This is a genomic window from Gordonia sp. X0973 (assembly GCF_013348785.1).
Taxonomy (GTDB): Bacteria; Actinomycetota; Actinomycetes; order Mycobacteriales; family Mycobacteriaceae; genus Gordonia.
Genome location: NZ_CP054691.1, coordinates 3,353,002 through 3,468,344 on the forward strand (window position 1 = coordinate 3,353,002; position 115,343 = coordinate 3,468,344).

The 115,343-nt window shown below is 67.8% G+C and carries 94 protein-coding genes, 3 pseudogenes and 1 other annotated feature (2 of these 98 only partly in view); of the genes and pseudogenes, 53 read left to right on the plus strand and 44 right to left on the minus strand.

Going from position 1 to position 115,343, the window contains the following annotated elements; genetic code table 11:
* Together HUN08_RS16555 and HUN08_RS16560 are read right to left on the minus strand one after the other, a co-directional pair.
* Positions 1-1,216: the 5' portion of a GMC family oxidoreductase gene (locus HUN08_RS16555; RefSeq protein ID WP_124248045.1), read on the minus strand. Its footprint begins 326 nt before the window's first position; the window shows 1,216 of its 1,542 coding nt (coding positions 1-1,216); it begins with the start codon at positions 1,214-1,216; the stop codon falls past the left edge of the window.
* A gap of 36 nt (positions 1,217-1,252) precedes the next feature.
* The gene (locus HUN08_RS16560) at positions 1,253-2,986 is read right to left on the minus strand and encodes an aldehyde dehydrogenase family protein (RefSeq protein ID WP_124248046.1); all 1,734 of its coding nucleotides are present in this window, start codon (positions 2,984-2,986) and stop codon (positions 1,253-1,255) included.
* A 141-nt stretch (positions 2,987-3,127) separates the two neighbouring features.
* Here HUN08_RS16560 and HUN08_RS16565 point away from each other — a divergent pair, with 141 nt between their 5' ends.
* Positions 3,128-4,288 carry a CdaR family transcriptional regulator gene (locus HUN08_RS16565; protein WP_165353476.1) on the plus strand — a complete coding sequence of 387 codons (1,161 nt, stop codon included), beginning with the start codon at positions 3,128-3,130 and terminating at the stop codon, positions 4,286-4,288.
* A gap of 379 nt (positions 4,289-4,667) precedes the next feature.
* Here the strand turns inward: HUN08_RS16565 and HUN08_RS16570 are convergent, their stop codons facing one another.
* On the minus strand, positions 4,668-5,939 hold the full coding sequence (locus tag HUN08_RS16570; RefSeq protein ID WP_124248048.1) for a lipase family protein: 1,272 nt from the start codon (positions 5,937-5,939) through the stop codon (positions 4,668-4,670).
* Positions 5,940-6,257: 318 nt separating this feature from the next.
* Between HUN08_RS16570 and HUN08_RS16575 the strand changes: the two genes are divergently transcribed.
* Genes HUN08_RS16575 through HUN08_RS16590 form a run of 4 tightly spaced genes read left to right on the plus strand, consistent with a single transcriptional unit; the run spans position 6,258 to position 10,797 of the window.
* Positions 6,258-7,592 (plus strand): MFS transporter, encoded by a 1,335-nt coding sequence (locus HUN08_RS16575; protein WP_124248049.1) that lies wholly within the window; start codon positions 6,258-6,260, stop codon positions 7,590-7,592.
* A complete protein-coding gene (locus tag HUN08_RS16580) occupies positions 7,582-9,057 on the plus strand; it encodes an aminotransferase class V-fold PLP-dependent enzyme (RefSeq protein WP_124248050.1) in 1,476 nt (491 codons plus the stop codon). Before HUN08_RS16575 ends, HUN08_RS16580 begins: the two co-directional genes overlap by 11 nt.
* 22 nt (positions 9,058-9,079) lie before the next feature.
* Positions 9,080-9,820: an AraC family transcriptional regulator gene (locus HUN08_RS16585; RefSeq protein ID WP_124248051.1), complete on the plus strand. Its 741-nt coding sequence runs from the start codon at positions 9,080-9,082 to the stop codon at positions 9,818-9,820.
* 47 nt (positions 9,821-9,867) lie between these two features.
* Complete coding sequence (locus HUN08_RS16590; RefSeq protein ID WP_124248052.1) at positions 9,868-10,797, plus strand: sterol desaturase family protein; 930 nt, start codon at positions 9,868-9,870, stop codon at positions 10,795-10,797.
* On the opposite strand, the gene HUN08_RS16595 is transcribed toward HUN08_RS16590, so the two are convergent.
* Entirely contained in the window at positions 10,754-11,311 is a 558-nt protein-coding gene (locus HUN08_RS16595) for a helix-turn-helix domain-containing protein (RefSeq protein WP_124248053.1), read from the minus strand. The two genes, HUN08_RS16590 and HUN08_RS16595, sit on opposite strands and share 44 nt — an antisense overlap.
* Before the next feature lie 78 nt (positions 11,312-11,389).
* Between HUN08_RS16595 and HUN08_RS16600 the strand changes: the two genes are divergently transcribed.
* A complete protein-coding gene (locus HUN08_RS16600; protein ID WP_124248054.1) occupies positions 11,390-12,337 on the plus strand; it encodes an NAD(P)/FAD-dependent oxidoreductase in 948 nt (315 codons plus the stop codon).
* On the opposite strand, the gene HUN08_RS16605 is transcribed toward HUN08_RS16600, so the two are convergent.
* The gene (locus HUN08_RS16605; RefSeq protein WP_124248055.1) at positions 12,331-13,209 is read right to left on the minus strand and encodes a zinc-binding dehydrogenase; all 879 of its coding nucleotides are present in this window, start codon (positions 13,207-13,209) and stop codon (positions 12,331-12,333) included. The two genes, HUN08_RS16600 and HUN08_RS16605, sit on opposite strands and share 7 nt — an antisense overlap.
* A 127-nt stretch (positions 13,210-13,336) precedes the next feature.
* Here HUN08_RS16605 and HUN08_RS16610 point away from each other — a divergent pair, with 127 nt between their 5' ends.
* From HUN08_RS16610 to HUN08_RS16620, 3 genes are all read left to right on the plus strand, one after another.
* Positions 13,337-13,756, plus strand: coding sequence for a helix-turn-helix domain-containing protein (locus HUN08_RS16610; protein WP_124248056.1), 420 nt, complete (start codon positions 13,337-13,339; stop codon positions 13,754-13,756).
* Positions 13,757-13,925: 169 nt separating this feature from the next.
* Positions 13,926-15,308, plus strand: coding sequence for a hypothetical protein (locus tag HUN08_RS16615; RefSeq protein ID WP_301546779.1), 1,383 nt, complete (start codon positions 13,926-13,928; stop codon positions 15,306-15,308).
* Positions 15,305-15,535: a DUF167 domain-containing protein gene (locus HUN08_RS16620; protein WP_124248058.1), complete on the plus strand. Its 231-nt coding sequence runs from the start codon at positions 15,305-15,307 to the stop codon at positions 15,533-15,535. The genes HUN08_RS16615 and HUN08_RS16620 overlap by 4 nt, the downstream gene beginning before the upstream one ends.
* On the opposite strand, the gene HUN08_RS16625 is transcribed toward HUN08_RS16620, so the two are convergent.
* The 5 genes from HUN08_RS16625 to HUN08_RS16645 form a co-directional block, all read right to left on the minus strand.
* On the minus strand, positions 15,513-16,124 hold the full coding sequence (locus tag HUN08_RS16625) for a DNA-3-methyladenine glycosylase I (protein WP_124248059.1): 612 nt from the start codon (positions 16,122-16,124) through the stop codon (positions 15,513-15,515). The genes HUN08_RS16620 and HUN08_RS16625 overlap by 23 nt on opposite strands.
* 10 nt (positions 16,125-16,134) lie before the next feature.
* Entirely contained in the window at positions 16,135-18,024 is a 1,890-nt protein-coding gene (cysC, locus tag HUN08_RS16630) for an adenylyl-sulfate kinase (RefSeq protein ID WP_174900951.1), read from the minus strand.
* Positions 18,024-18,962, minus strand: coding sequence for a sulfate adenylyltransferase subunit CysD (cysD, locus tag HUN08_RS16635; protein WP_124248060.1), 939 nt, complete (start codon positions 18,960-18,962; stop codon positions 18,024-18,026). The genes cysC and cysD overlap by 1 nt, the downstream gene beginning before the upstream one ends.
* Positions 18,959-19,750 (minus strand): Stf0 family sulfotransferase, encoded by a 792-nt coding sequence (locus tag HUN08_RS16640; protein ID WP_124248061.1) that lies wholly within the window; start codon positions 19,748-19,750, stop codon positions 18,959-18,961. Before HUN08_RS16640 ends, cysD begins: the two co-directional genes overlap by 4 nt.
* A 111-nt stretch (positions 19,751-19,861) precedes the next feature.
* Entirely contained in the window at positions 19,862-21,280 is a 1,419-nt protein-coding gene (locus HUN08_RS16645) for a sulfatase (RefSeq protein ID WP_124248062.1), read from the minus strand.
* A 34-nt stretch (positions 21,281-21,314) separates the two neighbouring features.
* Between HUN08_RS16645 and HUN08_RS16650 the strand changes: the two genes are divergently transcribed.
* The 3 genes from HUN08_RS16650 to HUN08_RS16660 are packed head-to-tail and all read left to right on the plus strand — an operon-like array spanning position 21,315 to position 24,371.
* Complete coding sequence (locus tag HUN08_RS16650; protein WP_124248063.1) at positions 21,315-21,944, plus strand: TetR/AcrR family transcriptional regulator; 630 nt, start codon at positions 21,315-21,317, stop codon at positions 21,942-21,944.
* A gap of 31 nt (positions 21,945-21,975) precedes the next feature.
* Positions 21,976-23,217, plus strand: coding sequence for an oxygenase MpaB family protein (locus HUN08_RS16655; protein ID WP_124248064.1), 1,242 nt, complete (start codon positions 21,976-21,978; stop codon positions 23,215-23,217).
* Positions 23,214-24,371: an SRPBCC family protein gene (locus HUN08_RS16660; RefSeq protein ID WP_124248065.1), complete on the plus strand. Its 1,158-nt coding sequence runs from the start codon at positions 23,214-23,216 to the stop codon at positions 24,369-24,371. Before HUN08_RS16655 ends, HUN08_RS16660 begins: the two co-directional genes overlap by 4 nt.
* Here HUN08_RS16660 and HUN08_RS16665 read toward each other — a convergent pair.
* Entirely contained in the window at positions 24,350-25,669 is a 1,320-nt protein-coding gene (locus HUN08_RS16665) for an oxygenase MpaB family protein (protein ID WP_124248066.1), read from the minus strand. The two genes, HUN08_RS16660 and HUN08_RS16665, sit on opposite strands and share 22 nt — an antisense overlap.
* A gap of 60 nt (positions 25,670-25,729) precedes the next feature.
* Between HUN08_RS16665 and HUN08_RS16670 the strand changes: the two genes are divergently transcribed.
* Entirely contained in the window at positions 25,730-26,344 is a 615-nt protein-coding gene (locus tag HUN08_RS16670) for a TetR/AcrR family transcriptional regulator (protein WP_124248067.1), read from the plus strand.
* On the opposite strand, the gene HUN08_RS16675 is transcribed toward HUN08_RS16670, so the two are convergent.
* Together HUN08_RS16675 and HUN08_RS16680 are read right to left on the minus strand one after the other, a co-directional pair.
* Positions 26,332-27,045: a TIGR03943 family protein gene (locus HUN08_RS16675; protein WP_124248068.1), complete on the minus strand. Its 714-nt coding sequence runs from the start codon at positions 27,043-27,045 to the stop codon at positions 26,332-26,334. The two genes, HUN08_RS16670 and HUN08_RS16675, sit on opposite strands and share 13 nt — an antisense overlap.
* Position 27,046: 1 nt before the next feature.
* Positions 27,047-27,997: a permease gene (locus HUN08_RS16680; RefSeq protein ID WP_124248069.1), complete on the minus strand. Its 951-nt coding sequence runs from the start codon at positions 27,995-27,997 to the stop codon at positions 27,047-27,049.
* Positions 27,998-28,175: 178 nt separating this feature from the next.
* Between HUN08_RS16680 and HUN08_RS16685 the strand changes: the two are divergent.
* Positions 28,176-29,325, plus strand: a pseudogene (locus tag HUN08_RS16685) (GTP-binding protein).
* 20 nt (positions 29,326-29,345) lie between these two features.
* Positions 29,346-30,602 carry a S9 family peptidase gene (locus HUN08_RS16690; RefSeq protein WP_124248070.1) on the plus strand — a complete coding sequence of 419 codons (1,257 nt, stop codon included), beginning with the start codon at positions 29,346-29,348 and terminating at the stop codon, positions 30,600-30,602.
* On the opposite strand, the gene HUN08_RS16695 is transcribed toward HUN08_RS16690, so the two are convergent.
* The 5 genes from HUN08_RS16695 to HUN08_RS16715 form a co-directional block, all read right to left on the minus strand.
* The gene (locus HUN08_RS16695) at positions 30,583-33,180 is read right to left on the minus strand and encodes a LuxR family transcriptional regulator (protein WP_124248071.1); all 2,598 of its coding nucleotides are present in this window, start codon (positions 33,178-33,180) and stop codon (positions 30,583-30,585) included. The genes HUN08_RS16690 and HUN08_RS16695 overlap by 20 nt on opposite strands.
* Positions 33,181-33,280: 100 nt before the next feature.
* On the minus strand, positions 33,281-34,954 hold the full coding sequence (locus HUN08_RS16700) for an ABC transporter family substrate-binding protein (RefSeq protein ID WP_124248072.1): 1,674 nt from the start codon (positions 34,952-34,954) through the stop codon (positions 33,281-33,283).
* A complete protein-coding gene (locus HUN08_RS16705) occupies positions 34,951-36,726 on the minus strand; it encodes an ABC transporter ATP-binding protein (protein ID WP_124248073.1) in 1,776 nt (591 codons plus the stop codon). Before HUN08_RS16705 ends, HUN08_RS16700 begins: the two co-directional genes overlap by 4 nt.
* Positions 36,723-37,598 (minus strand): ABC transporter permease, encoded by an 876-nt coding sequence (locus HUN08_RS16710; protein WP_301547011.1) that lies wholly within the window; start codon positions 37,596-37,598, stop codon positions 36,723-36,725. The genes HUN08_RS16705 and HUN08_RS16710 overlap by 4 nt, the downstream gene beginning before the upstream one ends.
* 8 nt (positions 37,599-37,606) lie before the next feature.
* A complete protein-coding gene (locus HUN08_RS16715; protein ID WP_124248075.1) occupies positions 37,607-38,593 on the minus strand; it encodes an ABC transporter permease in 987 nt (328 codons plus the stop codon).
* A gap of 239 nt (positions 38,594-38,832) precedes the next feature.
* On the opposite strand from HUN08_RS16715, the gene HUN08_RS16720 reads away from it, so the two are divergent.
* A complete protein-coding gene (locus HUN08_RS16720) occupies positions 38,833-39,549 on the plus strand; it encodes a Clp protease N-terminal domain-containing protein (RefSeq protein ID WP_124248076.1) in 717 nt (238 codons plus the stop codon).
* A 115-nt stretch (positions 39,550-39,664) separates the two neighbouring features.
* On the opposite strand, the gene HUN08_RS16725 is transcribed toward HUN08_RS16720, so the two are convergent.
* Positions 39,665-40,537: a cation diffusion facilitator family transporter gene (locus tag HUN08_RS16725; protein ID WP_124248098.1), complete on the minus strand. Its 873-nt coding sequence runs from the start codon at positions 40,535-40,537 to the stop codon at positions 39,665-39,667.
* A 77-nt stretch (positions 40,538-40,614) separates the two neighbouring features.
* Here HUN08_RS16725 and HUN08_RS16730 point away from each other — a divergent pair, with 77 nt between their 5' ends.
* Positions 40,615-41,157, plus strand: a complete 543-nt coding sequence (locus HUN08_RS16730; RefSeq protein ID WP_124248099.1) for a hypothetical protein — start codon at positions 40,615-40,617, stop codon at positions 41,155-41,157.
* Positions 41,158-41,192: 35 nt separating this feature from the next.
* On the opposite strand, the gene HUN08_RS16735 is transcribed toward HUN08_RS16730, so the two are convergent.
* A complete protein-coding gene (locus HUN08_RS16735; protein WP_124248077.1) occupies positions 41,193-41,768 on the minus strand; it encodes an HdeD family acid-resistance protein in 576 nt (191 codons plus the stop codon).
* Between the two features lie 118 nt (positions 41,769-41,886).
* Here HUN08_RS16735 and HUN08_RS16740 point away from each other — a divergent pair, with 118 nt between their 5' ends.
* The 3 genes from HUN08_RS16740 (at position 41,887) to HUN08_RS16750 (ending at position 44,234) form a co-directional block, all read left to right on the plus strand.
* Positions 41,887-42,747, plus strand: a complete 861-nt coding sequence (locus HUN08_RS16740) for an acyl-CoA thioesterase domain-containing protein (RefSeq protein ID WP_124248078.1) — start codon at positions 41,887-41,889, stop codon at positions 42,745-42,747.
* A 61-nt stretch (positions 42,748-42,808) separates the two neighbouring features.
* A complete protein-coding gene (locus HUN08_RS16745; RefSeq protein ID WP_124248079.1) occupies positions 42,809-43,873 on the plus strand; it encodes a DUF4185 domain-containing protein in 1,065 nt (354 codons plus the stop codon).
* Between the two features lie 127 nt (positions 43,874-44,000).
* Complete coding sequence (locus HUN08_RS16750) at positions 44,001-44,234, plus strand: hypothetical protein (protein ID WP_124248080.1); 234 nt, start codon at positions 44,001-44,003, stop codon at positions 44,232-44,234.
* A 40-nt stretch (positions 44,235-44,274) separates the two neighbouring features.
* Here HUN08_RS16750 and HUN08_RS16755 read toward each other — a convergent pair whose 3' ends face one another.
* Positions 44,275-44,601: a YnfA family protein gene (locus tag HUN08_RS16755; protein WP_124248081.1), complete on the minus strand. Its 327-nt coding sequence runs from the start codon at positions 44,599-44,601 to the stop codon at positions 44,275-44,277.
* Positions 44,602-44,619: 18 nt separating this feature from the next.
* On the opposite strand from HUN08_RS16755, the gene HUN08_RS16760 reads away from it, so the two are divergent.
* The gene (locus tag HUN08_RS16760) at positions 44,620-45,390 is read left to right on the plus strand and encodes a deoxyribonuclease IV (protein WP_124248082.1); all 771 of its coding nucleotides are present in this window, start codon (positions 44,620-44,622) and stop codon (positions 45,388-45,390) included.
* A 171-nt stretch (positions 45,391-45,561) separates the two neighbouring features.
* Positions 45,562-47,397 carry an acyl-CoA dehydrogenase gene (locus HUN08_RS16765; RefSeq protein ID WP_124248083.1) on the plus strand — a complete coding sequence of 612 codons (1,836 nt, stop codon included), beginning with the start codon at positions 45,562-45,564 and terminating at the stop codon, positions 47,395-47,397.
* A gap of 70 nt (positions 47,398-47,467) precedes the next feature.
* Here the strand turns inward: HUN08_RS16765 and HUN08_RS16770 are convergent, their stop codons facing one another.
* On the minus strand, positions 47,468-47,785 hold the full coding sequence (locus HUN08_RS16770) for a helix-turn-helix transcriptional regulator (RefSeq protein ID WP_301546780.1): 318 nt from the start codon (positions 47,783-47,785) through the stop codon (positions 47,468-47,470).
* Positions 47,786-47,880: 95 nt separating this feature from the next.
* Between HUN08_RS16770 and HUN08_RS16775 the strand changes: the two genes are divergently transcribed.
* Complete coding sequence (locus tag HUN08_RS16775) at positions 47,881-49,131, plus strand: MFS transporter (protein ID WP_124248085.1); 1,251 nt, start codon at positions 47,881-47,883, stop codon at positions 49,129-49,131.
* Positions 49,132-49,149: 18 nt separating this feature from the next.
* On the opposite strand, the gene HUN08_RS16780 is transcribed toward HUN08_RS16775, so the two are convergent.
* The 4 genes from HUN08_RS16780 to HUN08_RS16795 all read right to left on the minus strand — a co-directional run bounded on the left by HUN08_RS16780 (position 49,150) and on the right by HUN08_RS16795 (position 54,824).
* A complete protein-coding gene (locus tag HUN08_RS16780; RefSeq protein WP_124248086.1) occupies positions 49,150-50,541 on the minus strand; it encodes a glutamate decarboxylase in 1,392 nt (463 codons plus the stop codon).
* Positions 50,542-50,724: 183 nt separating this feature from the next.
* The gene (locus HUN08_RS16785; RefSeq protein WP_124248087.1) at positions 50,725-51,501 is read right to left on the minus strand and encodes an SDR family NAD(P)-dependent oxidoreductase; all 777 of its coding nucleotides are present in this window, start codon (positions 51,499-51,501) and stop codon (positions 50,725-50,727) included.
* A gap of 49 nt (positions 51,502-51,550) precedes the next feature.
* On the minus strand, positions 51,551-53,239 hold the full coding sequence (locus HUN08_RS16790) for a VanW family protein (protein ID WP_124248088.1): 1,689 nt from the start codon (positions 53,237-53,239) through the stop codon (positions 51,551-51,553).
* Positions 53,240-53,414: 175 nt separating this feature from the next.
* Positions 53,415-54,824 (minus strand): acetyl-CoA C-acetyltransferase, encoded by a 1,410-nt coding sequence (locus tag HUN08_RS16795; RefSeq protein WP_301546781.1) that lies wholly within the window; start codon positions 54,822-54,824, stop codon positions 53,415-53,417.
* Positions 54,825-54,961: 137 nt separating this feature from the next.
* On the opposite strand from HUN08_RS16795, the gene HUN08_RS16800 reads away from it, so the two are divergent.
* Both HUN08_RS16800 and HUN08_RS16805 read left to right on the plus strand, forming a co-directional pair.
* Positions 54,962-56,329: a 3-oxoacyl-ACP reductase gene (locus HUN08_RS16800; protein ID WP_124248090.1), complete on the plus strand. Its 1,368-nt coding sequence runs from the start codon at positions 54,962-54,964 to the stop codon at positions 56,327-56,329.
* Positions 56,329-57,219: a MaoC/PaaZ C-terminal domain-containing protein gene (locus HUN08_RS16805; RefSeq protein WP_124248091.1), complete on the plus strand. Its 891-nt coding sequence runs from the start codon at positions 56,329-56,331 to the stop codon at positions 57,217-57,219. Before HUN08_RS16800 ends, HUN08_RS16805 begins: the two co-directional genes overlap by 1 nt.
* A 264-nt stretch (positions 57,220-57,483) precedes the next feature.
* On the opposite strand, the gene HUN08_RS16810 is transcribed toward HUN08_RS16805, so the two are convergent.
* The gene (locus tag HUN08_RS16810) at positions 57,484-58,104 is read right to left on the minus strand and encodes a TetR/AcrR family transcriptional regulator (protein ID WP_124248092.1); all 621 of its coding nucleotides are present in this window, start codon (positions 58,102-58,104) and stop codon (positions 57,484-57,486) included.
* Positions 58,105-58,332: 228 nt separating this feature from the next.
* Positions 58,333-59,520, minus strand: coding sequence for a glycoside hydrolase family 3 protein (locus tag HUN08_RS16815; protein WP_301546782.1), 1,188 nt, complete (start codon positions 59,518-59,520; stop codon positions 58,333-58,335).
* 24 nt (positions 59,521-59,544) lie between these two features.
* On the opposite strand from HUN08_RS16815, the gene HUN08_RS18440 reads away from it, so the two are divergent.
* Positions 59,545-59,745 (plus strand): DUF2613 domain-containing protein, encoded by a 201-nt coding sequence (locus tag HUN08_RS18440; RefSeq protein ID WP_124248093.1) that lies wholly within the window; start codon positions 59,545-59,547, stop codon positions 59,743-59,745.
* Positions 59,746-59,807: 62 nt separating this feature from the next.
* Complete coding sequence (locus tag HUN08_RS16820; RefSeq protein ID WP_367649951.1) at positions 59,808-64,139, plus strand: alpha-(1->3)-arabinofuranosyltransferase family protein; 4,332 nt, start codon at positions 59,808-59,810, stop codon at positions 64,137-64,139.
* Positions 64,140-64,191: 52 nt separating this feature from the next.
* On the opposite strand, the gene HUN08_RS16825 is transcribed toward HUN08_RS16820, so the two are convergent.
* The gene (locus HUN08_RS16825) at positions 64,192-65,343 is read right to left on the minus strand and encodes an acyltransferase (RefSeq protein WP_174900952.1); all 1,152 of its coding nucleotides are present in this window, start codon (positions 65,341-65,343) and stop codon (positions 64,192-64,194) included.
* Between the two features lie 82 nt (positions 65,344-65,425).
* On the opposite strand from HUN08_RS16825, the gene HUN08_RS16830 reads away from it, so the two are divergent.
* The 3 genes from HUN08_RS16830 to HUN08_RS16840 are packed head-to-tail and all read left to right on the plus strand — an operon-like array spanning position 65,426 to position 67,044.
* Positions 65,426-66,439 (plus strand): DUF3068 domain-containing protein, encoded by a 1,014-nt coding sequence (locus HUN08_RS16830; RefSeq protein ID WP_165353478.1) that lies wholly within the window; start codon positions 65,426-65,428, stop codon positions 66,437-66,439.
* 15 nt (positions 66,440-66,454) lie between these two features.
* Positions 66,455-66,655 (plus strand): type II toxin-antitoxin system VapB family antitoxin, encoded by a 201-nt coding sequence (locus tag HUN08_RS16835; RefSeq protein ID WP_124248856.1) that lies wholly within the window; start codon positions 66,455-66,457, stop codon positions 66,653-66,655.
* Positions 66,655-67,044 carry a PIN domain nuclease gene (locus HUN08_RS16840; protein ID WP_124248855.1) on the plus strand — a complete coding sequence of 130 codons (390 nt, stop codon included), beginning with the start codon at positions 66,655-66,657 and terminating at the stop codon, positions 67,042-67,044. Before HUN08_RS16835 ends, HUN08_RS16840 begins: the two co-directional genes overlap by 1 nt.
* 10 nt (positions 67,045-67,054) lie before the next feature.
* Here HUN08_RS16840 and HUN08_RS16845 read toward each other — a convergent pair whose 3' ends face one another.
* Entirely contained in the window at positions 67,055-69,076 is a 2,022-nt protein-coding gene (locus HUN08_RS16845) for a YgcG family protein (protein ID WP_124248854.1), read from the minus strand.
* Positions 69,077-69,114: 38 nt separating this feature from the next.
* On the opposite strand from HUN08_RS16845, the gene HUN08_RS16850 reads away from it, so the two are divergent.
* Entirely contained in the window at positions 69,115-70,608 is a 1,494-nt protein-coding gene (locus HUN08_RS16850) for an NAD(P)/FAD-dependent oxidoreductase (RefSeq protein ID WP_124248853.1), read from the plus strand.
* An 82-nt stretch (positions 70,609-70,690) separates the two neighbouring features.
* Here the strand turns inward: HUN08_RS16850 and HUN08_RS16855 are convergent, their stop codons facing one another.
* The gene (locus HUN08_RS16855; RefSeq protein WP_124248852.1) at positions 70,691-71,773 is read right to left on the minus strand and encodes a DUF475 domain-containing protein; all 1,083 of its coding nucleotides are present in this window, start codon (positions 71,771-71,773) and stop codon (positions 70,691-70,693) included.
* Positions 71,774-71,923: 150 nt separating this feature from the next.
* Between HUN08_RS16855 and HUN08_RS16860 the strand changes: the two genes are divergently transcribed.
* Complete coding sequence (locus HUN08_RS16860; protein ID WP_124248851.1) at positions 71,924-72,337, plus strand: hypothetical protein; 414 nt, start codon at positions 71,924-71,926, stop codon at positions 72,335-72,337.
* Positions 72,338-72,419: 82 nt separating this feature from the next.
* Here HUN08_RS16860 and HUN08_RS16865 read toward each other — a convergent pair whose 3' ends face one another.
* Genes HUN08_RS16865 through HUN08_RS16885 form a run of 5 tightly spaced genes read right to left on the minus strand, consistent with a single transcriptional unit; the run spans position 72,420 to position 82,255 of the window.
* Positions 72,420-74,084, minus strand: a complete 1,665-nt coding sequence (locus HUN08_RS16865; RefSeq protein WP_124248850.1) for a hypothetical protein — start codon at positions 74,082-74,084, stop codon at positions 72,420-72,422.
* 49 nt (positions 74,085-74,133) lie between these two features.
* Entirely contained in the window at positions 74,134-75,303 is a 1,170-nt protein-coding gene (locus HUN08_RS16870) for a VWA domain-containing protein (protein ID WP_124248849.1), read from the minus strand.
* Positions 75,300-77,765, minus strand: coding sequence for a DUF5682 family protein (locus tag HUN08_RS16875; RefSeq protein ID WP_129624359.1), 2,466 nt, complete (start codon positions 77,763-77,765; stop codon positions 75,300-75,302). Before HUN08_RS16875 ends, HUN08_RS16870 begins: the two co-directional genes overlap by 4 nt.
* The gene (locus tag HUN08_RS16880; protein ID WP_124248847.1) at positions 77,762-78,862 is read right to left on the minus strand and encodes an AAA family ATPase; all 1,101 of its coding nucleotides are present in this window, start codon (positions 78,860-78,862) and stop codon (positions 77,762-77,764) included. The genes HUN08_RS16875 and HUN08_RS16880 overlap by 4 nt, the downstream gene beginning before the upstream one ends.
* A gap of 45 nt (positions 78,863-78,907) precedes the next feature.
* A complete protein-coding gene (locus HUN08_RS16885; protein ID WP_124248846.1) occupies positions 78,908-82,255 on the minus strand; it encodes a DUF4132 domain-containing protein in 3,348 nt (1,115 codons plus the stop codon).
* 108 nt (positions 82,256-82,363) lie between these two features.
* Between HUN08_RS16885 and HUN08_RS16890 the strand changes: the two genes are divergently transcribed.
* Positions 82,364-84,130, plus strand: coding sequence for a crosslink repair DNA glycosylase YcaQ family protein (locus HUN08_RS16890; RefSeq protein ID WP_124248845.1), 1,767 nt, complete (start codon positions 82,364-82,366; stop codon positions 84,128-84,130).
* A gap of 57 nt (positions 84,131-84,187) precedes the next feature.
* Here the strand turns inward: HUN08_RS16890 and HUN08_RS16895 are convergent, their stop codons facing one another.
* Both HUN08_RS16895 and HUN08_RS16900 read right to left on the minus strand, forming a co-directional pair.
* Complete coding sequence (locus HUN08_RS16895) at positions 84,188-85,282, minus strand: inositol-3-phosphate synthase (protein ID WP_124248844.1); 1,095 nt, start codon at positions 85,280-85,282, stop codon at positions 84,188-84,190.
* The gene (locus HUN08_RS16900; RefSeq protein ID WP_124248861.1) at positions 85,275-85,874 is read right to left on the minus strand and encodes a PadR family transcriptional regulator; all 600 of its coding nucleotides are present in this window, start codon (positions 85,872-85,874) and stop codon (positions 85,275-85,277) included. The genes HUN08_RS16895 and HUN08_RS16900 overlap by 8 nt, the downstream gene beginning before the upstream one ends.
* A 192-nt stretch (positions 85,875-86,066) precedes the next feature.
* On the opposite strand from HUN08_RS16900, the gene HUN08_RS16905 reads away from it, so the two are divergent.
* The 3 genes from HUN08_RS16905 (at position 86,067) to HUN08_RS16915 (ending at position 90,530) form a co-directional block, all read left to right on the plus strand.
* On the plus strand, positions 86,067-86,498 hold the full coding sequence (locus HUN08_RS16905; RefSeq protein WP_124248843.1) for a DUF5318 family protein: 432 nt from the start codon (positions 86,067-86,069) through the stop codon (positions 86,496-86,498).
* A gap of 67 nt (positions 86,499-86,565) precedes the next feature.
* Positions 86,566-88,785, plus strand: a complete 2,220-nt coding sequence (locus HUN08_RS16910; protein WP_124248842.1) for a transglycosylase domain-containing protein — start codon at positions 86,566-86,568, stop codon at positions 88,783-88,785.
* Positions 88,786-88,844: 59 nt separating this feature from the next.
* The gene (locus HUN08_RS16915; protein ID WP_165353479.1) at positions 88,845-90,530 is read left to right on the plus strand and encodes a glycosyltransferase 87 family protein; all 1,686 of its coding nucleotides are present in this window, start codon (positions 88,845-88,847) and stop codon (positions 90,528-90,530) included.
* Between the two features lie 11 nt (positions 90,531-90,541).
* Here the strand turns inward: HUN08_RS16915 and HUN08_RS16920 are convergent, their stop codons facing one another.
* Both HUN08_RS16920 and HUN08_RS16925 read right to left on the minus strand, forming a co-directional pair.
* A complete protein-coding gene (locus HUN08_RS16920) occupies positions 90,542-91,123 on the minus strand; it encodes a GNAT family N-acetyltransferase (RefSeq protein WP_124248840.1) in 582 nt (193 codons plus the stop codon).
* A gap of 41 nt (positions 91,124-91,164) precedes the next feature.
* Complete coding sequence (locus HUN08_RS16925) at positions 91,165-91,554, minus strand: DUF1304 domain-containing protein (protein WP_124248839.1); 390 nt, start codon at positions 91,552-91,554, stop codon at positions 91,165-91,167.
* A gap of 55 nt (positions 91,555-91,609) precedes the next feature.
* On the opposite strand from HUN08_RS16925, the gene HUN08_RS16930 reads away from it, so the two are divergent.
* Both HUN08_RS16930 and HUN08_RS16935 read left to right on the plus strand, forming a co-directional pair.
* Positions 91,610-91,816 (plus strand): CopG family ribbon-helix-helix protein, encoded by a 207-nt coding sequence (locus HUN08_RS16930; RefSeq protein WP_301546784.1) that lies wholly within the window; start codon positions 91,610-91,612, stop codon positions 91,814-91,816.
* Positions 91,813-92,181 carry a type II toxin-antitoxin system death-on-curing family toxin gene (locus HUN08_RS16935; protein WP_124248838.1) on the plus strand — a complete coding sequence of 123 codons (369 nt, stop codon included), beginning with the start codon at positions 91,813-91,815 and terminating at the stop codon, positions 92,179-92,181. The genes HUN08_RS16930 and HUN08_RS16935 overlap by 4 nt, the downstream gene beginning before the upstream one ends.
* On the opposite strand, the gene HUN08_RS16940 is transcribed toward HUN08_RS16935, so the two are convergent.
* Complete coding sequence (locus tag HUN08_RS16940) at positions 92,178-93,662, minus strand: glycosyltransferase 87 family protein (RefSeq protein ID WP_124248837.1); 1,485 nt, start codon at positions 93,660-93,662, stop codon at positions 92,178-92,180. The two genes, HUN08_RS16935 and HUN08_RS16940, sit on opposite strands and share 4 nt — an antisense overlap.
* Before the next feature lie 319 nt (positions 93,663-93,981).
* On the opposite strand from HUN08_RS16940, the gene rpsF reads away from it, so the two are divergent.
* The 4 genes from rpsF (at position 93,982) to rplI (ending at position 95,646) form a co-directional block, all read left to right on the plus strand.
* Positions 93,982-94,263, plus strand: a complete 282-nt coding sequence (gene rpsF / locus HUN08_RS16945) for a 30S ribosomal protein S6 (RefSeq protein ID WP_124248836.1) — start codon at positions 93,982-93,984, stop codon at positions 94,261-94,263.
* Positions 94,264-94,398: 135 nt separating this feature from the next.
* Complete coding sequence (locus HUN08_RS16950; RefSeq protein ID WP_124248835.1) at positions 94,399-94,899, plus strand: single-stranded DNA-binding protein; 501 nt, start codon at positions 94,399-94,401, stop codon at positions 94,897-94,899.
* Positions 94,900-94,918: 19 nt separating this feature from the next.
* On the plus strand, positions 94,919-95,173 hold the full coding sequence (gene rpsR, locus HUN08_RS16955; RefSeq protein ID WP_124248834.1) for a 30S ribosomal protein S18: 255 nt from the start codon (positions 94,919-94,921) through the stop codon (positions 95,171-95,173).
* 17 nt (positions 95,174-95,190) lie between these two features.
* On the plus strand, positions 95,191-95,646 hold the full coding sequence (gene rplI, locus HUN08_RS16960; RefSeq protein WP_124248833.1) for a 50S ribosomal protein L9: 456 nt from the start codon (positions 95,191-95,193) through the stop codon (positions 95,644-95,646).
* A gap of 273 nt (positions 95,647-95,919) precedes the next feature.
* On the opposite strand, the gene HUN08_RS16965 is transcribed toward rplI, so the two are convergent.
* Entirely contained in the window at positions 95,920-96,486 is a 567-nt protein-coding gene (locus HUN08_RS16965) for a hypothetical protein (RefSeq protein ID WP_124248832.1), read from the minus strand.
* Positions 96,487-97,053: 567 nt separating this feature from the next.
* Between HUN08_RS16965 and dnaB the strand changes: the two genes are divergently transcribed.
* Positions 97,054-99,264 carry a replicative DNA helicase gene (gene dnaB, locus HUN08_RS16970; RefSeq protein WP_124248831.1) on the plus strand — a complete coding sequence of 737 codons (2,211 nt, stop codon included), beginning with the start codon at positions 97,054-97,056 and terminating at the stop codon, positions 99,262-99,264.
* 274 nt (positions 99,265-99,538) lie between these two features.
* Here dnaB and HUN08_RS16975 read toward each other — a convergent pair whose 3' ends face one another.
* The gene (locus HUN08_RS16975; RefSeq protein ID WP_006896694.1) at positions 99,539-100,357 is read right to left on the minus strand and encodes a hypothetical protein; all 819 of its coding nucleotides are present in this window, start codon (positions 100,355-100,357) and stop codon (positions 99,539-99,541) included.
* Positions 100,358-100,595: 238 nt separating this feature from the next.
* Here HUN08_RS16975 and HUN08_RS16980 point away from each other — a divergent pair, with 238 nt between their 5' ends.
* The 8 genes and pseudogenes from HUN08_RS16980 to HUN08_RS17010 all read left to right on the plus strand — a co-directional run bounded on the left by HUN08_RS16980 (position 100,596) and on the right by HUN08_RS17010 (position 111,763).
* Positions 100,596-101,258 carry a TnsA-like heteromeric transposase endonuclease subunit gene (locus HUN08_RS16980; RefSeq protein ID WP_228461459.1) on the plus strand — a complete coding sequence of 221 codons (663 nt, stop codon included), beginning with the start codon at positions 100,596-100,598 and terminating at the stop codon, positions 101,256-101,258.
* A gap of 158 nt (positions 101,259-101,416) precedes the next feature.
* Positions 101,417-103,450: a transposase gene (locus HUN08_RS16985; protein WP_223291302.1), complete on the plus strand. Its 2,034-nt coding sequence runs from the start codon at positions 101,417-101,419 to the stop codon at positions 103,448-103,450.
* Positions 103,451-103,533: 83 nt separating this feature from the next.
* Positions 103,534-104,505 carry a TniB family NTP-binding protein gene (locus tag HUN08_RS16990; protein ID WP_223259049.1) on the plus strand — a complete coding sequence of 324 codons (972 nt, stop codon included), beginning with the start codon at positions 103,534-103,536 and terminating at the stop codon, positions 104,503-104,505.
* 32 nt (positions 104,506-104,537) lie between these two features.
* Positions 104,538-104,876 (plus strand): annotated as a pseudogene (locus tag HUN08_RS18445) (TniQ family protein); the annotation flags it as partial.
* A gap of 528 nt (positions 104,877-105,404) precedes the next feature.
* A complete protein-coding gene (locus tag HUN08_RS18450; protein WP_006896689.1) occupies positions 105,405-106,067 on the plus strand; it encodes a hypothetical protein in 663 nt (220 codons plus the stop codon).
* A 63-nt stretch (positions 106,068-106,130) separates the two neighbouring features.
* A pseudogene (locus HUN08_RS18455) lies at positions 106,131-106,508 on the plus strand (TniQ family protein); the annotation flags it as partial.
* A 1,443-nt stretch (positions 106,509-107,951) separates the two neighbouring features.
* Entirely contained in the window at positions 107,952-111,362 is a 3,411-nt protein-coding gene (locus HUN08_RS17005; protein WP_006896687.1) for a helicase-related protein, read from the plus strand.
* A complete protein-coding gene (locus HUN08_RS17010) occupies positions 111,362-111,763 on the plus strand; it encodes a hypothetical protein (RefSeq protein ID WP_006896686.1) in 402 nt (133 codons plus the stop codon). Before HUN08_RS17005 ends, HUN08_RS17010 begins: the two co-directional genes overlap by 1 nt.
* 15 nt (positions 111,764-111,778) lie before the next feature.
* Here the strand turns inward: HUN08_RS17010 and HUN08_RS17015 are convergent.
* Positions 111,779-113,025, minus strand: a protein-coding gene (locus HUN08_RS17015) for an IS3 family transposase (RefSeq protein ID WP_223291304.1) whose coding sequence is annotated in 2 segments (ribosomal slippage) — positions 111,779-112,740 and positions 112,740-113,025 — 1,248 coding nt in all. Because the reading frame shifts where the segments join, the coding sequence is not laid out codon by codon here.
* Positions 112,619-112,747: a sequence feature (AL1L pseudoknot), on the minus strand. Its footprint overlaps the gene before it by 129 nt.
* A 302-nt stretch (positions 113,026-113,327) precedes the next feature.
* On the opposite strand from HUN08_RS17015, the gene HUN08_RS17020 reads away from it, so the two are divergent.
* Both HUN08_RS17020 and HUN08_RS17025 read left to right on the plus strand, forming a co-directional pair.
* On the plus strand, positions 113,328-113,951 hold the full coding sequence (locus HUN08_RS17020) for a TetR/AcrR family transcriptional regulator (RefSeq protein ID WP_124248859.1): 624 nt from the start codon (positions 113,328-113,330) through the stop codon (positions 113,949-113,951).
* 121 nt (positions 113,952-114,072) lie between these two features.
* Positions 114,073-115,343 carry the start of an RND family transporter gene (locus tag HUN08_RS17025; protein ID WP_006896682.1) on the plus strand. Its footprint extends 1,771 nt past the window's final position, so only the first 1,271 of its 3,042 coding nucleotides appear in the window; the start codon lies at positions 114,073-114,075; its stop codon lies off the right edge, out of view.

A 115,343-nucleotide genomic window follows, 5' to 3' on the forward strand; every position in this document is an offset into this window, starting at 1 on the left:
TCTCCAGCCCCGCGAGGACTGTCGCGCGGTCACGACCGTCGGCATCGGACAGATAGCGCGGATCGATGATCGGCTTGGCGAACGGATCCGCCGATGCCAACCGGATCTCGCCGTGGCTGGCCGGCTGCAGGAGGATCGGTCCCATCGTCAGGCCGTGCTCGGGGATGCCGGTGAGGCCCTCGTCCACGTAGGCCACGGGCGCGAAGATGATCTCCAGGTCGGGCAGCGCCAGCGACGGGTCGGAGCGCACGAAGCCGTACGCCTCGGCCACGTTGGACGTCAGCATTCCCTTGCGTCGCAACAGGAATCGAGCCAGCTGGCTGATTCCCTCGGCATCCATCAGGGTGCCGCTGTCGACGCCGAAGGCCAGGAGGCTGACCAGGTGGTCGCGCATGTTCGCACCGACCTCCGGCGCGGCCGCGACGACGTCGATCCCGTGCTGCTTCAGCTGTTCGGGGTCGCCGACGCCCGAGAGCATGAGCAGCTGCGGGGTGTTGATGGCGCCGCCGCAGAGGATCACCTCGCGCGCGGCATCGGCGACGACGGTGGCGCCGTCGTGTACGTACTCGACGCCGGTGGCGGTCTTACCGTCGAATCGCACGCGCGTCACATGCGCGCCGGTGCGGATCGTCAGGTTCTTGCGCTGTTTGCGGACCGGGGTCAGATAGGCCTTGGCCGCGCTGTCGCGCAGGCCGTTGTGCTGTGTCACCAGTGTCTGCGAAAACCCTTGCGGCTCATCGGCATTGGCGTCCTCCACCTGATAGCCGGCCTCCCGAACCGCGTCGAGGAACCGGGAGGTGTGCTCGCGCGGATCACGCTGCGGCGAGACGCTGATCTTCGTCGCGTCGAGGATCGGCTTCATCGCCGACCATCCCCAGTCCGCACCGGCGAGTTCGCCCCACTTCTCGTAGTCCGCGGCGAAACCGCGCACCCACATCATGGCGTTCATCGCCGACGACCCGCCCAGCACCTTGCCGCGCGGCCAGAAGACGGTGCGACCGTCGAGGCCCGGCTGCGGCGTCGTCTCGTAGTTCCAGTCCAGATCCGTCTTGAACTGTTTGGCGAACGCGGCCGGGATCGCGATGTTCGGGCTCTTCGCCTCCGGCCCCGCCTCCAGCAGCAGGACGCGGACCGAGGAATCCTCGGTCAGCCGGTTGGCCAGGGTGGCGCCGGAAGAACCGGCACCGACGATGATGTAGTCAAAGGTCTCGCTCATCGGATTCTTTCTCGAGAGATTCTGGTGTGGCGGGGGTCAGGCGCGGAAGGCCGACGCGAAGATGCCCGGCAGTTTCAGCCACGACGGCGCTGCGGCGAACGAGCTGAGCTTGCTCCCCGTGCTGCCGGCCGACCGGGAGGTCACGAACCACGGCGGCTTGGGGAACAGTGCCAGCTCCCCGCCGACGACCGACCGCGGGAACGGCCGGAACGGCCCGGATACGACGGTCCGCTCGACGTCGGGGATCAGCAGTCCGTTGTGGACCGTGCCGATTCCGCTCTGCGCGTCGTCGAGGGTGTGCCCCGGGAAGGCTCCCCACGTCGCGGTGGGCGTGAGGAAGGCCAGGCCGGTCCAGGCGTTGATGCCGATGGAGCCGTAGCGCAGGTTGGCCACGGCCTCGCCGAAGGACCGGCCCAGCTTCTTGTGCTCGGCGGGTGCGACGAGGATGTTGGCGCCGAGCGTTCCGGTCAGCTCGTTGTTCGCGTAGTCGACGGCGCGCTCGAGGAAGCCCTGCGCGTCGCCGTCCAGCGCGACGACGCCGAGTACCGGCGCGAAGTACTCGGTCCGTTCCACCGGGGCGTCCGACCCGGCCTCGACCTGGATGAGGACGCGGTTGCCGTCGGCGAAGGTCTCCGATTGTTCGTGCGCACCCGCCGCGTCGGCGAGCGCCCCGGCCAGCCGGGAGTCGCTGCCCGGGTACCACGGCGTGCGGTTGGGGATCTTGGCCATCGCCTTGCGCAGCTCCGCCAGGAACTCCTCGCGCTGCCCCCAGCCACTGCTGAGCACGACGACCTGTCCGGCGATGCAGTTGTGCCCGGCGTTGTGCAGCCGCATCGTGGCGACGTTCTCGGCCTGGAAGCGCAGGTCGGCGGCGGACCACTTTCCGGGCACGATGATGATCGGCGAGACCCCGCCCAACTCGCTGGTGATCGGTTTGGTCAACAGCGGCTCGCCGGCCTTGCGTCGACGGTCGGCATCGGCGCCGCGGCCCCACACGATGGCGTCATGCGTCACGATGCTGCCGGTGATGTGGACGTGGGAGATGCCGTCGTGGTTGCAGAGGTATTCGCCCTCCGCGGCGCCGCCCTGCACGACGCGGACCAGATCCGCTTCGATCAGCGGCGCGAGTGCGCCTCGATACGCGCTGAGCAGGTTGGCGAACGTCGGGTTGATCTTCAGGATCGTCGATCGGTTGTGCGCCACCAACTCCGACAGCACGTCGAGCGGGCCGATCGAGGTGATGTTTCCGGCGCCCAGCACCAGGCCGACCCCGTTGGACTCACCGGGTCGCAGCGCACCCAGACCCACGCCCTCGCGGACCTCTGCCTCGCTGACCCCGGGCAGGGTCCAGACCTGGGCGGAGAACCCGTTGAACAGCAGGGATTCCCGGATACCGAGGGGCAGCACCGGCCACGCGAGCCGATTGCCCGCCACCGCCTTCGGCTTCACCCCGGCCAGCGGCGAACCGCCATCGGCCAACGTGGCGAGGGAATGCGCGACGGTGCCGAAACCGGCGAGCGTCGCGTAGGGACCGGACAGCCATTCCTCGCCGACGAGCGGCGAGGACGGGGCGATGCCCTTGATGTCGGTGGCGGTGCGGGTCCAGCGCTGCGCGACCCGGCCGATCGCCTCGTGGGTGGCGCCGACCAAGGCGGCGCGCTCGGCGAGCGACATGCCCGCCCACTTCTCGATACCGGTGCGCAGCGATGTGATCGCGGCGTCGAGCCGGTCGGTGTCGACGCCGGTCGGCGCCGGGGCGGTGCTCGTCATGGGAATCTCCTGCCATTCACGACGATGGGACCTTCTTCGGTCTCCATTGTGTTCCCGATCACTCCCGAAGGGTATGGGCGAGTGCTCAGATCTACGACGCCGGGACTGTGCAGCGGCACAATTGAGGTCTACAGTCATGCCATGACCAGCGAAAGCCTGCCCACCGCGCCGAGCATCTTCGCCTCTCTCGACCCCGACGCCATGACGCGCCAAATCACCGACGAGATCCTGGCCGCCGACGAGACCTACGCGGAACGGACCGTTCCGCGGGATCTGTTGGACGCGGTCACCAAGGACAATGTCGTCGCCCTGTTGGTCGCCCTCGACGGGTGCCCGCTGGACCTGACACCCGCGCGACGGGTCGGCGCACTCAAGGCGGAACTCGGCATCTCGCTCGCCGGGGTGCTGCATGCCTACCGGATCGCGGGGCTGACACTCTGGCACGAGGTCGGGAACCTGCGCGTCCAGGACGCCGACGGCGACTACTTCGACGTCGGTCTCAAGGTCTGGTCCTTCCTCGACCAGCTTTCGACGGCAGCGGCCGAGGCGCACCGCGAGGTCACCGAATCACGCGGTCGGTGGGCGGCGCAGGCGCGCATCTCCGCGGCGTTGGAGCTTCTCGACGGTGTCGCCGACGCGCCGAGCCGCGAGTACGCCGCGGGCGTCCTGGGCTTGTCGGAACCCGCGCGGTTCGTCGTCGTCGCCACCGACCGGCAGTCCGACGAGCGGCCCCACAACCACGGCAGGCGCCTCGACCACGACGACGAGCTGGTGCAATGGGTGGACCGCGGCGGTCTGCGAATGGGTATCGCCGACCTGTCCGGCCAGCGGAAACCGGAGGCTTGGGTCCCGAACGGAGCTGGGCGATTCGGCCTGAGCGCGGAGTTCGCCTTCCTCTCCGACGCACCCGCCGCCGCCCGCCAGGCCACGGTGGCGCTGCGCAGCGCGGGACGCGACGGGGCCGGTGTGGTGCGCTACGGCGAGCGCCCGGTCGAAACCCTCCTCGTGTCGACGCCGGGCGCGTCGACGGAGGCAGCCGACCAGATTCTCGCCGGCCTCGACGGCCTGCCCGCCGACGATCGTGAAGTCCTCCTCGACACGGTGGCCGCGTGGATCGACGTCGACGGCTCCACCGCCGCGGCGGCGCAGCGGCTGCACTGTCACCGCAACACGGTCCTCTACCGACTGCGTCGTGTCGAGACGCTCACGGGTCGTTCGGTGGCCCGACCATCCGATGTGGTCGCCCTGGGAATCGCCGTCCTGGTCCGCAGCCACGTGAGCCCGGCCGAGATCTCGGCGTAGACGCCGAGCTGTCCGGCGGTGGTCGAGTAGGCCCGATGATGGGTGGTCGAGTGCCGACGAGGCGCTAGCCGAGTCGGTGTATCGAGACCAACGCAATCCGAGCAGTCAGCGGCGGTCGAGCCGTCCCACGGTGGTCGAGTGCCGACGAGGCGCTAGCCGAGTCGGTGTATCGAGACCAACGCAATCCGACGGTGGTCGGGGTCGGGTCTCGATACGGTTCCTCGCCTAGCGGCTCGGATCCACTCGACCACCCATCAGATCGCCTGACCACCCATCAGATCGCCAGACCACCCATCAGATCGCCAGACCACCCACCAGATCGCCAGACCACCCACCAGAGCGCCTGACCACCAGCAGAGACGGACGTATCGAGTCAGTGTCAGCGGCAGTTGCTCGGCGGCGGCTTGCCGTCGAAGCGGTCCTGCAGGAAGGCGAAGGCCGGCAGGATGCCGATCACCGCGGCGCTCATGTGATCCGGCGACGGGGTGAGCAGCGAGACGAGTGGGGTGCCCGCGCGGCAGTACCGGTGGTTGGTCGCGTCGATCGACGCCACCGGGATCAGCACGTCGGTCGGGCTGTGCCACTCGAACACCGGCGTCTTCGGCACCCCGCGGTAGTACACGAGGCTGTTCTCCTCGACGACCCGGCGCCCGGCCTTGTCGTCGAACAGTTGGCGTCCGCCCGTGGCGACCTGCTTGGCGTCGTGCATGGCGCCGATCCGCAGGATGTCATTGGTGCAGGCGTTGCGCATCTCGCGGTACATCGTGTGGCCCAGCCCGGTGAGATGGGCGCGCATGGGCAGGGTTGCGGGGTATTCGCGCGACAGCCCGATGGCCGCGGCGAACGCGAGCCCGAACGCCGGGTGCGGCCGGTCGTACCCCAGCCCCTCGGCCATCTTGATCAGGTCCATCGGCACCCCGCCGTACGCGACGCCGGCCAGCTTCAGATCCTTGGCGTAGGTCGGCTGCAGCGCCGCGGCCCACGCGGTGGCCATCCCACCGCCCGAGTAGCCGGCGAGACCGATGCGGCTGTGTGCGACGCCGGCGGGCTTGAAGTGCCGCACGGCGCGAATGCCGTCGAGCGTGATCTGACCGCCCAGCTTCGCCGCGCCGTAGGCGCTGCGGGGACCTAGGTGATCGGGGATCGCGACCGTCCACCCGCGCTGCAACGCGACGTTGAGGCCCGGTGCCTCGCGGATCTGCAGGTTGGGGTCGGAGGTCCACAACGCCTGCGACGGGGCGCACTCGAGCCCGGTGGCGTTGATGACGTGTTGGAAGGAGAGAAGCGGGCCGTTCAGCGCGTGCCGATTGGGCACCATCACGGTGGTGATCGCCGCGATCGGATTGCCCAAAGAATCCGAACTGCGGAATTTGATCTGATACGTGCGGATGTCAAAAAATCCCGCCGGAGTGGGGCGGCCGCGCACGGCGAGAATATCGCCATTGTGCGTCTTGTCCAGGTTCGCCGGTTTGGCGTAGAACGGGTCGGGCAACGGCGTCGGGAGGGCGGCCGGGTCGGGCGCCACGATGCCGCGACCGGGAGCCGCGAGTGCCGGTGATACCCCCCAGACCCCGGCTACCAGCGATGATGCCGTCACGCCTACCAGCGCCGCTCGGATGAGCGCTGCCGTGCGCGAAGTCTTGACCGACATGATTCCCCTTGACTCGAGTAGCCGTCTGCAATGCAGAACAATGATTCGGGGAATCCGCAATTAATGCAATATTTCTAATCGTGACCAGCCCAAGTGGAACCACCCGCGAACGGCCTCGAAAATCCGCTCTGAACTGCTGCCTTATTCATCGTGAACACTCCATTGGGAAACTCGGATTATCAAACGTTATCGAATTGTAATAACTTGCCTCATCTGCCTTAAAGCACCGGAAACACGGCGGTCACACACCAGCAGCGGTTCCGCGCAGCCTGAGGGAAAGGGCGCGGCGGCCCGACGGCGGCTGGCACACTGCATCGCATGCGTCGGACTGTCGTCGCGGGCTACGCGCTGGGGAGCGTCGGGACGGGCGGCTTCGGAGTCCTTCCCGGCCTGGTGCTCGCCTACTACCTGACCGATTCGCTCGGCGTCCCGGCGGTGGCCGCCGCCGGAGTGGTTCTGATCCCCAAACTGCTCGACGTCGCGGTCAACCCGGCGATCGGCGCCCGCAGCGATCGGCAGCTGAGTCGCACCGGTTCCCGACGGCGAGACATGCTCGTCGGCTCGCTGGCATTCGCCCCGCTGTTCGTCCTCACCTTCGCCGCGCCGACAGGGATCGGCTGGCCGCCGGCCGCGGTCTGGGTGCTCGCAGCCTTCTCGTCGACGGCGATCGCCTACGCCTTCTTCCAGGTGCCCTACGTCGCACTGCCCGCCGAGCTGACCGACAGCTACGACGAGCGGACGCGCCTCGTCGCCGTTCGCATCGCGGTGCTCGCCGCCGCCATTCTGCTGTTCGGCGCCGGCGGACCGGCGCTGCGCGACAGCGTGGGCGGGTCTCGCGGATACCTCGTCATGGCGCTCGGCTCCGGGCTGCTCATCAGCGCCGGGATGGTCCTCGCGAGTCGCACGGCTCCCCGGCGCGGCATCGACGGTCCGGCGGATGCCGCAACCGAGTCGTCCGCGTCATTCCGCGACGCCTTCACCGCGCTGCGGATCGACTCCGGCTATCGCCGGTTGGTGGCGGTCTACGTGGTGCAGGCACTGGCGAGCGCTGTCATGCTGGCCGGCGCGCAATACCTGGCGACCCACGTACTCGGCCGCAGCTCGGCATTGCAGTGGCTGTTCGTCTCCCTCGTCGCACCCGCGCTGGTGGTGATGCCGCTCTGGTACCGCTTCGGCGCCCGACGCGGCAAACTCGCCGGTCTGCGGGTGGCGGCCGCACTCTTCGCGGTGGCGTCGGCCGCCCTGCTCGGGACCATCTGGTGGAGCGGGCCGTGGGTCTACGCCGCCGTCGCCGTCGCCGGCGTCGGCTACGCGGGGATGCAGACCTTCCCGCTGGCGATGCTGCCCGACGTCCTTAACGCACACGACCGTCGGACGGACACGTCGTCGGGCGGATCGCTGTCCGGGCTGTGGACGGCGGCGGAAACGATCGCCCTGGCACTCGGCCCCGCCGTCTTCCTGATCGTCCTCGCCGCCACCGGCTATGTCTCGACACCGGCGGGCGCCACGACGACGAGCGTCCAACCCCACTCCGCGGTCCTCGGTATCTCGGTAGGCTTCGCCGCAGTGCCGGCGCTCCTCGTTGCCGGCAGCCTGATCCTGTTGCGGCGCTACGCCGAGCCGATCCCGGAAGGCGGCCCCGATGAGCAGTGAGCCACCGCTCGCCGGCGACGCCGACGCGGTCATCGCCCGACTGCGCGAGCTGCGGGCCGGCGACGCCCCGTCGCACGGCGGCACGATTCTGTCCTACGTCTACGACTCCGGGCGGGCCGAACTCGACGAATTGGCGGCGGCCGCGATTCGCGAGGTGCAGCCGGTCAACGGGCTCGACCCCACCGTGTTCACCTCGGTGGCGACGATGGAGCGCGACGTCATTACCTTCGCGCGCAACGCCTTTCACGGCCCCGGCGCCGTCGGGTCGGTGACCTCGGGCGGCACCGAGAGCTGTCTGCTCGCGGTGCTGTCGGCCCGCGAGTATTCGCACGCCGATCGCGGATCCATCGTCGTGCCCACCACCGCGCACGCGGCGTTCACCAAGGCCGCCCACGTGTTGGGCGTCGAGGAGATCCGGGTCCCGGTCGACCCGGTGACGACGGCCGTCGACCCGGCGGTCGTCGCCGACGCCCTGCGCGAGGACACCTTCCTCGTCGTGGCCTCCGCCCCCGGCTACCCGACCGGCGCACTCGATCCGATCGAGTCACTCGGACAACTGGCCCGGGAACGCCAGATCGCGTTGCACGTCGACGCCTGCCTCGGCGGATTCGCCCTCGCCTGGTGGCCGGACCCGTTGCCGCCGTGGGATTTTCGCGTGCCGGGCGTGACCAGCCTGTCCGCCGACCTGCACAAGTACGGCTACAGCCCCAAGGGCGCCTCGGTGTTGCTGCACGCCGATCGCGACCGTCACCGGGCCCAGTATTTCGCGACGACGGACTGGCCCGGCTATCCCGTCGTCAACCCGACGCTGCTCGGGTCTCGCTCGGCCGCCGGGCTCGCCGCCTCCTGGGCGATCATCAGCTTCCTCGGCACCGACGGCTTCACCGATCTCGTCGCCGCGACGGCCCGCGCGACCGCCGCGTTGCGCGACGTCGTCGCGGGTATCGACGGACTGCGGGTCTTCGGCGACCCGGTGGGCCCGGTCTTCGCCGTCGCGACCGACCCGGCGTCGGCCTCCCCGGTCGACCCGCACCGGTGGGCGCGCGCGGTCGCCGACGAGGGCTTCGCCCTGCAACTGCAGCCCGGCTACGTCCAGCCCGACGGCTCGTCGCTGCCCGCGACCACCCACCTGACCGTCACCCCGGTGACCGAGCGGGTCGTCGACGACCTCGCCCGCGCCCTGGTGCGCGGGGCCGAGGCGGCGCGCGGCCTACCGCCGTCGCCCGCGCCGGAGGCGTTGGCCGATCTCGCCGCGGCCATCACGACCGGAGCGGTCTCGCTCGACGACCTGCTGTCCCTCCCCAGCGAGACGACCGCGGAATTCCTTCGCGCCGCCGGGATCGACCCGCACGGCGACGGCGAGCTGGACATGCCGGCCGTGGTCGCGGCGGTCGCGGCCCTGCCCCGATCGGTCACGGCGAAGATGTTGACCGAGTTCCTCGCGCTGTACACGAATCCTCTCTGACCCCCCGTTGTACATTCCCCTCGTGCAGTGGTCGGGGCAGGCGTGGCTGGGAAGCGGGGCCATCGTCTTCTGGGGCGAGGTCGGCGACACCTCGATGCACGCGCACGCCGCCCATCAACTGTTCATCGGCGCGGAGGAATCGTCGACGATCGCCGTCACCCTCGCCGACGGACGATCCCTGGGGCCCACCCGACTCCTCGCGATCCCCAGCGGCGTGACGCATCGGACGAGCCCGGTCGGCGCGGGTGCACGCGGCGCGTCGGTGTACCTCGACGTGGATTCGGCTGCCGGCCGGGGACTCGGGGCCGCGATCGCCGACGGCCCGTCGACGGCGGTGCCACCGATCGACGACTGGCCCATAGACCCGCGCAGCATAGTCGACGAGGAGTCCGCCGCCCGCCTGGCCGGGCACCTCGTCGGGTTGGGCCGCGGCGCCCACATCCACCCCTACGTCACCGCGGCGCAGCGCAGCACCGTCGTCGCGCTGGCACAATCCCCGACGCTCGCCGGCATCGCCGCCGAGACGGGGGTCTCCGCGTCGCACCTGAGCCGACTGTGGCGCCGCGATCTGGGCATGTCCTTCAACACCTGGCTGCGCTGGGAACGGTTGCGCGAGGCCGCGCGGCTGATCGGCGCCGGAGCGAACATCACCGACGCCGCCCACGGCGCCGGATTCGCCGACGGCGCGCATGCGAGCCGCGTGTGCAGCGCCATGTTCGGCCTGTCGCCACTCGCGCTGACCGCCGGCCTCACGCTGATCTGATCGATCCGTTCAAGCCTTCGCCGCCCGACGGGCACAGACTTGGGCGCATGCTTCGCTACGGATACCCCCTGTTCATGCTGGTCGGCGTCAACGGCACCGCGATCTGGCTCGCCGCGTCGGGCGCCCCCAAGGCGCTCCTGCTGCTGCCCGTCGCCGTCGCGATCGTCGCCTCGTTCTCCGTGGAACGGTTGATCCCCTACCGCGACGAGTGGAACCACTCGCAGGACGACTCGCTGCGCGACGCCATCCACGTCTTCGTCAACGAGTCTATGATCCTGATCAGCGTGGCCGCCATCCCGGTCTTGGCCGCACTGCGCGGTCCGCATACCTGGTGGCCCGGCGGATTGCCGTTCGTGGTGCAGGTACTGATCGCGATACTCGTCGCCGATCTCGGCATCACGCTGGTACACATGGCGAGCCACCGCTACGGATGGTTGTGGCGGCTGCACGCCGTACACCACAGCGTGACCCGGTGCTACGGACTCAACGGGCTGATGAAGCATCCGCTGCACCAGACCCTGGAGATGCTGGGCGGGGTGGCACCGCTGCTCGTCGTCGGGATGCCGGTGTCGGTGGCCTCGGCCCTGTCGGTCTGCGTGGCCGTGCAGCTGTTGATGCAGCACTCCAACGCCGACTACCGCGTCGGCCCGGCGCGCCGGATCCTCGCCCTGAACTCCGGCCACCGCTTCCACCACCTGCGCGACGCCGGCGAGGGCGACGTGAACTTCGGCCTCTTCACGCTGCTGTGGGATCACCTCGCGGGCACCTACGTCTACGACCCGGATCGTCGTTTCGCCACCGCGGACCTGGGGATGGCCGCCAAGCCGGACTACCCGACCGCATACGGCGAGCAGCTCGTCGTGCCGTTCACCGCGGCCGGCGCGTGCGGCCCGATGCAGCCGCTGCCCCGCCGGTCGCTGCGCGAGCGACTCGCTACTCCGGCGTATGCGTGTGGATCCGGTCGCCGGCGTCGTTGAAGATGCTCAACACCTCGGCGCGACGTTTGCCCACCGCGCACATCGCATGCGGAATCCGGGTGTCGAACTCGGCGGCCTCGCCGCGGGTCAGCACCAGATCCTGATCGCCGAGGATGAGGCGCAACCGCCCCGACATCACGTACAGCCACTCGTATCCGTCGTGGACGCGTGGTTCGGGAGGCCCGCCCTCGGTCGGCAGGTAGTGGATCTTGTAGGTCTTCACCGGCGAGGACTCCGAGGCGAGCGGGTGCAGGATCATCCCGTGCCGCCGGATCGGTTCGCGGTGCACGCGCGGATCGGCGACGGTGGGCGACACCAGGTCGTCCAACCCGATTCCGAGCTGCCTGGTCAGCGGCAACAGCAGATCGAGACTGGGTGCGCGCTTGCCCGCCTCCAACCGCGACAGCGTGCTGGGCGACATCCCGACCCGCCCGGCCAGGTCGTCGAGGGTCCACCCGCGACCGTTGCGCAGCGCCCGCAGCCGCGCGCCGACCTGTTTGATCTCGTCGCCCATCGTCACCCCTTCGGATCAGTCTTGCCAATTCCGCAATACTACTTGCGATATTGGCCTCCCGCCGGTCCACTGGGAGGCATGAGTGAAACATGGGATGCGATCGTCGTCGGCGGCAGTGCCGCCGGTTTGTCGGCGGCACTGCTCTTGGGCCGGGCACTGCGGCGGGTGCTCGTGATCGACGACGGGCAGCCGCGCAACCGGTTCGCCGCGCATATGCACGGCGTCCTCGGCTGGGAGGGCGAGAGCCCCGCCGACCTGTTGCGGCGGGCCCGCGAGGACGTCGCGCACTACGACGTGACGATCCGCACGGGCCGGGTGACGACGGTCGCCGCCGACGAGCAGAGCGTCACCGTCACACTCGACGACGGCGAGACCGCCACCGGTCGAGCACTCGTGGTCGCCACGGGCCTGACCGACGTGATGCCCGACCTCCCCGGCTTCGCACCGCGCTGGGGCACCGGCGTGCTGCACTGCCCGTACTGCCACGGATGGGAGGTCCGCGGCAAACGGCTGGGCGTGCTCGCAATGTCGCCGATGTCGCTGCACCAGTCGCAGTTGATCCGCCAGTGGAGCAGCGACCTGACCGTCTTCGCCGGCGGGATCGGCGGCGACGCGGGCATCGACATCGATCCGGCGACTCGCGCGCGACTGCGCTCGCGCGGCGTGCGGATCGTCGAGGAGCCGGTCGTCGAGATCCTGGGCGACGGCGACGCGATTTCGGGTGTTCGCCTGGCCGACGGCCAAGTCGTCGAAGTCGACGCATTGTTCGCCGGGCCGCGGGCCCGGCCCAACGACGAGTTCCTGGCCGCCCTCGATCTGGACCGTGCGGACAACCCGGTGGGCAGCTTCATCGCCGTCGACGAATTCGGGAAGACGAGCCACCCGCTGGTGTACGCCGTCGGCAACGTCATCAACCCGGCACTGACGGTCCCGATGTCGATCGGCTCCGCGGCGATGACCGGGGGCATGGTCAACATGTCCCTGGTCACCCGCGAATTCGACTCCGCCGCGGCCGATCCTCAGTAGGTGACCACCACCCGCCCGCGGCGGCCACCGGCCGAGAGGTCCGCCAATGCGGCGGGCACCTCGTCGAGACCGATCGTCTCGGCAATGCGCGGAGCGAGCACCCCGTCGGCGGCCAGGCCGAGCAACGTCGCGAGTTCGACCCCGTCGGGGGCGACCATCACCGCGTCGACGGCGATGTCGCGCTCGGACTCCGGGGTCTGCGGCGGGATCACGCCGACGTAGCGTCCGCCGTCGCGAACGGCCGAGAGGTCGCCCAACACGGCGGCGTCGAGTACCGCGTCGTAGTGCCCGTCGGCGCGGTCGGCGAAGGCGGCCCCGGTGGATTCGACGAACTCCCGATCGGTCTCGCGAGCCAACCCGGTGACGTCGAATCCGAGGGCGACGGCGAGCGGCAGCGCATACCCGCCGACGCCTCCGGCGGCACCGGTGACGAGCAACGATCCGCGCCCCTCCCCCAGCAGTGCCAGGGCCTGCCGCGCGGTCTGCGCGTTGAGGCCGACGGTGGCCGCGGCCACCGGGTCGAGCGAGGCGGGGACCGGGGCGGTCGCGTCGGCCGGCACCACGACCTGCTCGGCATGGGTCCCGACCGCCTTGTCGACCCCGCCGAACAGCGCCGCGACCACGTCACCGACCTCGATGCCGTCGACCCCTTCACCGACCTCCACGACCTTCCCGGTGACATCCCAGCCGACCCCGACCGTCGGGCGCTGGACCCAGCCGAGGTCGTGGTAGACCCCGGCCGCGGCCTGCGCGTCGACCGGGTTGAGCGCCGATGCGATGGTCTGCAGCCGGATTTCTCCCCGACGAGGTCGAGGTGCCTCGACGTCGGCGACGACGGCCGGGGCGGGCGGGGTGGCGACGATGGCGCGCATGGTGATGGGTTTCCTTTCGATCAGCGGTTCCGAAGACTCTCCGGGTTGACAGCACTACGATCGGGCAGGAACTCTCTATTGGGAAGTAGGCACCTGAAAGTGCGTAACTAGCAGAGAGGTGTGAGCCATGCCGACCATGACCGCCGCACAGCGCCGCGCGGAAGAGAAGGTGCGATTCGACGCCTACCTGGCCAACTGCAAGAGCCGCGTGGTCCTGCAGCGCATCGCCGACAAGTGGGTGATGCTCATCGTCTGCGCACTGGGCGAAAGGGATATGCGCTACGCGGAATTGAGCAGGCAGATCGCCGGGGTCAGTCAGAAGATGCTCACCCAGACGCTGCGCAACCTGGAGCGCGACGGAATCGTCAACCGCTCGGTGGAGCCGACGGTGCCGGTCTCGGTCACCTACTCGCTGACCGACTTGGGCCGCGGGCTGCACTCGTTGATCGTCGACGTGAAGACATGGTCCGAATCCTGCGCCCGGGAGATCCTCGCCGCACGCGAACGCTACGACGACGAGCATTCCGCTCCGGCCGATTCCAAGTAGGTTCCGCGCGCCCCCGTCGTGACACCGTGAGCGGTATCGGATTTCACCCCGATCCGTCCATATCGGACGCCATCGGATCTAGGGTGTAGTCAGATCACGGGCCGGTCACGGTCGCGACGACGAGCGGGGCATATTCCAGATGCGGGTTCACCACCGATGGGTGCTTGGCGTGTGCGCGGCGCTGTGCCTGACCGTGGGCATCTCGACCGCGGGCGGGCAGGCGCCCCTGGCGCTCGCCGCGCCGACGACGGCACCGTCGCCCGCCTTCCCGCGCCACCTGAGTCCGGCGGCGAAAACCGAGTGCGTGGGCTCGCGCTTCGCCACTCTCGGCGTCATCTTCGACTCGATCTTCGACTCCTTCGTGCCGATCCTGCCCGCGTCGATCAAACGGGACGCGCCGGCCATCAAGGCCCGCGCCCGTGCCGACATGCGCAAGCTCAAGGTGTCGACGCTCTGGGTCTCGAATCATCCGTATGACCTGGGTGCCTATGACGAGGACCCGATGATGCGCTACCGCGATCCGATCTCGCAGATGATCGTCACGCAGCTGGTGCACATCCGCAACGGCGAGACCAGTCACGGCATCGCGGTCGACGACCTGTCGCTGGCGCAGGCGGTGGAGACCGCCTACCTCTATCTGTACGTGACCGTGCTGGTCCCGGCGACCATCTTCCGCAAGAGCGTGCCCAAGCTGCTCGACATCGGGCCGATCGGGTTGGGCACCCTCCTGTCCATCCCGATCATGCTGGGCGTCGTCGGCATCAGTCAGCTCTACAAGCGGATGTCGGTGAACCTCACGCTCGCCTGCATCGCCTCGGTGACCAAGGACGAGAAGGCGCGCGCGGGCAAACTCCAGAAGGATCTGCGCTTCGCGTGGGCCGTACCGCCCATGCTGCGCGACGTCGCCGACGAGGTGTCGGTGGCCGACGCGCAGAACTGCCGTCACATCGGCACCCTGCCGCTGTCGCGGATCGTGAGCCGCACCTCGACCTTCCTGCAGGCGACCAATCCGCCGATGGCGCCGCAGATCCGCAACGTCGTCGGGCAGGTCGACCTGTTCATGCGCAACACCCGGCTCAAGCACAACTGGATACCCACCGACCCGGCCGATTTCAACACGGCCGAGTGGGTGATCTCGCAGGTCTCCTACATGATCCCGTATGTGGGCGGTGCGCCGATCGAGGCCTTGATCGGCCTGAACCGCAACCACCTCGACGGCCTCGACTTCAACGAGACGGTGCCGTTGTCCGAGCTCACCGTGTCCGAGTCGTTGACCGCCGCCTACTACGCGTATTCGCTCACCGCCCACGTCGTCGAGGCCGTCTGGAGCCTGGGTGCCGCCGACCAGTCGGCCGGTCTGCTCAGTCAGCTCATCAACGTCGACGTGCCCGGCGGGTTGATCCCCCGCAGCACCGGTATCCTGACCGCGCCCAACTTCTACGGCCTCGTCGTCTTCCACAACGTGCTGCGTTCGGTGTGCCTCAACGAGGACCGCACCGGTCCCAACGTGCAGCGCCCGAACCGCAAACGCAAAGGCATCGTGCACTGGTGAGTGAAGGAATCGTCGTCGTGACCGTCAAGCCCAACAGCCGTCGGGGACCGCGGATCGAGACCGACGACGACGGTGCGCTGACCGTCTACGTGCGCGAACCCGCCACCGAGGGCAAGGCCACCAAGGCCGTCGGCGAACTCCTCGCCAAACACTTCGGCGTACCGAAGAGCCGCGTCGTGCTCGTCGGCGGTGCGACGAGCCGGATCAAGCGCTTCCGGGTGGGGTGAACGCGCGGCGTGCCTCGTCGACGTCGGCGCGCGTCGTGCATTCGCGCTGGTGATCGTTGATCAATCCCATCGACTGGATGAAGGCGAAGGCGGTGGTCGGCCCGACGAATCGCCAGCCGCGCTTCTTCAAGTCCTTCGACAGCGCCGTCGAGGTCGCCGACGTGGTCTTCGACTGCGGCACCCCGACCTCGCCGGGCGCGGGTTCGAACCGCCAGATGTAGGCGGCCAGCGAGCCCTCGGCCGCCTCGAGTTCCACGGCACGGCGGGCGTTGTTGATCACGGCCTCGATCTTGCCGCGATGCCGCACGATGCCGGCGTCGGTCAGCAGGCGCGCCACATCCTCCTCGTCGAACTCCGCCACCCGGTGGAAATCGAAACCCGCGAACGCGCTTCGGAAGTTGTCGCGCTTGTTGAGGATGGTCCGCCAGCTCAGCCCGGACTGGAATCCCTCGAGGCAGATCTTTTCGAACAGCCGAACGTCGTCGCCGACCGGGAACCCCCACTCGGCGTCGTGATAGGCCAGCAACTCCGGCGCGCCGCCCGCCCACGCGCAGCGCGGATCGCCGTCGGGTGCGACGAATGGCTCCATGCCGAAGATTCTATGCAGGAGCTATGACACCTCGCTGCGCGAGCAGCTCGACGATGCGACCGGCCAACTCCTCGACGTCGGCGTCGGTGGTGTCGAAGCGCAGGTCCGGATCCGCCGGCTTCTCGTAGGGGGCGTCGACGCCGGTCAACCCCCGCAACGACCCCTCGCGCGCGCGGCGGTAGAGCCCCTTCGGATCGCGGCGCTCGCATTCGGTGACCGGCGTCGACACGTGGACCTCGATGAAGTCGAGATCGGCCGCGTCGTGCAACTCCCGGGCGATGGCGCGATCCGATCGCAGCGGCGACACCATCGACGCGACCGCCACCACCCCGGCGTCGGCGAACAACCGGGCCAGGTGCCCGACGCGGCGGATGTTCTCGGCCCGGTCCCCCGGCGAGAAACCGAGGTCGTCGGAGATGCCGTGGCGGATGTTGTCGCCGTCGATCAAATAGGCGACCCGGCCGCGCGAGACGAGCAGCCGCTCCAGCACGACGGCCACCGTGGACTTGCCCGACGCGGGCAGTCCGGTCAGCCACACCGTCGCCCCCCGCTGCCCGGTCTTGCCCCACCGCTCGTCGCGGCCAAGGGAACTCGGATGCCACTTGATGTCGTTGCGGGTGGCCTTCCCGGGGATCACCTCGCGCGCGGCGTTGACGGTGCCGGCGGCCACCGTGTCGTTGGACGCCTCGTCGATCAGGATGAAGGCGCCGCCGTCGCGGTTGTCCGCGTAACGGTCGGCCAGCACTACCGACGCCGTGCGCAGCGTGACGGTGCCGATGTCGTTGAGCAGCAGCTCGCCGGGACCCACCTGCTCGATGAGGCTGTCCGGGTCGAGCCTGCGGTCCAGCGATTGGATCGTCGCGCGCACCGTGGTCGTGCCGTGTTTGAGCGCCACCCGGTCGCCGGCGCGCAGCGGCTTGTCGGCCAGCCAGCACAGCGTGGCCTCCAACTCCCGTGCGACGGTCGGCAGATGCGCATCCGGCGCCGCGCTCACGATCACGTCGCCGCGCGCCACGTCGATCTCGTCGGCCAGTCGCACCGACACCGACAGTCCCGCGACCCCGACCGCACGCCCGTCGTCGAGCGTGTCCAGCGCGGTGACGGTGCTGCGGCTGCCCGACGGCAGTACCGCGATCTCGTCGCCCACCGCGACGGTTCCGGCCACGATCCGCCCGCTGTAGCTGCGTCCGTGCGACGAATTGGGCCGCGAGGCGTACTGCACCGGCAACCGCAGTTGCGACGCCTGCGGCGACGGCGCGGAGAGTTCGATCCCCTCCAGGTATTCCAGCAGTGTGGGACCGGTGTACCAGGGCGTCGAGGCCGAGCGCCGCACGACGTTGTCGCCGGCCTTCGCGGCGACCGGGATGGCGGCGATCGACCCGATGCCGACCTGCAACGCCAGCTCGTCGAGATCGGCGCGCAGCTCGTCGAATCGTTCCTGGGAGTAGTCGACGAGGTCGATCTTGTTCACCGCCGCCACCACGTGCGGCACGCCGACCAGCGCGGCGATCCGCGCGTGCCGTCGCGTCTGGCGCTGCACGCCGTGCCGGGCGTCGACGAGGACGACGGCGACGTGGGCGTTCGACGCTCCGGTGAACGTGTTGCGCGTGTAGCGCTCGTGGCCCGGGGTGTCGGCGAGGACATAACTGCGGCGGTCCGTCGAGAAGAAGCGGTAGGCCACGTCGATCGTGATGCCCTGCTCGCGCTCGCTGCGCAGGCCGTCCGACAGCGCGGCGAGATCGAGCTGGCCGTCGTGCCCGGTGACCGACTCGATGTGGTCGTCGGGCAGGCTGCCGGTGTCGTGCAGGATCCGCCCGATCAGGGTCGACTTGCCGTCGTCCACACTGCCGACCGTCGCGAGGCGGAGGAATTGCCGATCCGGTGCGCTCGTCGCGGTCATCAGAAGTAGCCCTCTCGTTTGCGGTCCTCCATCGCGGCGCTCGACGTCCGGTCGTCGGCGCGGGTCTCCCCCCGCTCCGAGACGGTCGCCTCCTCCACCTCGGCGATGACCTCGGCCAGCGTCGTCGCCGTCGACCGGACGGCGCCGGTGATCGTCAGGTCGCCGACGGTGCGGTAGCGCACCCATTCGGTGGCCACCGCCTCGTCGGGGCGCGGATGGGTGAACGGCGAGACGGTGAGCAGGATGCCGTCGCGGGTGAACACCTCGCGCTGGGACGCGAAGTAGATCGGCGGCAACTCGATGTCCTCCAGCTCGATGTAGCGCCAGATGTCGAGTTCGGTCCAGTTGGACAGCGGGAAGATGCGCACCGACTCGCCGCGGCGGATGCGGCCGTTGTAGATCGACCACGGCTCGGCGCGCTGCGCCCGCGGATCCCATTGGCCGAACTCGTCGCGGAAGCTGAACACCCGCTCCTTGGCACGCGCCCGGTCCTCGTCGCGGCGGGCGCCGCCGAAGGCCGCGTCGAAACCGTAGTGCTCCAGCGCGTCGAGCAGTGTGCGCGTCTGCAACCGGTTGCGCGAACCGGAGGGATCGGTGGTCTCCTCCACCCGGCCGGTGTCGATGGATTCCTGCACCGACGCGACGATGAGCCGGATGCCGTCGGGTCGCTGCGCCGTCGGGGTGACCCGCTTGTCGCGGAAGGCGATCACCTCGCTGAAGTTGTGCCCGGTGTCGACGTGCAGGATCGGGAACGGCAGCGGATGCGGGCGGAACGCCTTCTCCGCCAGATGCAGCAGGACGATCGAGTCCTTGCCGCCGGAGAACAGCAGCACCGGGTTCTCCAACTCGGCGACCACCTCGCGGATGATGTGGACGGCCTCGGACTCCAGGATCCGCAGCGCTTGGACGTGGTCGACGGCGGCACTCGGGGCAGTCATCGCGGGTATCCCTTCTGCTGCGCGTCGGCGCGATAGCGCTGCGCCCACTCCTTGGAGCGGGTATTCGACTGCGGTTTGAGCGGCGGCGGCGGGGCCAGCGCCGGGTTCTGTCCGAGCGCGGTGAGCACCCGCGCCGTCGTGCCGGTGGGGTCGCGGGCGAGGTCGGCGAACGCGACGTCGACCGGCTCGATCCCCTCGCGCGCGAACCAGTCCTGCCACCGTCGCTGCTGTTCGGCGAGGATTCCGGCGAGGTGGGCGATGCCCTCGGCGCTGTAGAAGGTCTCCTCGTCGGGGACGGCGGAGACGTCGCCGTCGCGCCAGGCGCGGGTCTGCACCGCGCGCCACATGGAGACGGCCTGGGCGACCAGGTCGTCGCGGTGGACGTGGACGAATAGCGGGTCGGCGCCCAGCAGCCAACGCAACGCGGCCCGCAGGTCACCGGCGGCGACGCGGGTCCGCGCGATCAGCAACGGCGTCTGATTCCACATGAGCTTGCCGCCCCACACCCCGTTCCCGGTGGCACCGGCGGCGCGGATGTCGGCGCGCCACTGATCGGCGGTGCGCTCGTCGACATGCCCCGGCTCCGATACCGCGAGCCGCCCGACGATCGACTCGTCGTCGACCCCGGCGAACCACTCGCGCGGCTGCGGGGCGAGCGAGGACGAGCTGAAGTATTGGAAGAACTCGGCCGGCCGCCCCGCGACACCGGTCGCGGCCAGCGACTCCACCAGCAGGGTGGAGCCGCTGCGCTGGGTCGCGCACACGACATACGGCTTGGGGGTGCTCACGCCGGGAACGATACGGGCGCCCGGGGCCCCGGCAACCGCCCCGGAATTGCGCGCACCGCGGAGCCAACCCTTGCCCCGCCGACAGGTTCCGCGGCGGGATTCGGTTCCGGCCTACGTGTCGGAATCCCCGCCCGGGACCACGGCCCGGCGCGCGACGGTCACACCGCCGTCGAGTTCGCGGCGGGAACCTTGCGGACGGCGAGACGGCAAAGCCTCCTCACCTGGGTCGATGTCGCGGGACCTGGCCGCCCAGGCGCGCATGAACCCCTCGGCGACGGCCGTCCCGGTGGCGTCCTCCGGCAGCTCGTCGCCGGTCTCCACCCGCCACTGCGCCAGCTTCCCGGCAAGTCGCGCCGCGGTCTCGCGATAGGCCGGATCACCGGCCAGATTGTTTCGCTCAAGCGGATCGAAACGCAGGTCGTAGAGCTCGTGACGGGCCCGCGGGACGATCGTCGACTGGGGATCGAGCGATCGAGCCGAACTCGAATCGGCGATGTCGAGGGGCAGCACCAACTCCGGGCGCGGGGCGTAGTTCTCGATGTAGCTGAAATCCTTCGTGCGCACGGCCCGGATGGGGTCGTAGGCGTCGTGATAGGTCTTCTCGGTGAACACGGCATCGCGGACCTGATCCGCCGGCCCCCCGCCGCGAACCGCGTCGGCATGCGACACCCCGTCGACGTCGTCGGGGATCGGGCGGCCGAGCAGGTCCAGCACCGTCGGCGCGAGGTCGACGCCGGAGAACAGCCCGCCGTAGCGGCGACCGCCGGACTGTCCCCGTGGCGGGCGCATGATCAACGCGATCCCGGTGCCCTCGGAGTACAGCGTCGATTTCGCGCGCGGGAAGGCCAGACCGTGGTCGGTGGCGAACACGATCCAGGTGTTGGCGGCTAGCCCGGCGCGCTCGACCACGTCCAGGAGGCGTCCGACCGCCGCGTCGGCCTTGGTGATGCTGCCGTGGAGCCCGGCGAGGTCGGTCCGCACGTCGGCGGTGTCGGGCAGGAAGTCCGGGACGCCGATCGAGTTCGGATCGGCGTGGTCGTATTCGTCGGCCGGATAGGGCCGATGGGTCTCGAAGAATCCGGCGGTGAGGAAGAAGGGCTGGTCGGTGACGCCGTCTGTGGTCAACCAGTCCACCGCCTGATCGGTGACGTAGTCGCACCGCGAATCGGAGACGTCGACGGTGTCGAAGCCCAGGGTCGTCGGATCGGTGCTCTCGTGCTGCATGCCGAACAGCACCGTGCGGTAGCCGGCGTCGGCGAGCAACGACGGGAGGGTGCGCACGCCGGGGTGGTAGGCGAAACCGTGGTGGGCCAGCCCGATCAGACCGTTGCGGTGCGGGTATTGGCCGGTGAACATCGATCCGCGCGCCGGTGAGCACAGCGGTGCGGTCGCGTGCGCGTCGGTGAACACGATCCCGTCGGCAGCCAGGCGGTCCAGCGTCGGGCTCACCACCCCGCGCGCCCCGTAACACGGCAGGTGCCGCCCGAGATCGTGCCAGTGGATGAAGATCACGTTCGCGACGTCGGCCATGGCCCCATCATGCACCGAGTAGCGTGGCAGGACGATGGCCGACAAGTCTTCTGGCGCTACCAAGCCCCGCCGGCGCGGCCGCCCGCCCGGTCCTCCCGTCGACCCCCAGGTCCGACGGGAGCAGCTGCTCGACGCCGCCGAGTCCGCGATGCGCGAGTCCGGGCCCGACGTCGGGCTCGCCGAGGTGGCCGCGGCGGCCGGGCTGACCCGCTCGGCGGTGTACGCCGCCTTCGTCGACCGCGGCGCCCTGCTCGACGCCCTCGCCGGCCGCCACGCGCGCATCATCGTCGAACGGCTCACCCAGATCGCCGGCGGGATGACCGATCCGGCGGAGCAGACGCGCGCGGCGATCGACGTGCTGGCGGCCTGGTTCGAGGACGAGCCGCAGTTGGCGCAGGCGCTGTCCGAGCAGATGCTGCCGACCGACCCGGGCCGCGACGGATTCGTCATCCGCAGCCTCACCGAGATCCTGGCGACCGGCTTCGCCAGCCGCGGTCGCGGTGATGCGCCCGCCCGCACCTGGGCGCACGCCCTGGTCGGCGCCGTCTCGTCGACGATCACCTGGTGGTCGTCCACGCGCGAGATCAGCAGGGACGAAGTCGTCGACCATTTGTTCTTGCTGGTGTGGTCGGGGTTCTCGGGGGTCGGGCGCGTCGATTCTTGACGTCCACCGATGTAAAAGACACACTGTCTTTATGACTCGACGGGTGTCTCGCAAGACCGCCGCCGCCATTACCGGCGCACAGAACTGGGACGAGGTGCGCGCTCGCTACCCGGAGCACGTCGACGCCATGGCCGACGGACTGCTCGTCGGGGATCCGTTGGCCGACAAGGTGATCGCCGAACTCTTCGCCGGTGCCGGGCACCGCTGGAACGACATCGTCTCCGCACTCGACGACCCCTCCCTCGTCGACCAGGGTCTGCTGTCGAGGGCTCCCGCCTTCCGCGCCTTCCTCGAGCGGACCAGCACGCCGCCGCCGTGGTTCGACCCGGCACTGGCCCGCGCCGGCGGCGACGCCTGGTGGCGGTTCGGGTCGTTGCAGTCCAGCACCCTGTACCAGTCGCTCATCTACGGCTACCAGGCCCGCGGATTCACCCGACCGCTCGCCGCGACCGGCCGCCTCACCGAGGGCACCTTCGACCGCGTGCAGGCCACGGCCCGCTGGGTCACCCTCGCCTCGGCGCCCGGCCTGATGGAGGTCGGCGCCGGCGGTTGGGTGGAGACGCTGCGCATCCGGCTGGTCCACGCGATGGTCCGCCACCATCTGCACGCCAGCGGCGAATGGGCCGACGAGGTCTGGGGCGTGCCGATCAACCAGACGTATTCACAGCTCACCATCACCGCCGGCTTCCTGGCCCTGCCGCTGCGAATCGCCAAAGACTTCGGCATCCACTACTCGCGCGCCGACCTGGAGGCCATCACCCACCTGTGGCGGTGGATCGGCTGGGTGACCGGCGTCGACGACAAGCTGCTGCCCACCAACTACGACGACGCGCTGCGCATCTGGCGGATCTCCCAGGAGTTCGCGCTGCAACCCCACGACGACGCCAAAACTCTCGTCCGCGCGCTGCTCGACGACGGCTTCCGCACCGACCTGGGCCTACCCGGCCCGCTCAACGGCGCCGTACACGCGGTGTCGCGGCCCTTCCTGCGCACCCTGTTCGCCGCCGTGTCCACCCGGTGGGTCGACGACGACATCGCCGCCGCGATGGGCCTGCGCCCGACTCCGCTGCACCACGTCGTCGACCTCGCGCGACCGGTGGTCCGCTCCCGCGAGATCGCGCGCGCCATGGGCCTGCTCGGTTCGGAACGCGCCGTCGCACGGCGGGAGTTGCGCCTGGTGACCTGGCAGTTGGGCATCGACCTCACCGACCCGAAGATCGTCGGTGCCCGCTATCGCGCCGCCGACGAGAACCGGATGGACCCCGTCGCATGACCGCCCAGTTCAACCTCACCCGCATCCTGAACTGCCCGCCGGAGACGGCGTGGCGCTGGGTCACCGATCCCGAGCTGATGCGACGGTGGTCCACCGCCCGCGTCGATCTCGCCGACCCGGGCCCCGGCGAGAAACCCGACACCGCCGGTGCGCTGCGCGTCGTCACCCTCCCCGACGGGAAGCGCAAGCTGCGGGAGGTCGTCGAATACGCCGAGCCGCCGCACGAGTTCCGCTATCGGGTGTACGACGGCGGACCCCTGCTCCTGGACCATCGGGGCGTGCAGACTTTTGCGCCGCTGCCCGGGCGGCGGACCGAGCTGCGCTGGGAAGTCTCGATGCGGCTGGCGCTGCCCGGGGCCGCTCACCTGCTGAGCCGAATCATCCGCGGGCAAGTCGGCGAATCGCTGGATCAGCTGGCCGGACTGGTCGAACAGGTGCCGCTCGACGAGTCCGCGCCAGCGACGCCCCAGGTCGGGTCGATGACGCCGCCGGACATGGCCGCGCTGTTCGAGGATGCCGACGAGTCGTTGGCCACCCAGCGGTCGATCGCCGACCACTTGGCCGGGACCGACGACCCAAAGCAGTGGTTCGCCCGGGTCTACCAATACGTCACCGAGGAGATGATCGCGGCTGCCCGCAACCCCGCGACCCTGGGCCTGGCGCACCCGGATTGGGTGCTGTCGCTGATCCCGACCTTCCACGACTACTACGAGTTCAACCTCACCGCCTACCGCACCGGCGGAGCCGTCGAGGACGCGTGGGCCAAGGCGTGGTCGACGGCGGAGTCGACCGATCCCGAGCACCCGCACGTTCCGGTGATGAAGGGGCTGCTCTACGGGGTCTCCGCGCATATCGACGCCGACCTGCCGCGCGCGCTCGCCGAAACCCACCGCGCGCGCTACGCCGACCGCGACCTGCGCGAGTTCCGACCCGACTACCTGCGCCTGGCACCGGTGTTCACCGCCGCCTCCGACCGACTGCTCGCCGATCTGCCGCGCTCCCACAAGCCGTGGTGGACCGGCCTCGCGTCGAAGATCAACCCGCAGTTGCGCGACGCGATGCTCGCGAAAAACGGCTACGACGTCGGCCGCCACCGGGTGAAGAGTTTCGCCGCGGCCGTGGAGCTGGTGCGTCAGGAATCGGCATGCGCGTAGTCCGCCGCGTCGGTGCGGAAATCCGGGTCGCCGTATGACGCGAGCCGCTTGCGGACCAGCCCGGTCAGATAGCGGTCGACCATCGGGGCGAGCCTATTCCGCCGGCCAGCGGCAGTGATCGCGACGACCCGCCCGCCGATGAACGGCGCCGTGACCGCGACGCGCAGATAGTCGGCCACCCCCAGCGATACGCCCATCCGCTCCCCGGCCCGCCGGTTCCCCTCGCAGAAGGCCTGCACGAACGCGACCTTGCTGTAACTGCGCTCGACGGCATCGGCCGCCCGGTCGAACCGGGAGTCGTCGGCCCGCAGATAGGCGGCCATCGTCGAGGAGACCAGCGCGCGGCACCGGTCGTCGAATCCCGCCCTGAGCAGGGCGCCGCGCGCGTGGAACATCGTGACGATCTCGCGCGGGGTACTGGGAACGAGTTCGACGGGCAGGCCCAGCAGGAAACAGCGGTAGCGGGCGAACTCGACGAGGGCGCGCTCGCCGGTGCCGAACTCGGTGCGCCCGGACCGCAGTGCGGCGCGCGAGATCAGGTACAGGTTGATCATCCCGGCGGGCATCTGGTCGACCTGCGGGATCGGCACGCCGTAGACGTGGCTGTCCCAGTCACCGGTCTTCGTCATGGCGTTGACCCGGACCATCGAGTGCATCAGCCGCACCATCGCGGCGGCCTCGAAGCCCTTGCCGTCGCGGCGCATCGCGCCCGGCAGCGTCGTGACGGCGAAGAAGGCCGACGTCTCGTTGACCCGGTGCGCGGCACGACGGCCCGAGAGTGCCCCGGTGATGACCATCGGCAGGGCGGCGTAGGAGTTGGTGAAGGTGGCGATGAACGCGCCGCGCGTCACGAAGGGCGCGATCAGCGCGGCGCTCATGCGCGCCCGCGCGGCACCCTTCTCCACCAGGTCCATGTCGATCCAATCCGGCGTCGCCTCCATCGCCGCGATGAACCGGCGCAGCTCGGGCGGCGCGTCGGGCACGGCGCCGATCCCGTTTCGGCAGGCGCGGCGGAGCATCGCGATCAGCTCCGTGACGCTGCGGCTGGCGGTCAGCGCGGCGTAGGGATCGGCGTCGACGTCGCCGAGCATCGTCGCGGTGCCGATCAGCTCGACGAGTTTCTCGTCGGCGAGGATTTCCTCGCGGTCGCCGACGCCGTTCGGCAGGGCGGTACTCGCATCGGGTTCGGTGGCGAACCGGTACGGCAGCTCGTCGAAGTCGATGTCGCCGTAGACGGCGGGCAGCGATTCGCGCTGGTGGCGCACGCGGGCGCGCAGCTCCGGGTAGTACAGCGTCATGGCGACTCCTACTCACGTTTTGTGAGTAATACTCACAGAGCGTGAGTTAAGCTGTCAACCATGACCCGTGAGCCCCGCCGACGACTCAGTGCCGACGAGCGGCGCGAACAACTGCTCGACGTCGCGCACGCGATCGTCGACGGGGAGGGTTTCGCCGCCGCGACGGTGGGCCGCATCGCCGCCGACGCGGGCGTCGACCGGTCGCTGGTCTACCAGCAGTTCGGCGACCGGGCCGGGCTGCTCGACGCCCTGATCGCACGCGAGCAGAGCCGGGCCGCCAGCCATTTCGACGAGGCGGTCGCGGCCCCCCGTCCCTCCGGCGCGACCCGGCTGACCGCGACCTTCGACGGGGTGCTGCGGGCCGTCGAGGCCCACCCGGCGACGTGGCGGCTGTTTCTCTTCCCGCCGCAGGGCGCCCCCGTCGAGCTGTACGCGCGGCTGGCCGCATCCCAGCAGTCGGTGACCGACTATCTGGTGGAGCGCCTCGTCGCCCTCGACCCCGCGCCCGACGATCCGGAACTGACCGCGCAGATGATCCAGGCCGCCGGTCGCGAACTGTTGCAGCTACACCTGCGCGATCCGCAGACCTACCCGGCACAACGCGTGCGCGACCAGCTGCAGCGCATGGCCCAGCAATGGTTCGATCGGCTCGGCACGCTGACTCAGTACCCGTAGGTGTTCGCCGGCGCCGCCTCCTGCGTGGCCCGCTCCGCCTGGAGCCGCGGCACGTTCCCGGTGGCCGGCGTCGCACTCCCGTCGACGACGGTGCCGACCACCCGCCACCACGTCCGCGGCGGCGCTGCGGCCAATTGCGCGGCGGCCGGACCGGCCACCGCCATGCGGTAGGTGCGCGCGTCGGCGGCACAGCAGATGATCACCACCTGCGCGATCTCCGTGTGCCCGTCGTGCGGACTCGCATAGCCGTCGACGGTGATCGTGCGCCCGCTCAGCCCGCCGCCGTCGGGCTGGGTGGCCCGTTGGGCGACCTCGTAGACCGACAGTTGCGGCGCGGCTCCCGCAGGCAGCGGCGGGAACCGCACCGACTCCGCTGCCGCGATGTTGGAACTCGGCCCGCTGCTCGACGGCAGCAGGGCGGGCGGGGCAAGGAAGAAGACGACGAGGATCGGCACCGTCAACAGCCACAGCACCCGCGACGGCCGGTGGTCGTGCCCGGCACCGTCCTCAGCCGTCGCACCGCCGGTCCGGATGTCGCGCGCCATCGCGACGAGCGCCAGCGCGACGAGCACGACCGCGGAGACGACGAGATAGGGCTGCAGCCCGGGTTTGACGTAGCGCTCGAAGGTCCCGTCGAGCGCCGTCTTGCCGACCGTCAGGCCGAGGAACAGCAGGACGAGGTTCTGCGCTTCCCGCCCCATGTCAGCGCCACCCCAGGATCAGCGCGCCGGTCGCCGTGGCGACGACGACGGCCACCGCGAGCGTCGCGGTGGAGAAGCGGGTGGCGAACCGGGCACCGAAGGCACCGGTCTGCATGGCGATGAGTTTGAGGTCGACGACGGGCCCGACGACCAGGAACACCAGCCGCGGCACCAGCGGCAGCATCGAGAGGCTGGCGGCGACGAAGGCGTCGGCCTCCGAGCACACGGCGAGGATCACGGCCAGCGCCGCCATCAGCAGGATCCCCAGGAGGATCTGCCCGGAGAGTCGCTCGAACATCCACGCCGGGACCAACACGTGCATCAGGGCGACGGCGAGTGCGCCCATCGCGAGATAGCCGGCCGACTCCAGGAAGTCGTGGCGCATCGCCTCGGCGAAGCCGGACCAACCGCGCGGGGAGCCGTGTACCTCGTCGTGGGCGATCGCCCGGCGGACGATGATCGACGGGTCGCCGAATCGTGCCCACAGACCGCCCATCACCAGCGCGGTCAGCAGCGAGGCGGTGAAGCGGGCCAGCACCATCCGCGGCTCACCGGGGAAGGCGACCGCGGTGGAGATCAGCACGACGGGGTTGATGGCGGGTGCCGAGAGCAGGAAGGCCAAGGCGGCGGCCTGGGGTACCCCGCGATCCATCATCCGCGCCGAGATCGGGACCGACGCGCATTCGCAGCCGGGCAGCAGGGCACCCGCGACGCCGCCGACCCCGATCGCCGCGGCGGTGTTGCGGGGCAGCACGCGCGCCACCATCGACGGGGTCACCCAGGTCGCTATCGCGCCGCTGACCAGCGTGCCCAGCACGAGGAAGGGGACCGCCTGCAAAAAGACGCCGGCGAATACCGTGCCGGCAGTCGCCACCTTCTGATCGGCGTTGAGACGGGCGTTGAAGGGCAGTGCGACGAGCAGGGCCACGGCGAGGAGGAGCACGAGGATCACCGGGCCGCGCGTGCCGGGGCGCGGCTGCGGCGAGGCATGCCGACGATGCCGGCCGCCCGCGTCGACCCGCTCAGGTGTATTCCTCGACAACGCCTCGCACCCCTCTTCCCTCGTGATCGTAGGTCACCAAGAGGGGGTCGGCTCGCACATCCTTATTGATAATGGTTATCATTAAGCAATGACAGCCCCCGATACCAAGCGCATTCCCGTCACCGTCCTGTCCGGCTTCCTCGGCGCGGGCAAGACGACCGTCCTCAACCACCTCCTCGCCAACCGCGGCGGCCTGCGCGTCGCGGTGATCGTCAACGACATGAGCGAGGTGAACATCGACGCCAAACTCGTGGCCGAAGGCGAGGCCCATCTCGACCGGACCGAGGAGAAGCTCGTCGAGCTCACCAACGGATGCATCTGTTGCACCCTGCGGGAGGACCTGATCGAGTCCGTCGTGAAGCTGGCCCGGGAGGGGCGCTTCGACTACATCGTCATCGAGTCCACCGGGATCTCCGAGCCGATGCCGGTCGCCGCGACCTTCGACTGGGAGTTCGAGGACGGCTTCTCGCTCTCCTCGGTGACCCGACTCGACACCATGGTCACCGTCGTCGACGCGTCGACCTTCCTGCCCGAACTGTCGCGCGGTGAACAACTCGCCGAGCGCGACCTGCAAGCCGCCGCCGGCGATTCGCGCAGCATCTCCGATCTCCTCGTCGACCAGGTCGAGTTCGCCGACGTCCATCCTGCTCACCAAGACGGACCTGGCCAGCGAGACAGCCGCCGGCGCCACCGAGGCGGCCATCCGTCGGCTCAACCCGCACGCGGAATTGATCCGCGTGGTCAAGGGCAATGTCGACGTCGAGAAGCTGCTGGGCACCGGTCTCTACGACGTCAACGCCGCCCGCCAACTGTCCGGATGGGCCGAGGAGATGGCCGGCGGGCACACCCCGGAGACCGAGGAATACGGCATCGGCAGCGTCGTCTTCCGCTCCGACCGCCCGTTCCACCCGGCACGTCTCGCCCAGGCCATCGAGGCCCTGCACGGCATCGTGCGCAGCAAGGGGTTCTGCTGGATCGCCAGCCGCTGCGAGATGGCCGCGATCTGGTCGCAGGCGGGCCCGAACCTCTTCATCGAGGGTGCCGGGCCGTGGACCGGCACCGACGAGAAGCCGGGCCAGGAACTCGTGTTCATCGGCGTGCACCTGGACAAGACCGCACCGCAGCGGCTGCTCTCGGCGGCCCTGCTCACCGACGAGGAGTTGGCCGCGGGGCCGCGCGCCTGGGTCGACTTCCCCGACCCGCTGCCCCGTTGGGCGATGCCGCACGCGCACGCCTGACACCGGGCTACGGTCGGTGGATGAAGCGCCGCCACCCCAGTCATACCGTCTTCACCGACGGGTTCTACGCCGACGAAGGACGCGACTTCGCCGTGCGGCTCCTGCTGGGCTACTGCTCGTCGGGTGGAGCCGACGCCGGCGAGGTCCTCGCGACGATCGCCGGGTGCCGCGACGACCACGACCGGCAGTGGTCGGACGCGTGGCTGGCCCTGGGCCGCCGCCTCGTCGCCCAGGCCGACGCCAGCGCCGCCGCGGGGCACCGGATCAGCGCCGGATCGGCCTACCTGCGCGCGGCGAACTATCTCTCGCAGGCATTCGACGGACTCGACGGGCTGGCCGACGAGGGCGATCGGCTCCCGATCTTCTCCGAACACCGCGCGGCCTGGGAGGGATTCGTCGACCACGGCCCGTTCACGGCCCGCCGACTCCAGATCCCCTACGAACAGGCGACGCTGCCCGGCTGGCATCTGCGCCCGCAGACGGGCCCCGAGACCGGCCCGACCCTCGTCGTGGTCAACGGCAGCGACGGTTCCGTGTCCGCGTTGTGGTCGGCCGCCGCGCACGGCGCACTCGCGCGCGGATACGGGGTGGTGCTCTTCGACGGGCCGGGCCAGCAGTCGATGCTGTTCGAACGAGGTGTCGGGTTCCGGCCGGACTGGGAGAAGGTCCTCACCCCGGTCACCGATCACGTGCTGACGCTGCCCGGCGTCGACGCCGATCGGCTCGCGCTCTACGGCATCAGCCAGGCCGGGTATTGGGTGCCGCGATCGCTCGCCTTCGAGCATCGCTACGTTGCGGCGATCGCCGACCCGGGCGTCGTCGACGTCCGCGCCTCGTGGCTGCGGAATCTGCCGAAACATCTGCGGGAACTGTTCGCGGACGGGAAAAGCAAGGCGTTCGACGCGGAGTTGGGCGCCGGGTTGCGGATGTCGCCGCAGACCCGTCGACTCTGGGACTTCCGCGCGCGACCGTACCTCCCCGCCGACCCCGAGGCGGGCTACTACGACACGCTCCAAACCGTCGGGCAGTACGCCGTCGACGACGCCACGGCCGCGCGGATCAGCACGCCGCTGCTCATCACCGATCCCGACGACGAGCAGTTCTGGCCCGGCCAATCCGACGCCCTGGCAACGATGTGCCCGCCGGGTGTCGCCACCGTCGCACGCTTCACCGCGGCCGACGGGGCAAGCTGGCATTGCCAGCCGATGGCGCGGGCCCTGACCGATGAGGTCATGTTCGATTGGCTCGACGAACGGCTCAGTGCCCGCCGCGGATGAGCGCGGCGATCTCGGCGCGGTCGGCCACGTCGAGTTTGGTGCACGCCCGGTAGACGTGGCCTTCGACGGTGCGCACGGAGACGAAGAGGCGCTCGGCGATCTCCTTGTTCGAGAGCCCGGCCGCGACGAGGTTCGCGATCTCCCGCTCGCGCGCGGTGAGCGGCAACGGTTGCGCGGCCTCCACCAAGGCGGGGGTGCGCGCGCCACCGCACTGCGCGGCCAGCCGGTTGGCCAACGAGGCGGCGGCGACCGAGGCGGACCGGGCACCCGCCTCGGCGTGACGGATGCTCGCCTGGGCCGAGGCGTCGGCCGCGGCCAGGGTGAAACCGAGCCGGTACAGCTCGTCGGAGGAGGCGTCGAGGCCGGCGGCGTCTGAGTCGGCCAACGCGCGGGCATGCTTCGCGTAGGCGTCGATCAGCGGACCGTCGAGCACCTCGGTGAGTTCGGCGAGGCGGTCGGCACCCACCGGGTTGCCGAACCGCGCGGCCAGATGCCAGGCCTCCCCCTCGATGGCGAATTGGCCGCTGTCCGCGGCATTGCCGGCCGCCGCCACGGCGAGTTCGGCGGCCCGGTTGAACATGCCGGCCCCGGCGGCCTGCCACGCGACCGCGACGTCCAAGCTCGGCCCGAACACGGCGACGTGGCCGTCGAATCGGTCGCGCGCAACGGCGAGCGCTCCCTCGGCGGCGTCGCTCAGCCCCAATCCGGACAGCGCCATGACCTGCAGAATGAAGGCCGGATAGCTCCACGACGCCGCCGCACCCTCCTCGCCGAGGGCGGCCAGTGTCTGCTCGAGTCGGGTGACGGCGCTCTGCAGGTCGCCGCGCATCACGGTGACCTCCGCCGCGTGGATGCCGGACAGCGCCCACCCCAGGTAGTGCCCGGCCGAGGAGAAGTCGAGGTAGTTCTGCGCGGCCTTCTCCGCGTCGTCGAGATGTCCGGGCAACACCAGCGCCAGGATCTCGCCGAAACCCGCGGGGAAGCGCAGCAGTCCGTCGGTGACCCGTTCCGCTTCGCGGGCCTTCTCCGCGAGTGCGGCGACCTCGTCGCCGCGTCCGGACAGGGCGCGCGACAAGCTCCCGCCGAATACCGCCCATTCCACCGCCCACGGCGACGCGAGCGGGGAGCCCATCACCTCGTCGGACAGCGCTATCGCCTCGTCGAGACGGTTGGTGAACAGTGCGATCGCCGACGAGACGCCGGTGACGATGAGGGCCAGCGCGGGCTCTTTGACGCGTTCGGCGACCAAGTCCAACACCGCCTGGGCACTCTCGGCGTCGCCGACCGCCCAGAACAGGTTGCCGATGCGCAGCAATCCCCAGCGGACCAGTTCGACCTCGTCGAACCGGTCCGGATCGAAACCGGCGAGTGCCTTCTCCGCCTCGTCGGCCCGGCCCTGCCACATCAACGCGCGCGCCAGCGGCTCGGTCGCCGCCAATCCGCCGCCCGCGTCGACGGCGGCCTGGGCGAACCGCTGTGCCATCGGGATATTCGCCAGGGTGAGCGCCTCGTTCGCCGCGACGGCGAGATCGCCGCTGGGGATCGTGACGTCGCTGTCGAGGCCGAGATCGGCGATGAGGATTCGGTCAGCCGCCGTCCCGGAGTTCTGCGCCTGTAGCACCGAGACGAGCTTGCCGCGCAGCCGACGGGCCGTAAGGGAGCCCATCTTGCGGCGGATCACCTCGCCGAACAGCGGGTGGGTGAAGTGCACCCGCAGCACCGCCCCTTCCCGCACGATCCGGACCAGTTCCAGCACCTCGGCGCGTTCCACCGCCGATTCGCCGACCAATTCGACCAGAACGTCCAGCGCGGCCGGCTCGCAGAGACTGAGGTACTGCAGGACGGTGAGCACGTCGGTGTCGAGACGGTCGATCCTCCCCTCCAGCAGCGACGCCAGCTCGGAGGTGATCGCGGTACGCCCGCGCAGCTGCCAGACGCCGTTCGACTCGCGCAGCGTGCCGGCCTCCAGCGCTCCGTCGACGAGGTGGCGCAGGAACAGGGCGTTGCCGCCCGACGCATCCCACATGAGATCGGCGGACAGCCCCTCGAGGCGCCCGCCCAACACCGACTCCACCAGCTCGACGCTCTGTTGTTTGCTGAACGGGTCGACGGTGAGCCGCAGCAGATGCCGGTCCTTCCACAGCGATGTCACCGCGTCGGGGACCGCCTCCCCGCTGCGGACGGTCGCGACGATGTGTACCGCGCGGTCGATCGCGAGTTGGTGCAGCAGCGTCGCCGAGAGCTCGTCGAGCAGATGGGCGTCGTCGACGCCGATGATCGTGCTGCCCTCGGCGAGCAGCGACTGCCGCGCCGCGGACAGATAGGCGACCGGGTCGCTACTGGCCGACGGGCCGACGAGGTGGGCGAAGACGCCGAGCGGGATACCGCGCGCCGACTCGGTGCCCGCGACCCAGCGCGCGCCGCCGAGTTCGGCCGTGACCAAGCGGGCCAGTGTCGTCTTGCCGACGCCGGACTCTCCGGTCAGGATCACTCCGCAGCCGCCCGATTCGCCCTGCAACGCGTCGCGAATCACCTCGAATTCGCCGGTGCGCTCGACGATCGGCCAGTCCGCATGCATGGAAAAATGATAGGTCCGCGACATCCCTCCCGACGCCCTAACGAGGACTTTCCGGACATATGTCCCAGATGCGCGGAGCGGCTGCTCAGGGGGACTGTCGCTACTTCTCCCAGCCGATGTCTTCGACCGGTCCGACGTAGAACATCCCGGCGCCGTAGTTGGCCAACCCGTGCTTGACCGCGACCATCGTCGGCCCGTTGAACAGCGGCAGGTTGGAGTACTGCCGGAAGGCCTGCTCCTCCACGTCGTTCCCGGCCCGGATCTGCTCCATCGGATCGGCGACCTGCTGCACGCGGCGGATCTGTGCGTCGATCTCCGGCGTGCCGGCGCCGGACCGGTTCAGTTGCGAATTCGCGCACCACATCTGGCACAGGTAGGCCATGCCGAAGGGATCCGTCGCGCTGAATCCCATCATGAACAGGTCGAATTCCCTGCCGACGATCACTTTGGAGAAATCGGAGGTGGGTCGGACGCCGATCGTCACCGTCACCCCGATCTGACGGAGCATGGCCTGCATGGCGCGCGCCAGATTCGTCGTCGTCGCGTCGTCGCCGAGGATCGGCAGGGACAGCGTCAACTGCTGTCCGTCGCGGCGTCGCACTCCCGACGAGTCGGCCCGCCAGCCCGCCTCGTCGAGGAGGGTCCGTGCGCGCTCCTGGTCGTATCGACCGGTCTCGCCGAGGTTGTCGCGGTACCCGGGTTGGAAGGGATAGATCAGCAGCGATCCGGGCAGATCCTCCGTGTACCCGAGCCCGGTGAAGCGGATGCGTGCCAACGTCGCACGGTCGAGGCCGCGGAACACCGCCTCGCGCACCCGGACGTCGCGCAGCGCGGGGGTGGCCAGGTTGAGCACGAGCAGCGAGTTCGCCGGGGTCGCCGACACCCGGACATCGATCCCCGACATCGTGACCACCTGGGCCCGGAAGTCCTTGCTACCGACCCCGGTCGCGTCGAGTTCGCCGTTGCGGAAGGCGTTGATCGACGCCTGCGGCTCCATCTGCCGGAAGATCCGCCGATCGAGCTTGCCCGGCTTGCCCCACCACTTGGGGTTGCGCTTGAACACGACGATCCCGGCGTTCCGGTCGTAGGAATCGATGGTGTACGGCCCGGCGCCCAATTCCGGGTGGGGGTTCTGCAGGTAGGAGCGGTTGAAGTCGTCGGCGGTGACGATCTTGGGATGCTGCAGGGTGTTGAAGAGCCCGTCCGGCCAGGCCCAGATCCCGCGGAACCGCACCACGGCCTGCTTGTCGTCGACCCCGCGCGTTACCGACTGGATCTGGTCGTAGCCGTCGGTGCTGTTGGCGGCGATGTGCGGATCGACACCGCTGTTGAGCCGCCACGTGTTCTCGAATGCCCGCCAGTCGATGGGTGTTCCGTCGTTGTAGGTCGCCCGCGGGTTGATCGTGTAGGTGACGACGGTCTGCCCGTCGACGACCTGCTTGCGCACATCGGTCAGGTAGTCGCGGTTGAAGGAGTAGCGCCCGTCGGGCGAGAAGTAGGCCAGATTCGGGTTGTACCAGCGCCACATCGAGAGCGTGTAGATCGTGCTGTCGGCCTGGAAGGCATTCCACTGCGGGGTCACCTCGGTGGTGGCCGTCGTCAGGGTGCCGCCCTGGCGCAGCTTCTCGCGCGGCTGCGGATTGATCTGTGCCTGGCCCGGTTCGAAATTGCTACCCGCCGAGAGGTCGACACCGCACGCACCGGCCGTCGCGACGACGACGGCCAGCGCGACGACGGTGCGCAGGAGACGCCGCGGCGCCGTCGGGGCCCTCATGCCGGCGCCCCGATTCGGGCCCGACGCGGATCCAGCGGCGGCACCGCCGCGATCAACTCGCGCGTGTACGGATGCTGCGGATGGTCGAAAATGTCTGCGGTGGAACCGATTTCGACGATCTCCCCGGATTTCATCACCGCGACGCGATGGGCGACGGCACGGACGACGGCGAGGTCGTGGGCGACGATCACGTAGGCGACCCCCGTCTTCTCCTGGATGTCGACGAGCAGCGCCAAGACGTCGGCCTGGATGGAGACGTCGAGGGCGGAGAGCGGCTCGTCGAGCGCGATGACCGCCGGCGACGTGGCCAGCGCCCGTGCGATCGCAAGCCGCTGGCGCTGCCCGCCGGAGAAGGCCCGGGGGAAGCGCTGACCGTCGCCGGGGTCGAGGCCGACCTGCGTCATCAGTTCCGCGACGCGCGCGTAGGCCTCGTCGCGCGATTGGCCGGCGACGCGCACCGGCTCTGCCACGACGTCGCGCGCGGTCAACCGCGGGTCGAGCGCGCCGGCCGGGTCCTGGAACACCATCGAGATCTGCTGGCGCAGCGCGCGTGCGGCCCGCCCGCGCAGCGCCGACGGATCGACGAGGTCCCCGTCGGCGTTCGCGAGCCGCACGACGCCGGGCAGTTGGGAAAAGCTCATGATCTCGTGCAGCGTCGTCGACTTGCCGCTGCCGGATTCGCCGACGATTGCCAGTGTCTCGCCCGCCGCGACGTCGAAGGACACGTCCTTGACGGCCTGCACCTCGCCGGTCCGTCGACGCAGGAACCGCGACGTGACGGCGAAGGTCTTGGTCAGGTTCTGGACCGACAGCACCGGGTGCGCCGAGCCACGGTGGTCGAGTGCCGACGAAGCTGGGTGGTCGAGTGCCGACGAAGCAGGACGGTCGAGTGCCGACGAAGCACGGTGGTCGAGTGCCGACGAGGCGCTAGCCGAGTCGGTGTATCGAGACCCCGAGTCGGTGTATCGAGACTCACGCACCGGTCCGTCGATGCGCGGCACGGCGTCGAGGAGTCGCACGGTGTACGGGTCGCAGGGCGCGTCGAAGACCTCGAGGACCGGGGCCTGCTCGACCGCCTGCCCGTCGTGCATGACGATGACGTCGTCGGCGACGCGCGCGACGACACCGAAATCGTGCGTGATGAGGACCAGTCCGGCGTCGGTCTCGCGCTGCAGCGTGCTGAGCAGGGCGAGCACCTGCCCGGCGACGGTGACGTCGAGGGCGGTGGTCGGCTCGTCGGCGATGATCAGGTCGGGTTCGTTGGCGATCGCCATCGCGATCATGACGCGCTGGCGCTGCCCGCCGGAGAGCTGGTGCGGGTAGGACTGTGCGCGGGTCGCCGGATCTGGAATCCCGACCGCGTCGAGCAGTTCGACGGCGCGGGCGCGCGCGGCGGCAGCGCTCATCGAGCGGTGGACCTGCAAGGCCTCGACGATCTGCGCCCCGACGGTGAACACCGGCGTCAACGACGAGAGCGGGTCCTGGAAGATCATCGCGATCTCGTTGCCGCGGATGTCGGAGAGCTCGTCGTCGTCGAGGCCGATCAGTTCGCGGCCGTTCAGTTTCACCGATCCGGTGACCCGCGCCGCGTCGGGCAGCAGTCCCATCACGGCCAGCGCCGACGCCGACTTCCCCGATCCCGATTCCCCGACGATCGCCAACGTGCGGCCGCGCTCGACGGTGTAGCCCAGGCCGCGCACCGCGTCGACGCGACCGGTCTCGGAGCCGAAGGCGACGCGCAGATCGTCGACCCGCAACAACGGTTCGCTCATCGTCCGCCTCCCGCCTCGGCGCCGCCGACCTCGACCGGTTCGGTGACGGTCGGGTTGGCGGCATTGGGGTCCAGGGCGTCGCGCAGACCGTCGGCCATCAGTGTCATCGACACGGTCAGCAGGGTCAGCACGCCGGCCGGGAAGTAGAACAGCCACGGCGACGCGACGATCGTCCCGACGCCCGACTGCAACAGCGAGCCGAGCGAGACGTCGGGGATCTTCACGCCCAACCCGAGGAAGGAGAGCCCGGTCTCGGTGAGCACCGTGCCGACGACGGCGAGCGCGAAATTGATGACCAGCAGCGATGACAGGTTCGGGATGATGTGGCGGGCGATGATCCGCCACGGCCGCTCACCCATGTACCGCGCGGCGACGACGAATTCGCGTTCCCGCAAGGAGACGGCCATCGAGTGCACGACGCGGGCGAGCATCATCCAGCCGAAGACGATGAGCGCCACGATGATCCAGCGCCAGTCGCCGCCGGTCTTGTTCGCCGTCATCGCCAGGATGAGGAAGCTGGGCACGACGAGCAACAGGTAGACGACGCCGAGCGTCACCTTCTCCACCCAGCCCCCAAAGAAGGCGGCGAGTGATCCGGCGACCGCCGCGATCAACGTCGTGCCGAAGGCGACGGCGAGCGCGATGATCAGCGAGCGCTGCAGACCATGCACCACCTGGGCGTAGAGGTCGTTGCCCGCGTCATTGGTGCCGAACCAGTGGCCGCGGCCGGGCGGGAAGCCGATCGCGAGGAAGTCGGTGTCGGTGTAGGAATAGCGGGTCGCCACGCCGCCGAGCACCGCGAAGGCGACCAGCAGCCCGAACAGGATCAGCCCGACGACGGCGGAGCGTCGGCGGATGAACCGCTGCCACATCAATGATCTCAACGCTGACTCCTGACTCGCGGGTCGAGCAGCACGACGGCGACGTCGGCGAGGATCGCGCCGATCGCGGTCGCCAGGGCCCCGAACGCGGCCACCGCGACGGCGCCGTGGATATCGTTGTTGCCGATCGACGTGACGAAGTAGCGGCCCATCCCCTCCCAGCCGAAGATCGTCTCGGTGATCACCGCGCCGGTGAAGATCGCCGGGATGGCGAAGGCGACGCCGACGGCGACCGGGATGATCGCGGTGCGCAGCGCGTGCTTGCGCACGGCCTGCCCGCGGGTCAAACCCTTGGCGCGCGCGGTCCGCACATAGTCGGCGTCGATGGTGTCGAGCAGGAGTGAGCGCTGCAGGAAGTGCAGCCCGGCGTACTGCGCGACGACGAGCGTGATCGTCGGGAGGACGAGATGTTTGGCGCGGTCGAGCAGGGTCGACCAGAATCCGGTGACGTCGATGCTGCGCGCGCCGGAGACCAGCACCACCGAGTGACCGGTCTTCTGGTTCACGGTGATGCCGATGAGCACGACGGCGAGTCCGATGACCGCGACGGGGATGTTGATCAGGAACACCGAGACGGCTTGGAAGAAGCGGTCGGCCGCTTGGTATTGGCGCATGGCGGTGTACACGCCGAGGCCGACGCCGATCACCGTCGAAAGCACTGTCGCGCCGAAGACGAGCTGCGCGGAAACCCCTGCGCGATAGGCGATCTCGCCGTTGACGCTGACGCCGGACGGACTCGACCCCCAGTTCCAGTGGCAGAGGATCCCGGTCAGCCAGGTCCACCAGCGGTCCAGCAGCGGCGTCTTGTCGTTGAGGTTGTAGCTGCTCAGTTGGGCGTCGACGACCTCGGGCGGCAGCGGCGGCTTGCGCGCCGCATAGTTCGACCGCGGGTCCAGGAAGGCGGTGGCGACGAAGTACGTGAGGTTGACCGCGACGAACACCAGCACGGCCCACGTGGCGATGCGGCGCGCGATGAACCCGATCACCGACCCAGCCTAGCCCGACCGCCGACTGGGCACCCCAACCCCGCTGAGCGCCGGGTCGAGTGACCGCGACGAAGGAGCGGTTGTATCGAGACCTGGGCACCCCAACCCCGCCGACTGGGCGCCTCGAGTCCGCCGACTGGGCACCCCAACCTCGTCGACTGGGCACCTCAAGCCTGCCGACTGGGCACCGTCGTCAACCGCCAGTTGACGATTCTTTGCCGTCAACCTAGAGTTGACGCATGAGCGAAAATCCAGCGTCCTTGTCCAACGTCCGACTCGACGACCTCATCAGCGCGGTGCGTACCGCGTCCGACGATCCGCTGACCCAGCTTTCGACGGCGATGACCGTTTCCGAGCACCTCGGCGACGTCGGCGACTCGTTGATCGGCCACTTCGTCGATCAGGCCAGACGTGCCGGACAGCCGTGGAGCGCGATCGGAGCGAGCATGGGCGTGACGAAGCAGGCCGCGCAGAAAAGGTTCACCCCGAAGCCCACCGACGGCGATCCGTTCGCACGTTTCACCCCGCGCGCCCGCAACGTGCTCGTGCACGCCCACGACGACGCGGTGCGCGCGCAGGCCGAGAGCATCACCCCGTCGCTCCTGGCCCGACACCTGCTCCCCGACGATCAATCGCTCGCCGTCGTCGCCCTCCGACAGACGGGGGCCGACGTCGACGGACTGCGCACGACCCTCGGCGACCCCAGCCCGGTCGAGACCACACTGTCGGCCGACGCGCGCACGATGATCCCCTACTCCGACGAATCCAAGACGGTCCTCGAGAAGACCCTCGCCATCGCACTCGAGAACGGCCACAACTACGTCGGCACCGAGCACCTCCTGCTCGCCCTTTTCGACGACGAACAGGCGGCTTCGACGCTGATCGCGCACGGAGCCGACCACGACAAGATCGACAGCGCGATAACCGAGCTTCTGAAGTCGATCTCGAATCAGTAGTCGCGCGTCAGGTGCCCAGTCGACGGGATTGAGGTGCCCAGTCGACGAGGTTTGGGTGCCCACTCGACGGGGTTGGGGTGCCCAGTCGACGGGGTTGGGGTGCCCAGTCGGCGGGTCAGCGACGCCAGGACTCGTACGAGCGGGGGTCTTCGATCGGCTCGAGATGCACGGTGATGATCAGGTCGTCGACCGCCTCGCGCAGGCGTTCCTCGACGTCCTCCACCAGGTCGTGGCCGCGCTGCACCGACCACTCCCCCGGCACCAGCATGTGCAACTGGAGGAAACGGAGATGTCCGCCGACGCGGGTGCGCACGTCGTGGAACTCGACCTCCGGCGAACGGAAGCCGTCGAGCACTCGTCCGATCGACCCGACCTCCTCGTCGGGCATCGCGATGTCCATCAGCCCGGAGGTGGACTCCTTGATCAGCCGGTATCCGACGAACAGGATGTTGATCGCGACGGCGATGGCGATGATCGGGTCGAGCCAATACCAATGGGTGATGCCGACGAGGATGATGCCCGCGACGACGCCGGCGGTGGTGACGACGTCGGTCATCAAATGCCTGCCGTCGGCGGTCAGGGTGATCGACCGGTACCGGCGGCCCGCGCGCAACAGCACGACGGCGACCACGCCGTTCAACACGGAGGCGAGCACCGAGATCCCGACACCCAGCCCGAGCGATTCCAGGTCGCGGGGATGGATGATCCGCTCGACCGCCGCATAGATGATGACCACCGCGGCGACGAAGATCATCGCCCCTTCGACACCGGCGGAGAAGTACTCCGCCTTGGCGTGACCGAAGTTGTGGTCGTCGTCGGCCGGACGGGCCGCGACACGTAGCGCGAAGAGGGCCACGACGGCGGCCACCAGGTTGACGACCGATTCGGCGGCATCCGACAGGAGCCCGACCGACCCGGTGAGCCACCACGCGCCCACCTTGAGGGCAATGGTTGCGAGAGCCGTGACGATCGACAGCCATGCGAACATCTGCAGACGGTTCCGACTCACCCAACCATTGTGGCGCATATGACCCAGATCACATCGGCATGGGCCACACTGGAGACATGCTCGACGAGATGGAGGCCGAGGCAACGGCCCTGTATGCCGACGGCGATTTCACCTCCGCCCTCGCGGAGTACTCGGTGTTGGCCGAGATCCGCGCCCGCCGCGAGGGGCCGTACTCCCCGCGGTACCTGCTGAACCTGCACGGATGCGTGCGCTGCTCCTACGAGCTGAGCCGTTGGCTGGAATGCGCCGGGCTGTGCACGGAACTGCACGGGAAGTACGTCCGCACCCACGGTCGCGCCGAGACCGACACGGTCGACGTCGCCAAGCGCTGGGCGTGGTCGTTACTGAATCTGAGCGACTACCCGGGAGCGGTGGCGATCTATTTGCAGACGGCCGACGCCCTGTGGGACTCCGACCCGATCACGGCCCGGCGACTCCTCGGCGCCCCCGCCGCCCACCTGCGCGACGTCGACGTCGCCGCTTTGACCTCATCGCTGCGCCACGGCCCCGACCTGATCTCGACGGTGCGCGAGTTGAGCGACGAAAAGACCGACGCCAACCCGTCGCTGACAGTGGACGGATTGGCGTCGGCCTCGTAGTTGTTCGTGGGGCGCCGACGAGCGGCACCGCCGGATTAGACCTTCTTCGGCAGCGTGAGCAGCGAGACGACGCTCACGATGATCAGCAGGATGCCCGCGACCCACACGAAGGTGGAGAGAGCCAGCGCCGGCCAGACGATCATGATGATGCCGGCGGCGATGGCGACGACGCCCGAGAAGATGGCCAGCCACACCGAGGTGTGACGCGACCCGGTGGTGGCGCCGAACAGGTCGCCGATGCCCTGGAAGATCCAGCCGATGCCGATGAACACGGCGAGGAACCATGCGCGGTAGTTCTCATCCCAGGCATCCATGTGCGGGTGCCACAGGACGACGATGCCGGCCCACAGGATCATCAGACCGATCAGGCCCAGCGCGAAGCGCATGCCGCCGGAGAGGAAGGTCGCGGCGAACGCCTGGTAGAGACGGAAGAGACCTGCCGCGAGCAGGGCGATTCCGAGCAGGATTCCGAGCACGTTGATGGTCGCACTCGGCCACACCAGGCACGCGATGCCGACGGCGATGCCGACGATCGCAGAGAAAACAATGGTCCCCCGGACTGCACCGACAGCAGTTTCCGGGATCTGGCGTTCGATATCAGCAATTGTCATGGCCTGAGATTAACCCAAGAACGCGCCGTTGTCTGGGCGAACTCCGTTTACTCCGCAACGATTTGGCACATACCCCCAACGCCCTTACCGCTCCCCGCCGTGGGTGTAACAAGGAACAATGGCTAATCCGAGCTTCTTCACCGAATCCGACGGCCGTCTGCACGCCACTCGCTACTCGATGAGCTTGTGGGCCAAGGGAACCCTGCACGGCCCGGCGGTCTGCGCACTGGGCGCCCGCGCCGCCGAGTCGGCCGGGGCGCGCGACGGCTTCCGGCCTGCTCGATTCACCGTCGACATGTTTCGCGCGGCCCGCTCGATACCCACGACGACCGAGGCGACGATCGTGCGCGACGGCGGCCGGGTCCGCGTCGTCCAGGTCGACATCCTGCAGCATCGGGACGACGACGATCCGGTCTGCGTCGCCCGGTCGACGACGGTGTTCCTCAAGGAGTCGGCGAATCCACACGGCGAGCGCTGGACCCCGCCGTCGACCTTCGACCCGCCACCGGCCGCCGCCGACGACTACTACCCCTTCTTCGCCGCCGATGCGACGACCACCGCCGACGGGACCCCCGTCGACACCGTGGCGTGGACCCACGACTTCAGCGCCATGCAGGGTCCGGGGCGCAAACGCAACTGGGCGCAGACGCTGCCCGTCGTGCCCGGCGAGGAGCCGTCGCCGTTCGTACTCGCCGTGACGGCAGCCGAATCGACCAGCGCCGTCGGCAATTGGGGCACCACCGGCATCGCCCTGATCAACTGCGATCTCACCGTCGCCCTCTCGCGCCTCCCGATCGGGCGCCGCGTCGGCGTCCAGGCGCAATTCCACTCCGAGGACGACGGGATCTCGGTCAGCACCACGACCATCTACGACGAAGCCGGGGCCATCGGCACCGGCGTAGCGACCGCCGTCAACAACTCCGCCGCCGAAATAAACGCCACCAATGTGACGGCCGGGGAACGTTTCCAACCGGAGTGAAGCTGGTTACGGCTCCGTCTCGAATAACGATTCGGCAACGTCGGCTGGTAACCTGCGACACATGCTTTTCCGTTCCAGCCGCGCCAAAGCCGTAGCCCTGACCGTTGCCGCCGCCACGGCGGCCGGCTTGGCGTCGGCCGTCAATGCCACCGACGCCAACGCCGTCGTCAACGGTCGCGGGACCATCGTCGCCCGCCTGACCGGCCCCGGCGCGATCAACGACACCGTCGGCAAATACGACATCATCGGCACCGACCTCGGCATCCTGTGGGACAACGGCAAGGGCGAGGTGCTGGCCGCCTTCGGCGACACGCAGTCCTTCGACGGCTGGTCGCTGCTGCGCGGACAGCTGTTCCAGCTCCGCTCCAACGCGCTGCTGCGCAGCCGTGACCGCAATCTGTCCAACGGCATGACCTTCACCGGCCACTCCGGTCCGCCCGGATACGCCAAGCGCGTCGTCAAGGCGAGCCGCCGCGAGATCACGATCGTCCCGACCGGCGGCGTCGCGGTCAACGGCAAGCAGTACATGGGCATCCAGGCCGTCAACGTGTGGGGCGACGCGGGTCGCTGGATGACCCGCTACGGCGCCCTGGCCGTCTCCGGCAACAACGGCCGCACCTTCAAGCGCGTGGTCGCGTACCGCCCGAACTACCGCGGCAACCGCAAGTTCCAGCAGGTCGCGATGATGAAGGACGGCGGCTACGTCTACGTCTACGGCACGCCGAGCGGCCGTTACGGCGCGGTCTACCTCGGCCGCGTGCCGGAGGGGAAGATCGAGAACCTCGGCGCCTACGAGTACTGGTCGGTGAACCACTGGCACAAGGGCAGCCCGACGGCCGCGACGCCGATCATGTCCGCGCCCACCGGCGAGCTGTCGGTGGCCTACAACCGCTACCTCGGCCGCTACGTCTCCCTGGCGACCCGCGACGGCGCCGTCCTGCGCACCGCGCCGCGCCCGGAGGGCCCGTGGACGCCGGGGCAGAACATCGTGCCGGCGAGCGATCCGCTCGGCGGCTACGCCCCGTTCATCCATCCGTGGTCCCTCGACGGCCCGACGATGTACTTCACCTACTCCATCTGGCACGGCTACCAGGTCTATCTCATGCGGGTGAACCTCCGCCGCTGACCGGGGCCGTACCCGGCAAGCCGGCAGACCCACAGACGAGTCCCGCACCCCAGGTGCGGGACTCGTCGCATCTGACGGTCGATCTCCACTACCCTGGTGACCCAGGTCACAAACATAGGGAGGTGCCGTGCCGAATCGGTTCCTGCACTACGGCGGCAGCAAATACATCTTGAATCGCGAGGGCGAGGCACGCCTGCAGCGCGTCCTAGAGTCGGTCTACGGCGCCGGGACCAACCACCAGTGGTTCACCCTCTACCCGGACAGTCCGACGCCGTGCAGCCTGTTGATCGCCCCCGGGGTGCCGATGTCGGTGGAGACCGAGTACGAGGTCGGCGACGACGTCGGTTCGACGCGAAGCTGACGTATCGCGCGGGTGACGCGAATGCTCGGCGCGCGGAGACTCAGCGCGGCCACATAATGACCACGACCCCGACGAGGCAGACGGCGGCACCGACGAGGTCGTACCGATCGGGGCGGAAGCCGTCGACGATCATCCCCCAGGCCAGCGACCCGACGATGAAGACGCCGCCGTAGGCGGCCAACACCCGCCCGAAATTGGCGTCCGGTTGCGCCGCCGCCACCGCGCCGTAGAGGCCGAGCGCCACCGCGCCGATCCCCACCCACAGCCAACCGCGGTGTTCGCGCAGGCCCTGCCACACCATCCAGGCGCCGCCGATCTCGAGCAGGGCGGCGACGGCGAAGAGGAGCAGTGATCGCGCCAGGGTCATGGCGCCTATCGTAGAGCCATGCGAATCGGAGCCCACCTGCGCGAAGACGAGAGTCCACTCGAGACCGCCGAGGAACTCGGCATCGACCTCTTCCAGATGTTCGTCACCGACCCCCAGGGGTGGAAGAAGCCGGAGAAGCGCGCCGACGCCGAGGCGATCGCCGCGTCGGAGATCGACGTCGTGGTGCATTCCAGCTACCAGATCAACGTCGCCTCCCTCAACAACCGCCTGCGGATGCCCTCGCGCAAAGCCGTCGAGCAGCAGGCCGCCGCCGCCGCGGAGTTGGGCGCCTTCGGCCTCGTCGTCCACGGCGGTCACCTGCGCGACGGGGAGGATGCGGCGCTCGGCTACGAGAATTGGCGCAAGTTGTTCGAGCGCCAGGCCGACAAGGGGGGCTTCGGCGTGCCGATCCTCATCGAGAACACCGCGGGCGGCGACCACGCGATGGCGCGCACCCTGGAGATGATCGAGCGGCTGTGGGAGGCCGTGGGCGATTTCGAGCAGGCCGGGTTCTGTCTGGACACCTGTCACGCCTGGGCCGGCGGCGAAGACCTCGTCGGCATGGTCGAGCGGATCCGGGCGATCACCGGCCGGATCGACCTGGTGCATTTGAACAACTCGCGCGACGAGTTCGACTCCGGCCGCGACCGCCACGCGAATCTGGCCTCCGGACAGATCGACCCCACCGTCCTCGTCGGCGTGATCGAGGCCGCCGATGCCCCCGTCGTGTTGGAGACGCCCGCCGACGGAATCCCCGACGACCTGGCCTTTCTCCGCGAAAACGCGTGACTGGAGGGATTCCTGGGGCGATTGATTGAGGTCACACAACTCTCAGTTGTCCAGGTTTGAACCGAGGGGTATTCTGAGATGGTTACCGGCGAGTAACATAGCTCTCCGCGTCACCCCCTCAGTCCCCTGGGCCGTGGCCGACACAGCCCGAGAAAAAAGGAATGCACCACCATGGGCCATTACAAGTCCAACCTGCGTGACCTCCAGTTCAACATCTTCGAGGTCCTCGGCCTCGAGAAGGTTCTCGGCGAAGGCGAGTTCGCCGACCTCGACCGTGAGACGGTCGCCGACATGTTCCGCGAGGTCGCGGCGCTGGCCGAAGGCCCGATCGCCGAGCCGTTCGCCGACACCGACCGCAACCCGCCGGTCTTCGACCCGGAGACCCACACCGTCGCCATCCCCGAGGGCTTCAAGAAGGCCGTCGCGACCTTCCAGGAGTCGGGCTGGCAGTTCAGCGGCCTGCGCGAGGAGCTCGGCGGCGTGCCGGTCCCGTCGGCCGTCAAGTGGGGCATCGCCGAGCTGCTCCTCGGCGCCCAGCCGGCCGCCTTTATGTACATGGCCGGCCCGTCCTTCGCCCAGGTCTTCTACAACAACGGCACCGACGAGCAGAAGAAGTGGGCCGAGATCATCGCCGAGCGCGGCTGGGGCGCCACCATGGTCCTCACCGAGCCCGACGCCGGTTCCGACGTCGGCGCCGGTCGCACCAAGGCCACCCAGCAGGAAGACGGCAGCTGGCACATCGACGGCGTGAAGCGCTTCATCACCTCGGCCGACTCCGACGACATGTTCGAGAATGTCTTCCACCTCGTTCTCGCCCGCCCCGAGGGTGCCGGCCCCGGCACCAAGGGCCTGTCGCTGTTCTACGTCCCGAAGGTCCACTTCGACTTCGAGACCCAGGAGTTCGGCGAGCGCAACGGTGTCTTCGTCACCAACGTCGAGCACAAGATGGGCCTGAAGGCCTCGGCCACCTGCGAGCTGACCTTCGGCCAGCACGGCGTTCCGGCCAAGGGCTGGCTCGTCGGCGAGGTCCACAACGGCATCGCCCAGATGTTCGACGTCATCGAGCACGCCCGCATGATGGTCGGCACCAAGGCCATCTCGACGCTCTCGACCGGCTACCTCAACGCCCTCGAGTACGCCAAGCAGCGCGTCCAGGGCGCCGACCTGACGCAGATGACCGACAAGGCCGCGCCGCGCGTGACCATCACGCATCACCCCGACGTGCGCCGTTCGCTCATGACGCAGAAGGCCTACGCCGAGGGCCTGCGCGCGGTCTACCTGTTCACCGCCGCCCACCAGGACGAGGTCACCGCGAATCTCGTCTCCGGTGCCGACAAGGACATGGCGTTCAAGGTCAACGACCTGCTGCTGCCGATCGTCAAGGGCGTCGGCTCCGAGCGCGCCTACGAGAAGCTGACCGAGTCGCTGCAGACGCTGGGCGGTTCGGGCTTCCTGCAGGACTACCCGCTGGAGCAGTACATCCGCGACTCGAAGATCGACTCGCTGTACGAGGGCACCACGGCCATCCAGGCGCAGGACTTCTTCTTCCGCAAGATCATCCGCGACAAGGGCCAGGCTCTCGGCCACGTCGCCGGGCAGGTCTCGGAGTTCATCTCCTCCGACGCGGTCGACGGTCGCCTCAAGGGTGAGCGCGCGCTGCTGCAGACCGCCCTGGAGGACGTGCAGGGCATGGCCGCCACGCTCACCGGCTTCCTCATGTCGGCGCAGGAGGACCCGAAGCAGCTGTACAAGGTCGGCACCGGCTCGGTGCGCTTCCTGATGTCGGTCGGCGACCTGCTGATCGGCTGGCTGCTGCTGCGCCAGGCCGAGGTCGCCCTCGCCGCCCTGGACAACGGCGCCGACGGTGCGGACAAGGCGTTCTACGAGGGCAAGGTCGCCGTCGCGACCTTCTTCGCGAAGAACATGCTCCCGCAGCTCACGTCGACCCGGGCCATCCTGGAGAACATCGACAACGACATCATGGAACTCGACGAAGCCGCGTTCTGATCGTCGTATCAACCCGAATCGGGCCCGACACCGTCACGGTGTCGGGCCCGATTTCGTACGGGGGTAGCCGCTACCGCTGATTCGCGGCGGTCAGTACTGAGGCCAGCAGACCCGGGTAGGCGGCGTCGACGTCGTCGGTGCGCAGCGCGTACCGCGCGCATCGCCCGTCGGGAAAGCGCTGTACGACACCGGCCTCCCGCAGGATCTTGAGGTGGTGGCTGGCGGTCGCCTTGGTGACGGTGTCGTAGAGGTCGACGCAGGCCTGCGGCTCGTCGGCGTTGAACAATCGCCGGGCCATCTCCAGGCGCACCGGGTCGGCCAGCGCGTTCAGGATCGCGTGGAGATCGGCGACGGCGGTGTCCGGCACGTCGATCTGTGCGTTCGTCACGGTCTCACACTCCGATAATCGTTTGATGTGCGTCGAACAATGAGCTAGTCTCGACATCACTGTTCGATCATTGTCAAACATACCCGAGGATCGTGATGAGCACCGCCGTCCGCACCGAAACCGACCGGACCGACCGCACCACCCACCCGCAGTGGTGGGCGTACCCGTTCCTGCTCTCCCTGCTCGCACTGGCTCTCGGTTGCTCCGGATTGCCCTCTCCGCTGTACCCGCGCTACGCCCAGGAATGGCATCTGAGCCCGCTGACGATCACGATGATCTTCGCCGTCTACGCGATCGGTGCGCTCATCGCGGCACTGACCGTCGGACCGATCTCCGATTCCCTCGGCCGCAAACCCGTCCTCGTCGCCGCCCTGGTGTCCATCCTCGTCGGCCTCGTCCTGTTCCTCGTCGCCGACGAGCACACCTATTGGCTGCTGCTCGTCGCGCGCTTCCTGCACGGCGCCGCGATCGGCGCGATCACCGTCGTCTCCGGTGCGGCCCTCCTCGACGTCGCGCCCGACGACGGCGCGCGCAACGGCATGCGCAGCGGGGTCGCGCTGAACGTCGGGATGGCCGTCACCATCATCGGCGCCGCGGCCGCCGCCCAGTGGGCGCCCAACCCGCTGCGGCTGCCGTATCTCATCGTGGCGATCATCGTCTCGCTGATGCTGGTGGCGCTGCTGCTCCTCGTCGAACCGCATATCGGGCGCACCGGTGAGCCGATCAGGATCGCCGCGCCTTCCGTCCCGACACAGATCCGCGCCGACTTCACCTTCTCCGCGATCGGCATCTTCACGTCCTGGTCGGTGCTGGGCGTCTTCCTCAGCCTCTACCCGGCGCTGACCGAGCACGCCACCGGCCATCGGTCGATCCTCTTCGCCGGTGTGGTCATCGCCGCGATGGCCGCCGCCTCAGCCCTGTCGCAACGGCTCAGCGCCCGGTTCAACCCGCGCAAGACCGCGGTCGTCGGCAGCATCGGGCTGATCGTCACGCTCATATGCGCGGTGTGGGCGCTGCACCTGGGGTCCACGGTCTTCGTCGTCGCCGACTCCTTCGCCCTGGGCGCGGCCTTCGGGTTGGTGTTCGGCGGTTCGCTGCGCCACCTCAACGAGGTCACCCCGGCCGACGCGCGCGGGCGGGTGATGAGCGCCTACTACCTGCTCGGATACCTGGCGATGGCGGTCCCGACGATCACCGCGGGCGCCTTGGCGTCGACATTCGGTACGGCCGCGATCTTCCCGTGGTTCGTCGCCGTCGTGGCGACGATGAGCCTCGTCGCCGCGGCCCTGGGGATGCGCGGCGTGCGCGACCGGCCCGTCGTCGTCACCGACATCGCCGCGGCGTAGGTTGGGCGCCCGCCGACGTCAGTGTGTGAACTGCGGCGTGGTCGGCGCGACGCGCGGCATCGGGCCGTCGAGATCCTCCAGGAAGGCGACCGCCTTCTTGACGTCCTCGAGCAGCCGCGTCGCCAGGTCGTGGCTCAGCCCGTTGCGGACGACGATCCGCTGGACGGTGAGGTCGGCCAGGTCGTTCGGCATCGGATAGGCCGGGACCAGCCAGCCGGCCAGCCGCAGCCGGTCCGCGAGGTCGTAGAGCGACCAGTTCTTCGTGACCCCCGGCTTGAGATACCACGCGAACACGGGGATGTCCGAGCCGTCGTTCCACAACTCGAACTGCTCCATCTTGCCGATCTCGCCGGCCAGGAACATCGCGACGTCGCGGGAATTCGACTGCACGCGGGTATAGCCGTCGACGCCGAGCCGCAGAAACAAGTAGTACTGCAGCAGCACCTGCGCCCCGGGACGCGAGAAATTCAGCGCCAAGGTGGCCTCCGAACCGCCGAGATAGCTGACGTAGAAGATCAGGTCGTCGGGGCAGGACTGCTTGTCGCGCCACACAACCCAGCCCAACCCCGGGTAGACCAGCCCGTATTTGTGGCCGGAGGTGTTGATCGACACGACCCGTTCGACGCGGAAATCCCATTCCAGATCGGGTTGACAGAAGGGGGCGATAAAGCCGCCGGAAGCGGCGTCGACGTGGATCGGGATGTCCAGGCCGGTGTCCTTCTGGATCTCGTCGAGCTTGGCGGAGATCTCCTTCACCGGCTCGTACATGCCGGTGTAGGTCACGCCCATGATGGCGACGACGCCGATGGTGTTCTCGTCGACGTAGCGCTCCAGCTCGTGGCCGTCGAGCACCTTGTGCTTGTGGCTGATCGGGACGAACCGCGGCTCCACCTCGAAGTAGTTGCAGAACTTCTCCCAGCAGACCTGCACCGCGCTCGACATCACCAGGTTCGGCTTGTCGGTCGGCTTGCCGGCCGCCTGGCGGGCGTTGCGCCACTTGCGTTTCATCGCCAGGCCGCCGAGCATCGCCGCCTCCGACGAGCCGATGGCCGACGTGCCGACGGTGTCGTCGGGATCCGCGGCATTCCACATCGCCGCGATCATCTTCACGCAGCGGGTCTCCACCGCCGCGGTCGCCGGGTACTCGTCCTTGTCGACCATGTTCTTGTCGAAGGCCTCGACGTACAGGTCCTTCGCCTGCACATCCATCCAGGTGCTGACGAAGGTGGCGAGGTTCAGCCGCGCGTTCCCGTCCAGCATGGCCTGGTCGTGAACGACCTGGTAGGCGGTCTCCGGCAGGCTCTCGCCCTGGGGGATGCGGTTGGCCGGATAGGCCGTCGCCTCGCCGCCGCGGGCGAAGACCGGGTTGATCTCGACATCGGGGACCTGATCGTTCTTCTCGTCTGCCATGCTTCCTCCCGACCGCTGGTGACCGTCTCGCTGCGTGCGACTCTCGCCGATCGCCTCACGCTAACACCGCCGTCGCCCCTCCCCCGGACGGCGACGCGGCCTCCGGCCTTCCGTGGGCTCGGACAAAGCAAAGAGTTCCCGCGCCGTTCGACGCGGGAACTCCTCGGTTGAATCGTGGCCGGACTACTTCGGTGGCATCCGGATGCCGCCGTCGACGCGGATCACCTCGGCGTTCATGTACGAGTTGGTGATCAGTTCCTCGACCATCGACGCGAGTTCGTCGGGCACGCCGAGGCGCTTGGGGAACAGGACGGACTCGCCCAGCTTCGCCTTGAATGCCTCCGACTCCGGGCCCTCGCCGTAGATCGGGGTGTCGATGAGGCCGGGGGCGATGCAGTTGACGCGGACGCCGATGGCCGACAGGTCGCGCGCGACCGGCAGCGTCATCCCGACCACGCCGCCCTTCGACGACGAGTAGGCGGCCTGCCCGATCTGTCCGTCGAAAGCGGCGACGCTGGCGAGGTTCACGATCGCGCCGCGCTCCCCGTTCTCGTTCGGCTCGTTGCGGCTCATCGCGGTCGCGGCCAGGCGCACGACGTCGAAGGTGCCGACGAGGTTGATCGCGATGACCTTCTTGTACAGGTCCAGGTTGTGCGCCGAGGCGAACTCGCCGTCCTTGCCGACGGTGCGCTGGGCCCAGCCGATGCCGGCCGAGTTGACGACGGCCCGCAGCGGGCCGAGTTCGGTCGCCGCGTTGACCGCGGCCTCGATCTGCTCGGTGTTGGTGACGTCGACGGCGACGAACTTGCCGCCGATCTCCTCGGCGATCTTCTCGCCGTCCTCGGCCTTGAGGTCGGCGATGATGACCTTGGCGCCCTGAGCGGCGAGACGACGGGCAGAGGCCGCGCCGATGCCGGAGGCACCACCGGTGACGATTGCACTTGCTCCCTTGATATCCATACCGCCGAGAATACGGATACCTGTGACCTGGCTTACGGTCGGGGCCGACCTACTTGCACGTGACGTTCGGCTCGGGGTCGTACTTCACGGTGCGGGTGTGCCGCGAGATCTCCTTGCCCGTCTTGGCGTCGGTGATCACCCGGGTGTTCGACGTGGTGAATCCGCGACTCCCGTTCGACGCGACGCACTCGTCGCCCTTGGGCAAGACGAGTTTCGGCGGATCGGTGTAGGCCGAGCGGGAGCCGGTGATCGACTCCACGTTCACCGTCTTCGTGCTCCAGAAGCGCACCGTCACCGCCGACGGCGTCCACTGCGTCTCGATGTAGATCCCGTACGGGGTGTTGTTGCGGAACACCAGGTCGATGGCACCTTCGAACACCGTCGCCTCGCGCGCCTCCGGGTAGCGCGAGATGTAGTAGCTGTGCTCGGTGTGGTCGATGTCCTCGAGTCCGGCGAAGTACGCGGCGTTGTAGAGGGTCGTCGCGAACTGGGAGATGCCGCCGCCGACGGCCTTCGCCGCGTGGCCGTGGTCGATGATCGTCGACGAGACGTAGCCCTGGTGCTCGCCGCGCGGACCGGTGAAGTTGTTGAGCGAGAACTTGTTGCCCGGGCGGATGATCGCGCCGTCGACCTTGTTGGCGACGATGCGGATGTTCTCGCCGGACTTCTCGGCGAACCCACCCGTGGAGAACTCGCTGACGACCTCCCGGACGCCGAGCTTACGGGCCTGCTCGGTGCTCAATCCCGGCTTGATCTCCTTGTAGGCGACGGCTGCGGTGCGGTGCTCGCCGAGGGCGCCGGCGATCGCGGCCGAGGTCGCGGGCCAGTCGACGACATATCCCGACCGCCCCGGGACCACCGTCGGGTGGCCCGTCTTCAACGTGAAGCCCGCGTTCTGCGGCTTCGACTGGGTCGCCTTCAGCTCGGCGACGTCGGTCTTGAGCTTGTCCTTGTCGATCGTCGGCGCCAGGCCGCCCTTGCCGTCGGGGGCGAAGACCAGCATCCCGGCCAATTCCTTCGGGGCGATCGTGACGTTGCGACCGCGGCCCTTGACGGTGACCGGCGATGCCGCCGCGACGAGGGCCGGACCCCGCATGGTCGCGTCGACCGTCGCCGCCGAGACGGTCGGCGAGAACTGCTCCATGGGCAGCACGATCTCTTCGCCGTTCAGCCACTGCTCCGCCGCCACGCGCGCGGCGACGTCCCGGTTGATCCGCAGACCGCTCGACGGCATATCCGCCTTCGGGACGGCTTTGTCGCCCTCGACCTCGAAGTGGACGCCGCCCTCGACGGCGGCCTTCTCCAGCGTCGCGCGCTGCGCGTCGATCGCCTTGTCGAACTTCTCGCGGTCGACGATGACGACGGGGTCGACGTGGCGTTTGAATCCGAAGATCGAGAGGAACCGGGTGAACGGGTTGGCCGGTTGTTCCATCGCCCGGGCAACGGTCCGCTTCTCGTCGAAGACCAATCCGAGCTGGTCAGCGGTGAATTCCGCGCCGCCAGACGAGGTTCGCAGCCGGACCGGCTTGGTGATGATCGGCAGCAGTTTGTCCAACTGCGCCTCGACGTCGGCGGGCACCCGGTTGCCCAACGAGAGATGCGCCACCGAGGTGCCCCGCGCGGTCCGGCCATGCGTCGCCAGCGCGTCACCGGCGGTGACCGCGCTGAACACGAGGACGGCGGCCGCGGCGATCCGGCCGATAACGGCCAGACGTCGGGGCACGGGGATCGATCTCATCGCATCAAATCTACTTGGCGAGCTGGAAGTTCACGCGTTCGGATGTACCGGGAGCAGGTGAAATGAATGGCCCGATCGAACTGCCGGGTCGGGGGATCGGACAGTTCAATCGGGCCATTGGTCATATCGAGGACGGTCCGCCGGGCGTTACAGGGCCCGGGGGTCCGCCGCGGCGTCAGCCCTCGATGATGGCGGTGACGCCCTGGCCACCCGCCGCACAGATCGAGATCAGTGCGCGACCGCCGCCGTTCTCCTTGATCTGCTTGGCCGCCTGGGCGACGATGCGCCCACCGGTGGCCGCGAAGGGGTGCCCGGCCGCCAGCGACGAGCCGTTGACGTTGAGCTTGCTGCGGTCGATCTTGCCCAGGGCCTTGGACAGGCCGAGGCGCTCGCGGCAGTACTCCTCGGACTCCCAGGCGGCCAGCGTCGCCAGGACCACCGAGGCGAAGGCCTCGTGGATCTCGTAGAAGTCGAAGTCCTGCAGGGTAAGGCCGTTGCGCTCGAGCAGGCGCGGCACCGCGTAGGTGGGCGCCATCAGCAGACCGTCGGGACCGTTGACGTAGTCGACGGCGGCGGTCTCGCTGTCGACGAAGTAGGCCAGGACCGGCAGGCCCTTCTCCGCGGCCCACTCGTCGGTCGAGAGCAGCACCGTCGAGGCACCGTCGGTGAGCGGCGTCGAGTTGCCCGCCGTCATCGTCGCGTCGCCGAGGGAGACGCCGAAGACCGGCTTGAGGGTCGACAGCTTGTCCACCGACGAGTTCGGGCGCAGGTTCTCGTCGCGGGTCAGCCCGCGGTACGGGGTGATCAGGTCGTCGAAGAATCCGCGGTCGTAGGCCTTGCCCATGTTCTGGTGGCTCGCGGCGGCCAGGGCGTCCTGGTCCTCGCGCTTGACGCCGAACTCCTTGGCGGTGATCGCCGCGTGCTCGCCCATCGAGAGGCCGGTGCGGGGCTCGCCGTTGCGCGGGATCTCGATGCCGAGCTTGGTGGCCAGCGCCAGGGCGGCCTTGATGCGGTCGGCCGTCGACTTCGCCCGGTTCACCTCGAGCATCTGGCGGCGCATGGCCTCCGAGACGCCGATCGGGGCGTCGGAAGTGGTGTCCACGCCGCCGCCGATCGCGACGTCGTAGCGGCCCGACGCGATGCCGTCGGAGACCGCGGTGATGGCCTGCAGTCCGGTGCCGCACGCCTGCTGCACGTCGAAGGCGGGGGTGTAGGGGGACAGCTCGGAGCCCAGCACCGATTCGCGGATCAGGTTGAAGTCACGCGAGTGCTTGAGGACGGCACCGCCGGCGACCATGCCGAGGCGCTCACCCTGCAGGTTGAAGCGGCTGACCAGGCCGGACAGCGCGGCGGTGAACATCTCCTGGTTGCTGGCCGACGCGTAGGCCTTGTCCTGGCGGGCGAACGGGATGCGGTTGCCGCCGAGGATCGCGACCTTGCGCTTGGGCGCGGTGGCGAAGGCGCTGATCGCGCCGGACTTGGCGGCCGGGGCGGCCTTCGCCGGAGCCTTCTTGGCGGGGGCCTTTTTGGCGGGGGCTTTCTTCGCGGCGGTCTTCTTCGCCGGCGTGCTGGGGGTGGTGGCCATTGGCTTCCTACTCCTGAAAGTTGAACGTGCTTCTCGTAGAGTATTCTTACTCCCGAGTAAGTTGCTTGTCGACTCGGGTCGAGTCGACTCGCGGCGCCACACCGTGAAATCACCTCGTACTGCAAGGAGTTCGTCTCGTGTCCGGTAAAGCAAACAAGGACCTGTACTCGACGTTCGTCACGTCCGGCCCCGGCTCGTTCATCGCCAGCCGCGTCGGCCTGCCCCAACCCCCGACCCTGCGCCGCTACTCGCCGTCGCAGGCACCCCTCTCCGGTCCGGTGCTGCTGGGCGGGCAGGGCCGCCTCGTCGAGCCGCTGCGCGAAATCCTCGCGGCCGCCGACGGCTATGACCTGATCAGCAACAACACCACCGGCCGCGGCGCGGACAAGCTCGGCGCCGCCGTCTTCGACGCCACCGGCATCACCGATCCCGCCGGCCTGGAGGCCCTGTTCGAGTTCTTCGGACCGACCATGCGCTCCACCGGCAACTCGGCGCGCTTCGTCGTCTTCGGCACCCACCCGGAGCTGTGCCGCAAGCCCGAGGAGCAGGTCGCGCAGCGCGCCCTGGAGGGCTTCACCCGTTCGCTGGGCAAGGAACTGCGCAACGGCGCCACCGCCCAGCTCGTCTACGTGCACCCCAAGGCCAAGACCGGCCTGTCCGGTGTCGAGTCGACGCTGCGCTTCCTCCTGTCGGGCAAGTCGGCCTACGTCGACGCGCAGGTCATCCGCATCGGCGAGGCCGACGCGAAGGCCCCCGCGGACTGGGACAAGCCGCTGGCCGGTCGCGTCGCCCTGGTGACCGGCGCCGCCCGCGGCATCGGCGCGACGATCGCCGAGGTCCTGGCCCGCGACGGCGCCCACGTCATCGCCGCCGACATCCCGGCCGCCGGTGAGGCGCTGAGCGAGACCGCGAACCGCGTCAAGGGCACCGCCCTGCCGCTCGACGTCACCTCGCCCGACGCGGGCAAGACCATCGCCGAGCACGTGCTCGAGCGCCACGGCGGCCTCGACATCATCGTCAACAACGCCGGTATCACCCGCGACAAGCTGCTCGCCAACATGGACGACGCCCGCTGGAACGCGGTCATCGGCGTCAACCTGATCGCCCCCCAGCGCCTCGTCGATGATCTCGTCAAGGCCAAGGCACTGCGCGAGGGCGGCGCCGTCATCGACGTCTCGTCGATCGCCGGTATCGCGGGCAACCGCGGGCAGACCAACTACGGCACCTCCAAGGCCGGCGTCATCGGCCTGGTCGACGCGTACGCGCCGATCCTCGCCAAGAACGGCGTCACCATCAACGCCGTCGCCCCCGGGTTCATCGAGACCGCGATGACCGCGGCCATCCCGCTGGCCACCCGCGAGGTCGGCCGTCGGATGAACTCGCTGCAGCAGGGCGGGCAGACCGTCGACGTCGCCGAGACCGTCGCCTGGTACGCCAACCCCGCGTCGAGTTCGGTGACCGGTAACGTCGTCCGCGTCTGCGGCCAGAGCCTGCTGGGCGCCTGATGGGACGGGTAATCACGCTCGACGACATCCCGTCGACGCTCGACGTCTACTCACGCGCCGTCGCCGCGATGCTGCCCGGGATCGGCAAGTCCGGGCCGGTGCGCCCGGACGCGGCCGTGCCCGACACGGTGTACCGCTACACGACGCAGGGCACCGACCTCAACCGCCTGGCGGAGTACTGCCGGACCACCGGGATTCAGCTGGGCAACAACCTGCCGCTGACCTACCCGTTCGTCCTGCAGTTCCCGCTGGTCATGAAGCTGATGACGTCGAGTGAGTTCCCGTTCGGCGCGGTCGGGTCGGTGCACGTGGAGAACCGGATCCGGCGCTTCCGCCAGATCCCGGTGACCGACCGCCTCACCATCAGCACGTCGGCGGGCAACCTGCGCGAGCACCGCAAGGGGATGCTGATCGACGTCACCTCGACGTTCGAGGTCGGCGGCGAGCTGGTCTGCGAGCAGGTCGGCACCTTCCTCTCGCAGCAGCGGACGAGCCTGTCCGACGAGGAGCGCGGCCCGGCCCCCAAGGAGGGCACTCCCCCGCCGCCGGACGCGGTGCTCTCGGTGAACCTCGGCGAGATCCGCAACTACGCGGCCGCGTCGGGCGATCGCAATCCCATCCACATGGGCAACCTGCCGGCGAAGGCGTTCGGCTTCCCGCGCGCCATCGCCCACGGCATGTGGAGCGCGGCCGCCGCCACCGCCAACATCGGGAGCCAGCTGCCCGACGCGGTGGAGTACCAGGTGCGCTTCGGCCGGCCGATCCTGCTGCCCGCGAAGGTGAACCTCTACACCAAGCGGGCCGGCGGACCGGGTGAGTACGACATCTCCATCCTGGATCGCAAGAAGGGCTTCCCGCACCTGACCGCGACCACCCGCGCCATCAAGTAGGCGTATCGGATAGAGCGCGAATCGGGGCTCGCTCGGCATAGCCGAGCGGGCCCTGTTTTCGCGAGTGGGCACCCCAATCGCGTCGAGTGGGCACCCCAACCGTGCCGAGTGGGCACCCCAACCGTGCCGACTGGGCACCTTCTGCACGCCGACTGGGCACCCCAACCCCGCCGAGCGCCGGGTCGAGTGACCGCGACGAAGGAGCGGTCGTATCGAGACCTGGGCACCCCAAGGCGCGCCGAGCACCTATCGAGACCTAGGACCTCAGGCTTCGGCCGACGCCTCGTCGTGAATCCCGACGCCCTTGAGACCGCGCCACGTGATGCCGACGAGGAGGTCCGTTGCCTTCTCCAGCGAGATGTCGCCCTCGCTGATGCGGTCGCCGACGGCCTCGCCCGCGCCGACGAGGGCGACGGCGGTGAGTTCGAAATCGACGTCGGTGGTGCCTTCGACGGTGGTGCCCTGCTTGATCAGTGCGGCGACCATCTCGATGACTCGTCGCCGGCTTTGTGAGACCAGGTTGGCGAAGCTCGCGGTCCCGACGGCGACGCGGTACAGCACCCGCCACGATTCTGCGTTCTCGTGGACGAAGCGGAGGAACTCACGGGCGATGGTTCGCGTTTGCTCACGTTGGCTCAACGCCGGGTTGAATCCCGTCGACATTGCGTCGATGAACTTGGCCGACTCTCGCGCGATGCACGCGCTGAACAGTTCCTCTTTCGAGCCGTAGTAGAGGTAGAGCATCGGTTTGCTGATCTTCGCCTCGGCGGCGATCGCATCCATCGACGTCTCGGCGAAGCCGTTGGCGGCGAACACCTTCACCGCGGCGTCGAGCATCTGCTGCTCGCGTACCGCGCGCGGCAACCGCTTCGTCCCACCGGCCACGTCGTCGACTCCCTGTCTGTAGAGAACCGACTCTACCGCACTTATTACCCGCGAGTAAGTTTACCGAGCTTTACTGGCGGTGCCCACTCGACGGGGCTGGGGTGCCCACTCGGCGGGCTTGGGGTGCCCACTCGACGGGGTTGGGGTGCCCAGGTCTCGATACGACCGCTCCTTCGTCGCGGTCACTCGACCCGACGCTCGGCGGGTTTGGGTGCCTGCTCGGCGGGATCAGCAGTGCTTGAGATGCTTCGCGCGCAGGATCCGGGCGACCGAGGCGTCGACGTGGTCCATCGACAACTTGTGGCTCGCGACGGCCTTCTCCAACGCGTCCAGGACGGCGGTCAGCTTGTCGGTGGTGATCCACAGCGCGATGTCGGCACCGGCGGCCAGCGCCATCGGGACCGCCCGGTCGATCGGGTACTTCTCGGTGATCGCGGCCATGCCCGACAGGTCGTCGGTGAAGATCACGCCGTTGAACGCCGGGCCGTTGTAGCCACGGCCGGTGCGCAACATTCCGATCGCCTTCGGGCTGATGCTCGCCGGGGTGTCGGGGCCGGTCAGTCCGGGCACGATGAGGTGTCCGACCATCGCGCCGACGCCCTTCATCGGCAGCAGCACGCGGAAGGGTTCGAGGTCGTTGGTCACCAGGTCCGACAGCGGCGGCGTCTTCACCGTTCCGGTGTGCGAGTCACCCGATCCGTGGCCGTGCCCGGGGAAGTGCTTGAACACCGGGAGGACCCCGGCGTCGCGCAGACCGGCCGCGAACACCCGACCGTACTGCGCCACCGTCGCCGGATCGTCGGAGAACGACCGGTCGCCGATCACCGAGTCGGCGGGCTGGTCGCTGACGTCGATATCCGGCGCGAAGTCGACGGTGATGCCCATCGCCTTCATCCGCTTGCCGGCCTCGAAGGCCATCTGCCGCACGGCCGACGGCGACTTGGTCTTCGCCAGTTCGCGCGCAGGCGGGAAGTCGATGCCGAGCGTCTTGAGCCGCGACACCCGCCCGCCCTCCTGGTCGACGGAGACCATCGTCGGCACCCGCCCCGACGACAGGGTCTTCGCCGCTCCCGACGTCAGGATGGACTTGTCGGTCCAGCTGCCGACGAAAATGCCGCCAACGTGCTCCCGGTTGACGGCGGCCCGCGCGTCGGCAGTGTCCTTCACCCCGACCATCAGCATCTGCGCTAGCTTGCGCCGCGTGCTCATCCGCGACAGCTCGGTGCTGACGCATCCCGCGGCCATCGGGACCGCCGACGACGGGGCCGACGACGACGTCTCGTAAGCCGGCGATGACGAGTAGCCGGGTGTTTTGGGGGTTTCCGACGTGGAACACGCCGCCACCCCCACCACACCGACGGTGAGAATCGATACGAAACCGAACGTCGCGCGCATATGCATAAGGTCGAGTGTCACACGTCGAATGGTAGTTTCGAGGCCATGCTCAACAACCGCCTGGTCGCCGGTGCTGTCGCCGCAGTCATCGGCATCCTCGTCGGAGTCCTCGGCATTTTCGCCGCGGGATGGATCGCCACCACCTCCAGCCCGTCGTCCGATGCCAACAAGGTCAACCCCAGCGACGGTTTCGTGCCGGGCAGCGTCGACTACGGGTCGCGCGGTCAGGGCGGGGACAACAACTGACCGCCGCTGGTCCCGACCACCCGCTGACCAGGCGCGGCATCGCGGCGATCACCGTCGCGGCACTGGTCCTCGCCTTCGCGCAATCCCCCGGCCGCATCGCCGCGGACACCAAGCTCGACCTGACCGCCAACCCGTGGGGCTTCCTGTCCCGCGCGGCGCACCTGTGGTCACCCGACGCGCCACTGGGCCAGGTCCAGAACCAGGCGTACGGATACTTCTTCCCGCACGGCGCCTTCTTCGCCCTCGGTCACCTGATGCACATCCCCCCGTGGGTCACCCAACGCCTGTGGTGGGCGCTGCTGCTGGTCATCGGGGTGGTCGGGATCGTGAAGCTGGCCCAAGCCCTGCGCATCGGCTCGCCCGGGTCGCGGTTGCTCGCCGCCGCCGTATTCGCGCTCAGCCCGCGCGTGCTCACGACAATCGGGGTCATCTCCTCGGAGACGTTGCCGATGATGTTGGCGCCGTGGGTCGTTCTCGGCGTCGTGCGCGGGCTCGGCGCGACCGACGAGGTGCCGCTGTGGCGCGCCGGGTTGCGCGCCGCGGTCCCGATCGCGCTGATGGGCGCGGTCAACGCGGTCGCGACGATCGCCGCGGCGGCCGTCGGCGTCGTGTGGTGGCTACTGCAATACCGGTCGGTCGATCGTCGACGATGGGCCGGCTTCGGCGCCTGGTGGGCCGCGGCGTCGGTGGCGGTCTGCGCCTGGTGGATCGTCCCGCTCGTCCTGCTCTCGCGGGTGAGCCCACCATTCCTCGACTTCATCGAATCGTCGCGGGTGACGACGCAGTGGTCGTCGCTCACCGAGGTCCTGCGCGGCACCAGCGCGTGGACGCCGTTCGTCTCCCCGGAGCGGGTGGCGGGCGCCATTCTGGTCACCCAACCCGCGGCCGTCCTCGCGACCGGAGTCCTCGCTGCGGCCGGGCTGGCCGGGCTGACCATGTCGGCGCTGCCGTATCGCCGCACCCTCGTCGCGATCCTCTGCCTCGGGTTGCTCGTCCTGTGCCTCGGCTACGACGGTGCCTGGGGATCGCCGATCGCCGAACCGGTCCGCGTCTTCCTCGACGGTCCGGGTGCGCCGCTGCGCAACCTGCACAAGTTCGACCCCTTCCTGCGGATTCCGCTGGTCCTGGGTCTCGCCCACCTCGTCGGCCGGGTGCCGCTGCCGCCCGCCGTCTCGGTGCGCGAGACGCTCGGCGCCTTCGCCCATCCGCAGCGCTCCCGCCCCGTGGCGGCGGCGATCGTGCTCCTCGTCGCCCTCCTCGGTGCCGGCACGGTCGCGTGGACCGGCGGGCTCGCCGGCGACTCGACCTACCGTTCCCTGCCGACGCATTGGCGCGACGCGGCGGCGTGGCTCGACGCGCATGCGCGCTCCGGTGGACCGCCCTCCCGGGCGTTGATCGTGCCCGGATCGCCGTTCGCCCAACAACTGTGGGGGACGACGCGCGACGAGCCGATGCAGGCCCTCGCGCAGACGCCGTGGGCGGTGCGCGACGCCATTCCGCTGGTGCCGCCGACCGCCATCCGTGCCCTTGACGCGGTACAGCGCGACATCGCCGCCGGTCGCGCCGGACCCGATCTCGCCCCCCGACTCGCGCAGCTCGGCGTCGGATACGTGGTGCTGCGCGCCGACCTCGACCCGCGCGACTCCCGCTCGGCCCGACCGCTCTCGGCCCAGCAGGCATTGATCGGGTCGCCCGGGCTGCGCAAGGTGGCGCAGTTCGGCGACCAGGTGGCGCCCACGGTGGTGCGCGGCGTCGTCGTCGACGACGGTCTGCGGCCACCGCTGCCTGCCATCCAGATCTTCGCCGTGCAACCCCGACTCTTCCCCGGCACCGGCCCCGTCCTCGCCCCTCTCGACGCCATGCCGCGCGTCGTCGGCGGACCGGAGGGGTTGCCGCCTGGGACGCTCTCGATTCTCGACGCGGACGCGCGGGCGACCGGTCTGCCGAAGGCCCCGGTGTGGGTCACCGACTCGCCCACCGATCGGGAGACCGACTTCGGCCGCGTCGATGACAACCGATCGGCCATCCGCTCCCCCGACGATCCGCGGCGCACCCAGAACGCGGCCCCCGACTACCCCGTCGAAAACCCCGGCGGCACCGGGAGCGGACCTGGCCTCGTCACCGGTCAGTGGCTGCTCGACGAGCAGCCGAACGCGGTAGAAATGCGCGTCTCGTCGTCGGCGGGTGATGCGACGCAGCCGGGGCAGAGCGCTCCCGGCAGCTCGGCGGCGGCCGCATTCGACGGGGACGGCTCGACGGCGTGGGTGAGCGCCGGACTCGACCGGGCCGTCGGGCAGTGGCTCGAGGTGGACTTCACCCGGCCGCGCGGCGACCTGGCCGTCACGCTGACAACCGCGAAGGCCCTCGGCCCCGACGTGACCGCCATCCTGCTGACCACCGACACCGGAACCACCGTCGCGCAGAACGTGAAGCCGGGTGAACCGGTGACCGTGGCGCTGCCGCCCGGTGCGACCACCCGCATCCAGATCCGGGCGATCGCCACCAAGGACGGGAGTGCCGGCAACCAGTTCGCGCTGTCCGGGGTCGGACTGACCGACCTGGCGACCGACCGACCCGTGTCCATCCGCCACCGCGTCGTCCTCCCCCCGCTGCCCGTCCGCATGGACGTCGCCGGCTGGTCGTTGCGCCAAGAGCAGCCGGGGCGCGCGGAGTGCGTCGATGACGGGCAGCGCACGCGGTGCTCGCCCGGCCTCGGGCTGGAGCCGGAGACGGCGGGGCAGTTCTCCCGCGTCCTCTCCGTTCCGGCAGCGGGACCGGTCGACGCGACGGTCACCGTGCGCACCCGACCCGGCGACATGCTCAACGGGCTGCTCGCCCAGCCGGGAACGGTGATCGCGCAGGGTGAGTCCGCCGTCGCCGATCCGCGCGGCTCGGCTGCAGCCGCGGTCGACGGGGACCCGGGTACGACGTGGATCGCGCCGGAGGCCAGTGCCGAGACGACCGCGACGCCACCCAAGAATGCCAAGCCGCGCAAACCGTCGAAGAACGCCAAACAGGCCCGGCTGACGCTGCGCCTGCCCGCGCCGCAACGGGTGGAGAAGCTGGTGCTGGGTTTGCCGCACGGCTATCCGGCGGCGCCGACCGAGGTCGCCGTCGATCTCGGCACCGGCGAGCAGATCCGCCGCGTCGGGCCTGACGGGGTGGTCGCCCTCGATCCGGCCGTCACCGATCGGATCGTGCTGACCGTGCGCCGCGCCAGTGACCTCATCGACGTCAACAACCTCGGCTTTGCCCGCCCGGCACCGGTGGGCATCACCAACATCGCGGTTCTCCCGTCGGCCCCGATGCCGGTGCGCGACGACAACCGACCGGTCCACCTCGGCTGCGATGCCGGCCTGTCCATGAGCGTGTCCGGCCAGGTCGTCGGGCTACGTGCCGACACCACCGTCGGGGCATTGCGCTCCGGTACGCCGATCACCGCCGTTCCCTGCGGCCCGGTCTCCCTCGGTGCCGGCGAACAAGAACTGACCGTCAGCCCCGGTGGCGGCTTCACGGTCGACGGGGTGGAGCTACGGAACCCTCGGTGGTCGAGTGCCGCACAACGGTGGTCAAGTAGATCCGATGGTGGTCGAGTGGATCCGAGCCCCTGGGCGAGGAACCGTATCGAGACCCCGCAAGCCGAGGAACCGTATCGAGATCCCACGACACCGCGCTGGGACACGACCGATCGCGAAGTCCGCGTCGACGCCGCACCGAGTCAGCGAGTTCTGGTCGTCCCGGAGAGCACGAATCCCGGCTGGAAAGCACGACTGGGCGGCGCCGCCCTGACGCCGCTGACCGTCAACGGGTGGCAGCAGGGCTGGATCATCCCCGCGAATACCGCCGGAACGGTCAGCCTGACCTATCCCCTGGACGGACCGTATCGGTGGGCGCTGGGACTCGGTCTCGCGCTGATGGTCGCGCTGCTCGCTCTGGCGGCCTTCGGCTCGCGGGGTCTCGATACGGTTCCTCGCCCAGGGGCTCGGATCCACTCGACCACCGAAAGACGGTGGTCGAGTGCCGGGCGAGGCGCTAGCCGAGACCGGCGTATCGAGACCCCACTAGGCCAGTCGGTACATCGAGACCGGCGCATACTCGTGGCCGCGACAGGATGGCTCGGCGCCTCCTGGCTCCTGACCGGCTGGTTCGGACTGCTGCTCTCAGGCGTCATCGGAACGACGATCTGGTGGTGGAGCAGGCAAGACCGATGCGGTGGAGTGCCCGTCGTCGCGGCATTCGCGTTGTTCTTCGCGGCCACCTGCGGCCTGGCTGCCGGCCCGTGGAAATCGCCCACCGGCTACACCGGTTTCGACTGGTGGGTGCAGGGCTTGGCGCTTGCCGCGATCTCGGTCACCGTGTGGCGCTCGATCATTGACCAAAATCGTCCGAAATAGCAGCCTGGGACGGCAATATGCCCTCGGCGGGTGCTGTTTTGGACGATCTTGGTCACATCTCGACGGGCACCCGGTCGGCACGGGTGGCCCAGCGTCGCACCGGATCCTCGATGAACGCGTAGCTCGCGGCGGCGACGCCGACCGACAGCGCCGCAGTGATCGCCCACACCAGTAGGAACGACCCGCTGAACGGGATGATCCCGAACAAGCCGAACACCACCGAGAGCACCGCGACGTGCCAGATGAAGATGCCGTACGACCACCGGCCCAGCGTCGTCATCACCGGCGACGCCAAGAACCGGAACGGCCCCTCCGACAGTGCCAGCGGCGCCAGCACCGCGTAGGCCCCGATCGCGCCCAGCGCGATCTTCGTCGCAAACCCGACCGGGCTCAACTCACCCATTCCGACCGGCCCGGCCAACGGTGTGCACGCCGACCCGTAGGCAACGACGAAGACCACCAGCATCACCCGACGGTCCGCGCTCACCGCGCATAGGCGGTGCAGCGCCGCGGGCATCGCTTCCCCCGATGCGCGCCAGGCGACGAGTTCGGCGAGGAACAGCCCGGCGACGAACCACGGCAGATGCCCGATCAGCCAGTTCTGCGGCTCCACCCCGCCCGGCGCGGGAATCCTCGACGCGGCCTCCCCCCACAGCAGCGCCACCACCCCCAGCGCCAGTACCGCGACCAGGCGCCACCGGGCCCGGTTCCCGCGCAGCGACGCCAACCCCCACGCGATGACGGGCAGCAGCGCGTAGAAGAGCACCTCCACCGAAAGGCTCCACATCTGGGTCAGCCCCGCGGTCAACGACAGCGGCACGAAGACCTGGGTCAGGCTCAGGTTCGCCAGCCACACCACCGGATCAGCGGTCCGCGCCTCCGGCAGCAACGTCAACACCACGACGACCACCACGGCATACGCCGGCCAGATCCGCCAGAATCGGTGCCGGGCGTAGCGGACCAACCCCGGCTCCGGAGCCAGGCCCCGCGCCGCGGCGGCATGCGGTTGCCACAGCAGGAAACCCGAAAGGGAGAAGAACAGTGCGACGGCGAGATCGAGCCGTCCGAGCACCGGGCCGACCACCGACCATCGCACCGCGCCGGTCTGAAACGCGACGTGGGTGGTGAGCACCCCCAGCGCCGCGACCGCGCGCATCCCCTCCATCTGGGGGTAGTAGCGGCGGGCGGCAACGGTTGCGGTCATGACGCGGGCCAATGTACATCTCGATACACCGACTCGCCTATCGGCTCTTCGGCACTCGATGACCACCGGTACGCTCGCCACCGTGTCCGACGACCAGGCCAGCCGCTTCACGACCCGCCAACTGCTGCCGCCGACGCTGGTCTTCCTCGCCGCGCTGTTCGCGACGGTCGCGATCACCGCACCCACGCTGCTCGCCCCCCAACTCGCCCGCGTCTCCCTGGACACGAACCTGGTGGCGATCGCCCCGTCGACCGAACCCGCCGTCACCCTCGACCGCTGCTCCCTCGACGGCCCCCGGGCGGTATTGACTCCCCCGACGACGCTGATCCGCAACCAGCGCATCGTCGTCGTCCGCCCCGCCGACCGCCGCATCGCCACCGTGCAGGCCGGGACCGCTATCCGTCGCGACGACAAGGCCCCCGGCTGCAGCGATCCGGTCCTGTTCGCCACCCTCGACCGCGTCACCGTCGACCGCACCACGGCGGCGCCGACGGGCGAGTCCAGCGTGCAGACCGATTCGCGGCGCCCGGCGTGGGTCCTCCCCGACCGTTCCGGTTTCACCTACCTGTTCGCGCCACGGTTCACGCCGGACAGTGCCCAGCGGTTCTTCGACCCGGTCACCCGACAGCACGCGCCCCTGACCGTCCTGGGCCGCGACATCCGGGACGGCCGTGCCGTCACGCGGATGCGGGCGGAGATCCCCGACACCGACCTCGCCGCGCTCCCCGGCGCCGACCCACGCATGCGCCTGACAAGACCGGCGGCCTGGTTCGGCCGCCCGGGCGCTGACATGACCGCCGACGTGTGGCAGGGCGGCCGCTACACGCTGTGGGTCGACGAGGCATCGGGGCTCGTCGTCGACGCCGAGATCGTGGTGCGACGGGACTACCGCGCCGGTGACCTGCGCCTGCCCGACGTTGAGGCGACGTTCCGCTACGACGAGCAGACCCGCAAATCCCTCGTCGACGCGGCGCGGACCCAGTCGCGGCCGGCGTGGCTGGCCGGGCGCATCGTCCCGATCGTCGCGGTCATCGCGGCGCTGGCCGCTGCCGGGGGTGCGTGGACACTGCGACGCAGGTCCCGCGACGCCGCCTAGGTGTATCATTGGTGTATGGCGCGCACAAACATCGATATCGACGAGACCGCCTGCCGGGCGGTGATGTACCGCTATCGCTTGGCCACCAAACGCGACGCGGTGAACTTCGCATTGCGCTCACTTGCCGATGAACCGCTCGATCTCGACGAGGCCCTGCGCCTGCGCGGATCCGGCTGGGACGGCGACCTCGACGAAATGCGCGAGAGCCGGGTCTGATGATTCTCGTCGACTCGTCGGCGTGGATCGAGTTCCTGCGGGGCACGCAGAGTCGGGCGGGTGATCGGGTCGCCGCACTCCTGTCCACCGACATCGCGATCTGCGATGCCATTCGGATGGAAGTGCTGGCAGGCGCCCGCGACGATGCCCATCTCGTCAGCCTCCGACGCCTCCTCGCGCGTGCCGTCGTCCTGCCCACCACGCCCACCCACTACGACGACGCGGCGATGCTGTTCCGCACCTGCCGACGCCAGGGCGAGACGGTGCGCAAGCTCATGGACTGTCTTATCGCGGCGCACGCGATTCGGGAGGGGATTCCGATCCTCCACGCCGACAAGGACTTCGACGCGATAGCGCGTCACTCCCCACTCGTCGTCGAGTCGCCGTGACTGCCGCCGACTAGAAACGCCCGCCGACGCCGATGCGACCGGAGCTGCTCGACCCGCCGAAGGAGCCGGGCGAGCGACCCTCGTAGGTGTAGCCGTCGTGATCGCCGGTGCGGTTGCCTGCCCCGCCGAGAGCTCCGCCGAGTCCGCCGCGCAGGAAGCTGTCCACGAGGACGCCGCCGAGCACGGCACCGATGGCCGAGGCGTCACCCCCTTGCACCGCCGGGTTCTCCTCCTGCTGCCAGGAGACGACGTCTCCCTGTGCGCTCATCAGCGCCTCGTCGGCCAGCGCACCGGCGCGCCGGGCGTCGCCGGTGGCCTCGTCGGCCTCGGTGGCCGGGCGCTGCCGCGCCGAGGCCAGCAGACCCTCCGCCGACGCGAGGCGGGTGCGGGCGTCGGCCTGCACGGCTCCGCGTCGGGTGGCGATGAAGTCACGGGCCGCGGAAACCTTCGCCTCCGCCGCGGCGGTGGCCTGCTCGCGCAGTTCGACGCGACGCTGGCGTGCGCCCGTCTGCGCCCTAGCGGCCTCCAGTTCCCGGTCCAACACGGCGTCGGTCTCGACGAGGGTGGTGAAGGAGCCGAGCGGGTCGCCCGCAGTGTTCGCCGCCGCGTAGTCGAGCGCGGCCTGGGCCTGCGCGACGGCATCGGCGAGGGCGGGCGACGCATCGAGACCGGCGGCCTCCGCGATCTCCGCGATCACCTCGTCGACGAGGGCGGGCAGCCGGGTGGACGCCTGCGCGATGGCCACGTCGGCGTTGGTGATCGCGTCGAGCAGCTTCACCCCCTGGGCGACAGCGCCCTCGGCCGCGCGGATCGACGCGACCGCCGCTCCCTGCTTACCGGCCGGGAGGGCGACCGCCGCCCGACCCTCGTTGACGTTCTCCTGCGCGAATTCGATCTGCTTCTCCGCCAGCTCGACGTTGTGCGAGACCGCCTTGACCCGGTCCTCGCCGTGCTTGGCGATGAGCAGCGCGAGCATCCCCTCGGCCGCATTGGCCCGCGTCTGCAGGTCGACGATTCCGCGCGTCAGGTTGTCGAGACGTTCGGGCGCGTTGAGCAGCAGGTTCCGCATGTCGTCGAAGGCGCGGACCTGCTCGTCGAGCTGCGCGTCGACGTCGTGGCAGGTCGTGATGATCTGCACCAGCATGGACCGCTGCTCGTCGGCCGTCTCCTCGATCCCGTCGTCGAGCCGCTGCCGCAGCGCGAAGGATTGCGCCATCCCCTTCTTCGCCGCGGCGACCGCCGTGCGGAACGGCGCGGTCTCCTGCTCGCCGAACTCGTCGACGGCCAGCTGCAGCTCTTCGGAACTGGTGCGCACCGCGTTGTCGGTGTCGGTGAGGATCTCCTTGGACCAGTCGTCGAGCACGTCGAGCGACTGTGTCGCCAGCTGGTCGACGGTGAGTTCGTCGGACGCGGTGCGCAGCGAGGCGAGCCGTTCCTGCGCCTGCTGCGTGCGCCGCCGGCGCGAGTACGCGTACGCACCGGCACCACCGACCACCGCGACGCCGCCCACACCGGCCGCCGCGTAGGCGAGGGTGTGCGACGGGGCCAGGGCGTCGGTGATCCCGTGTGCCGCGCCGATCGCGGCCTCGGCCCACTCGCCCTTCTTCAGCCGGGGCTCGACGTCCTTGCCCGCGATCGCATTGATCTGTCCCTGCGTCAGCAGCTCCGGCGTCGAGAGGTAGTACCGCCGACCCTCGGTGGCGACGACGAGCAGGACGTCACGGTCGGTGAGTTCGCTCATGTCGTGGACTTGCTTCGCCCAATCCTGCGCCGAGAGATTGTCGAAATTCTTCACGTAGACGACCCACAGGCTCAGGCCCCGCTCGGCGTAGAGCTTGTCGATCGCCGACTGCAACTGCGCGTGCTCAGCCTTGCTGATCGCGGACGCGGGATCGTAGATCTGCAATTGTTCGGGCAGGGCGATGGGCGGCTCGGCTCTGGCCGTCGTCGCGGCGATCAGGCCGAGGGAGAGCGACGCGAAGAGCACGATCGCAGCGGCCAGTTGACGAAGGATCAGGCGCGCGTTGGGCATGGATCCAATCTAGCCTCACGCCGTGCAATATTGAGGTGATGGATCATCCGGGAGCGACAAATGTCGCATGGGACGCCGTGGTCGTCGGGTCGGGTCCCAACGGCCTCACGGCGGCGGCCATGCTCGCGCGGGCCGGGCGCCGGGTTCTGGTCGTCGAAGCGGCGTCCACCGTCGGCGGCGGGATGCGCAGCGCCGAACTCTTCGAACCCGGCGTGGTCCACGATCTGTGTTCGGCGGTCCATCCGCTCGGACGGGTGTCCCCGGCGTTCGCCGAACTCGGGTTGGCCGACCACGGACTGCGGTGGCTCACCCCCGAGGTCTCACTCACCCACGTCTTCGACGCGCGCTCATCCGTCGCCCTGCACCGCGACGGGGCGGCCGGCGCCGAGGAATTGGGGATCGACGCGGCGGCCTGGCGGCGGCTCGTCGCGGTCGACGAGAAGCACCTGACCACCCTGATCAGCCAGGTGTTGCGCCCGCTGGGACTCCCGAGGCATCCGTGGCCGATGGCCCGGTTCGGGGCGCGGGCGCTTCGGTCCGTCGACCGCTTCACCCGCGCCTTCGACGACCACCGGACGCGCACCCTGTTCGCCGGGGCCGCCGCGCACGCGATGGTGGAGATGTCGGCGGCGGGGTCGGCCGGTCCGGGCCTGCTGCTGCTCGCCCCCTCGTCGACGACGGGCTGGCCGATCGCCCGCGGCGGGTCGCAGGCCATCGCCGACGCGCTGGTCTCCTGTCTGCGCGAGGCCGGCGGTGAGATCGAGACCGGCCGGCGCATAACTGCTTTCGACGAGCTGCCGCCCGCGCACCAGTACTACTTCGACACCTCGGTGACGAGCCTGCTCGACGTCCTGGGCGCACGCCTGCCGTCGCGGGTGGCCCGCGCCTACCGCCGTTGGCGCTACGGTCCGGGCGTCTGCAAGATCGACTTCCTGCTCTCCGAGCCGATCCCGTGGCGCAGCGAATCCGCGACGCGGACCGCGACCGTCCACGTCGCCCAGGATTACCGACAGATCGCCGACGCGGAGACCGCCGTCGCCCACGGCGAACACCCACGGCGTCCGTGGCTGCTGTGCGGCGAGCCGACGCGCCTGGACCCCTTGCGCGCCGAGGGGAGCGCGGGTGGCGAGACCACGAGCGCCGGGGGCGGGCGGGCCCATTCGACCCGCCACGTCGCGTGGGCGTATTGCCACGTGCCGAACGGCTCGTCGCGCGACATGGGCGAGGCGATGATCGACGAACTGGAGCGCTGCGCCCCCGGCTTCCGCGACGTCGTCGTCGCCTCGCGGGTGCAGACCGCGGCACAACTGGGCGAGCATGACGCGAACTTCGTCGGCGGCGACATCGGGTGCGGCGCGACGTCGCTGCGGCAGATCCTCGGCCGCCCCCGCTTCTCCCCGAACCCGGTGCGACCCAATCCCTACGCGACGGGCGTTCCGGGCGTCTACCTCTGCTCGTCAGCCACTGCTCCGGGTGGCGGCGTCCACGGGATGAGCGGGTATTGGGCGGCGAAATTCGGGCTGGCCGAGTAGTCGAGCGGACGAACGCTACCGAATCTCACAGATACTCCCGTTGCAACGGTAGGGACTGCGAAATTCGGTAGCGTTTGCTGGCTCACGGACTCGGCTCGGCCGATTCCTTCTTCCGGAACCGCACACTCCACGCGAATGCGGCGGCGATGAAGACCATGCCGGCCAGGCCGGTGACGAGTTCGTCGACGTGGTGGCCGATCGACACCAGCAGCAGCCCGGCCAGCGCGCCGATCGCCCAGTGTGCGCCGTGCTCAAGGTAGACGTACTGGTCGAGTGTGCCCCGCCGGACCATGTAGACGGTCAACGACCGGACGAACATCGCGCCGATCAATCCCAGTCCCAAGGCGATGATGATCGGGTCGGAGGTGATCGCAAAGGCGCCGATCACGCCGTCGAAGGAGAACGACGCATCGAGGATTTCCAGGTAGAGGAACAGCATGAACGCGGCGCGACCGGTCGCCACCACCACCGCCGCACCCCCCGGCGCGGCATCGTCGCCCGACTCGTCGATGTGGAAGAACGACGAGAGCCCGTTGACGATCAGGTAGGTCAACAGCCCCAACACTCCGGAGAGCAGCACGGTGCCGGCCTTGGCGTCGGGGGCGACGGCCGTCGCCACGTAGACCAGGACACCGAGGGAGACGATCACCGAGATCCGGCCGATCTGCCCCACCCGTTCCAGCGGACGCTCGATCAGGGTGATCCAGGTCCGGTCCTTCTCGGTGAAGAAATAGTCGAGGAACAGCATCAGCAGGAACATCCCGCCGAAGGCGGCGATCTGCGGATGGGCGTCGCGGATGATCGACTCGTAGGTGGGCCGGCCGTCGGTCGGCGGGTTCAAGGCCAGTCGGAGCGCGGCGATCGGGCCCAAGCGCGGGCTCGTCGTCGCCCACACCAGCAGCAGCGGGAAGGCCAGGCGCATCCCGAATACCGCCACGACGATGCCGACGGTGAGGAACATCCGCTGCCAAAACGCGCTCATCCGACGCAGCACCGACGCGTTGATCACGGCGTTGTCGAAGGACAGCGAGACCTCGAGGACACCTAGGATGACGACCAAGAACAGGGCTTGGAGGCCGCCCAGCTCGGTCGTGCCGCCGTACAGATAGGCCGCCACCATCGCGATGAGGGTGACTACGACGGACACCCCGAAGATCCGGATCACGCGACCATTCTCTCAGGAGCCGTTCGCCCATCTTCGTCGGGAACCGCGAACCACGCACAGGAACCGCACAGCTGGTTCCCTGGTTTACCCGGACAAAACAGATCATCCTGGTAGGAGTCCATGTAACCGGCGAACCGGAGGAGATCGGTCGTGAGAAGGATTACTGTCGCGGCAATCGCGGCGGCAACGACGGGACTTGCCCTGACTTCGACGGTCGTCCCGACCGCTTCGGCGACGGTCCGCTCGTCGGTGTCGCTGGTTTCGCCCGGATCGTTGGCCAGCTACACCGTGGGCTGTCGCTACGAGGCGCGGGTCAAGGTCGACGACGCCGCGACGATGGTCGCCCTCGTCGAGAACGCCGCCGGCTCGAACGTCACCACGACCGTCGCCAAGACCATTCCCGCGGCCGCGACCGCGATATTCGTCTGGGTGCCCACCCGTCCCGGCCGTCGCACGCTGCGCGCGGTCCAGGCGACGAACGGCAAACGGGTCTACAGTCGCCCGATCACCGTGAACGTCGGCAACGGAATCGTCGCCGGCCCGTTCTGCTACTCGATGTCCTGACCGGCGTTCGGGCCAATCCGAGCTTCTCCGGGTACCACCTGCTCCGCGGGCATCACCCTCCCCTCTGCGACTCCTCCTCGGGTCAGCCGCGTACCGCGACTGCTCGCGCACAGCGTCGCACCTGCTCGGCAATCGCATAGGTCCGCAGCACCTGTACGGCGGTTTCGTCGGCGAGCCGTTCAGGGAACACGGTGAATCCGGCGTCTCGCAATACCTGATGACGGGACTCCAACTCGCTCCGAGTCGGCCCAGTACGCGCGGGACCGACGCCGCGCTCGATCACACGCTCGCACCACGCCAGCAGATCGTCGACGGGCGTGGCTGCCCGCTCCCGGGTCCGAACCGGAGGTTCGCCGCGTCTCCGCCGCGGCACACGTAGGCCCCGCGCCTCGTGCGGTGCCTCGTCGAAAAACAGCACGTCGACGGGGTGATCGGCACACGAGAGGTGGGGTCGGATGACACTGATCGGCATGAGGGATACACCGTCCACGTCACGGTCGAGTCGTCCGACGACGAGCGACTCGGGCTCCCAAACAGCGCCGCGCAACCGCGCGACGGCATGCGCGCTGATCTCCGAGAATCGCAGGCGCACACGCAGAACCGCGCCATCCTCGTCGACTATGGGCCACTCGACGCGCTGCTCCACTTCGTCGAAGCGGCTCTCCCCGGCATCGACCGGCGCGAGGACCACCCAGTCAGCGTTCTCGTCGCGCGGCTCCAACAATTCGTAGGGTTCGCCGACATGGCCGAAGTCGGCCCATCGTCGAATCGGTCGCAAGACCGCGTTCAACTCCGCCGAACTCAGCGGCTCGTGTTGCGCCAGCGTGTCGTCACCACCGGACAGCCGCCCGGCCACGTTGCGACGGACACGTGCCACGTCGATCGCGGCACCGGTCGCCCGCTCAGGCGCGGCCAACCCGGGCCACACGACGCCGCGGGGATACGCCGCCACCGGGTCGAATCCGCGTGACGAGGCCACCGGTCGTGCCGTCGTCGACGAATAGAACCGCTGCATGTCACGGTCGAGGAACATCGTCGTCAGCCCGCGATACCCCGAGGACGTCTCCCACGGATAACTCCCCAGCCCGACAAGGTGCAGCATCGGCACCTTCGCATAGGCGGTGCGCGCGCTGCCCAGCAGACGCTCCGGCAGCTCTTCCCCGGCAGGTGTGGCGTCTAGCGAGCAGATGAGGGCCAGCGTCGACGCGAGATCGGCCACCACGTGCGATTCGCCTGCGCCGGCGGTTCGTTCGACGATCCGCCGGAGGTGATCGCCGATCCGGCGCAGTTGCGATGCGAGCCGGTAGTGGTCGGCGACCTGCGCGGAGATCGCCGCGGCCCTGCATCGTTCCACCATCGACGGTGAGGCGTGTGCCGTCCCCGTCCGCACGATGTCGGCCAGCAAACCTGCTGCGTCAGCACGCATCGCCGCCTGATCCGCAGACCGCTTGAGAACCGCTTTCGACGGTGCGGCCGGCTCCCCGACCGGCGGCACCGCGGGCCCAACGACCTCGTCCGCGGTCGCCTCTGCCTGCCGCCCGAGCCATAAACAGACCATGATGACGTGACGGCAGATGCCGAACGCCGCACACCCACAGCGCGCGGAATCCGGGCCGTCGAGGCGGACCGTCTCGCCATCTGCTTCGACGGTCAGTTCCACGTCGGACTCGTCGACGATCCTCGGTTCGGCCACGGCCAGGTCCTTGTCGGCCCGGCGCACGAGTCCGATGCTGGCCTGGCCGCCCACGCCTCGTCGTCCAGCCGGGCGCACCGTGAGGCGACCGTCGCCCGAGTGCTCACGACATCACCCCGACGAGCCAATCGGCCAAGCCCTTGGGGTCGAGTGCCGCGATCTGCATCCCCGCGTCGGCCATTTGCTCGGCCATCGCCCGGTTGTAAAAGGGTTGTGTCGCACCGGATTTCAGAGTCAACGACGCAAGTCCCAGGAGCTGCACACCGGCCTCGGCGAGTTCCCGGGTCTCGCGGACCAACTGTCGCGGCGAGCCTCCCTCGCAGAAGTCGGTGAGCAACACGAGGACGGTGTTGGCGGGGTTGGCGATGATCGTCGAGCAGTACGCCAGCGCGCCGCCGATGTCGGTGCCCCCGCCCAGCTGCGTGGTCATGAGGACTTCGACGGGGTCGTCGGCGATCGGCGTGAGGTCGACAACGGCAGTGTCGAAGACGACTAGTTTGCATCTCACGGTGCCCAGGCCGGCGAAGATGCCCGCCATCACCGCGCTGTGGATGACCGAGTCGGCCATGCTCCCGCTCTGGTCGACGCAGAGGATGACGTCCCACTCGATGTGTCGGGTGTTGCGGTCGAAGAACTTCAGCTGGTCGACGATGAGTTGGCGGCGGGTCGGGTCATAGTTCTTCAGATTCGCCGCGATGGTCCCGGCAACGTCGAAGTTGGCGGCGATCGGGATCGGCGAATGCGCGAAACGCCGTCGGGTACCTCCCAGGACACGGCGCACGTCGGCCTCTAGGCGCTTGCGGAGATCGTCGACGACAGCCCTGATGAGCCGACGCAGACTCCCCTCGAGGCCGACCGGCATCGCACGGCGCAACCCGAGAACGGTGGCCAGGAGTTCCGTGCTCGGTGAGAGCGAGTCGAGGACATCCGGGTCGGTCATGAGGTCGGTCAGCCCGAACTTCTCCAACGCATGCGCGGTCACGACCTCGGTGACCGACTCCGGGAACAGTTCGCGGACCTCGCCCAGCCAAACGACGGCATGCGGCGCGGACCTCTCCAGCGATCCGGGGCCGATCTCCGTCCCATCCTCGTCATCGCCGCCGTCATCGCCGTTGGAATCGCCGGGCGCGACGTCGCGCCCCACGTATGCGCGCCGGTACAGGTAGTCCAAGGCTTCGGCCCGACGTGCCTCCTCGGAACCCTCGTCGGCCTCCCCCAACTCGTCTCGGGAGAACGAACCCAGCACCAGGCGCCAGCGGTCCAGCTCGCTCATGGCTCCCCCAACCATTCGGAAAGTCCTTGGGCGACAAGAAGTTCCGAGGCCTGTGCGTTCAGCTGCTGGTGGTCGGGGTCTCGATACGGTTCCTCGCCTATCGGCTCGGATCCACTCGACCACCGAGGGTCACCACACTGGTCGAGTTCCGACGAGGCGCGATCGATCCCCAACCTCCGGCCCACCACGGCGGCCACCAGATCCGTTTCGCCAGGGGTGAGCTCGGAGAGCGCCAATCGGAGCAGTGGCAGCGCCTCGCCGAACTGATCATCGGTCCACGAGCCCAGGAGATCACCCAGCACATCGACGAGATCGGTTTCCTGCCAAGCGAATTCACGTGCCGTGCGCATCAACCCGGTGAGGAACGGCAGGGCATCTGCTGGTCCGAGCGTCCCGGATAGCGCACCCCGCAACCGTCCCGCGGTCTCCGCCGCGCTCAACTCGCCGTCGGAATACCGCAGCCCGACCGCGGCGCCGCGGACGGCAGGCGCGCCATGGTCGTCGGCGAGTCTGCGCACTATTCCGGCCAACGCCGCGCGATCCTCGTCGGCATCGAGCAGCGCCGTCTCCCCCACGGCCTCGCGTAGTGCGAGGACGGCGGTGATCATCTGGTCCGGGTCTTCGGCGGGCAGGAGCCGGGCCAGATAGTCCGCGCGTCGCAACGCGGAGCGAGCCAGATCGGGCAACGCCGGGAAATCGGCGGCGGCGAGCGGTTCCCGCGCTCGGAACAACATGGTCAACAAGTTGCACGCCGTCGCCGCACCGCAGAACGACGGCTCGTCGGCGACGGCTTCCGCCGCGGCTGCGGCCAACGCGTCGTCGCGTTCACGGCTACCGACGACACAACTGCGCGCGATCAACGCCGCGGCCGCTTCTGCGGACGACCGGTCCGCACCGCCCAGGAAGTCGTCGACGACTTCGGCGAACCGCGTGGCGACGGCCGCGGGCAACGTGCTGCCGTATCGGGACGCTTCGACCAGCCCGGCCTCGGTGGCCGGCGACCACCGGTAGCGCCACCGTTCGGTGATCAGGTGGAGGTCGGTGCCGCCGGTGAAGTCGGGACCGCGGACGAGTTCGCCAAACGGCACGTCGAGCAGCACCAACCCGTGCAGGATGCGGCTGGTCTGTCGGGCCGCGGGCCGTCGATAGATCTGCAGCGTGGTCTCCCGCGACACCGGATCGTCGACGGTGAGCCGTGCCGCCTCCACGCGGGCCAGCGCATCCGCGACTAGCGGCGGGGTCGCCGTCCCGGGCGGCACCTGGCCGATGAGGTCACCGGTGAGGATCTCCTCGGTGACCTCCAGCGGCACCTGGCCTTCCACGGCGACGTCGCCTTTGACGAAGGTCGCCGCCACCGCGTCGCGCAGGTCCCTGGTGGTCGGCGCGCTCCGCCCCCGAAGTCGCGCCAGTCGTCGGACGTGGGCGTCGGCATCGGTGACGGTCGGCAGTGCGACGGGGTACCCCAGTTCGCGCAGCCGACCGGCGATCGCCAACAGGGATTCCGTCGCCGCCCGCGTCCGGTAATCGCCCCGGCCTGCCGTCATGTGCTCCCACGACCGCCGATGCCACCCTGGCGAACGGATGCCCGCGGCGTAACCGTTGACCGAGTCGACCCGCGGCTCGCTGAATCGGATCAGCGCAGCCCTACTCGCCGGCGCCTTGATCAGCGGTCGCGGCGGCGGGTCGTCGAGGAGGTCCGGAAGCACGACGGCGTGGTACCCGCCGACGACTACCAGCACCGGGCCGTCCGCGGCGGCCATCGCCTCGGTGACGTGCCAAGTCATCTCAGCTTCCCGGGCCGTCGTCCCATCGCGGTCGTGTTCGCGCGGTGACGTATCGGCGCGGGCCAGTGCGCAGTAGGCGACGAGCCGCGCAGCGTGTTCGGCCGGGTCCTCCGTCAAGGCGGCCGACTCGAAGTACTGCTCCCACAGCTCGTCGGCGTCACGGCACCCGAGTTGTTCGGCGACGGCCCGCAGCGTTTCACTGAACACCAGCCGCCGCTCGTCCCATTGCAGCGACGACGCGTCGTCGGCCTTCGAGGTGGCGTGCTGCTCGGCGATGTCGAGGTCGATGAACGACGACGGGATGCCCGCGGCCGCCGCGTCGCGCACTGCGACGAGTTCGGGAGAGAAGTCACAGAACGGGTAGTAGGCGCCCAACCCGGGCGCCCCCTTCGCCCCGCGTTTGGCCTCGGTGTAAGCGTAGATGGCGAGCGGCGTGCGGGCGCGCTCATCGGCGAGCGACTCGACCAGCGGCGTGAACGACCGCGGTCCTTCGACGAGGACCCTTGCCGGACGGTACTTCTCGATGGCCTGGCGGACCGCCCTGGCACTGGACGGCGAGTGATGGCGCACCCCGATGATGACGCGCTCGGGAGTTACCAGTCGCCTGGCCAGGGCACGGATCTGTTCCGCCGTCGGGGCGGCATTTGGGACCATGGCGGCGGACGGCGACGCGCTCACCCCCGCGTGGCACGGTGCGCGTCGAGCGCCGCCGCCCACTGCGACCCCCGTTTCGCCCGGCCGCGGACCACCACGTCGAAGTACTGGTCGAGTTTCGGCCCGTCGTCGGCATTGTCTTTGCACACGGTGCCGATGAGCTGGCGGGCGATGTGCGCACCGGTCGCGGTGCCGCCGTCGAAATAGTGGGCGTCGAGCGCGGCCGAGTATCCGACTGCGACGGCCTCGGCGGCCGACATGACCGCAGTCGGCGCGGCCACCGCTGTGCCATCGGAGGTCCGCCCGGTGCGCAAGTCCGCGAAGACGTCGACGAGGAGTTCGACGACATCGGGCGCAAGCCGATCGTCGACCCCGGCCTCGTCGAGCAGGTCGGCGGTTTGCTCGGCTATGAGGACGGCCTGCATCTTGCGGTCGGTGAGCGGCTGCACCGTCTCGAAGTTGAAACGTCGTTTCAGTGCGCTGGACAGCTCGTTGACGCCGCGGTCGCGCAGGTTGGCGGTCGCGATGACGTTGAACCCGGGCCGAGCGGCGAGCACCGCGTCGGACGTGGCGCCGAGTTCCGGGATGTGCAATGCCTTGTCGGACAACACGCCAATCAACGAGTCGGAGATCTCCGGCTGAATACGCGTGATCTCCTCGATGCGGCAGATCCCGCCCGCCTCCATCGCCTGGAACAGCGGCGCCCGGACCAGCGCTCGCTCACTCGGACCCTCGGCGATGAGCAGCGCATAGTTCCAGGTGTAGGCGATCTTGTCGTCGGTCGTGCCGACGCTCCCCTGCACGACCCGTTGCGACGATCCGCTGATCGCCGCTGAAAGCAGTTCGGACAGCATCGATTTCGCGGTGCCCGGCTCTCCGACGAGCAGTAGTCCGCGCTGGCTCATCAGCGTCACGATGCTCCGCTCGACCAGAGCGTCGTCACCGTAGAACTTGCGCGTGACCCCGGCAGATTTGTCGCCGACGACGAAGCTGCGCACCGCACGCGGGCTCAGCTTCCAACCCGGCGGCTTCCGCTCGCCCGCATCTGCGGTGACGAGCCGCACGAGTTCGTCGGCATAAGCCTCCTCGGCGGGCGCGCGCAAGACGGGGGCTGCGGTCACGGATGCACTCCGGTCATGAGATCAACGTAGGCCAGAACACCGACATCAGTAGGTCACCTGGCTCTCCCAGTCCTGGGCATACTCGCCGAGCGCAGCCAGGGCGCGCATGTCGGCGACCGTCGCGAAGACCAGCCCTGCCGGCACCTGCGCCAGCGGCAGCGCACCGCGCGGACCACTGAACGTGATCTTCCCGAGCGCGACGGTGACGTCCTCCACGGGTTGCGCGACGCCGGAGAAGTGCAGGCTCGCGGTGACACCGAGCGTCGGGTACCGGCGTTCGTAGTCGAAGAAGAAGCCGCCGTCGCCGGTCTCGCCCTTCTCGTAGCCGCGCTTGGTCGCCGCCGAGCGCAACGAGAACATGCCGAGCAGATACCCGACGAAATCATCGACCGACTTGGCTTGCGGATCGCCCGGCACGTACGCGTGCGGGAACTGCTCGAACAGCGGGTCGACGCGGTAGTCGTCGAAGTGGGCGCGCCACCGACCGACCTCCTCGTCGTCGACGAGTCCGGTTCCGGCCAAGCTGATCATTCCCGACGGGAGGGATACCTCCTCGTCGAAAGCATCGGTCAGCGTCCCGTCTCCCAGTGGGCGGAACACCCTCCCGTCGTCGCTCTGCCAGATGAGTCGCTGTGCGAGGATCCCGACAATCGGGTGGCTGCGCAGGTAGCGCTCCCAATCGTCGGGCGACCATTCGCGTTCCGCGCACCACGCCTCGTAGAGCCGGTCCGTGGCCTGTTTGACGACGGTCTTGACCGTCTTGCGCGCCGCCGACAACTCCTTCTTGGCGGCGGCAGCCAGTTCCTCGTCGTCGGAGACGCGCGGAGCGGGCAGCGACTTGAGCGCCTTGCGATCGCCGTCGAAAAGGGCGATCGTCCCCGACGGTGTGAGGTGCGCGTGGAACTGCCGCGGCCCGAAGTCGAGGGTCAGCTCACCGTCGACGAATCCAGCGTCAGGCACGGTTCGGTCGGCCAGTTCAGCCGGCGACCAACCTTTGCGCTCGGCCAGTTCGGCGACCCGCTCACCCGCTTCCTTCTTGATTCCCGGGGTGCGGAAGCGGGTGCTGATGGCCAGGAGTAGTTGAACGGCGGGCGCATCGTCGACCCAACCCAGCATCGCCACCAGAGCCTTGCACTGCGCCGCGCGCCAGCCGTAGTAGGTGCGAATGTAGTGCTCGGCGACCGGCGCGGCGTTGCCCTTGCAAGCGACGGCGCAGATCGCCAACAGGCCCTTGGCAGCGATGCCGTTCTCCTCGGCACACCACGCGTTTAGGAGCCAATCGCCGAAACGCTCCGCGTCGTGTGGGTCGAAGAGTCCGACGTAGTACCGCAACGAGACCGACGGTTCCGGCGACTTCGCCTTCACCGCTGTCGCGACGAGCCAGCGCAGGACATCCAGATCGACGCTGTCACCGGACTCGACCCAGCGCACCGGCGGTGCCTGATCCCAGTCGAGCCACGCCGGCGGCGCGGCTTTCCCTTTCGCGACGAGCTTCTCCAACGCCTCTCGGTTCAAGTAGTGGTCAGGTGAACGGCCAAGCGCGGCCAGGGCGGTGAGCAGCGCGTCGCGCACACGCTCGGTCTTCTCGGCACGGTATCGCTCGTCGAGGAGGTCGATTTCGGCTTCCGTTCCGATTTCGGCAAGCCACCGCGCCGCAATCATCCGGGTGTCCGCGGAGGAATCGCGCAGCGCGGCGACGATGCGAGAACTCCGACGCGGGTCGTCGCGTACGACTTCCTGCGCCGCCCGACGCCGATGTCCGCGAGGCCCCAGCGCCATCCGGTACATCGCGTCGGCGGCCCGGTCGGGCAGTGGTCGCAGTCGTTTGAGGACTTCGAACGCTCCCATTCTGTCGTCAAATCCCCGGTTGCCCTCCTCGGCAATGCTGACGAATCTGTCGACCCACTCCAGGACGTAGGGTCCGATCTCGTCGTCCGACGCCGACTCTATAAACCCAACCGAGTTCAGCAGCCCACCGGCCACCATCGCCGACCCGTTGGTATCCAGACCGTCGAGCAGCGCGGCGAGCAGGGTCAGCGACGGCTCCCCACTCTGCTGACGCAGCAACGAGATCGCCTCGCCCGCGAGGGGCCGGAGCATCTCGTTCCTGTAGGTGAACAGATCGCCGGTGCGCATGAGCACCGTGACCAGATTCGACGCCGTGACGCCCGGGATCGCGGCATAAGCCATGATCGCGTCTTCGTAGTGGTACGAGAAGCGGATGTCGGCATCGGTGTCGGCAGGCCGAGGTGGTTGCGGGTCCCGCGCATCGGCGCGAAGCCGCCGCAGGAGCCCATCGGCTAGACCTACTTTCCCATCTCGGCGGTACCGCGAGTACTCCTTGTCGATCCGCGTCACCAACCTGACGAGTGCGGCGTCGATCTCCGGGGTGAGCGGGAACGTCCAGTCAACGCGGACGGGCCTGGGCTTGACGAGTGCCCGCGCCTCAACGATCGGCGCTGAATCCCAAGAGGCGATCAGATCCGCGGCCTCCGCGGTGCCGAGCGCCTCGGCACGTTCTCTCGCCCACGGACGGTCGACGGGGGTCGGCGCCAGTCGCCACAAGGCGTCGAGAGCGCGCAGCTGGCGTCCCCGTTTCGCGTTGCCCGCGAGTTCGCGCAGCGCGACAGACGTCCCCAAGCATCGTCGGGCCAATCGCTCCGTATCGGTCGCGATCGTGGCCGAACCGTCCACAAGATAGAGCGCGAGCGTCGACCCAAAGGGGGCGAGACCGCGGGCGTCGAGGGGCCGCAGGTTGTCGATGATGATGGGGCGCAGCGCTCCCGGCGCGGCCACGGCCAGCCCGGCCAGGACGCTGCCGTCCTCGATCACCCGTTCCCGATACCCGGGCAGGGACCGCATGACACCGCGCGGCCCGCCTTCGCCGGTGAAGTCGTGACGGCCTGAGCGGAAGAGCGCCTCAAGTAGTTCGCCCGGCCGGCCGCCGGCCTCGGTGACAATGTCCTCGATCGTGCCGAACCGCACCGGCACCGCCTCTCGATTCGATATGGCCGCGTGGTGGAAACTACGGCCGATGTCGTCGATCAGCCACTCGATCACGTCTCCGTCGGCGATCGGGGCAAGACGCATGTACGGGTAGTGGTCGAACTCGGCCACCACCCGCGCCCAGCGCAGACCTCGCTCGGGGCCGGCGGCGTCGAGCAAGGCGTAGAGCTCTTGCCGTCGTTCCCGCTCGGGCCCCGACCACGCCGACTCCCACCAGTTCGGTTGCGCCGCGGCCACTGCCTTGAGTGCGGCGGCTTCCCCGTCGCCGCTCTGGATGTAAGCGACGACCCGCTTGGGCAGTGTCGGGTCGATCTCGCTGACCTGACTGGCCTCGATGACCTTGGCCACGGCCGCGCTGAACGGCTCAGACCGCCGGAAGAATCCCATGCGACCAACCTAGGGCAACGCCCCAACGGCTGAATAGCGACGACGGGTCGACCGGTGCCAGCTGTGTCATTTAGTGTCATAAAATGTCATTTGATGTAACTTTGTGTCATGACAATGTCCAAGTCCGACCTGGGCGAGCTAATAGCTGATCTCCATCACCAAGGTGGCGACACCACAGCGTGCGAGGTGAAGCGGGGACGGGGAGGGGTGCCTCAGATCGGCGAGACGCTCAGCGCCTTCGGCAATATGCCGGAGGGCGGAACGATCGTCGTCGGACTGGATGAGGCGAGCGGATTCACCGCAACCGGAATCAGCGACGTGGCCGCGGTCAAACAGGGCATCGCCAACCAGGCGAGGGTCGCCGTAACACCGCCGGTGTCGGTGGACTTCGAGGACTTCGCCGTCGACGGCAACGACGTCCTCGTTTGCCACGTCTCGGGTCTGCCACTCCCCGCGCGTCCGTGTCTGTACCAGGGACGGCCGTATCTGCGACATGCTGATGGCGACTATCCAATGTCTGACGTCGAGATCCAAATGATCGAGGATCGGAAACGGCAAGCTGCCCTGGATGACTCGTCGTTGTGGGTGCGGGACGACATGCGCGAGGTTCCCGACTCCGGCGTCGACGACCTCAACGACACATTGGTGGAGGCCCTCCTGCGCAATGCGCGGAACAGATCAGTGTTCCATCGGGCCAAGACCGACGAGGTGGTGCTCCGGAACCTCGGTGTCGTCGCCAAGAGTGGTCGGCTCACCGTCGCCGGAGCCTACGTACTCGGCGAATATCCGCAGCAGTTCGTTCCCTCGTGGTCAGCCACGGCCGCGGTACAACTGCAGAGCGGCGTCGGCGCGCGCACTCGTGATCTCGTCCACTTCGAGGGACCAGTGCCAGAGTTGCTCGCCGAGATCAATGCGTGGGTAAGCCGGAACCTGCACACGACAATCGGATATCGGTCAGACGGGAACGCGTTCGACGAAGCGGAACTGCCCGCCGTGGCGGTGCGGGAGTTGGTGGCCAACGCGCTGGTCCACCGGGATCTAAGTCCTCTCTCATACGGCAAACGGGTAGAGATCCGGTTGAGCGGCGATCGGCTCGTCATTGCCAATCCTGGTGGGTTGCGGGGTATCACGACCGCTCAACTCGGGCACCGCGGTGGCAAGCATGCGGTGAACGAAACCGTCTACTCGCTGTGCGAAAAACTGACACTGCCCGACGGCTCGCGCGTAATCGAAGCCGAAGGCGGAGGTATCCGTGAAGCTCGCGAACGGATGCGCGCTGCCGGCCTGAAGCCGATCAAGTTCTACGACACAGGGGTGTCGTTTGTCGCAGTCGTGTCCCGACGCAGATTGCTGTCGGAGGCGGATCTGGAATGGCTTAGCACCGCAGCTGCAGGACACCGACTCAGCCAGGAACAGCGGATCATTCTGGCCTCAATGCACCACGGAGAAGCCTGGACCAACAAGCTCGTGCGCAAAGAGTTCGACCAGATCGATTCACGTGAGGCGACCTCGCTTCTCCAAGACCTGGTCAGCAGGAATCTTGCCGTCGTCACCGGATCGAGGGGAGGTGCTCGTTACCGTTTGGCCGATCGATTCCCACTCTCGTCAGATGACGTCTTGCACGTCGAGTCGCGTCCGCCCTCGACGGCCCTGAGCGAACCGGCGGTACCGAGGCCAAGCGTGTCCAACGAAGAACTGATCAGGAACGCTCTCGACTCCAGTGGAGGACAGGCGACAATCGCCGACCTGGCCGACCGCACCGGTTTGACCGAACGTCAATTGCGCTACGCCTTGCACTCGATGGGCACACGGGGTGCAGTCGTCGACCTGGGGGGAAGACCCAAACGGTGGACACTCGCTCCCCGTAGCGACTGAGTACAACGCAGCAGGGTCCCCACCCGGAGGTGGGGACCCTGCTGCGTTGTGGCGTGACTACTCGGCGTCGATGATGAACGCCTCGAGCTGAGCGCGCGCCTTGTCGTCGGCGATCTGCTCGGGCGGGCTCTTCATCAGGTAGGCCGAGGCCGGCAGGATCGGGCCGCCGAGGCCGCGGTCCTTGGCGATCTTCGCGGCGCGCACGGCGTCGATGATGATGCCGGCCGAGTTGGGCGAGTCCCAGACCTCGAGCTTGTACTCCAGGTTCAGCGGCACGTCACCGAAGGCGCGGCCCTCGAGGCGGACGTAGGCCCACTTGCGGTCGTCGAGCCACTGCACGTAGTCCGACGGGCCGATGTGGACGTTCTTGTCGTACACCTTGCCGCTCAGCGGGCCGTCCAGGATCGACGTGACGGCCTGCGTCTTCGACACCTTCTTGGACTCCAGGCGCTCGCGCTCGAGCATGTTCTTGAAGTCCATGTTGCCGCCGACGTTGAGCTGGTAGGTGCGGTCGAGGGCGACGCCGCGGTCCTCGAACAGCTTGGCCATCACGCGGTGGGTGATGGTCGCGCCGACCTGGCTCTTGATGTCGTCGCCGACGATGGGCACGCCCGCGTCGGTGAACTTCTTGGCCCACTCGGGGTCGGAGGCGATGAACACCGGCAGGGCGTTGACGAAGGCGACGCCCGCGTCGATGGCGCACTGCGCGTAGAACTTGTCGGCCTCTTCCGAACCGACGGGCAGGTAGGAGACGAGGACGTCCACCTGCGCGTCCTTGAGCGCCTTCACGACGTCGACCCCGGTGCCGTCGGCCTCGGTGATGGTCTCCTTGTAGTACTTGCCCAGACCGTCGAGGGTGTGGCCGCGCTGGACGGTCACGTTCAGCGGCGGGACGTCGCAGATCTTGATGGTGTTGTTCTCGCTGGCGTTGATCGCCTCGGAGAGGTCGAAGCCGACCTTCTTCGCGTCGACGTCGAACGCGGCGACGAAGTCGACGTCGCGGACGTGGTACGGACCGAACTTGACGTGCATCAGACCGGGGACGGTCGAGTTCTCGTCAGCGTCCTTGTAGTACTCGACTCCCTGGACCAGGGATGAAGCGCAGTTTCCCACGCCAACAATGGCCACACGCACCTTATTGGGCTCACCCATGGTCGGGCTCTCCTTTTCTTCTCGACGACGCTCCAGTGTCCGCCGTCGTTTTGTTACCTGTTGTGTCATCGGCGCCAGAGGCTTCTGCCGCGATGAGTTCATTGAGCCAGCGCACTTCGCGTTCGCTTGATTCCAAGCTCAGCTCGTGGAGCTGGCGGCTGTAGCGGTCGTCGCTGCGGGAGGACCCGCCGATCAGCTCGCGCAACCGCTCGCGACGCTCCTCGACCTGACGCCGACGACCTTCCAGGATGCGCATCCGCGCCATCGCCGGGGTGCGGCTGAAGAACGCGAGGTGCACACCGAAACCGTCATCGGTGTAGTTCTGCGGACCGGTGTCGGCGACGAGTTCGCTGAAGCGGACCCGCCCGGCCTCGGTCATCACATAGACCCGACGCCCGCGACGCACCTTGGTGCCCTCGGGACTCGTGTCCTCGGTGATCAATCCGTCGGCCTGCATCCGGCGCAGCGTGGGATAAAGCGAACCGTACGAGAACGCGCGGAACGCACCCAACAGACCGGTGAGCCGCTTGCGCAGCTCGTAGCCGTGCATCGGCGCTTCGAGCAGGAGTCCGAGGATTGCCAGTTCAAGCAAGACCGTCACCCTCCTTCTCGTCGGCCACGCTTCTCGTCGGCCACGCGGAACCGCGTGGTCTGGCCTATCACGATTAGCCATCAGATCGATGCTGTCATCTAATGTATCGCACCGATATATACGTTCGCCAATCCGGTGGGCCACGTCACTGACCTCCCCGACGCGGAAACGGGCACGAGTAGTCTCTTCGACATGGCCGTGCCGCACCCGGACCCGCAGGCGTGGGAGGAGTCCGCGCCCCGACAGGTGGTGGACTACGCCCTGCAGCGCCGCGCACGGCTGGCCGAGGTCAACTCCGGTCGCGTCGCCGTCGGCGAGGTGTGCGACGCCAATCCGTATCTGCTGACCGCCGCCGCCTTCCACGGCACGCCGTCGGACACCACCTGCCCGATCTGCCGCAAAGAGCCGCTGACGCTGGTGTCCTGGGTGTTCGGGGACCGACTCGGCCAGGTGTCCGGCTCAGCACGATCGGCCGCCGAGATCGAGCAGCTCGCCGGCAGCAGCGCCGAGTTCTCGGTCCACGTCGTCGAGGTGTGTCGCACCTGTCACTGGAACCATTTGGTGCGTTCCTACGTTTCCGGTCTGAAATCTCCGCCGTCGCGTAAACGTAGAATGGCGAAGTGATTCATGCGCCGACCGCATACTGTCGGGCAACTGGCAGCGCGCGGCGCGGCACACGGAAAGGCAACACATGAGCAGCGCTAACGGTTCATCCAAGGGTGATTCCGCCAGCTCAAACGGTAAATCGGGCTCCGCGTCGAGCAAATCGCTCGCGGCCGCCCGACGCCAGCAGCAGGCCACCAAGCAGAAGCGGATCGCGTGGGGCGTCGGAGCGATCGGCGCCTTCGTCCCCGTCGTCGCGGTGGTTGGAATCCTGGCATTCCTGCTCACCTACATCTTCGCGCACGTCCCCGCGTCGGGTGAGATCAAGCACAACCAGGTCGCCAACATCCTCTACAGCGACGGCAGCGTCGCGGTGAAGGTGATCCCGCCGGAGGGCAACCGCACCGACGTCAAGATCACCGAGATCCCCAAGTCGCTGCAGGATGCCGTCATCGCCGCCGAGGACCGCGAGTTCCGCAGCAACTCCGGCTTCTCCGTCCGCGGCCTGGGCCGTGCCGTCGTCGGCCGCGTCGTCAACCGCGAAGACGCCGGCGGTGGCTCGACGATCACCCAGCAGTACGTCAAGAACGCCCTCGTCGGCGACGAGCACTCCTACCGTCGCAAGTTCAAAGAGTTGGCCATCGCCACCAAGATGAGCAACGAGTGGTCCAAAGACGACATCATGGCCGCCTATCTGAACACCATCTACTTCGGCCGCGGCGCCTACGGCGTCTCCGCTGCTGCACAGGCCTACTTCCACAAGGATGTCTCCAAGCTGACGACGGCCGAGTCGGCGGTTCTCGCCGCGTCGATCCGGTCGCCATCCAACTACGACCCCGCCACCAACCGCGAGGCCGCCGAGGCCCGCTGGAACTACGTGCTCGACGGCATGGTGTCCATCAAGGCGCTCAGCCCCACCGACCGCGCCGAGATGAAGTACCCGAAGGTCGCCAAGTACGTCGAAGGCGGGAACCAGAAGGACGACGGCCCGATGGGGCTGGTCAAGCGCCAGGTCGTCGCCGAACTCGGCGAACTCAACATCACCGAGTCCCAGGTCCGCACCGAGGGGCTCCGGATCACCACCACGATCGACAAGCAGACCCAGAAGTCGCTGACCGACGCCGCGACGTCGAAGCTGGCGGACTATCCGAAGTCGACCCGTACCGGCATCGTCTCGATCGATCCCAAGACCGGCGGCGTCCGCGGCTACTACGGCGGCCCGGACGGACAGGGCTGGGACTACGCCGCGGCCGGTCTGCAGACCGGCTCGTCGTTCAAGGTGTTCGCGCTGATCGCGGCCCTGCAGCAGGACATCCCGCTGTCGAAGATCTACAGCTCGTCCCCCTACGAGGGCACCGGCGGCCTGAAGGTCACCAACTCCGACGGTGAGTCGTGCGGCTCGTGCAACCTGGCGACGGCGATGAAGATGTCGCTGAACACGGTCTACTACCGGCTGATGATGGACCTCAACGGGCAGGCGCAGGCCGTCGCCGACGCCGCGCACAAGGCGGGTGTCGCGGAGAGCTTCGGCGACATCCCGCACACGCTGCAGGAGCGCAACGGCGGCACCGAGGGCGGCGTCGTCCTCGGCCAGTACCCGTCGCGCGTCATCGACATGGCCTCGGCATACGCGACGCTCGCCGCGTCGGGCATCTACCGCGCGCCGCATTTCGTGACGAAGGTCGAGAACAACGACGGCGTCGTGCTCTTCCAGCGCAAGCCGGACCAGGGCAAGCGCGTCTTCGAGGCAAAGGTCGCCGACAACGTGACCGCCGCACTCGAGCCGATCGCCGCCTACTCGAACGGCAACGGCCTCTACGACTCGACGTACGGCACCCGCCCGTCGGCCGCGAAGACCGGTACCGCCCAGCTCGGCGACACCGGCCAGAACAAGGACGCGTGGATGGTCGGGTACACCCCGCAGCTGTCGACGGCGGTCTGGGTCGGCACCGACAAGGGCACCGCGCTCAAGACCCCGTGGGGCGGTCCAATGTACGGCTCCGGTCTGCCCGCGCAGATCTGGAAGGCGGCCATGGACGGCGCGCTGGAGGGCAAGGAGATCGAGAAGTTCCCCGAGCCCGAGGCGGTCGGCGGCCAGGCGGGCATCCCGTACGAGGCGCCGCCGCCCCCGAAGTACACCCCGCCCAAGCGCACCCGCGGACCGCGGCTGCCTGGTGAGGGCGACGACGGCAACTTCACGTTGGCCCCCGGCGTCACCATCCCGGCGCCCGGCGGTGGCGAACCGGACCGGCCGCGTCGACCGCACCGGCAGGCACCACCTCCCCCGCCGCGCTGGCCCTGGGGCTGATCCCCCGCTGATCCTGCGAGCCAATCGGAGTCGACATCTCTGACGTGATGGAGTCGCCGGTGCCGTTGGCACCCGACCATGCCCGGACGGTGCGACGATGGGCGCCCTCGCATGAGGACCCGCTGGTCGCGTCGGGGACGGCGCGCATCGGCGGCCCGCTCGGCGCACATGCCGCCGTCGGCCGGGCCCGGTTCTCCGCGCTGCGGGTGCTGTTCGCGCTCGCCCTGGTCGGGCTGGCCATCGGCTGGTCCGGTAAGACCGCGTGCGTCCAGCAGACGCCCGTCTCGCCGTCGAATGCCGATGGGTCCGGTTCGACGGCCCCGAAGGCCGAGGCACGCCAGTCCCCCGACGCGACGATGCGCCTCAACTGGGACCGGCAGCGCGACCTGTACTCGCTCTGCTACACCGACCTGCCGCCGGTCTTGACGCGCCAACACCTCGGTGAGGGAATCCCGTTCTGGACGACCTGGACGACGAAGTCCGATGACGGCAAGTCGCACGTCGGGCGGTTGCCTGCGCCGGTCGGAGCCGGATTCCTCGCCTACTCGGCGGCACGGGCGACCGCGGCCTGGCAGTGGATGCACGTCCACTGGGGTGTTCCGTCGGCGATCAGCCCGGCGGTGTTCTTCAACATTCTCGCCGTGGTGTTGGCCCTGTGCTGGCTGGTGACGATCTGGGCGCTGGTCAAGATCGCCGACGAGCGACGATGGGCCGTATGGGTCGCCGCGCTGTCCCCGGTGATCTTCGTGCATGCGTTCACCTCGATCGACCTGTTCACCGTCGCCTTCGTGATGACCGGCCTCCTCGCCTGGTCGCGGCGCCGACCGATCCTGGCCGGGGTGCTGCTGGGCCTCGGTGTCTCCACGGGCTACTGGGTCCTGTTCGTCCTGCTTGCCCTCGCGGTGCAGCAGATCGCGTCAATGCGGGGTGACCGTGCTCAAGTGTCGGCCGAGGCACTAGCCGACGCGGTCGGGGCGCCAGCCGACGGTGGTCGAGTGCCGGTCGACGGTGGTCGAGTGCCCGCCGACGGTGGTCGAGTGCCGATCGAGGCGCTAGCCGAGAGCGGTGTATCGAGACCAGGCGTGTCGAGACCAGGCGCGTCGAGACGTCTGCTCTCCGGCTACGCCAACCTGATCCGCGTCCTCGTCGCGGCTGTCGCGATCTGGCTCGTGGTGAATCTGCCGGTGATGATCGGAACCTTCTCCGGCTGGATCCACTACTTCCGCTTCCTCGGGGCCCGCCCGCCGGAGCCCGACAGCGTGTACGGAGCCATCGCGAATCTGGGCAACCTCTCCCTCAACATCACCGCGGTGAACGTCATCTCGCTGGTGTTGACCGTCGTGATGGTGGTGGCGGTGATCGTCGTCGTGCTGCGCTCCCCGCGCGCGTTCGACGTGTACTCGATCGCGTTCTTGCTGGTGGCGGGCGTACTGATCGCGTCGAAGGTCTGGAGCCCGCAGAGCACGCTGTGGCTGGTCCCGCTGGCCGTCCTGGCGGTGAAGTCGAGTCGCATCCTGATGGCGTGGATGCTCGTCGAGGCGCTCGCCTGGGTGCCGCGGATGGGTGTCTACCTCGATCCGGAACATCACTGGTTGCCGCCACAGTGGTACACGCTGGCGGTGGTGGTGCGCTTGATCGCGGTGTTGGGTGTGGCCCTGCACATCGTCTGGCAGCACTACGACGTCGAGCCCGAGCCTGCCCCGTTGCCCGGGAACTTGGACCGCTCACCCGCCCCGACTGGCTAGACCTCCTTTCGTCAACTCAGCCGTGCGAGCAGCCGTGCCTTGGCCTCGGGCCAGTCGTCATCGGTCATCGCGAACTGCGCGGTGGTGCGCCAGCCATCGCCGAAGCGCTTCTGCTTGCGCAGCAGACCCTCGAACCGCGCGCCGAGCTTGGCGATCGCGGCGCGCGAGACCACGTTGTTCTCATGCGTGTGCCACACGACGCGGACTGCGCCGCACGTCTCGAAGGCATGGGTGAGCAGCAGGAGTTTGGCGGACGGGTTGACCTCGGTGCCCTGTGCCGACTCGGTGTAGAAGGTGTGCCCGACGGCGACGTTGCGATCGGTCGGGTTGATCTCGTAGTAGCTGGTCGACCCGACGATCTGCCCGTCGCGCAACACCGTGAATGCCGTCCGGGTCCCCGCCTCGCGGGCATCCAGCGCGGTCGCGACGAAGCTGCGGGCATCCTCGACGTCGAGCGGCACTCCGGGCGACCACTGGAAGACCGCCGGGTCCCCCACCAGTCCGCCCAGCGATTCGGCGTCGCCAGACTCCAACGGCCGCAAGAGGATTCGTCCACGTTCGAGGGTCGGCGCCCCCAGCCATTCGTCGCTCACCGGGCCAGGCTAAGTCCTGCCGGCGCGGCTGCCCAACCGAATTAGGTGGCGCACCCGATCACCAGCACGATGACCGCGATCAGCGGCAGCGCACCCTGTTTCACCGCGGCACCACGGTGCGCCGGCGACGAGAGGCCCAGGACGAGGGCGGCCGCGAGCATCGCCCCGGTGCCGGCGAGCACCAGCGCCAATCCGACTCCGCGATGATCCGACAACCCGATCACGAGCGCGCCGACCACCACCATCACCGCGAGGAACAGGTTGTAGAAGCCCTGGTTGTAGGCGAGTTCGCGGGTGTCTTCGGCCTGCTGTTCGGTGGTGCCGAACACCGCGCGGGCGCGCTTCGACGTCCAGGCGAGCGACTCGAGATAGAAGATGAACACGTGCAGCGCCGCGGCCAGCAGCGCGACGACCAATCCGGCAATGATCATCGGCCCAGTATGCGCGCTGGTGGACCGAACGAACCAGGCTTAGTACCATTTTGGTATGGCCATGACAGTGCGCATCCCCCCGGAACTCGACGCGCGACTCGACGCGCTCGCCTCCGCTCGCCACGTGTCGAAGCATGCTCTCGTCCTGCAGGCCATCGAATCACTCACCGCGCGCAACGAGCGCCGCGACGACATCCTCGCCGCGGTCGACTTCGTCCGCACCCACGATGCGGAGCTCCTCGAGCGACTCGCCGACGCATGACGGACTACCTCACGCTCGACGACGCGCTGCTCGTCGCGCGCGAGTTCGGGTTTGTCGTCGGCGATCCAGGCCTGCTGGCTTCGGCGCTCGCCCGCCCCGCGACCACGGTGTTCGGCGACGATGCCTACCGCACGCTGCCGCGCAAGGCCGCCGCACTCCTGGAGAGCCTGGTTCGCAATCACCCCTTCATCGACGGCAACAAGCGAACCGGGTGGACGTTGATGGTGACGTTCTGTTACCTCAACGGCTACATCCACGACTTCACCACCGACGAGGGGTTCGACCTCGTCATCGGCATCGCCGAGGGAGTGATCGACCTCGATTCAGTCGAGCAGCAGATCGCGCGGCACCTTATCGACCGCTAGGCCGTCGCCGGAACCGCCTGCTTCGCCACATACGGCTGTGGGACGCGCAGTCCCATCGACGCCAACGGCTGGCGCGGCTGAGCTTTGACGAACGCGAAGATCAAGTAGACCAGCAGGACCGCGTGGACCCAGACGCCGAAGTTGACGCCACCGATGACCCACCACTTCATCGGCGGATGCGACGGGTCGTTGATGATGCCGAAGAGCCGGAAGATGGTGAGATCCAGCGACAGGTCGGCGACGAGGTAGAGCGCGATCACCTGCCACCGGATGTTCAGCAGCACGAAGAACGGGAGGATCCACAGCGTGTACTGCGGCGAGTGCACCTTGTGGAACACCATGAATCCGGCGAGCATCGCGCCGCTCACACCGATCCACGGGTACACGCCCAACGTCACCTTGTCCGGCGAATAGACCCGCCAGCCCAGGTACAGGGCGAGGACGAAGGACGCGGCGATGAGCAGCGGCGACGCGACGCCGACGATCGAGTTCAGCGTGTCACTGGGCGCGTAGGAGCCGGGCTTGCCACCGGTCAGGATTCGCCAGCCCCAGTACCAGATGGAGTTGGTGTCGACGTCGGCCTTGCGCTTGCCCTGGAAGGAGAGCGACGCCCGCCACCCCGCCCAGCCGAAGATCATGAACGGCCCCTGGGTGAGCGCGACGGTGGCCGCGGCCGCGCCGATCGTCGTCCAGAATCCACGCCAGTCCAGACCGGCCGCGACCTCGCGCGGCGTCCGGAACCGGGCGATGAAGCCGCCGTCGCGGGTCAGCACGTAGAGGGCCAGCGGCAACACGAAGAATCCCGGGTACAGCTTGAGGCTGAATCCGATGCCGAAGAGGACCGCCGCCCAGGCCGCCGCGGTCCGCGGTTTCAGGCGCGGCTCGCCGTCGGGTTTGCGCGACGCACCCCAGGCGACGACGGCGATGCCGCCGACGGCGGTCGCGACGACGGGCAGCTCCCAGTTGTGGAAGGCGTAGAGGACCAGCGGCGGGGTCGCCGCCCACAGCAACGCCCACCAGCGCACCAGATAGACCAGCAGCAGGGTGACGAGGATGCCGAAGGGCGCGAGGATCAACACCGAGTGCTCGAAGAAGGCTTTGTCGGTGTGGGCGCCGATGGCGCCGAGCCACATCAGCATCCCGGAGAGCACCGGGTATTCGACGGTGCCGCCGTAGATGTGGCCGGCGTCGGTGATCCCGCCGTGGATGTAGGGGAACACGTGGTGGTTGATGTCGCGCCCCACCCAGAGGTTCATCATGTCCGAGTAGCAGGGGATCACCGCGTGCGGATCGCCGATCGGCCAGCGCCGCGAGCGCCCCTCGGCGTTGAACGGCGCACCGCCGCACTTCGCCTTGGCGTGGAAGCTCCACGCCATCGCGAGGACGGTGAACAGCAGGGCGACGACGGTCGCGAGTACCGAATCTCCTGCCCGGGTCCGATCGAAAGGGCCGAAGGCGCGGTCCTTGCCGCCGTTAGACATGCGGTACACGTTAGCCCGTACCCCGGTGGTCGAGTGGGTTCGACGGTGGTCGGGCACCCCAAGACGACGGTGGTCGGGCACCGAAGATGGCGGTCGAGTGGGTCCGACGATGGTCGAGTAGGTCCCGACGATGGTCGAGTGGATCCGAGCCCCTGGGCGAGGAACCGTATCGAGACCTCGCAACCCGCGACGGTGGACGCAACCGACGATTTCGCAGGTCAACCGCTCGTCGTGTATCTTTGAGCGGTTGCCGACGCAGGCGACCCTCCTGCCGCGGAACGTCCGCGGCCGATTAGCCCATAGGAGGTGATGTGGTCTTATGCGTCACTACGAATTGATGGTGATCCTCGATCCGAGTCTGGACGAGCGCACCGTCGCACCCTCACTGGATACCTTCCTCAATGTCGTCCGCAAGGATGGCGGCTCGGTGGATGGTGTCGACATTTGGGGCAAGCGCCGTCTTGCCTACGAAATCGACAAGAACAGCGAAGGCATCTACGCGGTCATCGACCTGAACGCGGAGCCCGCGACTGTCAGCGAGCTCGACCGTCAGCTGAAGCTGAACGAGTCGGTCATGCGGACCAAGGTCCTGCGCAAGTGAGCTGAGGGCGCGAGTTCTGCACGAACACTCGCGCCTGTCGGTGCCGGTCCATAGGCTGGGAGGAAATCCCGGCTGGAACGGCACGTCGAGCACCTGCCCACCATCGGAACACCACGATCCTCGAGGGGAAAGCACATGGCTGGAGAAACGGTTATCACCGTCATCGGGAATCTGACGGCCGACCCGGAATTGCGGTTCACGCCGTCCGGCGCCGCGGTCGCCAACTTCACGGTGGCGTCGACGCCGCGCACTTTCGATCGTCAGACCAATGAATGGAAAGACGGCGAAGCGCTCTTCCTGCGGTGCAACATCTGGCGCGAGGCCGCCGAGAACGTGACCGAATCCCTGCAGAAGGGGATGCGCGTCATCGTTTCCGGTCGCCTCAAGCAGCGCTCCTTCGAGACTCGCGAAGGTGAGAAGCGAACGGTGTATGAGCTCGACGTCGACGAGATCGGCCCGTCGTTGCGGTATGCCACGGCCAAGGTCACGCGCGCTTCGCGTGGTGGCGGCGGTGGCGGTTTCGGTGGCGGAGGCGGCGCAAGCCGTCCCGCGTCGAGCCAGCCCGCGGCGAACGAGGATCCGTGGGGCTCTGCCCCCGCGGCCTCGGGCGGTGCCTCGGACGAACCACCATTCTGAGATCTATCTGGAGTAATACATGCCAAAGCAAAAGGGTCGGAAGCCCCGCGTCGAAAAGGTCATCAAGGCCAAAGCGTGCAGCTTCTGCAAGGAAAAGGGCCAGGTCATCGACTACAAGGACACCGCGCTGCTGCGTCGGTTCCTGTCGGACCGCGGCAAGATCCGTTCGCGTCGAGTGACTGGTAACTGCGTGCAGCACCAGCGCGACATCGCGATCGCCGTCAAGAACTCGCGCGAGGTGGCGCTGTTGCCGTTCACCTCGACGGGCCGCTGAGCGGGAAGGGATCAGATATGAAACTCATCCTGACTGCCGCTGTCGAGAACCTCGGTGTCGCCGGCGACATCGTCGAGGTCAAGGACGGCTACGGCCGCAACTACCTGCTGCCGCGCGGCCTGGCGATCGTCGCCACCAAGGGCGCCGAGAAGCAGGTCGAGGGCATCAAGCGGGCGCGCGACGCCCGTGAGGTGCGCGACGTGGAGCACGCCAACGAGCTGAAGCAGGCCCTCGAGGGCCTCGCCTCGGTGCAGTTGGGCGTCAAGACGCATGACTCGGGCAAGCTGTTCGGCTCGGTCACCGTCACCGACGTGGTCGGCGCTATCAAGAGCGCCGGCGGCCCCGCCGTCGACAAGCGCAACGTGGAGCTGCCGAAGGGCCACATCAAGGCCACCGGCACCTACCCGGTTGTCGTGAAGCTGCACCCGAACGTCGCCGCCAACGTCGAGTTGGCCGTCGTCGCCGCGGAGTAGACACGCACTAAACGAGAGCCGCCGCCTGGGATTCCAGGCGGCGGCTTTCGTTTTGTCGGTGATCGAGTGGTCTCGTCGGCGGTCGAGTAGTCCCGTCGGTGGTCGAGTGCCGAAAGACAGCGGTCGAGTACCGAAAGACGGTGGTCGAGTGCCGAAAGACAGTGGTCGAGTACCGAAAGACGGTGGTCGAGTGGTCCCCATCGGTGGTCGAGTGGATCCGAGCCGCAAGGCGAGGAACCGTATCGAGACCCCGCACGCCCGACCTCGCTACCGCTACCAGCGCAGGCTCTTGGGCAGCTTGTACTTCGGCGGGTTCGGGCTGTGCACGTCGGCGGGACCGATGAACTTGTGCCACTTGGGGCTGATGACGAATCCGCGGCCGGCGCTCCACATGCAGGAGACGACGGCCGGGCGCGGGCGGGCACAGGTGACGTCGTAGATCGAGATGCTGCGCCCCACGGGCAGCACGGGCGCCCGGAAGTGGGCCTGGGGCACCAAGTTGACCGTCGGTGCGGCAAGGCCCTCCGGGGTGATCCACCAGGGGCCCTGATGGGCCGCCAGGAGCACGCCCTGCATCCCGGCGGGCGCGGTGGCCGGATGGCCCTTGCACGCGACGTAGCCGGGCGCCTGCCCGATGGAGCAGTAGAACGGGGGGCTCTGGAAGAAGGCGCGGCCGTTGTTGTCGTAGTTGTACGAGACGTAGCGCGAGGAGTCGACGGCCGGATACTTGGCGAAGTCGAGTTCGGGCGGCGTTGCGGCTGACGCCACGCCAGGGGCGAGCGCCAGGACGGAGCCGGCCGCGACGATCGCGGTCAGTGCGCGCAGCAGTGCAGTTTTCATTCGGGCATTCCCCCTAAGTTTGCTGTCTCACATTTCACCACGGCGAAGGCCGCTGCGGGTCGGCTGGGGATAAATCTGATCAATCCCGTTGCCCGGATCGACACAGGCCCCGAAAGTTGTGACGCCGTTCACATTGTGTATGCGCGAACAGGGTTGAGGGTTTCCTTGAGACTTGTTCCGGCGCGTTGCGCACGACACGCCGTAACAACCCCAACTCACCCCCTGTGGATTGCGTCTACGCATGCTGATCAGCGGAAACCATCTGCGATACGCGGTTACCGGAAAGTTTTCCCCGGATCTATACACAGCCCGACGCCCACGACGCGAAACAATCCACAGTTTCTCCACAGGCTCCTACACAGCCAGCGTTTGAGGTCGTTTGCGATCACCAATAATCTCTGTCCCGGTAGATCGCCACTGCCCTTCACGACAGCGGCGGCGGGACGGCACCGGGGGACTCCCCGGGAACCTCCCCCGTCGTTGTCAGAGGGTGGGCGTATCAAAGACGTAGGCGGGCCGACGCGGCCCAGAGACCGGGGCTGTCGAGTTCCGAAAGGGGGTGGGCGTGTGTCTGTGACCGAAGACCAGGGTCACGAACCGTTGCCCGAGGATTTGCCGAACGAAGACTTCGGCAGACAGCCCCCGCAAGACCAGGCAGCAGAGCAGTCCGTGCTCGGCGGCATGATGCTCTCCAAGGACGCCATCGCCGACGTGCTGGAGAAGATCCGGCCCGGCGACTTCTATCTCCCGTCGCACCAGGCGGTGTACGACGCGATCCTCGACCTGTACGGCAAGGGCGAGCCGGCCGACGCCGTCACCGTCGCGGCCGAGTTGGAGCGGCGCGGCAACCTCAAGCGCGTCGGCGGCGCCCCGTACCTGCACACGCTGATCTCGACCGTGCCGACGGCCGCGAACGCCGGGTTCTATGCGGAGATCGTCGCGGAGAAGGCGATTCTGCGCCGTCTCGTCGAGGCCGGTACGCGCATCGTGCAGTACGGCTACGCCGGCGGCGAAGGCCAGGACGTGGCCGAGGTCGTCGACCGCGCGCAGGCCGAGGTGTACGACGTCACCGAGCGCCGTACCGCCGAAGACTACGTCCCGTTGGAGCAGTTGCTGCAGCCGACGATGGACGAGCTCGACTCGATCGCGTCGCGCGGCGGCATTTCCCTCGGCGTCCCAACGGGTTTCGCCGATCTCGACAAGCTGACCAACGGGCTGCACCCCGGGCAGATGATCATCGTCGCGGCACGCCCCGGCGTCGGGAAGGCACTGGCCCTCGACACTCCCCTGCCGACGCCCGACGGCTGGACGACGATGGGCAACGTCTCCGTCGGCGACATGCTCCTCGACGCCGACGGGAAGCCGACGCGGGTGGTCGCGAGCACCGACGTGCTGACCGACCGGCCGTGCTACGCCGTGCGGTTCAACGACGGCGGCGTGCTCGTCGCCGACGCGCAGCACCAGTGGGAGGCGCAGCTGGGCGAACACACCGTCGTCGCGACGACCGAGCAGCTGCGCTCGCATATCGGGTGCGCGTCCGTGCGCAATGCCTCGCCGCTCGAGTTGCCGAAGCGACGTTTCGCGTACGGGCCGTACACGGTGGGCGCCCTGGCCGGGATGGCGTTCGACGACCCGGAGATCGGGATGCGCATCGACGCCGAGGGCGAAGTCGACGTGATGACGCTGATGTCGGATCTGGGCGGGCAGGTGCCCGTCGAGTACCTGCGCGGCTCGATCGCACAGCGACGCGCGCTGCTGGCGGGCATTCTCGACGCCCGCGCGGTGGTGGAGGACGACGGGCGGATCACCGTCGCCGCCGCAACCCGGCACATGACGTTCATCGTCGCCGATCTGGTTGCCGGCCTGGGGTATTCGTACCGACGGCTGGCGTCGGGGTGGCTGAGCGTCGACGCCGACGACGACGTGTTCACCGTTCACCACAAGGCGATCCGCCACAAGGAGCTGCGGCAGCCGTCGCGGTCGCGGCGGATCGTGGCGATCACACCCGTGCCGACGGTGCCGGTGCGCTGCGTGCAGGTGGACAACGCCGATCACCTGTACCTGGCCGGCGAGGCGATGGTGCCGACGCACAACTCGACGCTGGCGATGGACTTCCTGCGGTCGTGCTCGGTCCACCACGGGCTAACCAGCGCCATGTTCTCGTTGGAAATGAGTAAGAACGAGATCGTCATGCGCCTGCTCTCGGCCGAGGCGAAGGTGAAGCTGGCCGACATGCGCGCCGGCTCGATGAGCGACGACGACTGGACGCGCCTGGCGCGCCGGATGGGTGAGATCTCCGAGGCGCCGCTGTTCATCGACGATTCGCCGAACCTGACGATGATGGAGATCCGCGCGAAGGCGCGCCGCTTGAAGCAACGGCACGACCTGAAGATGGTCGTGGTGGACTACATGCAGCTGATGACGTCGGGCAAGAAGGTCGAGTCGCGTCAGCAAGAGGTCTCGGAGTTCTCGAGGTCGTTGAAGCTGTTGGCGAAGGAACTCGAAGTTCCGGTGATCGCCATCTCCCAGCTGAACCGTGGTCCGGAGCAGCGTACCGACAAACGTCCCCAGGTCTCTGACCTGCGTGAGTCGGGATCGCTAGAGCAGGATGCCGATATGGTGATCCTGCTCCACCGCCCCGATTCGATCGAGCGCGACGACCCACGAGCCGGCGAGGCCGACATCATCGTGGGTAAGCACCGTAACGGGCCCACCGCGACCATCACCGTGGCCCACCAACTCCACCTCAGCCGCTTTGTGGACATGGCGCGGGGTTAGGGTATCCCCTTGTCGAGATGCAGCGAAGATTAGCAAGGTGGTCCCGCTTGTTTAACAAGCCTGATCACGGCGTAAGAATCGCCCTGACTAGGGCAAACATGGTCAGGCGAGCGTTGCCCGTAGCCCGCGTTTCGGTATGATTTCCTGCTAATTTTGCCGGGGAATCTATTCCTGGAAATCGCCGAGTGCGCGGGTGAAACCGGGCGACGAAGGGGCTGAAGTGACCGGCGGCTGGCGGCAGGCTATCGGCGATTGGCTTGTGGGATGAGCTCGTCTAATTCGCAGATGACGTTGGTGCTGGTTTTGGGGATGTGCTCGGCGGATTCGACGCTTGCTCGGTGACTCCGTGACCGGGCTTGGTCAGCGGAAGGGTTGCGAGGTGCTTCTGGAGCCGCTTCGACATCGGCATGAACGTGACGAAGGTCAGGCTTCCCGAGACAACCGCGCCTACCAGCGGCACGACCTTGGCTGCGCTCTTGGCGAAGACCTGCTTGGTCATCTGAATGCCCAGGAGCCCTGCAACCTTCTTGACCACCGGATATATCGCACCCTTGGTGAGAGCCTTCTGCGGCAGCTTCCTGGCCACTTCACTTGCGATCAACTTCGAGACTTGCGCCACGCCGGCCTGGGCCGCGTTCACGCCAAACATCACGCCGATGAACAGCGTGAGCATGCTTTCGGTCGCGGAGTCCATTCCGTCGGCGCTGTCGTCGAAGAGCTCCGGCCAGCTGTAGATGTAGGCGAGCTTCTGGACGACGCGAAGAAGGTGCCCATAGTACTGCGCGATATCAGCCGGGACCGTGCCGATCGCTGCGAGGCCTCCAGGGATGCCGGCTGCCGTGGAAAGTGTCGTCACCTTGCCGGTCTCGAACTTGATCACGCTGTTGGCGATCTTGTCGATCACTTGAGGTGTTACGCCTGCTTCGGCCGGTGTTGTGGCGATAGCGAGTTTGATCTGCTCGTCGGTGCAGTATCGCTTCAGCTCTCTGCGGAGGAAGGCCTCCCGGTTGATCTGCACACCCGGCAGCTGAGCCGATGCCTGCAGCGTCTGCTCGAACTTCGTCGACGGAGCGACCTGATTGCCTTTGGCCATGGGAGCAACCTATCGCAGCCTTCCGACACGGACCGCTGATGGGGCGAAGGAGACGTCGGCCTATCACCCGAAATGCCTCGCTGACCGATTGTCGACTTGCTCCCTTAGTAGCCCTTCGACCTCGATTTCTTGCTAGATTTGGTGCTAATTCCTGCGGAAGCGGAGGTGTCACTTGACCGAGAGTTCCCGCGCGGCGGTGACGTGGCGGTTCCGATTCGCTGGCGACAAGGTGTCCCGCGTGTTGAACTGGCGGTCCGACGGTCCGCCGGATCTCGCACGTGTAGTTCCGATTCGCAAGCCTCGATCCTCGGAACGTCACCGGCACATACCTGTCACTGCGTATTCACTGACCATGCGCGACCACCTAGAACTCGAGTCGGGCCTCGAGCATGACCTCTTGCGACGCCTGGACCGGCTCAACGATATCGTCGCGCTGATACCGCAACCGTGTCAGCTGAAGCGGGGCGGATCGTCCTCGGCGAAAAACACGCCCGACTTACTCAGCCTTGACGACACCGGGGCGGTAACGCTCTGGAATGCACGCCTGCCGCACAAGATGGACGACAAATTCAAGCTTCAGGTCGCAATGGTCGAGGCCGCCTGCGCGAATGTGGGATGGCGTCACGAGGTATTCAACGGACTCGACCGCGTAGAACGCCTAAACCTTCTGTGGCTGCACGGCTACCGCCGAAGGCCTTCCTGGTATGACCAGGTGGCTGGCGAGATCGGGAAGGAAGCAAGTAACGACGCCGCGACTCTGGGCTCCCTATTTCGTCTGGATACCGGAAACGGGGAGGCCATCGCCGTGGTCTGGCACATGGTCTGGTCCGGTGAGCTGGATACCAACCTCTCGAAGCGATTGACGATGGAAACGCCAGTGCGCGCGGGACTGGTGGCGTAGTGGACACAAGTCGCACAGTGGTTGAGGTCGGTGGCCGACTTCTGACTGAGTGGGGAACCGGTCTGGTGACAGCGGTATCAGCGGCCGGCGTAGACCTCCGCACCAGCGTCGGCGATTCCTTGCACGTCGATTGGCCCGAACTCGCAGAGGTGCGAGTCGTGGTCGATGGCGATGTAGCGCCAATCAGACCGGCGCTCCGCCCGTACTGGGATGGCCTGTCTGAGGAAACGCGCCGAGCCGCCCTCGACAAACTTGAAATCGTGCATGAGATACTGACCGGCTACCGGGACGGTCACGCCGAACTCGCGCGCGATGGCGAACCGCGCCCACCCTTCGGCGAAGGCTTCGGCGTCTCCGAGGCGGCGCGCTGTCGCGCGATGGCGGTCGCGTTGCAGCAAGAAGCTGTGGGAGATCGTGCCCTACAACGCCGCATCGCGAACGGTGAGATCAAGCGATCGGCTCCGGTCGACAGCACCATCCGCAACTGGGTGCGTGCATGGAAACGCGACGGACTACTCGGGCTCCTCGATGCCAGATCCCTGCGTCGCGAACAGACGTGGGAGCGAATCGATGAGCGCTATCGGACTGTTGCTGAGTTGGTCTTCGCCACCCTGGACGGAGATCGGGCGGACGCCAACATCAGCGAGCTTGATCGGCGGATCAAGGTTGAGCTCAAGCGTGCAGGGCACGTGGATGTCTCCACGCCGCAGCGTCTGACGGCAGAGTATCTCGCGCACCTCAAACGGGGCGCGGGCGCAACAACCCGCACCCAGAGAAGCCGGTCGCTACAGCGCGTGTCGGGCAAAGAGCACTTCCCCGCAATCAGGCCTGGGCAAATAGTCGCCATCGACGCCACGAGGGCGGACAACCTCGTATACGACCCGCTTCTCGGGCGACCCTTCAGCGTCGAAATCCTCACTGCAATCGACGTCGCCACCAGAGTGGTCCTCGCACTGCGCGTGGTGCCGAAGAGCGCCGATGGAATCGATGCCGGGCTACTTCTCTACGACATCTGCCGCCCGTTCTCGATGATGGTGGAGGGCACCACCATCAGTCACTGGCGCTGGGCCGGTTTGCCCCAAGTCGTCGACGCTTCTGATGTCGCGGTCAACGTTGGGCGCAGAAGTGTTGCACCCGATTTCACTACGCTTCAAGGAGAGCACCACATCCCTGGCGTCATGCCGGACGCGATCCGCGCCGACCACGGTTCGATCTTCGTGTCCGATCACTTCCGCGCGATTCTGCGCGACTTCGGGATTGACTTGTTGCTCAGTCGCGGGAAGAAGCCAACGGACAACCCCCACGTTGAACGCTGGCACGAGACGCTACAACGGGCCGTTCAACAGCTCCCCGGCTACAAAGGTCGCAATACCTCGGAGCGCGGTCGATTGGTCGCCGAGGAGGCATTGGTCACGGCCGCCGAACTGGAAGAACACCTTCGGCGATTCGTCGCCTTGGACTACCACCGGTCGTGGCACACAGGCTTGGTTATCGGTGGTGAGCCCACCGCTCGCACCAGTCCTTTGGAGCTCTGGGACATCATGCTCGACGTCACCGGCCGTATCGACGTACCGCAGCGTGCAGACATGATCTATCAGATGCTTCCGGTCAAGTGGGGCACAGTCGGAGTCGCAGGTGTCGAGTTTGCTGAGATGGTCTACGACGGCAAGCTGCTCGATGATTTTCGGAATGTCGCACGGGGCCAGTTCAGGGACGACGACAACAAGGTTCCCTTTCTTGTCGACCCGCACGACTTGTCGAGCATCTGGTTCCCGCACCCCGAGACCGGCCGTGTACGCCCCGTTGCGTGGCGAGGATCTTTCTTCACTGACGCGCCGATGACCGATACGATCGTTCAGGCTGTTAGGCGGCGCGTCCGCGAACGCGGCGGCAACCACATTCTGAGTCGGGGCTCAGCGCAGCGGCAGATCCTCGACGAGCTCACGGAACTCACCTCTGGGCCCGTTCCAACTGACTGGACTGCCAAACTGTCAGCCGCGCACCGCAGAGTTGAACAATCGCGCAAAGACCACGAAGAAGCTCAGGCAGCCCAAGGTGCAACCCGCGACGAAGCCACTCAGTCGGGCGGCAACGAAGCACGCACCAAGACGCCCCATACCGATTCACCCCAGGACGACGTTCCCTTGGACATCCTCGACGTCCCGTGGCCGACGATGCGGGCCGACTCCTGATGGACTCTCTCGCTTGGCATTTGGCTTGCACCAAAACGGAGTTGCCAGAACCACCTCTGTACACGTCGGCTGGTTGGGACAGGATGACATCCGAGGACCGCTCGCGGGCGGTCGATGCGCTGCGTCAATGGATGAATGGACTCTACGTCGAAACGGCCGAGACCCGCGCAGTCGCAGACCGACTCACTGAGATCGTGCAGGAGAATTCTGAAACGGGCCCCGGTGCGAAGGCAATAGCGTCGGTCACAGGCGCAAGCACGCTCGGGAAGAGCACGGCGGTCCGCCGCTGGGCCACAAGGAAATACGTGGAATGGATCGTAGGCGCACCGAAAGGCCCTGCAGAACTGCCCACGTGGAACCCTCAGCCAACGATCGACGCAGACCTATGCCCCGTCGTTTGGGTCAACCTGCAATCTGGCTCGATGGTCAAAGGATTCAACTCCCAAGTCCTTGACTTCTTCCGCTTATCCGCCAGCGGCGCCGCCCACCAGACGTCAACCGCCGCGGTCAGGGCATTGGCACGCCACGGCGTGCGCACCCTTCTCATCGACGACTTCCATCTACTGCGTACCAACTGGAAGGGCGGCCGGGAGGTCCTCGATCACGTGAAGTACATGAACACCGAGCTCGGCGAATTCAACGCCAGCTTAATTCTGGTTGGGACAGACCTCGAATCCAGTGAAGCCATGAGCGATGCCCAGCTTATCGGCCGCCTCCAGCCAATGAGCTTCAGTCCTTACGGAATCGAGACTTCGGAGGAGCAACACGCGTGGCAGCAACTGCTCTACGGGCTGGAAGGTTATCTCCTTCCGCATCTCCCTCGGGCAAGCGAAGGGCTTCTCACTTCACAGCTCGCGGGGCCCATCTGGAAGCGATCTCAGGGCTACGTCGGTGACGCGACACGCCTCCTCCGCATTGCGACACTTGCAGCGATCGCCGACGGCACGCACACGATCAACCCAGAACACCTGAAGGAAGTCCGCCTCAGTAAACGAGCGCACGCAGCAGAGGCGGAAATCGATCTTCGGCGCCGCAGCAAGCAGAGCAGGGTGTGATGTCACCGGCAGACAACGGAAGGGGGCTATCCATGCGAGAGCCTCGTATCGGCTATCTGCCTGCTCGACCGATTCCAGCCGACGATGAATCGCTGGAGTCCTTCGTATTGCGCGCGGCGACGGCGAATTGCACCACCGTCACCAAGATCCTTGGTCGAAGTCAGTTATCGCGATCAGCGTCTGACTACGAGCCGATTCTGCGGCACCTGGCCACGCTGACGCGCCAGCCATTCTCGCGCATTTCGGCGATGACCCTTGATGACTGCCATAGTCGAGTGCTCGCGAAGGAAGGCTGGCTGGCAAGTGAGTGGGGTCAGCATTGCCGTTGCGCCCCAAACGGAGTGGCACGGCGAGAGTGGGCTTTGGCTCTGTCTCCGGTCTGCTTCTACTGCGGGCACCTCATCGGGATGCCCGGTAGTGGCACTGCGCAGTTGACCAGAGTTCCCAATCGGATTCTGTCGGTCTGCAAGGAGGTCTCGTCCGCTGCACACAGATCTACGACTGACTTCGATGCACTCGACCGACTTGAGTGTCTCCGTGCGGAACTACCCTCGGTGGCTCGTCGGCTCAGTCGAGGATCTGCACACTGGATCCCAGCTGATGCTCAGTTGGTGACCACTGCGACGGCAGATCTTGCGACGAGTCACGAGTCCGAGGAAGAGCTACCGCGATCTCCTGCCGTTCGTGCACTGGCCATCGCAATGGCCTGGGAAGAACAGCGAACGTGGCTGACACCACGAGTATCTCCACATCCACGTCCCACTCCTGTCCGACCAGAGAATTCTGAAATACCCGATTCGCAGGTCTTCACTCGACGGGTACTCCGCACAGGCGCGAAGACTGTCAAGACCATGCGGTTACCGAAGAGCTCAGTCCGCCATCCACGCGGCGAAGATCTGATGCGGCTGGCGCTTGGCCATACGCAATTGACGCTTGACCACATCCCAGGGATCTACCGGCAAGAAGGCGAACCGTTCGTGCTCGACCCCGCCCAGTGGTTGTGGCGTTCCAGAGTCGCGCTACTTCTCAGTCAATGTGTTCGGTTGCGCGATCATTGGAGCCTTGCCGACGAGCCGACCTACCGTCTGACGAAAGCTGGTAGCTACTCGATTTGCATAGGGGCGTGGCCGAAATGGACTCCGATCTTCCACCGCGAGAGCGACATTGCCCATGCGATGAATCTGGCGCGAGCTCTATGCCTCGACGAGCTCGTCAACTACCGTGAGCGCCGCGACGCGTTAAGACGGATTGAAGCCGCCCCGCCGGACCTGGTCGGCACCCTGCCCGCAGCCGCCCGGAACTTCGATGGCTGCGCCCGGCTCGCCGCATCTTGGATGTGGTTCGATGCAACCTGTGATAGCCCGCGTACATGGCCAGACGCCGAACACCTGAAAGCATTTGACGCTGCGCTCAACCCCGAAGGCCGTCTCATCCTCCGCAGTGCCGCCGAAGCGATCTGCGTCGCCGACGAAGATCTTGTGCGTCAGGTTGGGAGTGGAGACTTCGGTGTGGTGGATTCGGACCGAGTCTCAGAAGAGGACCGGACTCGTGTGGGCGCGTGACTTCCAGTCGCTCGCCCACTGCGGGCGCTACCAAACCGCGACGGCGATGGAGCCTCTGAGCTAATGCTCCCCGCTCGAGTTGCAATCGATCCACGCGAGTCGCTTGATTCGTACCTCGAGCGGATTGCACTTGTGAACGATCTGACGACCAAGAGTCTTGTCCGCATGCTCAAGGAGAACCGGGACGGATCGTCGGTCTCGACGGCTTTCATGCTGGTCCGGCCTAGCGATGAGCTCGTCGGCCGAATAGTGGATCTCACTGGGCTGGGGGCATCGGCCGTCGAGAATTCGACCTTGTTGCGTTACGACGGAGGCGCGCCACTCAACCTCGACGGCTTCGACCCGCTCGATCGGGCGAGCTACCGCGCCATCGTTTGCCAGGGGTGGTTCCCGCAGCATGGGACGCAACTATGCCCACTCTGCCTATCGCACGACGGAATCTGGCAGCTGTCGTGGAAGCTACCGGTGTCGACAGTGTGTCCCGACCACGGCGTCTACCTGGTCGCTGAGTGTTCAAGATGTAGCCGGCGCTTTCGAACGCGACACCACAGTCCGCTGCGTCCTCGGCTCGATGAACACCAGCCGTGCGGGAATCCGCTCGGATTCTCGGCTCCCTGCCGACACTCCATCCTGAGAGAGAAACCGACGGCTGCATCCGAAGGTGCAATTCGGACCGCAACACGGGTTACGGCCGCTATCCAAGGCGAAGAAACGAGCGTTCTCGATGGCGCTCTCGCGCCCCCCGCGTACCTCGCAGAAGTCCGAAACTTAACCACTCTTCTACTTCACCTCGCATCCCGGTCTCGCGCAAGGGGTTTCGTCGAATGGGCCGGAGATCTCCAAGCCGAAGCCGCTGGTCGCACAACTGAGCTTCGAGGGCCTCGGTGGGGTATTCAGCCGCCGACAAGTGCAGTCACCCGCGGTGAAGCACTGGCGGAGGCGGATGGGATTCTGTCCAGTCCGGAGAGTGCGGACGCCGTCGCACGGTTGGCCGAGTGGTTCGATCTGATCCCGGACGTCCCGGGCGGCCCGAGAGGATGGATCGTCAATCGCGCGGCAAAGAGTCCGGTGTTGAGCTGGCTGGTGGTCCAGGTGCTTTCAGCCCGCCGCCATGTCGGCCTGCAGATCGATCATCACGACGCGTTGATCGATCTGCCGCTGTCTGCGATCCCTCAACTCCTCGATGAGCACACCTACCGTCGTCATTTCGCTGGGATGCTGACAACGCAGGAAAGCACGGGGCGGCTGTACGCCTCCCTGTGTATTGCGCGCGCACAACGGCCAGGGTCGACGTGGTCCACTGCTGCAGCGAGTATCGAACTCGACCCGGACATTGGCAGACGGACATCGCGAGCGGCGAGCACGCGACTGGCCGCGAGTCCTTCAGAGATCGCGGCAGCCGCCAGCGCGGCAGCGAGGGAACTATCGCGTCGACGGGATTTTCGGGCGCTCGAGCGACGAGTCATCGAGCTCGCGAGTACGCCCGACACGTGGTTCACCGATTGGGCGCGGTCGGCGAGTCCGAGGAGGCGCGCGGCCGCACTCCCGTACGCGGTGACATGGATGTGGTGCGAGGTTGCTCAGGGGGGGTTGGACACCAGCCCGGCGTGGCCGCCGCCGGTGACCCGACAATCGAAGGCGGCTTATCGGGTGTTTCGTGACACGCTTCCGGAGGAGTTGGGGCGAGCATTGCGCGAACTCGCCGATGGGAACTCGAGGTGACGGGCGTCGGGCGGCACCTCAGCGAAGTCTTCGACAGCTTCTCAGCAAGCGTTCGAAGGCCTGGCAATGCCACTCGGCTTGGTCTCGTTGAATTCCTGGCGATGGCGAACCTGTCAGTATCGGCGGGTAGCGTTCGAGGGCTGGCAATGAGGAGGTCCACGCGTGCAGCTTGAAGAGTTGAAGCCCGGTCTGCGAGTCGAGGGTCTCATTCCCGCAGAGGTGATCACTGTCATCGCTGCTCAATGGCATGGCACGGACGCACTCGCACTCACTTACCAGAACGGCTCAGGTGGACTTGGCCAACAGGTTGTGTTCCGCAAGGACCAGGACAACCTCAGCGTCGCCACCAGCGGTAGCCGCGCGTTTGACGCCACCGCCAGCGACTTCAAGCTCGTCGCCGAGGCCCAACGTATCTCGCTGGCCGGCCTTTTCGATCCAATGCTGGCCGTCGCCACGAGCGACGTGCAGCCGCTGCCGCACCAGATTCGCGCGGTGTACGGCGAACTCCTACCGCGGACCCCGCTTCGGTTCCTTCTCGCCGACGACCCCGGTGCCGGCAAGACGATCATGGCCGGCCTCTACATCAAGGAGCTGCTGCTCCGCGACGACGTCAAGCAGTGCCTGATCATCGCTCCCGGTGGACTGGTCGAGCAGTGGCAGGACGAACTGTTCTTCAAGTTTGGGCTGCGGTTCGACCTGCTGACCAACCAGCTCATCGATGCCAACATCAACCTCAACGTCTTCGAAACGAACCCACTCGTGATCGCACGCATGGATCAGCTCTCCCGCAACGAGGCACTCCAGGCCCAACTGAAGGAGACGGAGTGGGATCTGATCATCGTCGACGAGGCACACAGAATGGGAGCGCACTACTTCGGCGGGAAGCTGGAGAAGACCAAACGCTTCCTGCTGGGGGAGCTGCTCGGCCAAATTACCCGCCACCTCCTGCTGATGACCGCGACTCCACACTCGGGCAAGGAAGAGGACTTTCAGCTCTTCCTCACTTTGCTCGACCGCGATCGGTTCGAGGGCAAGCAGAAGAAGTCTGTCGACGTCACCGGAATCATGCGGCGCATGGTCAAGGAAGACCTGCTGACGTTCGAAGGTAAGAAGCTCTTCCCTGAACGCATCGCCGAAACTGTGCCCTACGAGTTGACCGAGCGGGAGAAGGGCCTCTACGAGGACGTCACTCGCTACGTCCGCGAGGGCATGAACCGTGCCGACAGGCTTGGCGGCAAGCGTAAGAACACTGTCGGATTCGCCCTGACTGTCCTTCAGCGCAGACTCGCCTCCAGCCCTGAGGCGATCTACAAGAGCCTCGTCCGCCGCACCGAACGGCTGGAGCGCAAGAAGACCGAGATCCTCAACGGCACCTACAAGGAACCCGACGACGTCATCGGCTCGGGCGACTTCGACGAAGATGAATACAACGCCGAAGAACTGGAGCAGCTTGAGGAAGACGTGATGGACGCGGCCACCGCCGCCCAGACCGTCGAGGAGCTCAACGCAGAACTTGTCGAACTCGCCGATCTGATTGCGACCGCCAAGAAGGTCCGCGAGGCTGGCACCGACCGCAAGTGGACCGAACTCTCCACGATCCTCCAGGACAATGCGCTGGTCACCGATTCGAACGGTTGGCCACGGAAGTTCATCATCTTCACCGAGCACCGCGACACCCTTGACTATCTCCAGTCCAAGATCGGCTCTTTGCTCGGCAAGCCCGACTCGGTCAAGGCGATCCACGGTGGCGTCCGCAGAGGTGAGCGGCGCGTGATCACCGAGGAGTTCACCAAGAACCGCGACGTCCAAATCCTCATCGCAACCGACGCCGCTGGAGAGGGGCTTAACCTTCAGGCCGCGCACCTGATGGTCAACTACGACCTGCCGTGGAACCCCAACCGCATCGAGCAACGCTTCGGCCGCATCCACCGCATCGGCCAAGAAGAGGTCTGCCGACTCTGGAACCTCGTAGCCTCCAACACCCGCGAGGGTGAAGTCTTCACCCGCCTGCTGGAGAAGCTCGACCAGATGCGTCAGACATACGGTGGCAAAGTCTTCGACGTCCTCGGCGAGGCGTTCACCGAGACCCCGCTGCGCAACCTCCTGCTCGATGCCATCCAGCACGGCGAGCGCCCCGACGTCAAGGCTAAAATGCATGAGGTCATCGACGCGTCGGTCGGGGATGGACTCAAGGATCTCCTCGACGAACGGGCATTGGCGTCGGAGAACCTGGCCGAGGCCGACCTGCATGCACTGCGCGCGGCAATGGACGAAGCACGCGCCCGCCGCCTTCAACCGCACTACATCGAGATGGCATTCAAGGCCGCCTTCGCCCGCCTCGGCGGCCGCATCGTGAGGCGCGAACAGGGTCGCTACGAGATCGCGAACGTGCCCCAGCAAATACGCGCCGCAGGCACAGGGCCGATCGCAACCAAGTACGACCGAGTCACGTTCGATCTTGGCAAGGTCCACGCCGACGAACTCAGCCGCGCCGACCTTCTCGCCCCGGATCATCCGCTGCACGACGCGGTCATGGACGAGTCCGTGCGACAGTTCGGTGGTTCCCTCAACCGAGGCACGATCTTGGTTTCCTCGACGCTGGAGGAGACACACCTGCTCGTCGGCGTGATCGAAGAGGTCGCCGACGCGACCGGAGAGTCCGTCGCACGCCGCTTCGGCTACGCATACGTCGACAGCTTCGGCACCGTGACGCCTGCCGGCCCCGCGCCCTACCTGGACTGCGTGGCGGCACCCGAGAACGCTGTCACCGATACAGCCCGCACCCTCCCGTGGCTGGCAGGTGCTGAAGACAAAACCACGAGCTGGATTATCGCCAACCAACTCCCCGACTACCTCGACGACGTTCAGCCGAGGCGCCTCGCGGAGTTGAGTAAGGCACGTGACCTGGTCATCAAGCGGCTCGAAGGTGAACGCGACCGCCTCATCCTCGATGCCGCCGTCGCGGCGGAAAAGGAACGCGCCGGTGAGAAACCGAAAGAATCATCGGAGAGCCTGAATCGTAAAGCCGTCGAACTCGACGCCCGTCTACGCAAGAGGCTCGCACTGCTTGACCACCAGCAGCTTATGTCGACCAAGCCACCACGCATCGTCACCGCAGCACTGGTGCTCCCCGTCGGGATACTGGAGACCGACCTACCCGCGACCGCGCCCATCCACGCGAAGGAGACCAAAGAGGTCGAACGCCGCGGTGTCGACTTGGTGATGGCCCGTGAACGTGAACTCGGACGCAAGCCCGTCGAGCAGGCCTTCAACAATCCCGGTTTCGACATCCTCTCCACAGACGCCAAAGGCGACACCTACCGCATCGAGGTCAAAGCGCGTATCGAAGGAGCGACCGACTTCTTCGTCACCCACAACGAGGTGATGGTTGGTAAGAACGCCGCCCCGCGTTACCGCCTCGCTCTCGTCCGCGTCGACCCGCGTGGCGCCCAGCACGACGAGGTCCGCTACCTCGACAACCCATTCGCCACCACCGACCTCGGTGACTTCAACGCCACCGGCATCCGAGGCGATTGGTCCAAGCAGTGGGCAAAAGGGAAGGCGCCGTTTTGATGGCATCCAAGTCCTCCCGAAAACGGCGGAACAAGAAGCGCCGCCAGGACGCTACTAAAGCCGGGCACGCCGACCAACACGTTCAGGTAGTGCTGGAGCGCGCCTTCGATACTGCTGGGTTGCTTTCAGACGTCTCGAAAGCGACCGACCCTGCAGCGGAGGTTGAGCGGCGCATCGATGATGCGGCGACGCAGTTCGTCGAGGGGTTCGCTGGCTACGACCCTCTGGGAACGCTTGAGGCCATTCGCATGATGACGTTGCCGTTCGCCCCGGCGGGCGTCTCGCCGCCCGCCAGCGCGCAGAGCGGCCCCGCTGTCGCAGAGGTCTTGGCCGTTGTGCTCCGGTGTGCGGAGTCAGAGATGGATTCCGGTGTCGAACCCAAGCGGGTCGATCAAGACTGAATCGCCCCGGGTTTGTCAGAGGCTCGCAAGTGCCGCGTCGGCGGGTACCGGTGCGGGGTGGTTGTGATGATAGGTGTCCTCGAGCTCGATGGGCGGGATCATGCCGATCTCGCCGTGCAATCGCCGGTGATTGAACCAGTCGATGTATTCCGCGGTCGCGATCTCGAGGTCGTCGATATTCTTCCAGGGCCCGCGGTTGCGGACCAGCTCGGCCTTGAACAGCGAGTTGAAGGCCTCGGCCAGGGCATTGTCGTATGAGTCGCCGGTGGAACCGACCGAGGCGGCCGCGCCAGCCTCGGCAAGACGCTCGGTGTAGCGGATGGCGACGTATTGAACGCCCTTGTCGCTGTGGTGCGTGAGCCCGGTGACCGACTGGCCTGCGCGATCGCGGGTCCAGATGCCCATCTCCAACGCGTCCAGCGCAAGGTCGGTCCGTAGCGACTTCGAGAGCTGCCAGCCGACCACGCGGCGAGAGAACACGTCGATGACGAACGCGGCATACACCCAGCCGACGAAGGTGCGGCAGTAGGTGATGTCCGCGACCCACAACTGGTTCGGAGCGGTTGCAGTGAAGTCGCGATCGACCAGGTCAGGCCGACTATCCGGGCCGCGACCGGAGATCGTGGTGCGCGGGCCCTTGGCTCGGCTAATCCCTCGTAACCCCGCAACGCGCATGAGCCGCTCGACCGTGCAGCGCGCGACGACGACGCCCTCGCGACGCAGTTGGGCGTGGACCTTCTTCGCCCCGTAGACGCCAAAGTTCGCCGAGTGGACGCGGTGGATCTCGATCAGCAGTTCCTCGTCGCGCAGTGCTCGCTTCGAGGGTGGTCGGGTCTTGAACGCGTAGTACGTGCTCGGCGCGATCTGCGTGCCCGCTGCGGTCAGCGTCCGACAGATCGGCTCGACGCCGAACTCATGCTTGTACTGGTCGATGTATTCCACGATCAACGCTGTGGGCGGTCGAGCTCCGCCGCGAAAAAAGCCGAGGCCGACCTCAGGATCGAGTTCGCCCTGCGCAGCTCACGCACTTCCTTCTCCAGCTCGACCAGGCGCTGGGACTCGCTGGTCGTGGTCCCGGGACGGTGCCCCTCGTCGACCTCGGCCTGCACAACCCAGTTCCTCAAAGTCTCGGGATTGATCCCCAGTTGCTCGCCCACACGGCGGAACGTGCCCGACCTCGTCGATGGATCGCGCCGTGACTGAACAGCCATCCTCGTGACTCTCTCCCGAAGCTCGTCGGGGTACTTCCTCGGTGCTGCCATGCTCCTCATCCTCCCGTGGATTCAGAGCCTCCACCAGACCCGGGGCGATTCACCCTTCAGCAGTACCCACCCCAGCCCTGCCGCCAAGCCCCGAATTGATCTACCAACCCTTCGCCGAAGGTACCCCGGAGGCGGGCACCGTGGCGCCGACCTTCCTGCCGGGTCGGGGTGTCGAACAGGTGAATTGCACGACTAGCCCGGCGGACACTCCTCGACTTTCGCTATTATCAGTAGCACTTCGTGCGAACCAAGATCGCCAGGCGCCCGAGAGCAGTCTCGGGGATGGGAGTGTGGGTGCGGTGATGGCGGCCAGGCGCGACGCGGGTCCTCGGTCCAAGGACGTGATGGATGACAAAGACCCGCGTTTGGTTCGTTCACGCAACCGGTTGGTTGATGCGGCATCTGCCCTGTTGAAGACCGGCGGGGTTGATGCAGTCGCGGTCGGGGCGGTCTCCCGGATGTCGCGGGTGGCTCGAACGACGTTTTACCGGCATTTCGACGGCACCACCGATTTGTTGGCTGCGGCGTTCGAACGATTGTTGCCCCACGCCGACGTCCCTGACGCGCACGGACCAATCCGCGACAGTTTGGTGCGGTTGGTCCGTGCTCAGGCTGCGTTGATCGAGCAGGCGCCACTGCAATTGACCGCCTTGGCGTGGCTGGCGATGGTGCCGGAGGAGCCCGGGGAGCAGCAGAACACCCTCGCGCCGCTGCGCGCTCGTGTCATCGCGCAGTACCGGGAACCGTTCGATCAGGTGTTGCAGAGCGCCGCCGCCCAGAAGGAACTCGACGAGTTCGATCCCGGCGTGGCCATCACCCAGCTCGTGGGCCCGCTGGTCTTCGCGCGGCTGTCCGGCCTTCGCTCGATGAGTGGCGCGGACTGCGAACAGCTTGTCGACGACTTTCTCGCCGCCCACCGCCGCTGATCCGATAGTCCCGCGTCGCCGAACAATCCATTCCTTTCGCTACATGCTGTAGCGTAGTGATACCGATTGATTCATTTGTCGAAGGGTGTGCGATGCCAACGCAGCGATGGATGCGTGAGCAGTGGTGAAGCTTCGGCGATCGACCGGTCGCGGTGAGTACAGCCGGTCGCTGGGGCAGGTGGGACGCTTCGTCTTGTCGCACAAAGCGCTGGTAGCGGGCGTCTGGGTGGCTGTTGCCGTGGTGTTGGCTGTGCTGTTTCCCCAGTTGGAAACAGTTGTGCGCCAGCAATCGGTGGACCCAATTCCTAAGGGCGTGCCGTCGTTTCAGGCGCTCGATCGCATGGGCGAGGCGTTCGACGAAAAGGGCGCGAAGACCACGGTGTTCGTGGCAATGGAAGATCCGGCCGGACTCACCGAGCCCGCCCGCCAACGCTATGACGACCTCGTGGTCCGGCTCCGCGCCGACCGCGATGATGTGCAGGCCGTACGCGACCTGCTCGCCGACCCGATCACTGCCCGACAAGCGCTCAGCGAAGACGGCAAAGCCTGGTACTTGCCCGTCGGGGTCAGCGGCAGCCTCGGCGGGCCGACGGCGGCCCACGCTGTGGAATCGATCCGCGAGACCGCAGCAGAGGTCTTTACCGGCACCAGCACGACAGTCCACGTGACCGGACCAACAGCGACCTTCAGCGACCAAATCGTCACCGCTGAAAAGGATCTGGTGGTCATCACCATCGCCACCGTCGTGCTGATCGCCATAATCTTGCTGATCGTCTATCGGTCGGTGTTCACTGCGTTGCTACCGCTTCTGGTCATCGGTATCAGTCTCGCCGTAGCCCGCGGAGTCATGTCTGCGTTAGGCGAACTGGGCATGCCAGTCTCGCAATTCACCGTTGCGTTCATGACCGTCATCTTGCTCGGCGCCGGTGTGGACTATTCGGTCTTTGTGATCAGCAGATACCACGAAAGGCTGCGCCAAGGCGCCGCCGCGTCCGACGCTCTCATCGATGCCACCGCCACCATCGGACGGGTGATCCTTGCGTCGGCAAGCACTGTTGCTCTCGCGTTCTTAGCCATGGTCTTCGGGCAGCTCAGCGTCTTCGCCACCCTCGGCCCCGCCTGCGCAGTGGCGATCCTCATCGGATTCCTCGCCACCGTCACGTTGTTGCCGCCAGTGCTGCTGTGGGCTGCGCGATGGGGGTGGGGTGCCCCGCGCAAAGACCTCACGCGGCGCTACTGGAACCGCATCGCGGTCCTCGTCGTACGCCGCCCGGCGCCGTTGCTGGCCGTCAGCCTCGTCGGATTGACGATCCTGAGCGTCACCGCGCTGGGCATTCAGATCACCTACGACGACCGAGACGGTCAACCCACAACCACCGACAGCAACGAAGG

What these genes read in the sequence shown, in the direction of transcription:
- HUN08_RS16560 (WP_124248046.1), bottom strand. Translation starts at nt 2,986, where the DNA reads ATGACGAGCACCGCCCCGGCGCCGACCGGCGTCGACACCGACCGGCTC.
- HUN08_RS16565 (WP_165353476.1), top strand. Translation starts at nt 3,128, where the DNA reads ATGACCAGCGAAAGCCTGCCCACCGCGCCGAGCATCTTCGCCTCTCTC.
- HUN08_RS16570 (WP_124248048.1), bottom strand. Translation starts at nt 5,939, where the DNA reads ATGTCGGTCAAGACTTCGCGCACGGCAGCGCTCATCCGAGCGGCGCTG.
- HUN08_RS16575 (WP_124248049.1), top strand. Translation starts at nt 6,258, where the DNA reads ATGCGTCGGACTGTCGTCGCGGGCTACGCGCTGGGGAGCGTCGGGACG.
- HUN08_RS16580 (WP_124248050.1), top strand. Translation starts at nt 7,582, where the DNA reads ATGAGCAGTGAGCCACCGCTCGCCGGCGACGCCGACGCGGTCATCGCC.
- HUN08_RS16590 (WP_124248052.1), top strand. Translation starts at nt 9,868, where the DNA reads ATGCTTCGCTACGGATACCCCCTGTTCATGCTGGTCGGCGTCAACGGC.
- HUN08_RS16595 (WP_124248053.1), bottom strand. Translation starts at nt 11,311, where the DNA reads ATGGGCGACGAGATCAAACAGGTCGGCGCGCGGCTGCGGGCGCTGCGC.
- HUN08_RS16600 (WP_124248054.1), top strand. Translation starts at nt 11,390, where the DNA reads ATGAGTGAAACATGGGATGCGATCGTCGTCGGCGGCAGTGCCGCCGGT.
- HUN08_RS16605 (WP_124248055.1), bottom strand. Translation starts at nt 13,209, where the DNA reads ATGCGCGCCATCGTCGCCACCCCGCCCGCCCCGGCCGTCGTCGCCGAC.
- HUN08_RS16610 (WP_124248056.1), top strand. Translation starts at nt 13,337, where the DNA reads ATGCCGACCATGACCGCCGCACAGCGCCGCGCGGAAGAGAAGGTGCGA.
- HUN08_RS16625 (WP_124248059.1), bottom strand. Translation starts at nt 16,124, where the DNA reads ATGGAGCCATTCGTCGCACCCGACGGCGATCCGCGCTGCGCGTGGGCG.
- cysC (WP_174900951.1), bottom strand. Translation starts at nt 18,024, where the DNA reads ATGACCGCGACGAGCGCACCGGATCGGCAATTCCTCCGCCTCGCGACG.
- cysD (WP_124248060.1), bottom strand. Translation starts at nt 18,962, where the DNA reads ATGACTGCCCCGAGTGCCGCCGTCGACCACGTCCAAGCGCTGCGGATC.
- HUN08_RS16645 (WP_124248062.1), bottom strand. Translation starts at nt 21,280, where the DNA reads ATGGCCGACGTCGCGAACGTGATCTTCATCCACTGGCACGATCTCGGG.
- HUN08_RS16650 (WP_124248063.1), top strand. Translation starts at nt 21,315, where the DNA reads ATGGCCGACAAGTCTTCTGGCGCTACCAAGCCCCGCCGGCGCGGCCGC.
- HUN08_RS16655 (WP_124248064.1), top strand. Translation starts at nt 21,976, where the DNA reads ATGACTCGACGGGTGTCTCGCAAGACCGCCGCCGCCATTACCGGCGCA.
- HUN08_RS16660 (WP_124248065.1), top strand. Translation starts at nt 23,214, where the DNA reads ATGACCGCCCAGTTCAACCTCACCCGCATCCTGAACTGCCCGCCGGAG.
- HUN08_RS16665 (WP_124248066.1), bottom strand. Translation starts at nt 25,669, where the DNA reads ATGACGCTGTACTACCCGGAGCTGCGCGCCCGCGTGCGCCACCAGCGC.
- HUN08_RS16670 (WP_124248067.1), top strand. Translation starts at nt 25,730, where the DNA reads ATGACCCGTGAGCCCCGCCGACGACTCAGTGCCGACGAGCGGCGCGAA.
- HUN08_RS16675 (WP_124248068.1), bottom strand. Translation starts at nt 27,045, where the DNA reads ATGGGGCGGGAAGCGCAGAACCTCGTCCTGCTGTTCCTCGGCCTGACG.
- HUN08_RS16690 (WP_124248070.1), top strand. Translation starts at nt 29,346, where the DNA reads ATGAAGCGCCGCCACCCCAGTCATACCGTCTTCACCGACGGGTTCTAC.
- HUN08_RS16695 (WP_124248071.1), bottom strand. Translation starts at nt 33,180, where the DNA reads ATGCATGCGGACTGGCCGATCGTCGAGCGCACCGGCGAATTCGAGGTG.
- HUN08_RS16700 (WP_124248072.1), bottom strand. Translation starts at nt 34,954, where the DNA reads ATGAGGGCCCCGACGGCGCCGCGGCGTCTCCTGCGCACCGTCGTCGCG.
- HUN08_RS16705 (WP_124248073.1), bottom strand. Translation starts at nt 36,726, where the DNA reads ATGAGCGAACCGTTGTTGCGGGTCGACGATCTGCGCGTCGCCTTCGGC.
- HUN08_RS16710 (WP_301547011.1), bottom strand. Translation starts at nt 37,598, where the DNA reads ATGTGGCAGCGGTTCATCCGCCGACGCTCCGCCGTCGTCGGGCTGATC.
- HUN08_RS16720 (WP_124248076.1), top strand. Translation starts at nt 38,833, where the DNA reads ATGAGCGAAAATCCAGCGTCCTTGTCCAACGTCCGACTCGACGACCTC.
- HUN08_RS16725 (WP_124248098.1), bottom strand. Translation starts at nt 40,537, where the DNA reads ATGTTCGCATGGCTGTCGATCGTCACGGCTCTCGCAACCATTGCCCTC.
- HUN08_RS16730 (WP_124248099.1), top strand. Translation starts at nt 40,615, where the DNA reads ATGCTCGACGAGATGGAGGCCGAGGCAACGGCCCTGTATGCCGACGGC.
- HUN08_RS16735 (WP_124248077.1), bottom strand. Translation starts at nt 41,768, where the DNA reads ATGACAATTGCTGATATCGAACGCCAGATCCCGGAAACTGCTGTCGGT.
- HUN08_RS16740 (WP_124248078.1), top strand. Translation starts at nt 41,887, where the DNA reads ATGGCTAATCCGAGCTTCTTCACCGAATCCGACGGCCGTCTGCACGCC.
- HUN08_RS16745 (WP_124248079.1), top strand. Translation starts at nt 42,809, where the DNA reads ATGCTTTTCCGTTCCAGCCGCGCCAAAGCCGTAGCCCTGACCGTTGCC.
- HUN08_RS16755 (WP_124248081.1), bottom strand. Translation starts at nt 44,601, where the DNA reads ATGACCCTGGCGCGATCACTGCTCCTCTTCGCCGTCGCCGCCCTGCTC.
- HUN08_RS16760 (WP_124248082.1), top strand. Translation starts at nt 44,620, where the DNA reads ATGCGAATCGGAGCCCACCTGCGCGAAGACGAGAGTCCACTCGAGACC.
- HUN08_RS16765 (WP_124248083.1), top strand. Translation starts at nt 45,562, where the DNA reads ATGGGCCATTACAAGTCCAACCTGCGTGACCTCCAGTTCAACATCTTC.
- HUN08_RS16775 (WP_124248085.1), top strand. Translation starts at nt 47,881, where the DNA reads ATGAGCACCGCCGTCCGCACCGAAACCGACCGGACCGACCGCACCACC.
- HUN08_RS16780 (WP_124248086.1), bottom strand. Translation starts at nt 50,541, where the DNA reads ATGGCAGACGAGAAGAACGATCAGGTCCCCGATGTCGAGATCAACCCG.
- HUN08_RS16785 (WP_124248087.1), bottom strand. Translation starts at nt 51,501, where the DNA reads ATGGATATCAAGGGAGCAAGTGCAATCGTCACCGGTGGTGCCTCCGGC.
- HUN08_RS16790 (WP_124248088.1), bottom strand. Translation starts at nt 53,239, where the DNA reads ATGAGATCGATCCCCGTGCCCCGACGTCTGGCCGTTATCGGCCGGATC.
- HUN08_RS16795 (WP_301546781.1), bottom strand. Translation starts at nt 54,824, where the DNA reads ATGGCCACCACCCCCAGCACGCCGGCGAAGAAGACCGCCGCGAAGAAA.
- HUN08_RS16805 (WP_124248091.1), top strand. Translation starts at nt 56,329, where the DNA reads ATGGGACGGGTAATCACGCTCGACGACATCCCGTCGACGCTCGACGTC.
- HUN08_RS18440 (WP_124248093.1), top strand. Translation starts at nt 59,545, where the DNA reads ATGCTCAACAACCGCCTGGTCGCCGGTGCTGTCGCCGCAGTCATCGGC.
- HUN08_RS16825 (WP_174900952.1), bottom strand. Translation starts at nt 65,343, where the DNA reads ATGACCGCAACCGTTGCCGCCCGCCGCTACTACCCCCAGATGGAGGGG.
- HUN08_RS16835 (WP_124248856.1), top strand. Translation starts at nt 66,455, where the DNA reads ATGGCGCGCACAAACATCGATATCGACGAGACCGCCTGCCGGGCGGTG.
- HUN08_RS16840 (WP_124248855.1), top strand. Translation starts at nt 66,655, where the DNA reads ATGATTCTCGTCGACTCGTCGGCGTGGATCGAGTTCCTGCGGGGCACG.
- HUN08_RS16845 (WP_124248854.1), bottom strand. Translation starts at nt 69,076, where the DNA reads ATGCCCAACGCGCGCCTGATCCTTCGTCAACTGGCCGCTGCGATCGTG.
- HUN08_RS16850 (WP_124248853.1), top strand. Translation starts at nt 69,115, where the DNA reads ATGGATCATCCGGGAGCGACAAATGTCGCATGGGACGCCGTGGTCGTC.
- HUN08_RS16870 (WP_124248849.1), bottom strand. Translation starts at nt 75,303, where the DNA reads ATGAGCGAGCTGGACCGCTGGCGCCTGGTGCTGGGTTCGTTCTCCCGA.
- HUN08_RS16885 (WP_124248846.1), bottom strand. Translation starts at nt 82,255, where the DNA reads ATGGGATTCTTCCGGCGGTCTGAGCCGTTCAGCGCGGCCGTGGCCAAG.
- HUN08_RS16890 (WP_124248845.1), top strand. Translation starts at nt 82,364, where the DNA reads ATGACAATGTCCAAGTCCGACCTGGGCGAGCTAATAGCTGATCTCCAT.
- HUN08_RS16895 (WP_124248844.1), bottom strand. Translation starts at nt 85,282, where the DNA reads ATGGGTGAGCCCAATAAGGTGCGTGTGGCCATTGTTGGCGTGGGAAAC.
- HUN08_RS16905 (WP_124248843.1), top strand. Translation starts at nt 86,067, where the DNA reads ATGGCCGTGCCGCACCCGGACCCGCAGGCGTGGGAGGAGTCCGCGCCC.
- HUN08_RS16910 (WP_124248842.1), top strand. Translation starts at nt 86,566, where the DNA reads ATGAGCAGCGCTAACGGTTCATCCAAGGGTGATTCCGCCAGCTCAAAC.
- HUN08_RS16925 (WP_124248839.1), bottom strand. Translation starts at nt 91,554, where the DNA reads ATGATCATTGCCGGATTGGTCGTCGCGCTGCTGGCCGCGGCGCTGCAC.
- HUN08_RS16930 (WP_301546784.1), top strand. Translation starts at nt 91,610, where the DNA reads ATGGCCATGACAGTGCGCATCCCCCCGGAACTCGACGCGCGACTCGAC.
- HUN08_RS16935 (WP_124248838.1), top strand. Translation starts at nt 91,813, where the DNA reads ATGACGGACTACCTCACGCTCGACGACGCGCTGCTCGTCGCGCGCGAG.
- HUN08_RS16940 (WP_124248837.1), bottom strand. Translation starts at nt 93,662, where the DNA reads ATGTCTAACGGCGGCAAGGACCGCGCCTTCGGCCCTTTCGATCGGACC.
- rpsF (WP_124248836.1), top strand. Translation starts at nt 93,982, where the DNA reads ATGCGTCACTACGAATTGATGGTGATCCTCGATCCGAGTCTGGACGAG.
- HUN08_RS16950 (WP_124248835.1), top strand. Translation starts at nt 94,399, where the DNA reads ATGGCTGGAGAAACGGTTATCACCGTCATCGGGAATCTGACGGCCGAC.
- rpsR (WP_124248834.1), top strand. Translation starts at nt 94,919, where the DNA reads ATGCCAAAGCAAAAGGGTCGGAAGCCCCGCGTCGAAAAGGTCATCAAG.
- rplI (WP_124248833.1), top strand. Translation starts at nt 95,191, where the DNA reads ATGAAACTCATCCTGACTGCCGCTGTCGAGAACCTCGGTGTCGCCGGC.
- HUN08_RS16965 (WP_124248832.1), bottom strand. Translation starts at nt 96,486, where the DNA reads ATGAAAACTGCACTGCTGCGCGCACTGACCGCGATCGTCGCGGCCGGC.
- HUN08_RS16975 (WP_006896694.1), bottom strand. Translation starts at nt 100,357, where the DNA reads ATGGCCAAAGGCAATCAGGTCGCTCCGTCGACGAAGTTCGAGCAGACG.
- HUN08_RS16990 (WP_223259049.1), top strand. Translation starts at nt 103,534, where the DNA reads ATGACATCCGAGGACCGCTCGCGGGCGGTCGATGCGCTGCGTCAATGG.
- HUN08_RS18450 (WP_006896689.1), top strand. Translation starts at nt 105,405, where the DNA reads ATGCGGCTGGCGCTTGGCCATACGCAATTGACGCTTGACCACATCCCA.
- HUN08_RS17010 (WP_006896686.1), top strand. Translation starts at nt 111,362, where the DNA reads ATGGCATCCAAGTCCTCCCGAAAACGGCGGAACAAGAAGCGCCGCCAG.
- HUN08_RS17020 (WP_124248859.1), top strand. Translation starts at nt 113,328, where the DNA reads ATGGCGGCCAGGCGCGACGCGGGTCCTCGGTCCAAGGACGTGATGGAT.